This is a genomic window from Flexivirga lutea (assembly GCF_054778955.1).
In genome coordinates, this window is record NZ_BAAGZB010000001.1 from 141,285 (window position 1) to 253,043 (window position 111,759).

The following is a 111,759-nucleotide window of genomic DNA, read 5'->3' on the forward strand; positions in this document are numbered from 1 at the left end:
ACAACCGGTTGAAGCGCCTGCTCGACCTCGGTGCGCCGGAGATCATCGTCAACAACGAGAAGCGCATGCTGCAGGAAGCTGTCGACTCGCTGTTCGACAACGGCCGTCGTGGCCGTCCGGTCACCGGCCCGGGCAACCGTCCGCTGAAGTCGCTGTCCGACATGCTCAAGGGCAAGCAGGGCCGCTTCCGGCAGAACCTGCTCGGCAAGCGCGTCGACTACTCGGGCCGTTCGGTCATCGTCGTCGGCCCGCAGCTGAAGCTGCACCAGTGCGGTCTGCCCAAGCAGATGGCGCTGGAGCTGTTCAAGCCGTTCGTGATGAAGCGGCTGGTCGACCTCGACCTGGCCCAGAACATCAAGTCGGCCAAGCGCATGGTCGAGCGCCAGCGCGCCGAGGTGTGGGACGTCCTCGAAGAGGTCATCACCGAGCACCCCGTGCTGCTGAACCGCGCGCCCACGCTGCACCGTCTGGGCATCCAGGCGTTCGAGCCGCAGCTGGTCGAGGGCAAGGCGATCCAGATCCACCCGCTGGTCTGCACCGCCTTCAACGCCGACTTCGACGGTGACCAGATGGCCGTGCACGTGCCGCTGTCCGCGGAGGCGCAGGCCGAGGCTCGCATCCTGATGCTGTCGAGCAACAACGTGCTGAAGCCGGCCGACGGCCGTCCGGTGACCATGCCCAGCCAGGACATGATCACCGGCCTGTACTTCCTGTCCGCCCAGGACGGGGAGGCCAGGCTGGAGGACGGCGAGCACCTGCGGGCGTTCTCGTCCGCGGCCGAGGCCCGTATGGCGTTCGACCGGGGCGAGATCAAGCTGGGCGCGCTGGCGACGATCCGTCTCTACGACCAGGTCCCGCCGGCCGGTTTCGAGATCCCCGAGGGTGTCGAGGTCGACGAACTCGGTCGGCTGAAGTCGTTCGAGCTGGACACCACGCTGGGCCGCGTCCTGTTCAACGAGACCCTGCCGGAGGACTACCCCTTCCTCAACAAGGACATCGACAAGAAGGCACTCTCGGGTGTCGTCAACGACCTTGCCGAGCGCTACCCGAAGGTGCAGGTCGCCGCTTCGCTCGACGCGCTGAAGGCCGCCGGTTTCCACTGGGCGACCCGCTCGGGCTGCACCGTCGCCATCAGCGACGTGCAGACGTCGTCGAACAAGTGGGACATCCTGGCCGGTCACGAGGAGAAGGCCGCCAAGATCCAGACGCAGTTCGACCGCGGTCTGATCACCGACGACGAGCGCCGTCAGGAGCTCGTGGAGATCTGGACCCAGGCAACCAACGAGGTCGCCACGGACATGCAGCACAACTTCGATGCCAAGAACCCGATCTACCGGATGGTGTCCTCGGGCGCCGGCGGTAACTGGTTCCAGGTCCGGCAGATCGCCGGTGCGCGTGGTCTGATGGCCAACCCGAAGGGTGAGATCATCCCGCGTCCGATCAAGGCCAACTTCCGTGAGGGCCTGTCGGTGCTGGAGTTCTTCATCTCGACCCACGGTGCCCGTAAGGGTCTGGCCGACACCGCGCTGCGTACCGCCGACTCGGGTTACCTGACCCGACGCCTGGTGGACGTGTCGCAGGACGTCATCATCCGCGAGGACGACTGTGGCACCGACCGCGGTCTTACGCTGCCGATCGGTCAGCGCGGCGCGGACGGTGCGCTGGTCGAGCACGAGAATGTCGAGACCTCGGTCTACGCCCGCACGCTGGCGGCCGACGTCGAGGTCGACGGCACGGTGCTGGCCGAGGCCGGCGCGGACCTGGGCGACGTCAACCTCGACAAGCTGCTCGCTGCAGGCGTCGAGGAGGTCAAGGTCCGCTCGGTGCTCACCTGTGAGTCCCGTGTCGGCACCTGCGCCAAGTGCTACGGCCGTTCGCTGGCCACCGGCAAGCTGGTCGACATCGGCGAGGCCGTCGGCATCATCGCGGCACAGTCGATCGGTGAGCCCGGCACCCAGCTGACCATGCGCACCTTCCACACCGGTGGTGCCGCGGGTGATGACATCACCCAGGGTCTGCCGCGTGTCGTCGAGCTCTTCGAGGCCCGCACCCCGAAGGGTGTCGCGCCGATCGCCGAGGCGACCGGTCGCATCCAGATCGAGGAGACCGACAAGGCGCGCCGCATCCTGCTGACCCCGGACGACGGCTCGGACGAGCACGCCTACCCGATCAGCAAGCGCGGCCGGCTGCTGGTGCAGGACGGCGACCACGTCGAGGTCGGCACGCTGCTCGTGCAGGGCGCGATCGACCCCAAGCAGGTGCTCCGTATTCAGGGCGCCCGCGACGTCCAGAAGCACCTGGTCGACGAGGTCCAGAACGTCTACCGCCAGCAGGGTGTGTCGATCCACGACAAGCACATCGAGGTCATCGTGCGGCAGATGCTGCGTCGCGTGACGATCATCGAGGCGGGCGACACCGACCTGCTGCCCGGCGAGCTCGCCGAGCGCACCCGCTTCGAGGACGCCTCCCGGCGTGCCCTCGCCGAGGGTGGGCGTCCGGCGTCGGGTCGTCCGGAACTCATGGGCATCACCAAGGCGTCGCTGGCCACCGACTCGTGGCTGTCGGCGGCGTCGTTCCAGGAGACGACGCGAGTCCTCACCGAGGCGGCCATGCACGCCAAGAGCGACCCGCTGCTCGGCCTCAAGGAGAACGTCATCCTCGGTAAGTTGATCCCGGCCGGCACCGGTCTGCCGCGTTACCGCAACGTGAAGGTCGAGCCGACGGAGGAAGCCAAGGCCGCGCTCTACGCGCTGCCGGACTACCAGCCGTACGACTACCCGGTCTTCGGCCCGGGCTCGGGCGAGGCCGTCCGCCTGGACGACGCTTCCCTCGGGTTCGACAGCTGATCGACGATTGTTGAAGCCGGTGGGCGCGCGAACGGCAGTGAGCGCGCCCACCGGCTTCGGCGTGAGGAGATCAGCTCCACAACGCAGCTGATCGACTGAGTGACTGAGAAGGCCCCCGACCGCTTGCGGCCGGGGGCTTTCCGGTTCGGCACGTACACAACCGGCAACGCTTGCTGGTTGGGCCTCGAATGTCGCGCCGATCGCGTGCATAACCGGCAACAGTCGCTGGTTGGGCCTCGAATGTCGCGCCGATCGCGTGCATAACCGGCAACAGTCGCTGGTTGGGCCTCGAATGTCGCGCCGATCGCGTGCATAACCGGCAACGGTCGCTGGTTGCGGGCGGGATCGCCCACCAGTCGGTCAGTCGACCGGTTCGTCGGTCTCCGCCGCCCCCAGCGGACCGGCGTGCTCGGAGTCGTAGGCGACGTAATAGCTGGGCCGTTGCTGTAGGGCGGTGTAGGTGCGGCCGACATACTCGCCCAGGATGCCCAGGCACAGCAGTTGCAGCGCAGAGAACACCGTCAGGATGATGACGGTGGACGCCCAGCCCGAGGTGGTGCCGCCGTTCAGCTTGCTGACGACGACATAGACCATGACCAGCGCCGCGACCACGAAACCGAGCAGGCTGAACCACGTCGCAAAACGCAGCGGTGCCTGCGAGAAGCCGGTGATCGAGTCGAGCGTGAGCCGGATCATCTTCGACAATGGGTATTTGGAGTCGCCGGCGGCGCGGGCGTCTCGGCGGTAGTCGACGGTGGTGGACGGAAAGCCGAGGGTCGGCACCACCAGCCGCAACACGCGATTGTGCTCGGGCAGTGCGGTGATGGCGTCGACGGTCGAGCGCGACATCAGCCGGAAGTCGCCGGCGTCCTGGGAGATGTCCAGCTTCGCCAGCCGCCGCATCATCCGGTAGAAGGCGCCGGCGGTATGCCGCTTGAAGGCCGAGTCCGTCGTGCGGTCGGTGCGCACGCCGTAGACGACATCGACGTTCTGCGCGACCGCCGCGTCATACATGCGGGCGATGGTCTCCGGTGGGTCCTGCAGGTCGGCGTCGATGGTGACCACCCAGTCACCGAGCGAGCGCTGCAGGCCGGCCGAGATCGCGGCCTGATGCCCCGAGTTGGCGCGCAACCGCACCACCCGCAGGCCCGGCCAGTCGCGCAATGCCCGCTGCAGCAGGACCGAGGTGTTGTCGGTGGAACCGTCGTCCACGGCGACGACCTCGTACGGCACGGACATGGCGTCCAGCACCGGACGGAGCCGGTCGACGAACAGCGGCAGCACGGCCTCCTCGTTGAACATCGGCACCACGACGGAGAGCACGGGGTGAGCAGGAGGCGGGGTTCCCGGCACAGGTGAGTCACTTTCCAGGGGCGCGGACGAGGTATGTCGATGCAGCACGGTGCACCCGCAAATCTGCCAGATCGGAGCCGGCTTCGTCGGCGCAAGGGCCGCTATCGCGTCGATTTTGCCGTCATGTAGTGGACCGGTAGGATTGTGATCCGTGCGTGGGCTCTGCCCTGCCCGCCGACCTGCCGCCCGCTGCTGGGTATGCCGGGTCGCCTGGCACCAGGCCACCACACGCTCTCGCCGGGCAGCTCATCGAGCGCTTGGGCCGGTCGGTCACCCGACGGGTCCTGTCGCTCACGGGAAGTGCAGGGGAGGGCGCCGGTCCGACACTCCCGACCCCGGGGGTCGTGCTGACCGGGAAACCCAAGGAGTTGGCCAGGGCGGAAGCCCGTGCCAGCAGACAAGATTCGATCAGTTACGGAGACAGTAGGTTGCCTACAATCAACCAGCTCGTCCGCAAGGGTCGGCAGGACAAGATCGCCAAGATCAAGACGCCGGCCCTCAAGGGCAGCCCCCAGCGACGCGGTGTGTGCACCCGCGTCTACACCACGACCCCGAAGAAGCCGAACTCCGCGCTTCGCAAGGTCGCGCGTGTGCGCCTCACCTCGGGCATCGAGGTCACCGCCTACATCCCGGGCGTGGGTCACAACCTGCAGGAGCACTCGATCGTGCTGGTGCGTGGCGGTCGTGTGAAGGACCTGCCGGGTGTGCGTTACAAGATCATCCGCGGCTCGCTCGACACCCAGGGTGTCAAGGGTCGCCAGCAGGCACGTTCCCGGTACGGCGCGAAGAAGGAGAAGAAGTAATGCCTCGCAAGGGCCCCGCTCCGAAGCGCCCCCTCGTCGTCGACCCGGTCTACGGTTCCCCGCTGGTCACCCAGCTGGTCAACAAGATCCTGCTGGACGGCAAGAAGTCCATCGCCGAGCGCATCGTCTACGGCGCCCTGGAGGGTTGCCGTGAGAAGACCGGCACCGACCCGGTCGTGACGCTCAAGCGCGCGCTGGACAACGTCAAGCCGAGCCTCGAGGTCAAGAGCCGCCGCGTCGGCGGTGCGACCTACCAGGTCCCGATCGAGGTCAAGCCGGGTCGCGCGACGACCCTGTCGCTGCGTTGGCTGGTCGGCTACGCGCGGCAGCGTCGCGAGAAGACGATGACCGAGCGCCTGATGAACGAGATCCTCGACGCGAGCAACGGCCTGGGCGCCGCGGTCAAGCGTCGCGAGGACACCCACAAGATGGCCGAGTCCAACCGGGCCTTCGCGCACTACCGCTGGTGATGCGCACCGTCGCCCGGCGTGCTGCACGCCGGGCGGCGGGCCCGGACGGGACCGCCGTCCGCACAATCCGAGTCTGATCAACTTCAACTCACGAAAGAAGACAACGTGGCACTCGACGTGCTGACCGACCTGAAAAAGGTCCGCAACATCGGCATCATGGCGCACATCGATGCCGGTAAGACCACGACGACCGAGCGCATCCTGTTCTACACCGGTGTCAACCACAAGATCGGTGAGACCCACGACGGCGCCTCGACGACCGACTGGATGGAGCAGGAGAAGGAGCGGGGCATCACCATCACCTCCGCGGCCGTCACCTCCTTCTGGGAGGGCACCCAGATCAACATCATCGACACGCCCGGTCACGTCGACTTCACCGTCGAGGTCGAGCGGTCGCTGCGCGTGCTGGACGGCGCCGTCGCGGTGTTCGACGGCAAGGAGGGCGTGGAGCCCCAGTCCGAGACCGTGTGGCGTCAGGCCGACAAGTACGACGTGCCCCGGATCGCGTTCGTCAACAAGATGGACAAGATGGGTGCCGACTTCTACTTCACCGTGCAGACGGTCAAGGACCGCCTGGGCGCGGAGCCGCTGGTGCTGCAGCTGCCGATCGGTGCCGAGGCCGACTTCGTCGGTGTCGTCGACCTGATCGAGATGCGCGCGCTGGTGTGGCCCGGTGACGCCAAGGGTGACGTCACCATGGGTGCGAAGTACGAGATCCAGGAGATCCCGGACGACCTCAAGGCCAAGGCCGACGAATACCGCCAGGCTCTCGTCGAGCGCGTGGCCGAGGCCGACGACGCCCTGATGGAGAAGTACCTCGAGGGTGGCGAGCTGACCACTGCCGAGCTCAAGGCCGGCATCCGCAAGCTCACCGTCAACTCCGAGCTCTACCCGATCCTGTGCGGCTCGGCGTTCAAGAACCGCGGTGTGCAGCCGATGCTCGACGCGGTCGTGGACTACCTGCCGTCGCCGCTGGACGTGCCCCCGATGATCGGCCACAAGCCGGGCAACGAGGACGAAGAGGTCACTCGCGAGCCGAGCAAGGACGCTCCGTTCTCCGCTCTGGCGTTCAAGGTCGCCGCGCACCCGTTCTTCGGCACGCTGACGTTCATCCGCGTCTACTCCGGTCGCATCGCCGCCGGCAGCCAGGTGGTCAACTCGACCAAGGGCAAGAAGGAGCGCGTCGGCAAGCTCTTCCAGATGCACGCCAACAAGGAGAACCCGGTCGAGGAAGCCGTCGCCGGGCACATCTACGCGGCGATCGGTCTGAAGGACACCACCACCGGTGACACGCTGTGCGACCCCAACGAGCAGATCGTCCTGGAGTCGATGAGCTTCCCGGAGCCGGTCATCCACGTGGCGATCGAGCCCAAGACCAAGAGCGACCAGGAGAAGCTGGGCACCGCGATCCAGAAGCTGGCGCAGGAGGACCCGACCTTCACCGTCCGCCTCGACGAGGAGACCGGCCAGACCGTCATCGGCGGTATGGGCGAACTCCACCTGGACATCATCGTCGACCGGATGAAGCGTGAGTTCAAGGTCGAGGCCAACGTCGGTGCGCCGCAGGTCGCCTACCGCGAGACGATCCGTCGCCCGGTCGAGAAGTACGACTACACCCACAAGAAGCAGACCGGTGGATCCGGCCAGTTCGCGAAGGTGCAGTTGACGATCGAGCCGCTGAACACCGAGGACGGCGAGCTCTACGAGTTCGAGAACAAGGTCACCGGTGGACGCGTCCCGCGCGAGTACATCCCGTCGGTCGACCAGGGCATCCAGGAGGCCATGCAGCTCGGCATCCTGGCCGGCTACCCGCTCGTCGGGGTCAAGGCGACCCTGCTGGACGGCGCCTACCACGACGTGGACTCCTCGGAGATGGCGTTCAAGATCGCCGGTTCGATGGCGTTGAAGGAGATGGCCCGCAAGGCCGACCCGGCGCTGCTCGAGCCGATGATGGCGGTCGAGGTGCGCACGCCGGAGGACTACATGGGCGACGTCATCGGCGACCTGAACTCCCGTCGTGGCCAGATCCAGGCCATGGAGGACATCAGCGGCGCCAAGGTCGTCAAGGCGGTCGTGCCGCTGTCCGAGATGTTCGGGTATGTCGGCGACCTGCGGTCCAAGACCCAGGGTCGTGCCAACTACACGATGCAGTTCGACTCGTACGCCGAGGTTCCCCGGAACGTCGCGGACGAGATCATCAAGAAGATCCGGGGCGAGTGACGCGCGGGCGCCGCGGCATACCGAATTGAACGTGGTATGCCGCAGCGCCTATCGTCAGCCCGGTTTGTAAGAAGCGCAACAACACACACCGAAGGCGCCGCCCCGGCGCTGAACAGAAATTGTCCTTGAAGGAGGACCCACAGTGGCTAAGGCCAAGTTCGAGCGGACCAAGCCGCACGTCAACATCGGAACCATCGGTCACGTCGACCACGGCAAGACCACGTTGACGGCTGCTATCACCAAGGTGCTGGCGGACAAGTTCCCCGACCTGAACAAGGCGTCGGCGTTCGAGGACATCGACAACGCTCCCGAGGAGCGCCAGCGCGGTATCACCATCAACGTCTCCCACCAGGAGTACGAGACCGACAAGCGCCACTACGCGCACGTCGACGCGCCGGGTCACGCCGACTACGTCAAGAACATGATCACCGGTGCCGCGCAGATGGACGGCGCCATCCTGGTCGTCGCCGCGACCGACGGCCCGATGCCGCAGACCCGTGAGCACGTGCTGCTCGCGCGTCAGGTCGGCGTCCCCTACATCCTGGTGGCGCTGAACAAGGCCGACATGGTCGACGACGAGGAGATCCTCGAGCTCGTCGAGATGGAGGTCCGTGAGCTGCTGTCGAGCCAGGAGTTCGACGGCGACAACGCCCCGGTCGTCAAGGTCTCGGCGCTCAAGGCGCTCGAGGGTGACCCGGAGTGGACCAAGTCGGTCGAGGAGCTCATGGAGGCCGTCGACGAGTCGATCCCGGACCCGGTCCGCGACACCGACAAGCCGTTCCTGATGCCGATCGAGGACGTCTTCACGATCACCGGTCGCGGCACCGTCGTCACCGGCCGTATCGAGCGCGGTGTGCTGAACGTCAACGAAGAGGTCGAGATCGTCGGCATCAAGGAGGCTTCGCAGAAGACCACCGTGACCGGCATCGAGATGTTCCGCAAGCTGCTCGACGAGGGCCGCGCCGGTGAGAACGTCGGTCTGCTGCTCCGTGGCACCAAGCGCGAGGACGTCGAGCGCGGTCAGGTCGTCGTGAAGCCGGGCTCGATCACCCCGCACACCGAGTTCGAGGGCCAGGTCTACATCCTGGGTAAGGACGAGGGTGGCCGTCACACGCCGTTCTACGACAACTACCGCCCGCAGTTCTACTTCCGGACCACGGACGTCACCGGTGTCGTGACGCTGCCGGAGGGCACCGAGATGGTCATGCCCGGTGACAACACCGAGATGTCCGTCCAGCTGATCCAGCCGATCGCCATGGAGGAGGGCCTGCGCTTCGCCATCCGCGAGGGCGGCCGCACCGTCGGCGCCGGCCGGGTCACCAAGATCATCAAGTAATTCGACGGTATCCCACCGTCGGGTCTTGACCCGATCAGCCGAAAGGCCCCGGACCTCTTGCGAGGTCCGGGGCCTTTCCCGTGGGCGGGTGGCGCACCACGTGGTCCTAGCGCGCGGCGGCGGCCCGCAGGTGCGACCAGGTGACGGCACCGATGATGCCGTCGACCTTCAGGTGGTGCCGGCGTTGGAAGGTCTTGATCGCGGCCGTCGTGGCTGGGCCGTCATCGCCGTCGACCGTCAGGTGCGCGCCCAGCAGGTTCAGCAGCTGCTGCGCGTACTTCACATCGGCGCCGCGCATCCCGACGTGCAGCACACGCAGCTTCGCCGGGCGGGGGATCTGCGTGGGCTTGGCGGAGGGCTTGGGCTTGGGCTTCGGGGCCGGCGTGGGCTTCGGCTTGGAGGTGGGCTTCGGCGCGGGTGCCCGGCCGGACTGCTGACCGCTGGCGCTCTGCAGGTGGGACCAGGTGATCGGGCCCACGATGCCGTCGACGCTCAGGTGCTGCCGGCGCTGGAAGGACTTGACCGCGGCCGTCGTCGCCGGGCCGTCGTCACCGTCGGCGGTCAAGCGCGAGCCGAGCAGGTTCAGCAGCTGCTGCGCGTACTTCACGTCCGCACCGCGCATCCCGACGTGCAGCACTCGCAGCTTCGCCGGCCGCGGGATCTGTGTCGGCGTCGGCTTCGGGGCCGGCTTGGGGGTCGGCTTGGGGGTCGGCTTCGGGGTCGGCTTGGGTGTGGGGGTCGGCGCAGGTTGCGGCCACAGCGTGTCCAGCAGGGCGTCCGCGGAGGACTGCGCCAGCGCGTATTCGCCGCGGTATGCCGCAGCCGGTCGCTGCACGTCCGCGGCCACCTGACCGGACGGGGCGGCCAGCCAGGTGTTGCGCGGGTAGATCTGCTGCATCACGGCGAGGAACTTCGCCGTGGCGGACTCGGGGTTGATGCGCTGGTCGTAGGTGCCCCAGGAGTTGCGCTGCTGGAACAACCCCACGCTGTCCAGGTCACCACCGGTGTAGTTGCGCAGGGTGGTCTCCACCATGACCGTCATCAGCGCGATCTCGGCGCCCTTGCGGTCCAGGCCGCTCGCACGTGCTGCGCCGACGACGCGGCGCGCGCAGGCGACCTGTTCGGCGCTGAGCAGTCCGCCCATCCGCGCGTAGGTCATCGCGGACGCCAGTTGCGCCGCTGTCGTCGCGTCCGCTGCGGTGGGCACACAGGACACCCAGGTCAGGGACATGGTGCTGCGGTGCGTGGACCGCAGCGCCCAGACCGGGTTGCCGGCCGGTCCGGGGATGGCGGCCCCGCTCAGTGCGCTGGCGCGGGGGGTGGGCCTGATGTCGGCGTGGGCCGGCGCTGCGGACACCGTGCTCAGCGCGGTGGCGACGGTGCACAGCGCCGTGGCGGCGGTGAGAAGGCGGGGGATACCCATGTGTGTTGTCCTCATGGCTCAGGGAGGGGCGGCAGTCTGGCGGTGGTGCGCACCTCGGCCGCGCGTGCGTCACGAGGGTGTGCGGAGAATATTGTGACAGTTGTTGCGAGTCCGCGTGTCGCAATCACGTATTTTGAGAAACGTGCGCTATAGGGCGTGTCGCACGCTCGCCGGCACGGCACCTCATGGGCATTGTCTGCAGTTATACAAGAGCCCTTGTGTATGTCGGCGCCGACGCCCACCCTGGTCGCATGCCACGCAAGACAGCCGCAGAGCGGCATACCGCCTCCGCGCCGTCGGTCGACGTTCCGGACCTGCCGCAGGGCGCCGCGCTGATCGACGCCCTGCTCGCCGTGCACCACCCGGTGCGGCGGCGCATCCTGGAGATCCTGACCAATGACGGACCGGCGACCGTGGGGCAGCTCGCCGCGCGCCTGGACATCGCCGTCGGTTCGGTGAGTCACCACCTCAAGCCGATGCACAAGGTCGGCTTCATCGAACCGGCACCGGAGCTGGCACGCGACACCCGCGAGTCCTGGTGGCGCGGCCGGCACCGGCGCCTGTCGTGGAGCAACCAGGACTACGCCGACGGGAGCTTCGCCCGGCAGGTCGCCGACGCGGCCGAGCGGGCCAACCTCGAATACCTCAACGCGGCGACCGTGCAGTGGATGCGCACGCGCGAGGACCTGCCGGCGCAGTGGCAGGAGGGGCTCGCGCACGACAATTTCGTGCCCGCGACGCCGGAGCAGATGGAGGACCTGAAGCAACGCGTCCAGGCGCTCACGGACGAATGGACGCGGAAGGTGCGCGCGGACGTGCAGGAGCATCCGGATGCGGATCGGCGACCGGTGCGGTTCATCGCGCGCATCTTCCCGAGTGAGCCGGGTGCGGTATGACGACGCCGACCGTGGAGAGCCCGCGGCTCATCGCGGCTCCGCCGCCGGCGGTGCGGCGCGACCGGATGGTGCAGGCCTACGTGCTGGCCGCCATCGTGTCCGCCGGTGGGGACACGGTTTTCGCGATCGGCCTGGCCTGGACAGCGGTGCAGCTGTTCTCTCCGGGACTGGCTGGCCTCGTGCTCGGGATCGAGATGCTGCCCCAGGCGCTCTGCACGCTGTTCGGCGGCGTGATCGCCGATCGCTTCGACACCCGACGCGTGATGATTCTCGGCGAACTCGCCCGGGTCGTCGTGCTGCTGGTCGCCTCGATCTGCTGGGTGAGCGGATTGCACGCCGGCGCAGTGCTTTTCGCCGTGGCCATCTGCTTCGGCACGGTCAGCGGACTGAGCACTCCCGCGGCTCGGACGCTGGTGCGGCAGTTGGTCCGGGACGACGACCTGGTGACCGTCAGCGGCTGGACCCAGACCGGCTCTCGGCTCGCCCGACTCCTCGGTGCGCCGCTGGGCGCGGTGGTGATCCACGGGGGCTTCGGCTTCTCGATGATCGCCGATGCGATGACGTTCCTCGTCGTCCTCATCGTGCTGTGGCTCGTCGTCCGCACCCGTTTCCGGTTGCCGCGGACACCGAAGGAGCCGGTCGTCCGATCGCTGCGCTCGGGCTGGGATTACATCCGCGGCTCCGAGGTGGCCCAGGTCTTCCTGCTCGGGCTCGCCGCGCTCAACGTCTTCGTCACACCGGTGATGTCCGTCGGCATCGCTCTTCGGGTGGCCGAATCCGATTGGGGGTCCGGCTGGTTGGGCGTCTCCGAGGCAACCTTCGCGATCGGCGCCATCGTCGGCTCGATCGCCGGCACCCGGTGGCAGGGCACGTACCTGCCCATGCGGTCGTTCCGTGTGTTGGTGTTGCAGGGCATCGGACTCAGCGCGGTCGGCCTGCCGACCCGGGTCGGCCTGGTCGTCGGTATGGCGCTGGTTGGTGTCACCGCCGGGATGGCCTCGGTGTGGTTGAGCGGGTCGTTCCAGCGAGTCATCGCGCCGAGCCACCTCGGCCGGGTCGGATCGGTCAGCAACCTCGGGGACCTGGTGCTCATCCCGGCGACCACGCCGGTCTTCGGGCTGCTGGCCGGCGCCTCCTCGGTGCTGGTCGCCACGACGGCGTGCGGACTGGCGATGAGTGCATTGTGTGCGGCGTTCGCGCTCAGTCCGCAGATCCGGCAGCTGCGCTGAACAGCCACGGAGTGGTGGGCTGCAGGGCCACGGCGATCTCCCGCTGCAGCTCGGCTGCGTTCGGGATCCCTTCTCCCTCACCGCTTTCCGGATGTATGACGACATTGCCGAGGGCGACATACAGGCTGCGGAGGGTGTGCATCGCGTTGGTTGCCGCGGCTGGGACAGGACCGGGCTCGCCGGTCGCGAACATGGCGGTGATCGGCTGCAGCAGCGGTCGCACGTCGGCGTCCGGTGTGCCGAGGAGTATGCCGACGACGGCAGCCGCGACCCGATCGTCCTCCTGATCACGCCATACGAATTCCGTTGTTGCGGTGAGGCGTCCGGCGATCGCGTCGAGCAATCGATCGACCGGCGCGAGACCTCTCGCGCCCAGCTCGCCCACTGCGTCCGCGCCGTGCGCGACGGCGTGGATCCAGCCGATCGGCTCGACGTGGCCGCGTAGGTCCTGCTCGGTCGTCCACCACTCCAGCAAGGAATCCGTCCACTCGGTGGGCCAGTCTCCATCGCCGGTCGTCCAGGTGGAAGCGAGCACCGCGAGGATCAGTGGTGCGAAGGACCGAGCCTGCGGCTGCGGATGAGCGAACCGGTCCACCATGAGATCACCCAGCTGCCGACGCTGTTCGCCGGTCAGTTGCTGCGCGGAAAGAGCCTCCGCGAGCTTCGTGTAGGCGCCGTCGTCGCGGACCGAGGGATCAGCGGAGGCGAGATCGTCGGTCAGCTGCCGAAGGGCCGAGTCGTCCATGCGTGTCACCCTACGGTCGGCATCAGGCGAAGCGACCGGAGTGTCGGCCGCGTCACACCGCCGTCCGTCATACGGTCCCCGATCAGTCACGTCGGGCGGCTTTGAGAGACTGGAGCGACCGCTTCGGATGTCCCTCAGGAGAACCCGCTGTGTCCAACGCACAACAATTGACCGAGCTTTCCGCCGACCAGATCGCTGCATTCCGCCAGGAGCAGCAGACGGCGTACGACACGTTGAAGTCCAGCGGTCTCAAGCTCGACCTCACGCGGGGCAAACCGTCGGCGGAGCAGCTCGACCTGTCCAACGACATGCTGCAGTTGCCCACGTCGTATGTCGACGCCTCCGGCACCGACACCCGCAATTACGGCGGCCTGCAAGGCATTCCGCAGCTGCGGGAAATCTTCGCCGAGCTGCTGTGGGTCGAGCCGGAGCAGGTCGTGGCCGGCGGCAACGCCAGCCTGACGATGATGCGCGATGTCCTCTATTACCTGACGCTCTTCGGCGGCGTGGAATCCCCGCGGCCCTGGTCGCAGGAGGAGAAGGTCCGCTTCATCTGCCCGGTGCCCGGCTACGACCGGCACCACACCCTGCTGGAGTCGCTCGGCATCGAGATGATCACCGTGCCGATGCGGGCCGACGGCCCCGACGCGGATGCCGTCGCCGCCCTCGTCGCGGACGACCCGACCATCAAGGGCATCTGGATCGTGCCGACATACAGCAACCCGGCCGGTGCGGTGTGCAGCCAGGAAGTGGCCGCCAAGCTGGCGTCGATGCCGACCGCGGCACCGGACTTCAAGATCTTCTGGGACAACGCCTACGCGTTCCACCACCTGACCCAGGACGAGGCCAAGAGCGCCGACATCCTGTCGCTGGCCAGCGCCGCCGGCCACCCGCACCGTCCGATCATGTTCGCCTCCACGTCCAAGATCACCTTCGCCGGTGCCGGCGTCGGTTTCCTGGCGGCCTCGGTCGACCAGGTCACGTGGTACCTCGGCCACCTCGGCAACGGCTCGATCGGCCCGGACAAGATCAACCAGCTGCGGCACGCCGAGTTCTTCGGCGACGCCGAGGGTGTGCGGCAGCACATGCGCAAGCACCGCGACATCATCGCGCCGAAGTTCGCCGAGGTGCAGCGGATCCTGCGGGAGCGGCTGGGCGGCACCGGGGTCGCCACCTGGACCGACCCGGTGGGCGGATACTTCGTCAGCCTCGACGTGCTGCCCGGCACGGCGACCCGCGTGGTCCAGCTCGCCAAGGACGCCGGCATCGCCCTGACGCCGGCGGGCGCGTCATACCCCTACGGCAACGACCCTGAGGACACCAACATCCGCCTGGCGCCGACGTTCCCGGTGGCCGAGGAGGTCACCGCGGCGATGGAGGCCGTCGCGACGTGCGTGTTGCTGGCCGCCGCCGAGAAGCTCAGCGCCTGACCCGACAGGCTCGGCTCCAGATAGCCCACAAGTCGCGACGGTTGAGGGTTGTGCGCGGGCGCCGGCGGATCTGTGTGCGTAACCCGCGACAGTTGAGGGTTGTGCGCGGGCGCCGGCGGATCTGTGTGCATAACACGCGACGGTTGAGTTGTGAGCGGGCGCCGGCGGATCTGTGTGCGTAACCCGCGACAGTTGAGGGTTGTGCGCAGGCGCCGGCGGATCTGTGTGCGTAACCCGCGACAGTTGAGGGTTGTGCGCAGGCCCGACCTCGCGCCCTGTGGACAACGCCCGGACGTGTGGTGAACGTGCCAGCCTCCTGGTATGACGGACGAAGTCGTACCTGTGTTGGGCAGCATCTTCACCTCGAGGGATGCGGTCCGATCGGGCATCAGCCGGCGTAGCCTCTCCGGGCCGGAATACCGGCCGCTGATTCGCGGGGTCTACACGTCCGCCAGCTCGCCGCCGAGTCTCCTGGCCAAGGTCGGCTACCTGCTCAGCGCACTTCCTCCCGCGCGATTCGCCTCGCACCACACCGCCGCGGCGTTGTGGGGTGCAGTGACGCCGCATGCGTCCGACATACATCTGGGCACGCCCAAGCGGCACCACTCGACCCATCGGGGTATACGACTGCACTTCTACACGCATCGCCCCGAGCTGGCGCAAAACTCCGGAGTCTGGTTGACCACGCCGGCACAGACGTTCCTGGACCTCGCTGCGGTTCTGGAGTTCGTCGACCTGCTGATCCTCGGTGACTCGCTGGTCCGGCATACGACGCTCACTCCGGCTCAGTTACGGGCGTTCGTCGCCGACCGCCACTGCAACGGCGCACGCCGGGCCCGCGAGGTTGCCGCGCACGTCCGCTCGAAGGTCGACTCGCCCAACGAGACCAGGTTGCGCCTGCTGATCACCAGCTCCGGGATGGTCGAGCCCACGATTGGTCATGTCGTCGAATTGGGTTCGAGATATCGGCAACTCGACCTCGCGTACGTCGCGCTTAGACTCGCGATCGAATTCGACGGGCGTCACCACATCAGGCGCGAAGCGCAATGGGACGGCGACATCTTGCGGCGGGAGGAGATCGAGGGCCTCGAATGGCGGTTCGTGATCATCACCTCCAGTGCGATGTTCGGCGAGCCGCTGCAGGTGCTGGGTCGCATCGGTGACGCGGTCCAGCTGCGCACCGGCGAGCCGGTCACGATCCACGACGGCTGGCGCCGGCACTTCGGCTGACATCCGATGGCGCCGTGGCGCGCATACCCCGCGACCGTTGAGGGTTGTGTACGTGAATTGGCGCCGTGGCGCGCATACTCCGCGACCGTTGAGGGTTGTGTACGTGAATTGCGCTGCGGCGCGCACACCCCGCGACCGTTGAGGGTTGTGCACGTGAATTGGCGCCGTGGCGCACACCCCGCGACCGTTGAGGGTTGTGCACGTGAATTGGCGCCGTGGCGCGCACACCCCGCGACCGTTGAGGGTTGTGCACGTGAATTGGCGCTGCGGCGCGCACACCCCGCGACCGTTGAGGCTTGTGAGCAGGTATGACGAGCTGGCGGCATCGCTGGCAAAACGGATCTTGGGGCGCCGGTCTCGCGAATTGCACCGGGTCACGCTCGGGCCGACCGATGTGGCAGAGTTCGGCCTGTGGATTTCCCGGCCGAGACGCCTCCGACCCCGGTCTTCTTCGTGGCCGGCGGGACGGGGATCTCTGCGGAGACGCTCGGCAACATGATGTTGCAGCAGTTTCCCAGCGTGCGGTTCGTGCGCGAGAAACTGCCGTTCATCAAGACGCCCGAACAGGCTCGTGAGGCCGTCGCCCAGATGGATGCGATCAAGACCGACGTGGTGACACCGCTGGTGTTCTCCACCGTTGCGGTCGAGGAGATCCGCGAGATCCTCTCCGGCACCGAGTGCGCCTTCATCGACCTGTTCGGCTCGCACCTGGACATGGTCGAGCGGGTGCTGCACGTCAATGCGGCGCACAACGCCAGCAGCGCGCACGGCATGCGGGATGTCGGCGAGTACGACGCCCGCATGAAGGCCGTGGAGTTCGCCATCGAGCACGACGACGGGCAGAGCCTGCGCCAGCTCGAACGCGCCGACCTCATTCTCACCGCCCCGTCCCGATGCGGCAAGACGCCGACCACGATGTACCTCGCGCTGCAGTACGGCCTCCGGGTGGCCAACTACCCCCTGGTCGAGGAGGACTTCGAGTCCGGCGGGCTGCCCACACCGATCGCACCGTATGTCGACAAGTGTTACGGCCTGCTGTCGACCGCGCAGCGGCTGAGCCAGGTGCGCACCGAACGCCGGCCCGGCTCGACCTACGCCTCCCTGGCGCAGTGCACCTACGAGTTGCGCCGGGCCGAAGCCATGTTCCGGAGGCACCGCATCCCCTACACCAACTCCGCCGCCATGTCGGTGGAGGAGATGGCCGCAACCATCATGCAGACGCGCAAGCTGAGTGCCGGACGCACTTCTGGCGCCGGAGGACGATGACGCGAAAGTCGCGTCATACGAAAGGAATCCCGACATGACGAACATCGAGTGGTTCGCCGATCTCGGCATGAACGACGTCGAGACCGTGGGCGGCAAGAATGCCTCGCTCGGTGAGATGGTCCAGCACCTTTCCAAGGCCGGTGTCAGCGTGCCGACCGGTTTCGCGACGACCGCGGACGCCTACCGGCGGTTCCTCACCGAGACGGGCCTGAAGGCCGAGATCGACGAACTGCTCGATGGGCTCGACGTGGACGACGTGCGGGAACTGGCCAAGGTCGGCGCGAAGATCCGCGGGGACATCGAGCAGCAGGCGTTCCCGGCCGACCTCGAGGCGGACATCCGCTCGGCATACGAGCGGCTCACCGGTGAGCAGGGCGAGGAGGTCACCTTCGCGGTGCGCTCGAGCGCGACCGCCGAGGACCTGCCGGACGCATCCTTCGCCGGTCAGCAGGAGACCTTCCTCAACATCAGCGGCATCGACAACATCCTGCACGCGATCAAGCTGGTCTTCGCCTCGCTCTACAACGACCGGGCCATCGCCTACCGGGTCCACGCCGGCTACGACCACTCACTGGTCGCGCTGTCCGCCGGCATCCAGCGGATGGTGCGCTCGGACATCGGCTCCTCCGGCGTGATGTTCACCATGGACACCGAGTCCGGCTTCCGGGACGCGGTGTTCATCACCTCCAGCTACGGCCTGGGCGAGGCCGTCGTGCAGGGCGCGGTCAACCCAGACGAGTTCTACGTCTACAAGCCGGCGTTGCGGGCCGGCCGCCCGGCCATCCTCAAGCGCGGCGTCGGTTCGAAGGCCACCAAGATGGTCTACACCGGCGACGCGACGGTGGGGGAGACCATCCATTTCGTGCCGGTCGACGAGGCCGAGCAGGGCAAGCTGTCGCTCACCGACGACGAGGTGACCGAGCTGGCCAAGCATGCGGTCGCGATCGAGGAGCACTACGGCCGGCCGATGGACATCGAGTGGGGCAAGGACGGCGTCGACGGCAAGCTCTACATCCTGCAGGCCCGTCCGGAGACCGTCCAGTCACGGGCGAACGCCTCCACGTTGCAGCGATTCGTGCTCAAGGAACGCGGCCCCGTCGTCGTCGAGGGGCGCGCGATCGGCCAGAAGATCGGCGCCGGCGCGGTGCGCACCCTGGACTCCATCGACTCCATGCACGAGTTCCAGGCCGGCGAGGTGCTGGTGGCCGACATGACCGACCCCGACTGGGAGCCGATCATGAAGCGGGCGTCGGCCATCGTCACCAACCGGGGTGGCCGCACCTGCCACGCGGCGATCATCGCCCGCGAGCTGGGCATCCCGGCGGTGGTCGGCACCGGTTCGGCCACCCGCGACCTCACCAATGGCCAGGAAGTCACCGTCTCGTGCGCCGAGGGCGACACCGGCTTCGTGTATGACGGCGCCCGCGACTTCGACGTCGACGAGACCGCCCTGGACGAGATGCCCGAGGTGCCGGTCAAGATCATGATGAACGTCGGCACCCCGGACCAGGCGTTCGAGTTCAGCCGGCTGCCCCACAAGGGCATCGGCCTGGCCCGGCTGGAGTTCATCATCAACCGGCAGATCGGCATCCACCCGCGGGCACTGCTGGAACTGGAGGACCAGGCGCCGGAGATCCGCAGCCACATCGAGGCGCTGATCGCGGCATACGACAGCCCGCGCGAGTTCTTCGTCAAGCGGGTCGCCGAGGGTGTCTCGACGCTGGCGGCGGCGTTCTACCCGGAGCCGGTCATCGTGCGCATGTCGGACTTCAAGTCCAACGAGTACGCCGGCATGCTCGGCGGCGAGCGCTACGAGCCGGACGAGGAGAACCCGATGATCGGCTACCGCGGTGCATCGCGATACCTGTCGGAGGACTTCGCGGACTGCTTCGCGATGGAGTGCGAGGCGCTGCGCTACGTCCGCGAGGACATGGGCCTGACCAACGTCAAGGTGATGATCCCATTCGTGCGCACGCTGGAGGAGGGCAAGGGCGTCATCGACCTGCTGGCCCGCAACGGCCTGCAGCGCGGTGAGAACGACCTGCAGGTCATCATGATGTGCGAGGTCCCCAGCAACGCGGTGATCGCCGACCAGTTCCTCGACCACTTCGACGGCTTCTCGATCGGCTCCAACGACATGACCCAGCTGACCCTGGGGCTGGACCGCGACTCCGGGCTGGTCGCGGCGGGCTTCGACGAGCGCAACCCGGCGGTCAAGGCGATGCTGGCGATGGCGATCAAGGCCTGCAAGGACCGCGGCAAGTACGTCGGCATCTGCGGGCAGGGCCCCTCGGACCACCCCGACCTGGCCGACTGGCTGCTCGACCAGGGCATCGAGTCGATGTCGCTCAACCCGGATACCGTCGTGGAGACCTGGTTGCGCCTGGCCAAGCGGAGCGAGGAGAACGCCTCCGCCTAGCAAGGGTCCGCAGGTATGGCGCAGGCGCCCACCCGGTCCGGGTGGGCGCCTGCGCCGTGCCCGCCGGTCTCGGCATACGAATCGGCACTCGGTGACCAAACATCCCACGTTAGGTTCAATGGGTGTCCGCTGTCATCCCACCGCCGAAGCGCACCAGCGAGCTCGTCGTCGCCCACATGGAGCGGCTGATCCGGGACGGGGACTGGCCGGTCGGCGAACGCATTCCCGCCGAACCGGAGCTGGTCGAGCGCTTCGGTGTCGGCCGCAACACCATCCGCGAGGCGGTGCGAGCCCTCGAACACGTCGGCATGCTCGCTCCGCGCCGTGGCGACGGCACCTATGTGCGCAGCGCCAATCCGTATGCCGCCGTCATCCAACGCGAGACCACGGCGGAGGTGCTCGACCTGCTCCAGGTGCGCCGCGCCCTGGAGACCGAGGCGGCGGCCGCGGCAGCACGGTCCGCGACGGCGGACGCCCGGCAGCGGATGCGATGTCTGCTGGAGGTCGCTGAAAGGGCCTTCGCCTCAGGCGAACTCGACTCCTACGATCAGGCCGACATCGATTTTCACGAAGGCGTCGTCGCGGGCTGCGGCAACACCTTGCTCGTGCAGATCTATGCGGGCGTCCTTGAAGCGATGCGCAGCTCACACGCGGAGGTCACCCGAGCCCTGCAATCGATGCGGATCCACCCGCCGGGACATCGTGCACTGGTCGAAGCGATTGAGCGCGGTGATCCTGACGCCGCCCGCGCCGCCGTCGCCGACTACCTCGCCGAGGCGGAGAAGGGTGCGCGACAGTGAGCGGCACAGGGGCGGGAACACTGACCGACCGCAAGGAGACGCCACTCGGTGGCCGCAGCGCGCTCGTCGCCGCACTCGGCATCATGCTGGTGGCGGCAAACCTGCGTCCAGCAGTCGTGTCGGTATCGCCGCTGATCGACACCATCTCCCAGTCCTTCGGCTTCAGCAGTTCCACCGCCGGCCTGCTGACCACCCTCCCGGTGCTCTTCTTCGGGATCAGTTCACCGTTCGCGCCTCGGCTGGCACACCGTTACGGCATCGAGCGCACCATCTTCGGGGCGCTCGCGGTGCTGCTGGCCGGCATCCTGTTGCGGCTCGCGGCGTCAGCGACGGCACTGTTCGCCGGTTCGGTGCTGGTCGGCGCCGGCATCGGGGTCTGCAACGTGGTGCTGCCCGCGCTGATCAAGCGTGACTTCGCCCACCGGTCCGGCCTGATGACCGGCCTCTACTCCATGACGTTGTCCGGGGGCGCCGCGGTCGCCGCCGGTTTGACCGTCCCCATCGACGATGCGCTGCACGGACAGTGGCGCGTGACTCTGGCGGCGTGGGGGCTGCTGGTCCTCGCCGCCATGATCCAGTGGCTGCCCCAATTGCGGCGTCGCCACACGGTCCAGACATCAGGCCGGTCAGCCAGGATATGGCGCGACCGCACGGCGTGGGCCATCACGATCTACATGGGCTTCCAGTCGTTCATCTTCTACACCTTCGGTGCCTGGTTGCCCAAGTTCCTTGTCGACGAGACCGGTATGTCGATCGGTGCGGCGGGTGGGGTACTCGCCGCGGCACAGACGGTGGGGCTGACCTGTTCGCTGCTCGCGCCGATCCTCGCCGGCCGCCTGGCGGACCAGCGCGGCATCGCTCTGGGCACGCTCGCCTTCAGCATGATCGGCTTCGTCGGGTTGCTGACCGTCCACCATGCCCCGGTGCTGTGGGCCTGCATCGTGATGATCGGTCCCGGCTGCGGCATCGGCCTGTCCCTGCTGTTCATGGTGCTGCGCAGCAACTCCACCGCCCAGGCCGGCGAGGTGTCGGGTATGGCGCAGTCCGTCGGGTACGGCCTGGCCGCCGTGGGCCCGATCCTCATCGGCGCGGTGCATGACCGCACCGGGTCGTGGACGGTTGCGATGATCGTGCTCGCGTGTGCCGCCATACCGCAGGGCGCGGCGGCCTTGCGTGCTGCCAAAGCCGGTCGGATGGCGCCGGACCCGGACTGACGGATCGGCAAGGAAAATCAAGCGTGGCCGGCTCCCGGCGCGCGATGCTGCAGCCATGAGCCACGAGACTGACGTGTTCCGCCGGTATGTCGGGGTCCTCGCCGAGACGCTCGACGACCACCTGACCTCACCGGCGCAACTGGCGCAGCGGCTCTACACGTCACGGTTCCACCTGGACCGCATCGTGTCGTCCGTCGGTGGCGAGCCGCCGGTGACCCTTCGCAGAAGACTTCTGCTGGAGCGCGCGGCATACCGTCTCATCACCACTGATCGCCGGATCATCGACCTCGGTGTCGAAGCCGGCTACGCCTCACACGAGGCATTCACGCGTGCGTTCACCCGTCGCTTCGGCACGACGCCACGCGATTTCCGTTGCGCTCCGGGCGATTTCAAGATCCCGTCGAACAATGGAGTGCACTTTCAGCCGCCGGGCGGGCTGCGGCTGCCCGGCTCAGGAGGAATGACCGCCATGGAGCTGCTCACCAGAATGGTCGACCATCACATTTGGTTGACCGGTGAATTCATCGATCGGGCAACGCGTTTGACCGACGCAGAACTGGACGAGTCCATCGACTACGGCCTGGACGACGACCCCGACGTGATGACGTTGCGCCGGCTGCTGTCCCGGCTCGTGGGGCAGATGGGCATGTGGAACGCGGTGCTTGCCAACCGCGAGTACGACTGGAGCAGGGAGGAACATGAATCGGTCCTCTCGATGCGCTCGAGGCTGGACGTGGACGGTCCGCGCTTCGCGGAGAACGTACGCGCCGCGATCCAGCACGGGGAGCTCGACGACACCTTCGTCGACGCCCTGTGCGAGCCGGCGGAGATCTTCACGTATGGCGGATTGATCGCCCATGTGCTGACGTTCGCCGCCCACCGACGGACCCTGGTCGCACTCGCCCTGGACAAACACGGCATCGGCGACCTGGGCTGGGGCGACCCGATGCGGTGGGTGGCCGATTCCACCACGCCGGTCCGGTAGCGGCGACGTACGAGCGGCGTACGGGCCGTTCACTCCTCCGAGATGGTCATGGACGCCAGTCGCTGGCCGGCAAGGACGACGCCCACCGCCAGAGCGACGAGCGCGGCGACCACGGCATACGCGAGAGGCACTCCCGGCTTGCCGTCGTCCGGAGCGGTCGCGATGTGCTGCACGACCGCGTTGCCCCACGCTCGTGCCGAAAGCCATTTGACGGGGGAGAAGAGCGAGGAGATCGTCGACTCCCAGATCAGCCAGTAGAGCAGGCAGCCGACGATGCTGCGCTTCATGGACGTCGCGAGCACGGTGAAGATTCCGACATACGCGATCGTCGAGACGAGGCCGCCGGCGAACGCTCCGACGGCGACGCTGTCGTGACCGCCGACCATGGTCAGCCCGGCCGCGAACATCATCACCGCGCCGAAGACCACTCCTGCGCCGAGCACGATGACCGCCTTGCTGGTGATGATCGCCAGGCGGGAGACGGGTTTGGTCAGCAGGTAGATGATCGAGCCGTCGTCGAACTCGGAGTTGACCAGCGTCGTCGTCGCGACGAGTGCCACGACGGGCACGACGATGCCGATGCCGAAGATCCGCAGGAAGTTTTCGGCCGTGTGGTTGTCGTCACCGCCGGTCGAGGCGGCACGGATCACGGCCGCGAGGATCAGCAGGATCACCGGCATCGCGATCATCAGCCAGACGCGGGCACGTCCGAAGAGCGAGCGAAGCCCGAGACGGAGTATGGCGCCATTCATTGCCCGGGCCTCCGCAAAGTGGGGTTCATGAGTTCACCAGGTAGGAGAAGACGCTCTCGAGCGACTCATCGGTGGGTGTGAGTTCGAAGATGCGAATGTTGTTCTCCCGTGCGAGTTTCGGGACGGTGTGGGCAAATCTGCCGAAGTCGTCGGCCTCCACCTCCAGGGCGGTCTCACCGCGCAACCGGGCGCCTCGGACCGACGGCTGCGCGAGCAGCAGCGCGGCCAGCCGGCGGTCGTCGGAGCTGCGCACGACGTACTGGTTCGGGCGGTCGGTCATCAGCCGCCGGATCGCGGCGAAGTCACCGCTGGCGGCGTGCCGGCCGGCGACGACGACCTCCACGTGACGGGCGATCTGCTCGACCTCCTCCAGGATGTGCGAGCTGAAGACGATGGTGCGGCCCTGTTCGGCGAACCGGGTCAGCAGGCCCATCATGTGCCGGCGCTGGATCGGGTCCATGCCGTTGAAGGGCTCGTCGAGCAACAGCACCGAGGGATCGTGCACCAGGGCGGACGCAACCTTGATCCGTTGCTTCATGCCCTTGCTGTACGTCGAGATCTTCCGGTCCGCGGCCTCGGTCATCTCCACCAGGCCGATGGCGTACTTCGCTGCTGCCCGTGGGTCCGGCACCTTCTGCAGGTCGGCATTGAGCCGGACGAACTGCGCGCCGGTGAGGAAGTCGTAGAGCGACTCCTGGACCGGCACCAGGCCGATGTGCCGGTAGATCGCGACGTTGCCTCGCGTCGGGTGCCCGTCGAGGGTCACCGTTCCGGCGGACGGCGGCAGCAACCCCGCCATCATCGACAGCAGGGTGGATTTGCCGGCGCCGTTCGGTCCGAGCAGGCCGGTCACGCCCGGACCGATGTGCATGGTGACGTCGTTGACGGCCACCACGTTGCCGTACCACCGGGAGACGTCGATCAGTTCGACTTCACTCATGGGCGCTCGCTCCCGCCACGTACCGGGTGAGCAGGTCGTACTGCGTTCACAGGCTCGCCGCCTTCCGGGTGCGCTGCAGCAGGATCGCGGCCGCACCGAGGATCCAGCACACGGCAGCGACCGCGAAGCCGACCGTCCAGCCGGAACCGGGGTGCAGCATCTGGCTGGACGGTGTCGGCTGGTCGAAGAGGCCGCTGATCAACTCCGCCACCACCGAGAACGGGTTGAACAATGACCCGACGAAGCTCATCGTCGGCTGTCCGCCGTCGTACGCCGCTCCCTGGATGGTGGTGACGACGCCGGAGGTGAGCATCAGCGCGACGATCACCGCGGTCACCGCCAGGCCGGCCCGAGTGGTGATCGCCGAGACCATGCCCGCGAAGGTGGCCAGCATCAGCGACAGCACGGCGACACCGACGACGGCGGCCAGGTAGTTCTTCGTGTGCTCGCTGCGCGGTACGTCGGCGCTGAGCGCCGCGGCATACCAGATGGTCAGCGGTATGACGACGACCGCGAACAGTGCCGTCGCCAGCGCGGCGAGCCGCATGAGGACGTACGTCGTGCGCGACAGCGGCCGGGCGAAGTAGAGGACCACCGTCCGGTAACGCAGGTCGCGGGCGAAGAGCACCGGCGCTTGGGCCGCGGCGAAGATCGTGATCAGCAACTGCGTCCAGTAGGGGAATCCGAAGTAGTTCGCGAGCGGCGCGAAGAGGTCGGCCTGGCTGGACAGCGACATCTTGTTCAGTTGCAGCAGCAACCCGGCGAGCACGAGCGCGGGGATCAGCAGCAGGAACGCCATGAGCCACGGCATCACCTTCGACTTGCCCGACCGGCCGAGACCGAAGCAGTGCCGCAACGACGTGAGGTAGAGCGACCATGCGACCGCGCCGGTGCCCTGGCGGCGTCCGGTGAACGGCCGGTAGCCGATGTCATGGATGACACCCCGCCGCGGTGGGGTGCTGCCCGACCCTCCGATCGGTGACCCGGTCGGCCCGTTCATGCCGGCCCTCCGTGCTGCGCGAAGACCTCTTCCAGGCTGTGGTGGACCTCTTGCAACCGCACCAGTCCCAGCTGTGCGTCGGCGACCAGGTCACGGATCAGGTCGAGGGTCTCGGGTTGCTCGACCCGGACTTCGATGCGGTCGCCGACCGGCCAGGCCTGGACGCCCCGGTCGAGCAGTTGCTGGCCGATGACCCGGTCACTGCCGGGCGCGCCGAGCACTTCGATCAGCACGTTGCCGGTCGTGAGGGTCAGATCCTCGGTGCGTTCGGCGCGCAGCAGTCGTCCGGCGTCGATCACGATCACGTAGTCGACCGTGCGCTCGAGTTCGCCGAGCAAGTGACTGGTGACCATGACCGATATGCCGAAGTCGTGGCCGATGCGGCCGATCAGGTCCAGCATGTCGTCCCGGGCGCGGGGGTCCAGTCCGTTGGTGGGCTCGTCGAGGAGCACCAGCTGCGGACTGTGCACGATCGCTTGGGCGAGCTTGGCGCGCTGCTTCATACCGGTCGAATACCCACCCATCGGGCGGTGCCGCTCCTCGGCGAGCCCGACGTGCCGCAGGACGTCCGAGGTGCGCTCGCGAGCGGCATTGCGCGGCAGGCCCGACATCATCGCCATGTGCATGACGAACTCGGCAGCGGAGACGTCGCCGGGCAGCACGTCGTGCTCGGGCATGTAGCCCACGAGCGCGCGAATCTCGGCGCCCCGCGCCGTCGGGTCCATCCCGAGCACCCGGACCGCGCCCGCGGTCGGGCGCAGCAGGCCCAGGAACACTTTGATCAGGGTCGATTTCCCGGCTCCGTTGACGCCGACCACGCCGGTGATGCCATCGGGGACCGTGAGGGTGAGGGCGTCGAGCGCGCGGACGCGCGGGTATTGCACTGTCAGACCCTGCGCGTCGGCGACCCCCACGCAGGGAGCCTAACGGCGACGGGACCGTCGCAAGGCGAGACGCACGGGAAGCGAAGCCGCCCTACGCGTGCAGAACCGGCAACGGTCGCCGGTTGTGCGGGTGTGAGTCCCGTCATACGCGTGCATTTCCGGCAACGGTCGCTGGGTCGGCTCGCCGATCGGGCGGGATCACGTGCACAGGTAGCGATGGTTGAGGGTTGTGCACGTCGGCGGAGCACGCGGGTCAGTGGCGGACGTCACCATCGTCGATTTGGCGTCCATCCGCGTCTCTGGCAGACTGTTCAAGTTGCTTGACGCGCAGTGATCACGTGTGTCGCCGATCGAACCGGAGCGATCCGGCCCCGGTGAGACGCCGAACTGCCGCCCCGAAAGCGCCCAGTCCGCCAGCAGGCAGACCGTCCGGGTGAGGTCGGGAAGCGCAAGCCACAGGTGCGAAATCACTGGTTTCGCCCGGCCAACCACGCCAGAGAAGTCGGCGTCGTGCTGCGGAGCACACGCGACACACCCGAGCGCGGGGGTCGGGGAGCGCGGCCGGGTCTCACACCGAACAGACCTAGTAAGTAACTGAAGTACGGCGAGAGAGAGACACGGGCGAATGGCGGGACAAAAGATCCGCATCCGACTGAAGTCGTATGACCACGAAGTCATCGACAGCTCGGCGCGCAAGATTGTCGACACGGTGACTCGTGCCGGTGCAACGGTGGTCGGCCCCGTGCCGCTGCCGACGGAGAAGAACGTCTACTGCGTAATCCGTTCACCGCACAAGTACAAGGACAGCCGCGAGCACTTCGAGATGCGTACCCACAAGCGGTTGATCGACATCGTTGACCCGACACCGAAGGCCGTCGACTCGCTGATGCGTCTCGACCTGCCGGCGGACGTCAACATCGAGATCAAGCTCTGAACGGGAGGAATGACTCGATATGACTCACACAACTGAGCGTTCCGTGAAGGGTGTGCTGGGCGAGAAGCTCGGCATGACGCAGGTCTGGGACGAGAACGGCCGGCTCATCCCGGTCACCGTCGTGCAGGCCGGCCCGTGCGTCGTCACCGCTGTCCGCGGTGAGGGCGAGGGCTACCACGCGGTGCAGATCGGCTACGGCGCGATCGACCCGCGCAAGGTCAACAAGCCGCTGACCGGTCACTTCGAGAAGGCCGGCGTCACGCCGCGTCGCCACCTCGCCGAGATCCGCACCGCTGATGCTGCCGACTACCAGCTCGGCCAGGAAGTCACCGTGGAGACCTTCGAGGCCGGACAGCGCATCGACGCCGTCGGCACCACCAAGGGCAAGGGCTTCGCCGGTGTCATGAAGCGGCACGGGTTCGCCGGTGTCAGCTCCTCGCACGGTGCGCACAAGAACCACCGCAAGCCGGGCTCGATCGGTGGCTGCGCCACCCCGGGCCGCGTCTTCAAGGGCATGCGTATGGCGGGCCGCATGGGCGGCGAGCGCCAGACCACCCAGAACCTCACGATTCACGCGATCGACACCGACAAGGGTCTGTTGCTGATCAAGGGCGCCGTCCCCGGCCCCCGCGGCGGCATCGTCCTGGTCAAGACCGCGGCGAAGTCGTCCGTCAAGGAGGCCTGAGCCAGATGACGACCGTTGACATCACCAGCGCCTCGGGCGCCAAGGCGGGCACCGTCGAGCTGCCGGCCGAGATCTTCGACGTGCAGACCAACGTCCCGCTGATCCACCAGGTCGTGGTGGCGCAGCTGGCCGCGGCACGTCAGGGCACGCACTCCACCAAGACCCGCGGCGAGGTCCGCGGTGGTGGCAAGAAGCCCTACCGCCAGAAGGGCACCGGCCGCGCCCGTCAGGGTTCGACCCGCGCCCCGCAGTTCGCCGGCGGTGGCATCGTGCACGGCCCGAAGCCGCGCGACTACGCACAGCGGACCCCCAAGAAGATGAAGGCCGCCGCGCTGCGTGGCGCCCTGTCCGACCGGGCTCGTCACGACCGCATCCACGTGCTGGCATCGTTCGTCGAGGGCGACAAGCCGTCGACCAAGAACGCCGCCAACCTGCTGGGCGACCTGACCGACCGCAAGAACCTCCTGGTGGTCCTCAGCCGTGACGAGCAGACCGCGCTGCTGTCGGTGCGCAACCTCGCCGACGTGCACGTGCTGTTCGCCGACCAGCTCAACACCTACGACGTGCTGTGCGCCGACGACCTGGTGTTCACCCAGGCCGCGCTCGAGCGTTTCCTGGCCGGTCCGGCCGCCGCCGTGAAGGCAGCTTCGGCCGCCCCGGCGCAGCCCGCCACGACGGAGGCAGCTGCCTCCGAGGTCGCCGAGGGCGGCTTCGGCGCCGACTCGGCCGCCCCGTTGGCCGACGGTGCGTCGCCCGACCCCCAGACCTTCACGGTCAAGGGCAACAAGGACTCGATGAAGTACCACGTCGCCGGATCCCGTTGGTATGACGCCACGGTCGCCGAGGTGTGGTTCAAGACGGCCGAGGCCGCCGCTGCCGCCGGGTTCGCCCCGGCGGGTGGTGCTGCCGCGCAGAAGACCGATAAGGACAAGTGATTCTGCCATGACGCAACTGGGCAAGAACCCGCGCGACATCCTGATCGCGCCGGTCGTCTCGGAGAAGTCCTACGCCCTGCTCGACGAGGGCAAGTACACCTTCCTCGTCGACCCGCGGGCGAACAAGACCGAGATCAAAATCGCCGTCGAGGAGATCTTCGACGTCAAGGTCGACTCGGTCCACACGATGAATCGTCAGGGCAAGACGCGCCGGACCCGCTTCGGGACCGGCAAGCGCAAGGACACCAAGCGCGCCATCGTCTCGCTCAAGGAAGGCGCGATCGACATCTTCGGCTCCCAGGCCTGAAGACGATCGCCCGCAGACAAGACTCCTAAGGACAGACAATGGCTATCCGCAAGTACAAGCCGACGACGCCGGGCCGTCGTGGCTCGAGCGTGGCCGACTTCGCCGAGGTCACCCGCTCGACGCCCGAGAAGTCGCTGGTGCGTCCGCTGCCCAAGACCGGCGGCCGTAACGCGTCGGGTCGCATCACGACCCGTCACATCGGTGGCGGTCACAAGCGTGCCTACCGCGTGATCGACTTCCGTCGTCTCGACAAGGACGGCATCCCGGCGAAGGTCGCGCACATCGAGTACGACCCCAACCGCACCGCCCGCATCGCGCTGCTGCACTACGCCGACGGCGAGAAGCGCTACATCATCGCGCCGAACCGCCTGCGTCAGGGCGACACGATCGAGAACGGCTCGAGCGCCGACATCAAGCCCGGCAACAACCTGCCGTTGCGCAACATCCCGACCGGTACGGTCATCCACTGCATCGAGCTGCGGCCCGGTGGCGGTGCGAAGATCGCCCGCTCGGCCGGCGCGCGCGTCCAGCTCGTCGCCAAGGACGGCCCCTACGCCCAGCTGCGTATGCCGTCCGGCGAGATCCGCAACGTCGACGTCCGCTGCCGCGCGACGATCGGCGAGGTGGGCAACTCCGAGCAGAGCAACATCAACTGGGGCAAGGCCGGCCGCATGCGCTGGAAGGGCAAGCGCCCGACCGTGCGCGGTGTCGCGATGAACCCGGTGGACCACCCGCACGGTGGTGGTGAGGGCAAGACCTCCGGTGGTCGCCACCCGGTCAGCCCGTGGGGTCAGGCCGAGGGCCGCACCCGTCGCCCGAAGAAGGAGAGCGACAAGCTCATCGTGCGTCGCCGTCGTACTGGAAAGAAGCGGTAAGAAATGCCCCGTTCACTGAAGAAGGGCCCCTTCGTCGACGATCACCTTCAGAAGAAGGTCGACGCACAGAACGAAGCCGGCACCAAGAACGTCATCAAGACCTGGTCCCGCCGGTCGATGATCACGCCCGACATGCTCGGCCACACGCTCGCCGTGCACGACGGTCGCAAGCACGTCCCGGTCTTCGTGACCGAGGCGATGGTCGGCCACAAGCTCGGCGAGTTCGCCCCGACGCGGACCTTCAAGGGTCACGAGAAGGACGACCGGAAGGGACGTCGTCGCTGATATGTCTACTACTGAGAACACCACCCCGACCGTGGGAGCCAAGGCACAGGCGCGGTTCGTCCGCATCACGCCGATGAAGGCCCGTCGGGTCGTCGACATGGTGCGCGGCAAGAACGTCCAGGAGGCCATCCACCTGCTGACGTTCGCGCCGCAGGGTGCGAGCGAGCAGGTCCTCAAGACCCTCAACAGCGCCGTCGCCAACGCCCGCCAGAAGGCCGACCAGGCCTCGGTCGCGTTCGACGAGCGGCTGCTGGTCGTCACCGAGGCGTATGTCGACGAGGGCCCGACCATGAAGCGGTTCCGTCCCCGTGCGCAGGGTCGCGCGAGCCGGATCTTGAAGCGGTCGAGCCACATCACCCTGCACGTTGCACAGCCCGAGCGAAAGGACGGTGGCCGGTAATGGGTCAGAAGGTCAACCCGAACGGTTTCCGTCTCGGCATCACGACGGACCACAAGAGCCGTTGGTTCGCCGACTCGGCCAAGCCGGGTCAGCGCTACCGCGACTACGTCAAAGAAGACGTGGCGATCCGCGGCCTGATGTCGACCGGCATGGAGCGTGCCGGCATCAGCAAGGTCGAGATCGAGCGCACCCGTGACCGTGTGCGCGTCGACATCCACACGGCCCGTCCGGGCATCGTCATCGGCCGCCGCGGCGCCGAGGCAGACCGCCTGCGTGGTGCGCTGGAGAAGCTCACCGGCAAGCAGGTCCAGCTGAACATCCTCGAGGTCAAGAACCCCGAGACCGACGCTCAGCTGGTCGCCCAGGGCATCGCCGAGCAGCTGTCGGCGCGTGTCAACTTCCGTCGCGCCATGCGCAAGGGCATGCAGACGGCCGAGCGCGCCGGCGCCAAGGGCATCCGGGTCATGGTCTCGGGTCGTCTCAACGGCGCCGAGATGAGCCGCACCGAGTTCTACCGCGAAGGCCGTGTGCCGCTGCACACGCTGCGCGCGAACATCGACTACGGCTTCTACGAGGCCCGCACCACCTTCGGCCGGATCGGCGTGAAGGTCTGGATCTACAAGGGCGATCTGACCGCCAAGGAGCTGGCGCGCGAGCAGGCTGCTGCACCGAGCCGCCCGTCGCGTGGCCGTCGTGACGACCGGCGTGGCGGTGGCCGTGGCCGTCGTGACGCAGGCCCGCGCAGCACCGAGGCTCCTGTCGAGGCGCCGGTCGCCGAGAACACGTCCGCCGAGGCCCCGCAGGCCGAGGCGAGCAACCAGGGAGCTGAAGCCTGATGTTGATTCCCCGTCGTGTGAAGCACCGCAAGCAGCACCACCCCAAGCGCGGCGGAGCCGCCAAGGGTGGCACCGCTGTGTCGTTCGGTGACTACGGCATCCAGGCGCTGGAGCCGGCATACGTCACCAACCGGCAGATCGAGTCCGCTCGTATCGCCATGACCCGCTACATGAAGCGTGGCGGAAAGGTCTGGATCAACATCTACCCGGACCGCCCGCTGACCAAGAAGCCGGCTGAGACCCGCATGGGTTCCGGTAAGGGCTCGCCCGAGTGGTGGGTCGCCAACGTCAAGCCGGGTCGGATCATGTTCGAGCTGTCCGGTGTGTCCGAGGAAGTTGCTCGCGAGGCGTTGCGCCTGGCGATGCACAAGCTGCCGATGAAGTGCCGCTTCGTCGCGCGTGAAGGTGGTGACGTCTGATGGCAGTGGGTTCGAAGGATCTGACCTCGGCCAAGCTGCGTGAGCTGGACGACCAGGCGCTGGCCGACGAGCTCGGCAAGGCCAAGCAGGAGCTGTTCAACCTGCGGTTCCAGTCGGCCACCGGCCAGCTGGAGAACAACTCGCGGCTGCGTGCGGTCCGCAAGGACATCGCGCGCATCTACACCGAGCTGCGTGAGCGCGAGCTCGGCATCGGGCGCCAGCAGGAGACCGACGAGAAGGTCGGGTCATGAGCGAAGAGAACAAGGAAGCAACCGTGACCGAGCGCAACGATCGCAAGACGCGCCAGGGCTACGTCGTCAGCGACAAGATGACCAAGACGGTCGTCGTCGAGGTCGAGGACCGCGTCAAGCACGCGCTCTACGGCAAGGTGCAGCGCAAGACCGCCCGCGTCAAAGCGCACGACGAGCAGGAGACCTGCGGCGTCGGCGACCGTGTCCTGATCATGGAGACCCGGCCGCTGTCGGCGCAGAAGCGCTGGCGGGTCGTGGAGATCCTCGAGAAGGCCAAGTAAGAACGTTCGTAGGACGCGGCCGGCTCGTCCGGCCCGTCATACGACCACCGCGGTGGCTCGCCGCCGCAACCGCAAACACATCCGTTCCACAAGGCTCGCCGCGAGCGAGAACCAGTGAGACGACAGGAGAAGAAACGTGATCCAGCAGGAGTCGCGACTGCGCGTCGCCGACAACACCGGTGCCAAGGAGATCTTGTGCATCCGCGTGCTCGGTGGCTCGGGACGTCGCTACGCCGGCATCGGTGACACCATCGTGGCGACCGTCAAGGACGCCATCCCGGGCGGCAACGTCAAAAAGGGCGATGTGGTCAAGGCCGTTGTCGTGCGTACCCGCAAGGAGAAGCGCCGTCCGGACGGCAGCTACATCAAGTTCGACGAGAACGCTGCGGTCATCCTCAAGACCGATGGTGACCCGCGTGGCACGCGCATCTTCGGTCCGGTGGGCCGGGAGCTGCGCGACAAGAAGTTCATGAAGATCATCTCGCTCGCGCCGGAGGTGCTCTGACTATGGCAGGCAAGCCGAAGATGAAGATCAAGAAGAACGACCTCGTCCAGGTGATTTCCGGCAAGGACAAGGGTCTGCAGGGCAAGGTCATCTCGGTCGACCCCGAGCGTCAGCGTGTGCTGGTCGAGGGCGTCAACCGGATCACCAAGCACGTCAAGGCCGGTCAGCCGGGCGGCGGCGCAGGTGGCATCGAGGTCACCGAGGCGCCGATCCACGTCAGCAACGTGATGATCGTGGACCCCGAGACGAACAAGCCGACCCGCATCCGCATCCGCGAGGAGCAGGTGGAGCGTGACGGTCGGACCAAGACCGTTCGCACCCGCGTGTCGGTGCGATCCGGAAAGGACCTGGCATGAGTGCAACTGCACCGGAGAAGGTGGCGCCGCGCCTGAAGGCCCGCTACCAGTCCGAGATCAAGGGCCAGCTGCAGGACGAGTTCCAGTTCGCCAACGTGATGCAGGTGCCGACGGTGACCAAGGTCGTCGTCAACATGGGTGTCGGCGACGCCGCCCGTGACTCCAAGCTGATCGAGGGCGCCATCAAGGACCTGGCGGCGATCACCGGCCAGAAGCCGGCCGTCACCAAGGCCCGCAAGTCCATCGCGCAGTTCAAGCTGCGTGAGGGTATGCCGATCGGTGCGCACACCACGCTGCGCGGCGACCGCATGTGGGAGTTCCTGGACCGCCTGGTGTCGATCGCACTGCCGCGCATCCGCGACTTCCGCGGTCTGTCGCCCAAGCAGTTCGACGGCAACGGCAACTACACCTTCGGTCTGACCGAGCAGTCGGTGTTCTACGAGATCGACCAGGACAAGATCGACCGCGTCCGCGGTATGGACATCACGGTCGTCACCACTGCGAGCAACGACGACGAAGGCCGGGCCCTGTTGAAGCACCTCGGCTTCCCTTTTAAGGAGAACTGAGCATGGCGAAGAAGGCCCTGGTCAACAAGGCCAACAAGAAGCCGAAGTTCGCGGTGCGCGGCTACACCCGCTGCCAGCGGTGCGGCCGCCCGCACTCCGTCTACCGCAAGTTCGGCCTGTGCCGTATCTGCCTGCGCGAGATGGCACACCGGGGCGAACTGCCCGGCGTCACCAAGTCGAGCTGGTGACAACGGTATGACGACCCGGTCGTCATACTCGCCAGCACACCAAGCAAAAACCACGTAACAACTACACCGAAGGTCCGCATCGGCTCCGGCCCGCAGAAACCACGGTGAGAAGGGCAAGTGCCCACCATGACCATGACCGACCCGATCGCGGACATGCTGACCCGCGTCCGGAACGCCAACTCGGCGCACCACGACTCGGCGACGATGCCGCACAGCAAGCTCAAGTCGCACATCGCCGAGATCCTCCAGGCGGAGGGTTACATCTCCGGCTTCCGCGTCGAGGGCGAGGGTGTCGACAAGACGCTCACCATCGATCTGAAGTACGGCCCCAACCGGGAGCGCTCCATCGCCGGCGTCCGCCGCGTGAGCAAGCCCGGTCTGCGGGTCTACGCCAAGTCCACCAACCTGCCCAAGGTCCTGGGCGGTCTCGGCGTTGCCATCCTGTCCACTTCGTCCGGTCTGCTCACTGACAAGCAGGCGGCGAGCAAGGGCGTCGGCGGGGAAGTCCTCGCCTACGTCTGGTGACCCGGAACAGATAAGGAGTTAGACAGATGTCACGTATTGGACGTCTTCCCGTTCCGGTGCCCAGCGGTGTCGAGGTGACCATCAACGGCCAGGCCGTTGCGGTCAAGGGTCCCAAGGGCCAGCTCGAGCTCACCGTGCCGGAGCCGATCACCGTCGCCAAGGGCGAGGACGGCGTGATCAACGTGTCACGCCCCAACGATGAGCGCGACGCGCGGTCCCGCCACGGCCTGACCCGCAGCCTCATCAACAACATGGTCGTCGGTGTCACCGACGGCTTCACCAAGAAGCTGGAGATCCACGGCACGGGTTACCGCGTGACCGCGAAGGGCTCGGACCTGGAGTTCGCCCTCGGTTACAGCCACTCGATCCTGGTCAAGGCTCCGGAGGGCATCACCTTCGCGGTCGAGAACCCCACCCGGTTCTCGGTCAGCGGTGTCGACAAGCAGCAGGTCGGTGAGGTCGCCGCCAACATCCGCAAGCTGCGCAAGCCCGACCCGTACAAGGCAAAGGGTGTCCGCTACGAAGGCGAGCACATCCGCCGCAAGGTCGGAAAGGCTGGTAAGTAAGCCATGGCAAAGATCGTCAAGCGTTCCACGAGCAAGGCTGCGGCCCGCGCTCGGCGCCACTTCCGGCTGCGCAAGCGCGTGTCCGGCACCGCGGAGCGTCCCCGGCTGGTCGTCAACCGCTCCTCGCGGCACGTGTTCGTCCAGGTCGTCGACGACACCGTCGGCAAGACCGTCGCGTCCGCGTCGACCATGGAAGCGGACCTGCGCGCACTCGACGGTGACAAGACCGCCAAGGCCCGTAAGGTCGGCGAGCTCGTCGCCGAGCGCGCCAAGGCGGCCGGTGTCGAGGCGGTCGTCTTCGACCGCGGCGGCAACAAGTACGCCGGTCGGGTCGCCGCCATCGCGGACGGCGCTCGTGAAGGTGGGTTGACTCTGTAATGGCAATGTTCAACGTCGAAATGAGGAAGCACTGATGCCTGGACCCCAGCGTCGAGGCGCTGCCGGCACCGGCAGCAGCTCGAACGACAACACCAACGACCGTCGCGACAACCGTCGCGGGGGCCGGGACAACGACCGCGGCGGGCGCCGTGGTGGCGACGACCGCAACCAGTATCTCGAGCGCGTCGTCACCATCAACCGCGTGGCCAAGGTCGTGCAGGGTGGTCGCCGCTTCAGCTTCACCGCCCTCGTGGTCGTCGGTGACGGTCAGGGGACCGTCGGTGTCGGCTACGGCAAGGCCAAGGAAGTCCCGTCCGCCATCGCCAAGGGCGTCGAGGAGGCGAAGAAGTCCTTCTTCCGCGTCCCGATGATCGGCGGCACCATCCCGCACCCGGTGCAGGGCGAGGAAGCCGCGGGCGTCGTCCTGCTGCGTCCGGCCAGCCCCGGTACCGGTGTCATCGCCGGCGGCCCGGTGCGCGCCGTGCTGGAGTGCGCGGGTATCCACGACGTGCTGTCCAAGTCGCTCGGCTCGGACAACGCGATCAACATCGTGCACGCGACGGTGACCGCGCTGAAGGGCCTGGAGCGCCCCGAGGCCGTCGCCGCCCGCCGCGGGTTGCCGCTGGACCAGGTTGCGCCGGCAGCGATGCAGCACGCGATGGCCGACGCCGCCGCTGCGCAGAGCGACAAGGCAGGTGCCTGATGGCAAATACGCTGGTTGTGACGCAGATCCGGTCCGAGATCGGTGGCAAGCCGCAGCACCGGGAGACTCTTCGGTCCCTCGGCCTGAAGCGGATCGGCCACACGGTCGAGAAGCCGGACAGCCCGGAGTTCCGTGGCATGGTTCGCGCGGTCGCTCACCTGGTGACCGTCGAGGAGAAGTGAAGCAATGACTGAAGAGAAGACGCACGCACTGAAGGTGCACCACCTGCGTCCTGCTCCCGGCGCCAAGACCGCCAAGACCCGCGTGGGTCGCGGTGAGGGCTCGAAGGGCAAGACCGCCGGTCGCGGCACCAAGGGCACGAAGGCGCGTTACCAGGTGCCCGAGAGCTTCGAGGGTGGCCAGACGCCGCTGCACATGCGACTGCCGAAGATGCGGGGTTTCAAGAACCCGTTCAAGGTCACCTACCAGGTCGTCAACCTGGACAAGATCTCGGCGCTGTTCCCCGACGGCGGCGACGTCACCGTCGAGGACCTGGTCGCCAAGGGCGCGGTCCGCAAGGGCCAGCCGGTCAAGGTGCTCGGCACCGGGGAGATCACCGTCGCGGTGAACCTCACCGTGCAGAAGTTCTCCGCGTCGGCCAAGGACAAGGTCGAGGCTGCGGGCGGCACGATCACTGCCGCCTGAAGCGGTTCGTGACCATTCACAGCTGAAACGCTCCGCGGGAACGACGGGATGACACGTCTCGTTGTTCCCGCGGGGCGTTTCGCGCTCCCCAACGGCTCACCCGGTGAGCCCGCCAGGTAATCTCTGGCGCAGCCAGCCAACACGTGCCACTGCCGACCGGTGGGGGCCCGGCCGGCTTCATGGTTCCCAACGGGACCAGCCGGCACTTGTCACGGCATACCTTCTTGCGCGGAGGTAGGCCCAGGAGGACTCACGTTGCTCAACGTCTTCGGCCGCGCGTTCCGCACGCCCGAGCTGCGGAACAAGATCTTGTTCACGCTGGCCATCGTCGCGGTGTTCCGGCTGGGCTCGCACGTGCCCGCGCCCGGCATCAACTACACGGCCGTGCAGGCCTGCCAGAACGGCTCGGGCGGTCAGCAGTCGCTGCTCGGCCTGGCCAACCTCTTCTCCGGCGGTGCGTTGCTGCAGCTGTCGATCTTCGCGCTGGGCATCATGCCCTACATCACCGCGACGATCATCGTGCAGCTGCTGACCGTCGTCATCCCGAAGTTCGAGCAGCTGAAGAAGGAGGGGCAGTCCGGTCAGGCCAAGATGACGCAGTACACGCGCTATCTGACGATCGGGCTGGCGATCCTGCAGTCCTCGACCCTGGTCACCGCGGTGCACAACAACCCGCAGTCGATCCTGGGCAACGGTCCGGCCTGCGCCAACATCATGACCGACGGCGCGATGCCGACGCTGATCATCATGGTGCTCACCTTCACCGCCGGCACCGGCCTGATCATGTGGCTGGGTGAGCAGGTCACCGAGAAGGGCGTCGGTCAGGGTATGTCGATCCTGATCCTCGTCTCCGTCGCCGCTCGGGTGCCGGCCGAGATCTGGTCGATCCACAACCAGGGCTGGGGCAAGTTCCTCGTCGTCGTGGTCATGGGCCTGGTCATCCTCACCGTCGTGGTCTACGTCGAGAACTCCATCCGGCGGCTGCCGGTGCAGTACGCCAAGCGAATGATCGGCCGGCGGATGTATGGCGGGACGTCGACCTACATCCCGCTCAAGGTCAACATGGCCAACGTGATCCCGATCATCTTCGCCAGTTCGTTGCTGTCCCTGCCGGTCATGGTCGCGCAGTTCACGAACCCGCAGGGAGGGACCAAGCCGCCGGCCGGTTGGGCGGAGTGGATCTTCAACAACCTGGGCAAGAGCGACCACCCGTCGTACATGATCGTCTACACGCTGCTCAACGTGTTCTTCACGTTCTTCTACGTGTCGATCACTTACCAGCCCGACGAGGTGGCCGACGGTCTGAAGCAGTCCGGTTCCTTCATCCCGGGTGTGCGCGCGGGCAAGGCGACCTCGAAGTACATCAACTACGTGCTGTCCCGGATCACCGTCGGCGGCGCCATCTATCTCGCGATCATCGCGCTGATCCCGCTGATCGCCCTTGCCTTGGTGGGGACCAACCAGAACTTCCCGTTCGGTGGCGCTTCCATCATCATCCTCGTAGGTGTCGGTCTCGATACCGTCAAGCAGATCAACTCCAAGCTGCAGCAGCACCATTACGAAGGGTTCCTGAGATAACAATGCGCCTCATCATTCTGGGTCCGCCTGGTGCGGGCAAGGGCACGCAAGCCGAGCGGATCTGCGGATCACGAGGCATTCCGCACATCTCGACCGGTGACATCTTCCGGGACAACATCCGCCGGGAGACGCCGCTCGGCAAACAGGTCAAGGGCATCCTCGACGCGGGCGGCTACGTCACCGACGAGATCACCAACCAGATCGTCGCCGACCGGCTGGCCGAGGACGACGCGCGCGACGGGTTCCTGCTGGACGGTTACCCGCGCACCCTGGCGCAGGTCGAGGCACTGGACACGCTGCTGTCCGGGTGGGGACACCAGCTCGATGCCGTCCTGGAGTTGCAGGTAGCCGAGGAGGAGCTGATCGCCCGGCTCGTCAAGCGTGCGGAGACCAGCGGCCGCACCGACGACAACGAGGACGTCATCCGCGAGCGGCAGCGGATCTACACCGAGGAGACGGCTCCACTGGTGCGCGTCTACACCGAGCGACAGCTCGTGGTGCCGATCGACGGCATGGGCGAACTGGACGACGTGGCCTCCCGGATCGACGCCGCGCTGGACGGGCTCGCGACCGCGTGATCTTCGGCCGCGAGCGGCTGCCGGTCAAGACGCCCGAGCAGATCCTGCTGATGCGCCGTGCCGGCCTGGTCGTCGGGGAGTGCCTGCAGTGGTTGCGCGACTCGGCCCGGGCTGGCATGACCACCGGTGACCTGGACCGGCAGGCCGAGGACTTCATCCGCGGCCATGGCGCGACGCCCAGCTTCCTGGGCTACTACGGCTTTCCGGGCACCTTGTGCGTGTCGGTCAACGACGAGGTCGTGCACGGCATACCCGGTGCTCGTGTGCTGGAGGACGGCGACCTGGTCTCCATCGACTGCGGCGCGATCGTCGACGGCTGGCACGGAGATGCCGCCATCACGCTCGTCGTCGGTGGGGATGCTGCCGCTCGTGCCGAGGACCTGCAGGTGTCCGCCGCGACCCGGCGCGCGCTCTGGGCCGGCATCGCCGCACTACGGCCCGGCATCGGCATCTACGAGTTGGGTGGCGTGATCGAGGACTCCGTGCGCGACAGTGCGCGGGCGGACGGGCGTCGCTACTCGATCATCGACGGCTACACCGGGCACGGCATCGGCACCGAGATGCACATGGAGCCCACCGTCCACAACGAACGGGTGCGGATGCGGGGACCGCAGGTGCGTCCCGGCGCGACCGTCGCGGTGGAGCCCATGGTCACCCTGGGCACCCACGAATCCCACGAGCTGAGTGACGAGTGGACGGTCGTCACCGATGACGGGTCACGAGCGTCGCACTGGGAACACACGGTGGCCGTGACGGACGGTGGGCTCTGGGTGCTCACCGCGGTCGACGGGGGAGCCGCCGAACTCGCCGCCGTGGGCGCGACGTTCGCTCCGCTGGAATAGCCGCTCCGCATTGCCCGATTCCTGTCGCGGGCGGATCGACTGTGGTTACCATCGCCAGAGCACGACCACCACGGCATACAGGGGATCAGTGGGGGAGGGGACGTTCGTGGACGGTGCGGCGCACACCGAACAGGCTGCAGTGGCAGCCGCCCGCGGCTGGGACATCGCACGCCTGGTCCTAGGCTTCGTCACGCTCACTGTTGCCTTCAACGGCACCTGGCATCTCGCCGGTGACCGTGACGAGACCGGTCCGACCGCGCTGGCCGTGATCGGGCTCATCGCCGCCCTCGTCGCGCTGGTCGTCGATCTGGTGTTGCAGCGCGCGGTCATCGGGCAGGACTTCGACCCGGTGTTGCGGCTGGGCATTCGATCGATCCTGGTGGCGACGGTGGTCGTCTACTCGGTCTACGACCTGGTGCACGGCGAATTCCAGGACACCAGCGCAGGATTCGGGACCTTCGGGCACCTCATGCCACCCGTGGGGTCGGGACCGGTCCTGGCCCTGGCGGGCGCGGCCCTCGTCCTCATCGGGCCGTGGAAGGACCGGTGCGCCGGATCAGCCGACGCGTGGCGGCACGCTGGCGCACTAACCGCCGTCCTGGCCGCGATCGCCAATACCTACCAAGGCGTCCGCGCGGTGGCGGCGGCCAACGACACCGGCAAGGGCGTGGCGCTGCCGATTGCCAGCTGCAGCACGTGGTTCGCGCTGGCGGTCGGATCGGCGGTGCTCGGCGGGGCGCTGCTCACCCGCCGCCGCACCACCTGGCCGGTCGCCTCGCTGTGCGTGCCGTGTTGGGTCATCGTCTTCGCCTGGCAGACCGGTCTGAACTCCTCGTACGACGGCAGCGTCCTGGCCGGTCTGGACCTGTTGCTGAAGTCGTTCGGCACGCTCGGTGTGGGTCTCCTCGTACTGGCGCTGGTGCTCGCGGCGGCACCGGCCAACTCGACCACCGCCGCGGCAGCACCGGGACAGCGGTGGCGCGACGCCGCACGGGGCCTCACCCTCACGTCGGCCGGCTCGCTGCTGGTCCTGGCGATCCTCGCCGGCGCCTACCTCGGCGTCGATGACACCAGCTGGGGCGTCACCTTCTCGACGATCGGTACGGGGAGCGGATCGGACGCCGGCGACGCCGGTGCGGGCACGGGCGGCTTCGGCGCCGACGGCCCGCTGGTCTGGATCCTGGTGTGCGCCCTGGCGCTGGCGGCCATCGCGCTCGTCGCATGGTCCGCATCCCGGCGCCTCGATGCCGCGCCCGTCGTGGGTGTCACCTGGGGCGTGCTGACGTTCCTGACGATCGGGATCACGTTGCTGTCCTCGGAAGCGTTGCGTTATCTGGTCAGCAGCGACTTCCTGGTGGTCGGGCGCTCGGTCGGGACACTGGCCGCCGGAACGCTGATCGCCCCGGCCGCCGTCGCGTGCGTCTCGGTGCTGCCGGCGTCCGTGCGCCATACCGACCCGGCGCAACGGGGCGGCCCGGCGACGCCGGCGAACCCGCCCGTCGACCCCTCGACATGAGCCACTGCCCGGAGAGGCCGGGCGGACCTCCTCGCTGCGGCGACGAAAGGAAGCACACCATGCCCGAGACACCGGACGAGACACCGGACGAGACCTCCGACCGTCACACCGACGGCTGGGCCGCGTGGACGCCGAAGCCCGATGAGCCGGTCCGGCCGCCGCAACGGACGCTGGACGAGATCGCGGCCGACCGCGAGGACCCGCCCGAGAAGTGACCTTTCGGGCAGCCGCCCCCGGTCTCGCCGATTTGGGGCGGCTGCAGGTCGCCGGGTAGACTGGTCCGTCGGGTCTGGAGTGTCTGCTTCCACGCGCACGGTCGACCGCCATCCGCTTCGGGGTTTTCCACCAACGAACGCGGTCAGGCGTGTGTCCGCGCACAGGCAGTGCACGGCATACCCGACGCAATTCAGGGGCATTCTCAACCGGAGGGTGCCTCGCCACAGAATCAGTTAGGAAGGCATGGCCAAGAAGGACGGTGTCATCGAGATCGAGGGCACGATCGTCGAGGCCCTCCCGAACGCGATGTTCCGGGTGGAGCTGACCAACGGTCACAAGGTGCTCGCGCACATCTCCGGCAAGATGCGACAGCACTACATCCGGATCCTCCCCGAGGACCGTGTGGTGGTGGAGCTCAGCCCGTATGACCTGACCCGCGGCCGGATCGTCTTCCGCTACCGCTGATTCGTCGGCACGTTCGCCCCGCCACCGCTTCCCGCGGTGGCCTGACTTCAAGACAAAAGGTGCGATGAAGGTCCAGCCGAGCGTCAAGAAGATTTGCGACAAGTGCAAGGTGATCCGCCGCAACGGTCGGGTCATGGTGATCTGCGAGAACGCTCGCCACAAGCAGCGTCAGGGCTGATCACCTGCACGACTCGCGTCTTCGCACAACGGACGCAAGAAGTGAACAACTGAAAATCCTTTCGATTCGCGTGGTCCACACTTCACGTCATACGAGCACTTCCGACGTGGACGTCACCCCGGGCGCAGAGGCCCGGGACCCAGCAATCCAGCCACTCCGGCTGACGCGGGACCGATCACGCACCACACCTCTGCGAGACAACAGGAGAAATGCCTGATGGCACGTTTGATCGGTGTCGACCTGCCGCGCGAGAAGCGCGTCGAGGTTGCACTCACCTACATTTTCGGCGTCGGCAAGACCCGCGCCGCCGCGGCGCTGGAATCCACCGGCGTCAGCCCGGACACCCGTGTCCGCGACCTCTCCGAGGACGAAGTCGTCAAGCTGCGTGACTACCTCGAGGGCAACTACCGCCTCGAAGGTGACCTGCGGCGTGAGATCGCCTCTGACATTCGCCGCAAGGTCGAAATCGGTTCCTACCAGGGCCTGCGCCACCGCCGGGGTCTGCCCGTGCACGGCCAGCGCACCAAGACCAACGCTCGCACCCGCAAGGGCCCGAAGCGCACGGTCGCCGGTAAGAAGAAGGCCAAGTAATCCCCTCGCGTTCCACGCGACCGGGACACCTCTCACCACATCGTCTTTAGTTTTCAGGAGAATTCATGCCTCCCAAGAGCCGTCAGGCTTCCGGCGCCAAGAAGGTGCGCCGCAAGGAGAAGAAGAACGTCGCTGCGGGTCACGCCTACATCCGCAGCACCTTCAACAACACCATCGTCTCGATCACCGACCCGACCGGTGCGGTGATCTCCTGGGCGTCGGCCGGTCAGGTCGGCTTCAAGGGCTCGCGCAAGTCCACCCCGTATGCCGCGCAGATGGCCGCCGAGGCTGCCGCGCGTCGGGCGATGGACCACGGCATGCGCAAGGTCGACGTCTTCGTCAAGGGTCCGGGTTCGGGCCGCGAGACCGCCATCCGTTCGCTGGCCGCTGCCGGCCTCGAGGTCGGGGCGATCTCCGACGTCACCCCGCAGCCGCACAACGGCGTCCGCCAGCCCAAGCGTCGTAGCTGAGCGACCCAGACTTTCCTAAGGAGATTTGACTCATGGCCCGTTACACCGGCCCGATCACCAAGAAGTCGCGTCGCCTCAAGACCGACCTCGTCGGTGGCGACAAGAACTTCGAGATGCGCCCCTTCCCGCCCGGCCAGCACGGCCGTGGCCGGGTGCAGGAGAAGGAATACCTCACCCAGCTGCAGGAGAAGCAGAAGGCTCGCTTCACCTACGGCGTCATGGAGAAGCAGTTCGTCCGCTACTACAAGGAAGCCGCACGTCGTCCCGGCAAGACCGGTGAGAACCTGCTGGTCATCCTGGAGTCGCGCCTGGACAGCGTCATCTACCGCGCCGGCCTGGCCCGCACCCGCCGTGCGGCCCGCCAGATGGTGACCCACGGTCACTTCGAGGTCAACGGCAAGCGCGTCGACGTCCCGTCCTACCGGGTGGAGCAGTACGACATCATCACGGTCCGTCAGCAGTCGCGGGAGAAGTTCCCGATCCAGCTGGCGCGCGAGACCTTCGGTGAGCGGCAGGCCCCGGCCTGGATGCACGTCGTGCCCGAGACGCTGCAGATCCTGATCCACTCGCTCCCGACGCGCGAGCAGATCGACATTGCCCTGACGGAGCAGCTCATCGTGGAGCTCTACTCGAAGAACTAAGTCGTCTGGCTTCAGGCCGAGTGACGCTCGAAACGTCGAGTGACGCAGTGACACCTGCGTCACTCGACGTTAACGACGTCAGTCGCCCGCCATACACGTCAATAGCGGCCGGCGAGGACAGAGTCGCCTGCCGAGTTCACAGGGCTTCATATAGCGGTTGCCCTGAGGAAAGGAAAACAAGAAGTGCTTATCGCACAGCGCCCCACTCTGAGCGAGGACGTTGTCTCCGACAACCGCTCGCGTTTCGTCATCGAGCCGCTGGAGCCGGGCTTCGGCTACACGCTCGGCAACTCGCTGCGTCGCACCCTGCTGTCCAGCATCCCGGGTGCCGCCGTCACCAGCCTGCGCATCGACGGCGTGCAGCACGAATTCTCCACGATCCCCGGTGTCAAGGAAGACGTCACCGAGATCATCCTGAACGTCAAGGGTCTGGTCGTCTCCTCCGAGCACGACGAGCCGGTCGTGATGTACCTGCGCAAGCAGGGCCCGGGCGAAGTCACCGCCGCCGACATCGCGCCGCCGGCCGGTGTCGAGGTGCACAACCCCGAGCTGCACATCGCCACCCTGAACGACAAGGGCAAGATCGAGATGGAGCTGACCGTCGAGCGCGGTCGCGGCTACGTCTCGGCGCAGCAGAACAAGTCGGCTGACCACGAGATCGGCCGCATCCCGGTCGACTCCATCTACTCGCCGGTCCTCGCCGTGACCTACAAGGTCGAGGCCACCCGTGTCGAGCAGCGCACCGACTTCGACAAGCTGATCGTCGACGTGGAGACCAAGAACGCCATCGCCCCGCGCGATGCCATGGCCTCCGCCGGCAAGACGCTGGTCGAGCTGTTCGGCCTCGCCCGTGAGCTCAACGTCGAGGCCGAGGGCATCGACATGGGCCCGAGCCCGACCGACGCCGCGCTGGCCGCCGACCTGGCCCTGCCGATCGAGGACCTGGACCTGACCGTCCGCTCCTACAACTGCCTCAAGCGCGAGGGCATCCACACCGTGGGTGAGCTCGTCGGACGCAGCGAGGCCGACCTGCTGGACATCCGCAACTTCGGTGCGAAGTCCATCGACGAGGTCAAGGACAAGCTGGTCGAGATGGGCCTGCAGCTCAAGGACAGCCCTCCCGGGTTCGACGCGAGCGCCATTGCGGACCGTTACGACGACGAGGACGCCGACGGCAGCTTCGCCGAAGACGAGCAGTACTGAGAAACGCCACCACAGATCGGTGAATCATGTTGCGCTGCAGCGTGATTCGACATACAAGGAGTATTCATGCCTACCCCAACCAAGGGTCCCCGTCTCGGTGGCGGCCCCGCGCACGAGCGGCTGATCCTGGCCAACCTGGCGCAGGCACTGTTCGAGCACGACCGCATCACCACCACCGAGGCCAAGGCCAAGCGCCTGCGCCCGCTGGCCGAGCGCCTGGTGACCTTCGCCAAGCGCGGTGATCTGCACGCCCGTCGCCGGGTGATGACCGTCGTCCGCGACAAGGGCGTCGTGCACCGTCTCTTCACCGAGATCGCGCCCGACATGGCCGACCGCCAGGGTGGTTACACCCGCATCACCAAGATCGGTCCTCGCAAGGGCGACAACGCCCCGATGGCCGTGATCGAGCTCGTCCGCGAGCCGGTCAACGCCAAGCCGAAGCGCGCCGTCGTGGCCGAGGCCGAGGCCGCCACCCAGCGTGCGGTCAAGGAGGACGAGGCCGCTGCCGAGACCACCGACGAGTCGACCGATGCGAGCGCTGACGTCACCGCGACGGTGGACGCCGAGCAGTCCGTGTCGACCGAGGAGCCGTCGACCGAGACCGTCGGCGACGAGCAGGAGGCCGGCTCCGAGAAGGAGTGACCCACCTGTCTTCGGACACCCAGACCTGGCCCGGATCCGCTGCTGCGGATCCGGGCCAGGTTGTTCCCGCGCAGATCAGGCCGCGACGACCAGCCGGTCCCGGTCGAACGCCTTGGCCAGCGGGAGCAGCGCGACCAGGAGCACGACGGGCACGGCATACCCGATGCGCAGCGACCCGGTGCCGATCGCGCCGGTGAGGACCGAGCCGATCAGGGCGCCGACGTAGTTGAACTGGTTGAAGCGGGCGATGACCGCATCGGTGCGCGCCCGCGTGAGCTCCGGCGTCAGGTCGCCCGAGCCGCGTGCTAGCGTCGCGGCCGCGGAGTAGGACAGCGGTGCCACGACAGCGATGCCGGCGCCCAGCACCAGGAAGCCCGCGATGCCCACCGGCCAGCTGGGTGCGACGACGACGATGGCCAGCCCGATGACGGCGATCAGTGCGCCGCTGCGCAGCAGTCGCGCCGCGCCGAACGCATCGGTGAGCCGGTCGCCGGCGACCCGGGCCGCCAGCGATGCCACCAGGTAGGGCAGGGTCGCGAGCGCGACCAGGCTCTCGGGCGCCGCCAGCGTGTGGTCGAAATAGACCGATCCCCAAGTCGTCGAGGCGGTGTCGACGGTGTAGAAGATCACGCACGCCGCACCGACGAGCAGGATCGGCCGCCACGGGATGCCGGCCGCCGCATCGGGATCCGGGGCGGTGCCCGATCCGGGCAGGAATCGTGCGAGCGCCGCGGCGAGCGGCAGGAGCGCCAGACCACTGGACAGGGCGGCGATCGAGGCGTGCGGGAGTGCGAGCGTCAGCAGCGTCCCGGTGATGCCACCGGCGGTCCACGCCCCGTGGAAGGACGGCAGCACGGTACGTCGGAGCTGGTGCTCCAGGGAGACCGCCTGCATGTTGGTGGTCGCATCCACGATGCCGAGCGCCACGCCGTAGATGGCCAGGCCCAGGACGAGCACCGGGATGCCGGGGGCGATGCCGCTGACCAGCAGGGCGACAGTGATCGCGAGAAGACCGGCGCGCAGCAGGAGCGCGCTGCCGCGGCGGGGGGCGACCTTCTCGGCCAGCAGAGATCCGCAGCCGGCCAGCAGCACGATCATCAGCATGAGCAGCGTGAGGCCGAGTTGCGAGATGCCCCAGTGCTCCTCGAACTTCGGCAGGCGCGTGGTGAGCGACAGGAAGACACAGCCCTGGACGAAGTAACCGGCGGCGATCGCGGCGCGGGGGGAGTAGCTCACTCTCGGCATCCTGGCACGGCGGTCCGCGCCACGGGCGAAATTGGACGATTGACCATCTTCCCCGGCGGATAGGCTCCGAGCCATGCGACTGCGGATCGACTTCGGGTATGACGGCACCGATTTCTCCGGATGGGCCGCACAACCGGCACGGCGCACGGTCGAGCAGGTGCTGTCCGAGGCCCTCGGCACGATCCTGCGGTGCCAGCCGCCGAGGTTGACGGTCGCCGGCCGGACCGACGCGGGCGTGCACGCCCGGGGCGCGGTGTGCCATGTCGACGTCGACGAGCAGCTGTATGACACCCTGCCGGGTCGTTCTGCACGCAGCCCGCACGAGGCGGCGGTGACCAGGCTCGGCGGGGTGCTTCCCGCCGACGTCGTGGTCCACCGGGTCGCCGCCGCGCCGGACGGTTTCGACGCCCGTTTCTCGGCGGTCTCGCGGCGCTACAGCTACCGACTGGTCGACGACCCGGCCGCCCTGGACCCGGTCCGTCGCCGTGACACGGTCGTGGTGCGCGGCCCGCTGGGGGTCGACGCCATGAATGCAGCCGCGCGCACGCTGGTGGGGCTGAAAGACTTCGCCGCATTCTGCAAGAAGCGGGAGGGCGCGACCACGGTGCGCACGCTGCTGGACTACCGCTGGCACCGCGATGCCGACGGCGTGCTGACCGGCACGGTGCTCGCCGACGCGTTCTGTCATTCGATGGTGCGATCGCTCGTGGGCGCCGTGGTGCCCGTCGGGCTGGGGCGGCATACCGCGCAGTGGCCGGCGGAGGTGCTCACCGCCGGCCGGCGCGATCCGGGCGTGACGGTGATGCCGCCGCACGGTTTGTGCCTGGAGGAGGTCCTCTATCCGGCGGACGACGAACTGGCCGCCCGTGCCGAGGAGTCCCGGGCGGTGCGCGAACTGCCCTGAGCGGCAGGCAGATTCGCTCGTACGAACCGCCCGACCTCACGCATCGCCCGGGCCGCCTCGGGCACCCAGGAGGCGGCGGCCTGGAAGACGTGCACCTGGCCGGTCCAGATCTGCAGCTGGGTGGGGACCCCTGCCGCTGCCAGCCGGTCGGCCATCTCCTCGGCGTCGGGTCGCAGGATCTCCCGCGACCCCATCTGGAGGAGCACCGGCGGCAATCCGCGCAGGTCCGCGTCGATCGGGCAGATCCGGTCGCCGCTGGTCTCGTGCTTGGCGTCCACTCGTGCCACCAACCGTTGCAACGCCCGGCAACTGCGCACCGTGAACAGATCGCACTCGTCCCGGTGCGGGCTGGCCGCCTTCCGCTCGGTGCCGATGTCGAGCAGTGGCGACAGGCCGGTGAGGGACGCGGGCATCGGCAGGCCCTCGTCCCGCAGCGCGAGCGCGACCGCGAACGCCAGGTAGCCGCCGGCCGAGTCGCCGACGATGCTGATCCGGTCGGCGGGGTAGCCCTGGTCCAGCAGCCAGCGGTAGCCGGCGAGGCAGTCGGCGATCATGCCCTCCAGGGTGACCGCGGGCAGCATCCGGAAGTTCACGTTGAGCACCGGGAGCCGGGTCACCCGGGACGTGGCGGCGACGAGCCGGCGGTGGGAGGCCAGGCTGCAGACGATGAACGCTCCGCCGTGCAGATAGAGCACCGCGCCGTCGTCGCGTGCTCGGGAGGCGCGGATCCACTCGGCATCGCAGGGTCCGAGCTGCACCGTCGACACCGACGTCCCGACGGGCAGCGTCAACCGGTCGGCCGTGCGGTCCAGCAGGGGTGACAACCGGGACAGCGCCGGTGCGTAGCTCCAGGCGTTGAGGGCCGGTTTGGCCACCGCGTGCAGGCCGCCCGCCAGGGCCGCCGACCGCCGGCTGGTCCGCGGGAACTTCGTCCGGACCGCGGGCGCACCGACCGCCTCACCGGCCCCCGGCCGGATCGTCGGTCTGGCAGTCGACGTCATGGTGCAAGCCTCCGTCCGGGATGCGATCGGTCCGCGGGGTGAATCGTTCCTGTCCAGCGCCCTACCCTAGGCATACGGCCCGGTAACAAGCGGGACCATCAGCGGAGAGGCGGCTTTCGGATGCCGGGAATGGGACCTGTCGACGCGGGCTTCCTGATGATCGAGTCGCGCGAGCACCCGATGCACGTCGGCGGCCTGCAGTTGTTCACGGTGCCCGACGGTGAGTCGGCGACCTGGGTGCGCGACCAATTCACCGCCCTCGAGCCGGAGCAGATCAGCCCGCGGTTCCGGCTCAGACCCCAGGACCCGGTGGGTCTGCTCGGGAACTTCCGGTGGTCGGTCGACGCCCGTCTCGACCTGGACCATCACATCCGGCGGTCCGCCGTTCCCGGACCGCACCGGTTGCGAGAGCTGTTCGAGCTCACCTCGCGCTGGCAGGGTTCGCTGCTGGACCGGCACCGGCCGCTGTGGGAGGTGCACACCGTCGAGGGGCTCGAGGACGGCCGGGTGGCGGTCTTCTCCAAGATCCACCATGCGCTCGTCGATGGCGTCTCCGCGCTGCACCTGATGCAGCGGGCCTGCAGCCCCGACCCCGACGCGCAGGACTGTCTGCCGCCGTACGCACTGCCCGCCGCGGAGGTGGAAGCCGCCGCCACCGCCCCGCGCACCGGCCACGCCCTGCCGGACGCCGCCGCGGTGCTGCGCAGTGGCATCGATCTGGCCGCGGAGCTGGCCAGCATCGGCCCCACCTCCCTCAAGGTGGCCTATCGGTCACTGCGCGACACCGGGCTCACCACGCCCTTCGACGCACCGCGGACCATCCTCAACGGCCGGATCGGCGGGGCCCGCCGGTTCGTGGCGCAGACCTTCGAGCTCGGCCGGTTCCGGGCCATCGCCGACGTCTGCGAGGTGTCGCTGAACGACGTGGCGCTGGCGGTCTGCGGCGGCGCGTTGCGGCGCTACCTCGACGAGCTCGGCGACCTGCCGGACCGGTCCCTGACGGCCATGTGCCCGGTGAACCTGCGCGACGAGACCAGTGAGGTCGGCGGCAACGAGATCGGCGCGATGATCGCTGCGCTCGGCACCGACGTCGTGGACCCGGTCGAGCGGCTGGAGGTCATCCACGAGTCGACGACCGCCGCCAAACGGACGATGCGCGAACTCACGCCGTTGCAGCTGCTGCTGATGTCGGGTTACCACATCGCCGGTCTGGGCCTGTCGATGCTGCCTGGCTACGGCCGGGTGGGCCGGCCACCGTTCAACGTCGTCATCTCCAACGTGCCGGGGCCGCGAAAGCGGATGTATTTCAACGGTGCTCGCCTCGACGGCACCTATCCCGCGTCGATCCCGTTCGACGGCATGGCGATGAACATCACCCTGGTCACGTATGACGACCAGGTCGACTTCGGCATCACCGCATGCCGCAGCAGTGCACCGTCGGTCCAGCGGATGATCCACCACGTGGCGGACGCGCTCGCCGAGCTGGAGGACGCCGCACGCGGGTAGGCCGAGAGTGCGCTGGGGCGCACCTTCGGCATACCCGCGCGGCGCCGGGCGGCGTCAACCGACTTCGATGGTGGCCCGCTTCGTCACTCCGTTGACGGTGACCGTGAGTGTCGCAGTGCCGCGTCGTATGCCGGTGAGCTTCCCGCTGGCCGGGTCGAACGCGACGACGGCCCGGCCGTGGGCGTCGCCGATGCGTACGCCGTCTCCGCCCCAGGCGGCGCTGACCGGCCAGGCGACCGGGACGGTGCGCGTCTCGTCCTGACTGATCGTCGCGGTCGCCTCGCCGCTGGCGCCAACCGCCAGCTGCGACGGGGCGGAGAGATTCAACGCGTCGACGCGGGCGTGAGTCTCGTCCCGCAGCCACGGCAGCCGTGCTCCGGTCCGCGGCACGGTGCCCACGACGCCGGCGCCGGGATCGATGCCCAGCATGGTCCAGCCGGTGAATCCGCCCTGTTCAGGCGAGCCACTCGGGGTCTTGCCCGAGTTGCCGTTGATGATGCGGGTGACGCCGTCCGCGGCGTCGGTGAAGAAGATGCCGACGTGACCGTTGACCTGTGCGATCGACTTGCCGCTGGTCGCGGTGAAGTGTGCCAGCGTCCGCCGCAGGGCGGCCGCCTCGTAGCGGTCACCGAGCTGGGACGCCTTGTCGGGTTGCGGGTCATCGACGGGGTGATGGTTGAAGACGAGCACGCCGGTGATGCGGGGGTTGCGCGCCGCGTCGGCAAGCTGCTCCTGGAGCATCCGCAGCTGCTCGGTCGAGCCGCCCGGATGCAGGGTGCCCGACGACGAATCGAGCGTGATGATGCGGGTGCGGCCGAGGTCGCGATGCGTGGACGTGGCACCGAAGACGTTCTGGAAGTTGCTGATCGGGCCGCCCATCACCTCGTGGTTGCCGGGCACGTAGACATAGGGCACGCGGTCGCCGACCTCCTCGTCGAGGACCTGCTTGGCGAAGGCGATGTCCGCCGGTGAACCCTCGTCGACGAAATCACCGTCGATGACCAGCAGGTCCGGCTTCGCCGCGACTATCTCCCGCAGGGCGCGGCGTCCCGCCGCAACGATCGGCGAATCGGGGTCGCGGGCGACGAACTGGGTGTCGCTCATCACGGCGATCCGCTGCGGGCTGTGGTCGGTCGCACCGGCGGCCACAACGGCGGGATCGGTCGGCCAGGGTGTGTCCGGCAGCGTGACCGCCGGTGGGACCTGGGCGGTCAGTCCGGCGACCGCGAGCTGGTCGGTGTAACTGGCGTCCGACCGCGTCTCCATGAAGCGGATCTTGGTGAGCGTGATCGGGTATGGCGTGCCGCCCGGCACCGGGAAGCGCACCTGCTGCCAGCCGTTCCAGGTGACGATCGGGTTGCTCGCCCCCTGCTCGGGGTCGAGGTTGGTCGTGGTGCCGTCACCCTTGGTGATCATCAGCCGCGGCCACTCACCCTTGCCAGTGCCCTTGATCCACAACGCCAGAGCCTGCGGCTGCCCCGGGACGGTCAGGGGTGCGGGCGGGACGGCATACGCGCCGCGGGTGGCCGTGGTGGTGCCGAAGTCGAAGCCGAGGGCGAGCCCCTGCGGTGCGCCGGTGTCGCCCCCGGGTCCGTCGACCGGCGTGACGGAGCCGGTCGCGCGGTCGGCGGCGAACGTCCAGGAGGACGCGTCGGTGAAGTCGGCAAGGGTCTTCTCGTCATACCCGACGGTGACCGGGACGGTGAGGTCGTGTCCCGCCACGGTGAAGGTGATTGAGCTCGAGAGCTTGCCGGCGTTCGGTGTGACGGTGAATCCGGACGGGCCGTCGGCGGTGACGGTGATGCCGTCGCCGGCGTGAACACGCACGTCCCGTGTCTCGACAGGAACGGTGAAGCCGTCGGCGTCCGATGCCGTCAGGGTGAGACTACGGCTGACGTCGCCGGACGGGAGGGACAGCACCGCGACGGACGGCGTCAGCCGCATCACCTTGCCGTGCACGGCGATCGGGACGGCAGCGCGGTGGCGCCCGGCGCGGAAGGTGACCGTCCCCGCACCGGTCGCGCGGCCACGCACCACCGTTTCGGCGGAGTCCGCGGTGACGGTCTGTAGCACCCGGCCCGGGGTGGCGGTGAAGTGGCCACCGCCCTGCGCCGGGCCGAGGTCCGCGGCGAGACGCGTGCCGTGCACCGTGCGGCTGAGCCCGATGAGCGTGTCGTTCGCCCCGTCGGCGGGGAGTCCGGCGGCCGGCTGCAGGACGGGCCGCACGACCACCGATGTCGAGGGGCCGCTCGCAGTGGACCGGAAGACGAGGGCGTTGGACACGTGCCGTTCCGTCCCGTCCGATGGGCGGCCGACGACGGAGAGACCGGACGCGCCGGCCGCACGCGCGACCATGGTGGTCGAGCCGCCGCCGTCCAGATTGATCGCGTTCCAGGCGCCGAGGTCGGCCAGGAAGTCGGTGAGCTCCTGGATCGTCATACCGTGACTGTCGCCCTGGCGGCCGTCGAGGCTGACCACCCACAGGCGGCTGCCGTCCTTGCTGATGCCGATCGCCGTACGCGCGGCGGTGACCTGGTCCTCGGTCGTCTTCCGGCCATCGGTGAGCAGGCGCTGGCTGCCGCCGACGGCCAGGTCGACCGGTGCACTGGCCTTGACCGTCAGCTCGACGTGGGTCCCGACGGCGAGGGACGCCAACCGTTTCGTCGCGGCACCGCGTGCCACCAGCAGCGAGCTGCCGGACGGTATGTCGGCAGGCTCCTCGAGCGCGGATCGCTCGTCGCTGACCGCCGTGACGGTGCTGTTCACGACGGTCACAACACGGACCGGTTCGTTCGCCGTCAGCAGCCGCCCGATCGGGTAGCGGCCCCACAGCGAGGTGAAGAGGCCGACTGAACCCGCTTGGAACGTAGGCGAATTCACCGCTGCGATCTTCGTGGTGACACCGTCGGCGCGGAGGGTCGCGGCGGACATCAACTCGCGGATCGCGGCCTTGCCGGCGGTGACGGTGAAGGCCTGCCGTGCCGTGGCTCCTGCGTTGTGCACCGTGCCGTCGGCGATGTCGGTGCCGACCGGGGCATCGGACGCATTCATGTCGTAGTAGTCGCCGTTGACGGCAGCGACCACCTGCGGCTGATCGGCGAACTCACTGACCGGCGCGTTCGCACCCGACACCGCGCCCCCGTCGGACAGGCCGAGCGACAACGACGGTGTGTCCAGATCCGCGGTCATCACCCGACCGGTCACCCAGCCACCCGGTTGGAGGCGCTGGAACGAGGTCAGGTCGAGACCGGGCGCAACAGCGGTCGAACGCCGGCGCAGATAGACCGAGTCGGCGCCGTCCAGTCCCCGGATGTCGTCGGCAGTGGCCGGCCGGTGGCCGGCTCGCGGATGAGCCGCCGACGAGTGGGCTGCCGCCGCGGTGGCCGGTGCGGTGGCCGGTGCCGCAGCGGCCCGGCCTGCCGGTGCCGCCAGCGCGCATGCGACGAGCGTGGCGGTAGCGAACGCGACCACGCTGTGCGGCAGCCGGATGGACGAGGAAAGCCTGCGACGGGGTGAGTGCACCCACCACACCTTGGTGGCACATCACGCCATTGGCAAGAGTTTCTCTCTTCCGGTCATGAAATGTTCATTATTGACATGGCGGCCGAGGCCGGGACGTGCTCAACGACGCGCGCTCACACCCACGGGCCCTGGTCCCGTTGCTGGCGAGTGCCGTACGCCTTGGCGGCGCCGTTCTGCAGCGCATTGTGATTGTCGACGCCCGACCCGCTGCCGTCACCGCCACCCCCTCGGCTGCGTTGCAGCAGAAGCATCCCGCCGCACAGCGCGACGAAGACGATCAGCACGATGATCCAGAATATGACTTCCTCCCTGTCGGGATCGAAGCTCGATCCCGTTCGATGCAGTAGACCACTTCGGCCGGAGCTGTGGTGGGCATGTCACCGGATCGATATCGAGACGACCGGGCGCCGGTGGTGTGTTGGACGAAACCCGGATGACGTGGCACCGCGCATAGGTGATGCTTGACGGTCGTGGGTCATATCGATGTCAACGCAGTGCACTACTTCCTGCCCGACGGCCGGCCGTTGCTCGGCGGTGTCAGCCTGCGCGTCGGCGAAGGCGCCAAGGTGGGACTGGTCGGTCCGAACGGCACCGGCAAGACGACGCTGCTGCGGATCATCGCCGGGGAGCTCGATGCGCACGAAGGCGCCATCACCCGTTCCGGCGGCCTGGCCGTCATGCCGCAGTTCATCGGCCGGGCGCGCCCCGAGGTCGAGGACTTCAGCGTGCGCGACCTGCTGCTGACCGTTGCGCCGGACCGGATCCGCGTGGCGGCCAAGGCGGTCGACGAGTCCGAACTGGCCATCATGCAGCGAGACAACGAGCCTGCCCAGTTGGCCTATGCGCAGGCGCTCGCGGACTGGGCCGAGGTGGGAGGCTACGACTGGGAGACGTCATGCGACGTCTGCACGGTGTCGGCGATCGGCATACCGTTCGATCGCGCGCAATTCCGTGACGTGTCGACGCTTTCCGGCGGCGAGCAGAAACGCATCGTCCTCGAGGCGCTGCTGCGCGGCCCGGAGGAGGTGCTGCTGCTCGACGAGCCGGACAACTCCTTGGACGTGCCGACCAAGCGGTGGCTGGAGACGCAGCTGGAGTCCTCACCCAAGACGGTGCTCTTCATCAGCCATGATCGCGAGATGCTGGCCAACGTCGCCACGCGCATCGCGACGCTGGAACCCGCTGCGGCCGGTGCCCACGCATGGGTGCACCCGGGTGGCTTCGCCACCTACCACCAGGCACGCGTCGACCGGATCGACAAGCTGGAGGAGCTGCGCCGGCGTTGGGACGAGGAGCACCTGAAGCTCAAGCAGCTCGTGCAGATGTACAAGGTCAAGGCGGCATACAACTCCGACATGGCGGCGCGCTACCGCGCCGCGCAGACACGATTGGCGAAGTTCGAGGACGCCGGACCACCGGAGGTGGTGCCGTTCGAGCAGCACGTCAGCATGCGGTTGTCCGGTGGCCGCACCGCGAAACGGGCGGTGATCTGCGAGGGGCTGGAGCTCGCAGGGCTGATGAAGCCGTTCGACCTGGAGGTCTGGTACGGCGAGCGGGTGGCGGTGCTGGGCTCCAACGGTTCGGGCAAGTCGCACTTCCTGAGGCTGCTCGCCGCCGGTGGTTCAGATCCCGACATCGAGCACCGCCCGGTCGGCGACAACCCGCCGAAACCGGTCGAACACCACGGCGTTGCGCGGCTCGGGTCGCGAGTTCGTCCGGGCTGGTTCGCCCAGTCCGCCCAGGCGGCCAGCACGCACGCGTGGGACCGGCGGACGCTGCTGGAGATCCTGCACCGGGGCGACGAGCACCGCGACGGCATGCCGCGGGAACAGGCTTCCCGTGCGCTCGACCGCTACGAGCTCGCCCGCGCGGCGGAGCAGACGTTCGCGTCGTTGTCGGGCGGTCAGCAAGCGCGCTTCCAGATCCTGCTGCTGGAGCTGTCCGGCGCCACCTTGCTGCTGCTGGACGAGCCCACTGACAACCTCGACCTGCACTCGGCCGAGGCGCTCGAGGCCGGTCTCGACGCGTTCGACGGCACCGTCGTCGCGGTGACTCACGACCGTTGGTTCGCCAGAGGATTCGACCGCTTCCTGGTCTTCGGATCCGATGGCAGGGTCCGTGAGACGCCCGAGCCGGTGTGGGACGAGGAGCGCGTCGAGCGGACCCGTTAGCCGCCACTCGGCGGCGGGTCGACCGGCAGCAGTCCGGTGTATGCCGCCACCCTCCGGGCTCCGGGGGAGCCGGCTCCGGCGCGGCGGTAGCGCTCCATGACCTCGGCCATCTCGGCGGCCAGCGCGGTCAGTTGCTCCGTGGTCACCAGCACGGCGTGATCGGCCAGCCCGCAGTGCTCCTGCCAGGTGGCCGGCCAACGGCCGCTGTCGTCGATCCAGGCGCCGGCGCGTTCGGCGAAGTGCTCGATGTAGTCGCGCTGCAGCCACTGCTCGGCGGCCAGATCGTCCTCGTCCAGCGCCTCGGGTTCGGCACGACCCGCCGGTTCGGCAGCAGCCCACACCCGCCGCTTGCCGGTGCCGGTGCCGGTGTCCTCGATCAGGCCCGCCTCGGCCAGACGGCGCAGGTGATAGCTGGTCGCACCCGTGTGCGTATCGAGCGCGCGTGCCAGGTCGGTGGCCGTTGCACGCCCGTGCACCCGCAGCTGGGCCAGCAGCCGGGAGCGCAGCGGGTGGGCGAGGGCGCGCAGTCGGTCCGACCCGGGGGAACGGGGCTTGTCACGCGACGGCATACATGCACAATAGTTGTGCACACATTCGATGTAAACCCTCGGCGATGCGGCAACAGGGCAGCGAAAACCGTTGCGAAACTGCAGGATTCGTCCGATTTGGGTGGTATGACGCCCCCTTCGTAGAATGGACGTCTGTTGTGCATCGCGCGCAACCACCGACCAACCACCGACATGAGGGCGGCCAGCGGCTGCCCTCGAGTCACGATCAACAAGAAAAGGCAGACTCGTGCGTACCTTCACGCCCAAGCCGGCGCAGGTCCAGCAGGACCGCGTGTGGCACGTCATCGACGCCACTGACGTCGTCCTCGGCCGCCTGGCCTCCCAGGCCGCGATCCTGCTGCGCGGGAAGCACAAGCCGACCTTCGCGCCGCACGTCGACACCGGTGACTTCGTCATCATCATCAACGCCGACAAGGTCGCCCTGACCGGTGCCAAGCTCGAGAAGAAGAAGGCCTACAGCCACTCCGGTTTCCCGGGCGGTCTGAAGTCCACGTCCTACACCGAGCTGATGGCCAAGAGCCCCGCCAAGGCGGTCGAGAAGGCCATCCGCGGCATGCTGCCGCACAACTCGCTCTCGCGTCAGCAGCTGAGCAAGCTCAAGGTCTACGCCGGCCCGGAGCACCCGCACGCCGCGCAGCAGCCCCAGCCGTTCGAGATCACTCAGGTCGCGCAGTAAGCGCCCGCCCGGACTTCCAAGGAGAATTGACAAGATGACCGACCAGACGCAGGTCGACGTCCTGGAGGACGACGAGCCGCAGCTGACCAGCTACACCTCCGAGTCGAGCACCGCCCCGGCCGGCGACGAGCCCGCCGCCCGCCCGAGCGCCTCCGCGCCCGGCGCCGGCACCGGCCGCCGCAAGCAGGCCATCGCCCGCGTGCGCATCGTCCCCGGCACCGGTGAGTGGAAGATCAACGGCCGCAGCTTGGAGGAGTACTTCCCCAACAAGGTGCACCAGCAGATCGTCAACGAGCCGCTGAAGGTCCTCGAGCTCGACGGCGCCTACGACGTGCTCGTCCGCGTGCACGGCGGCGGCCCCTCCGGCCAGGCCGGCGCCGTCCGCCTCGGTGTCGCGCGTTCGTTGAACGGCGTCGACGAGGAGCTCAACCGCCCGGCACTGAAGAAGGCCGGCTTCCTGACCCGTGACGCGCGCGTCCCGGAGCGCAAGAAGGCCGGTCTGAAGAAGGCCCGCAAGGCCCCGCAGTACTCCAAGCGCTGAGCACTGCTTCTGGCACTGCGCACGGCCCCGGCGAGCACTTCGCCGGGGCCGTTCCGTATGTCGCCCGGCGGGCAGCCGTGGGCAGGCCAACCGGTGGCGCCCGTCATACGTCGAACATCATGGGTCGGCCAGACGCCCTATGCTGCGATTTACCGGCGCGTGCAGCTGTCGCTTACCCTGCTGTGGGCTGTTCGACGGTCGTCCGACCGTTGTCGGACGGCACACCGGCGCTTCCGCGCGCCGGAGTCTTCGAGAGTTTGAGGTGATCCATGGGGCGCTTGTTCGGCACCGACGGGGTGCGCGGCCTGGCCAATCGGGACATCACGGCGGAGCTCGCCCTGGACCTGTCCGTGGCCGCGGTGCGCGTGTTGTCCGAGGAGGGCGAGTTCGCCGGTCACCGACCCACGGCCGTCGTCGGTCGTGACCCGCGAGCGTCCGGTGAGTTCCTGGCGGCCGCCACCATCGCGGGCCTGGCGTCCGCCGGTGTCGACGTCTACGACGCCGGTGTGCTGCCGACGCCGGCGATCGCGTTCCTGACCGCAGCGGCCGGTGCCGATCTGGGCGCGATGCTGTCCGCCTCGCACAATCCGATGCCCGACAACGGCATCAAGTTCTTCTCCCACGGCGGGCACAAGCTGCCCGACGCGACCGAGGACGCCATCGAGGCCCGGCTGCGCAGCGACTGGGAGCGGCCCACCGGCGACCAGGTCGGCCGCATCAAGCCGTTCGCCGAAGGCGCCGAGCGGTATGTCGCCCACCTGCTCCATGCCATGCCACACCGGTTGGACGGGCTGCACATCGTGCTCGACACCGCCAACGGTGCCGCCTGCACGATCGCCCCGGAAGCCTTCGAGCGCGCCGGAGCCAAAGTCACCCTGGTCGGCGCTGAACCCAATGGTCTCAATATCAACGACGGTGTCGGGTCCACGCACCTGCAGGACCTGTGCCGGCTCGTGCCGCAACTGGGTGCGGACTTCGGCCTCGCCTTCGACGGCGACGCCGACCGCTGCCTGGCGGTCGACGCCACCGGCGCGGAGGTCGACGGCGACCAGATCATGGCCATCCTGGCGCTCGACCTGCACGAACGACACGCGCTCGCCGGCGACACCCTGGTGGCGACGGTGATGAGCAACGAGGGCCTGCTGCAGGCGATGGCCGGTGCCGGCATCACCGTCAAGCGCACCGATGTCGGCGACCGCTACGTGCTGGCGGAGATGCGCCGCGGTGGCTACTCGCTGGGCGGTGAGCAGTCCGGCCACGTCATCCTGCTCGAACACGGCACCACCGGCGACGGCGTGCTGACCGGCCTGATGCTCGCGGCTCGCGTGGCCTCGACCGGCTCCTCGCTGCGCGAACTGGCGGCCTGTATGACGCGCCTGCCGCAGTATCTGGTCAATGTCCCAGGAGTCGACAAGCACGCCGTCGACGGGCATCCGGTGGTGCAGTCGGCCGTCGCCGACGCCCAGCGCGACCTCGGCGGGCTCGGCCGGGTTCTGCTGCGCAAGTCCGGCACGGAGCCAGTCGTCCGTGTCATGGTCGAAGCCGCCTCGGCCGAGCGGGCCCAGCAGATCGCCCAGCACCTGGCCGGCGTCGTCGCCAGTGAGCTGGCGCTGACGCCGGCCTGAGGGGACCCGTCGGGATCAGGCCGCCGAGCTGGTCGTCTCCGTCGCCTGCACCAGCGCGGTGACGGTCGCGCGCAGCGCGGTGCTGATCGGCTCGTGGGTCGCGATGTCGACGTCGGCCAACTCGCCGAGGGCGAACGTGGCGCTGGCATCCGCCAGGGGGCGGCCGCCGGCAATGGTGACCGCGAGGTGCGTGTGCTCCACCACGGTGGAGGTGTTGTGGGCCGCGGAGGACACGGCCACCGGCTTGCCGCTGAGCGATGACTGGCCATAGGGCCGCGAGGCCCAGTCGATCGCGTTCTTCAGCACCGCGGAGAGGGTGCCGTTGTTGGCGGGGGACAGCAACAGTGCCGCGTCGGCGGTGCCGAGCTGGGTGCGCAGTTGCTGCACCGGCTCGGGCGCGGTCTCGGTGTCGTTGTCCTCGTTGTAGAACGGCAGCGTCTCCAGGTAGTCGATGATCTCGACCCGGGTGTTCTCCGGGGCGAGGTCGGCGACGACGTCGGCCAACTGCCGGTGAATGGACGCGGAGCGAGGACTGCCGACGAGGACGGCGAGCGTGGTGGTCATGGGGGCCTCTCGAGGTGGCGGGTGGAACGGACGAAACAACTAAACGGACCATAGTCCGCTTTTCTTCCCGGCGGCAACCCGGCAGCCGTCCGGATGGGAGAATGTGGTCATGCCCACACCACGCCCGCTGCCGATGGCGACGATGCCGCCACGGGTCCGCCGGGACGCGGCGGCCAACTCCGACCGCATCCTGGCCGCGGCGCGCACGGTGATCGAGCGCGATGGTGTCGAGGCGCTCACCATGGACGGGCTCGCCGCCTGCGCCGGTGTCGGCAAGGGGACGATCTTCCGGGCGTTCAGCAGTCGTTCCGGCCTGTTCGCCGCACTCACCGACGAGACCGAGCGCGAGTTCCAGCAGGCGCACATGACCGGCCCCCCGCCGCTCGGCCCCGGCGCCCCGCCACTGGACCGGCTGCTGGCCTATGGCGCTGCCCGGCTGCGCATGGACCGGTTGCACGCCCGGCTGATGCTCGCCGCCGCGCAGGCGCCGATCGACAAGTTCTCCGTCCCGGCGCGCAAGGTCTCGGCGATGCACCTTCGGATGTTGCTGCGGGAGTGCGGAGTCGAGCGCGATGTCGAGGTGCTCGCCGAGTCGTTGCTCAGCATCCTGGACGCCGACGTCACTCATCATCTGACGACCGATCGCGGGATGTCCCAACCGGATCTCTTGGCGGGATGGCAGTCGCTGGCCCGGGCGATCGTGAGGGGCCGCTGAACGACGCGTGTCCTGCCCGGGGGTTGCCGCACGCCCCACACGAGCGATGTGTGAAGGTCGTACTACACACATCGGCGGACAGACCGGCGTCCTCTCGGCGTTGCGGTGAGTCCGACGAGGTGGCCACTTCCTCTCGAAAGGCGATGAGATGTCCGAGAAAGTCACTGAGGTCCTCTACACCACTGCGGCCACGGCCAAGGGCGGCCGCGAGGGCAACGTCAAGAGCGCCGACGGCGTGGTCGACCTGCCGCTCGGCAAGCCGGGCAGCCAGGCCAACCCGAAGGCGAACCCCGAAACGCTTTTCGCGGCAGGCTATTCGGCATGCTTCTCCGGTGCGCTCAACGCCATGGCGCAGCAGGACGGCGTCGACGCGAGCGAGTCGACGGTGACGGCGGACGTCACCTTCGGCAAGACCGACACCGGCTTCGGCATCGCGGTCGCGCTGACCGCGAAGATCCCGGGTGTCGACGCGGCCAAGGCGCAGGAGCTGGCCGACAAGGCACACCAGTTCTGCCCCTACTCCAAGGCGACCCGCGGCAACATCGAGGTCACCGTCGTCGGCGAGCCCGCCTGAGGCACGACCCCACCCGGCGTGCGGCCGCTCGCTTGATGCCGAGCGGACACACAACGTACTGAGAGGACACGAAATCCGGCCCGCAAACGGGCGGATTTCGTGTCCTCTCGATGTGTTTGGTGTCCGTTCGGTGAGGTCAGCCCGTCGCCACCACGGGGTCGCCGATGCGGATCTCACCTTCGGTGTCCGGGATCAGGTGGTGACAGAACCACGTCTTGCCGTCCCACCTGCGGTGCTTGCTGAGCGTGCGGATCGGCTCCTTGCCCCGGCTGAGGTCCGCCGGCTCCACAAGCGTCATCACGCACCGATCCACCGGCTTGGCGGCACGCAAGCGCACCCCGCCGATCTGCACCGCCGCCCACGCGTCCTCGGCGAAGGGGACGTCACCGTCGATGACGATGTTGGGCCGGAACCGGTCGATCGTGACCGGCTGCCCACCCGACTCCTCGATCCAGGCGTTCAACTGCCGCAGCGACGCCAATGACGCGATCGTCACCGGATAGCCGTCCTGGAACGCCGCCCGGTCGTCCGGCCGCGAGAACTCCGGATTGAGCGTGCGCTCGTCCGGATGCGCGCACCACACCACGTCCAGCCCGGCGCGACCGGTGACCTGCTCCAACCAGGCCGAGGCCGACTCCGCAGCCCCGCGGACCCGCATCGGCGGCCTGGTGAACATCGTCGCCTTCAGCTCCGGGCCTTCGGCCCGCACCGTGTATGACGACCCGGCAGCGGACAGGGTGACCGCAGGGACGGCGTCGTCGCCCTGCTCCACCGGTTGCGCCCGTATGCCGAACAGCGCCGGCAGCTCCCGGGCGCTGACCATCGATCGATCGGCGTCCACGATCATCCACTCGCGGTCGCCGCGCAGCCCGGCGAGGCCTACATACGCGCTCGGAACGTGAGTGATGGCAGTGCTTTTGACCGGGTGGAGGCGCAGCGACACGACCTGCATCGCGGGCTCAGGCGGTGACGTCGCCGACGGTGGTGACCGGCGCCACCAGTCCGTCCTCGAGCTGGTAGGTGGCGCCGACGAGCGCGAGCCGCCCGGAGTCCACCGCGTCCTTGATCATCGGCGACTGCTCCAGGAGCAGGTCGATCGTCGCTCGGACGTGCGCGTCCACGACCGCCCGGTAGTCGGTCTCACCCCGGCTGCGGCACTGCAGCACGGTCGGCAGCACCTTCTCGGCGATGGCCCGCACGTGACCCGAGGGGAATTCGCCGGTCTCGGCGGCCGCCATCGCCGCGCCGACAGCACCGCACGAGCTGTGCCCGAGCACGACCAGCAGCGGCACCTGCAGCGGCTCGATCCCGAACTCCAGGGATCCCAGCACCGCGTCGTCCAGCGCCTGACCGGCGGTGCGGACCACGAAGACGTCACCGAGTCCCTGGTCGAAGAGCAGCTCGACCGGCACCCGGCTGTCGCCGCAGCCGAACACCACCGCGGTCGGCTGCTGGCCGCCGGCCAGCGACTCCCGGCGGGCGGCGTCCTGCTGCGGGTATGCCGGACTGCCCGAGGCGTATCGCTGGTTGCCGTCGACCAACTGCTGCCACGCCTGCTGTGCCGTCGTGTGTTCGTTCATCGGTGATCCTTCCTGGACACGGTGGTGATTCGTCGGGTGCTCATAGGCCGGGCCGGGTGGTGATGGTGAACGCGGCCGGCTTCGCGGTGGCCGCGAAGAAGTCCTCGCCCTTGTCGTCGACCACGATGAAGGCGGGGAAATCCTCGACCTCGATCTTCCACACCGCTTCCATGCCCAGCTCGGGGTATTCGAGCACCTCGACGTGCTTGATGCAGTCCTTGGCCAGCCGGGCGGCCGGGCCGCCGATCGAACCGAGGTAGAAGCCGCCGTGTGCCTGGCAGGCGTCGGTCACCTGCTTGCTGCGGTTGCCCTTGGCCAGCATGACCATCGATCCGCCGGCGGCCTGGAACTGCTCGACATACGAATCCATCCGGCCGGCGGTGGTCGGGCCGAACGAGCCGGACGCGTAACCGTCCGGTGTCTTGGCGGGACCGGCGTAGTAGACCGCGTGGTCCTTGAGGTATTGCGGCATCTCCTCGCCGGCGTCCAGCCGCTCCTTGATCTTGGCGTGCGCGATGTCACGCGCGACGACCAGCGGGCCGGTGAGTGAAAGGCGTGTCTTGACCGGGTGTTTCGTCAGTTCGGCGCGGATCTGGTCCATCGGCCGGTTCAGGTCGATGCGGACCACGTCCGTGGCATCCAGCTCCTCGTCGGTCGTGTCCGGCAGGAAGCGCGCCGGGTCGGTCTCCAGTTGCTCGATGAAGACACCCTCGGGCGTGATCTTGCCCAGGCACTGCCGGTCCGCGGAGCAGCTGACCGCGATCGCGACAGGCAGCGAGGCGCCGTGCCGGGGCAGGCGCACCACCCGCACGTCGTGGCAGAAGTACTTGCCGCCGAACTGCGCGCCGATGCCGAAGCCCCGCGTCAGCTCCAGCACCTGCTCCTCCAGCTCGACGTCACGGAAGCCGTGCGCGGTGGCCGCGTCTCCCGAGGTCGGGAGTTCGTCGAGATACTTGGCGCTGGCGTATTTGGCTGTCTTCAGGGCGAATTCGGCACTGGTGCCGCCGATCACGATCGCCAGGTGGTATGGCGGACAGGCCGACGTGCCGAGGGTGCGCAGCTTCTCGTCGAGGAACCGCATCATCGACTCGGGGTTCAGGATCGCCTTGGTCTCCTGATAGAGGAAGGACTTGTTGGCCGAACCGCCGCCCTTGGCCATGAACAGGAACTTGTAGGTGTTCTCGTGGCCCGCCGCGGTGTCGGCATACAGCTCGATCTGGGCCGGCAGGTTGGAGCCGGTGTTCTTCTCCTCCCACATGCTGATCGGCGCCATCTGCGAGTAACGCAGGTTGAGGCGGGTGTAGGCGTCATACACGCCGCGGGCGATCGATGCCTCGTCCGGACCGTCACCGCCCACGAGCACCTGGGAACCCTTCTTGCCCATGACGATCGCGGTGCCGGTGTCCTGGCACATCGGCAGCACCCCGGCCGCGGCGATCCCGGCGTTCTTCAGCAGGTCCATCGCCACGAACTTGTCGTTGTTGCTGGCCTGGTCGTCGTCCAGGATCGTGCGGAGGAAGGCCAGGTGCGCAGGGCGCAGGTAGTGCGCGATGTCGTGCATCGCCGTCTCGGTCAGCAGCCGCAGCGCCTCCGGGTCGACCTCGAGGAACGTGCGCCCGCCCGGTCCGTCGACGGTCCGCACGCCAGTGTCGGACAACTTGCGGTAGGTCGTCGCGTCGTCCCCGAGCGGCAGCAGGTCTTCGTAGGCGAATTCGGCCATGGCAGGTGGCAATCTCCTTGCTGGATGAGCGGTGCTTTCAGAGTAGTGGGGCTCGCCGGCGTCACCGCGCGGGAGTGGTGTCACCGCTGCGGTGCGGTGCCTCCGGCAACCGTTGCACAACGGTTTGCCATCTGACCGGGCCGTCCGCGAGACACAGGGGGTATAAGGGGTGTAGACCGTGAGAACGTGTTGGAGCTCACACCCCCTGGATGGAGCGGATGCATATGAAACGTCTCAGGCCACCTCGACGTGGCGCAGCGGGGGCGGTCGCCGTCCTCATGGCGACCGCAGGCCTGGCCGCCTGCGGAGGAAGCAGCGACAGCGGGTCCGGACCGGCTCACCTCACCTGGTACATCAACCCCGACGTCGGCAACGCCGATGCCAGCAAGGGTGGCCAGGCGACGCTCGCCAAGGAGTGCTCGGACGCCTCCAAGGGCAAATACCAGATCAAGGTCCAATTGCTGCCCAACTCGGCCAGCGACCAGCGGATCCAGTTGCTGCGGCGACTGGCCGGCGGTGACAAGACCATGGACCTGATGAGCGTCGACCCGGCATTCGTCAGCGAGTTCGCCGCGGCCGGCTATTTCGCGCCGGTGCCCAAGGACATGGTCGCCGAGTTCAAGGCCGACCGGGTGCAGTCCTCGATCGACGCCTCGACCTACAACGGCAAACTGATGTCGGTGCCGTTCTGGTCCAACACCCAACTGCTCTGGTACAAGAAGTCGGTCGCCAAGAAGGCCGGTCTCGACATGAGCAAGCCGGTGACCTGGGACCAGCTGATCAAGGCGGCGCAGCAGACCCACATGCAGATCGGGGTGCAGGCCAAGCTCTACGAGGGCTACTCGGTCTGGATCAACGCACTGGTGGCCGGGGCCGGCGGCGAGATCGTCAAGAACCCCAACGCCACCTACGAGAACATCAAGCTCGGCCTGGACTCCCAGGCGGGCCGCGACGCCGCCAAGATCATCCACGAGGTCTCCTCGACCGGCGTCGGCGGACCGGCGATGGGCAACTCCACCGAGACCGAGTCGCTGAACCTCTTCGGCAGCCCGAAGGGCGGCTTCCTGGTCAACTGGCCTTACACCTACGGCGCCTACCCGGGCAAGGACAAGGCCGATGTGGCCGCGACCCGGTATCCGCAGACGGTCCAGGGTGAGAAGTCCCGGCCGCCATACGGTGGCATCCAGCTGGCGGTGGGCAAGGACAGCAACCACCAGGCGCTCGCCTACCAGGCGGCGGCGTGCATCACCAACGAGAAGCATCAGGCGCAGTACATGATCGCTTCGGGGAATCCGGCGAGTCGCAAGGCCGTCTACCGGGACTCAACGACCAAGTTCACGCCATCGGGAGGAAAGCCGCTCACGGTCCTCACGGCGTTCCCGAACGGCATCGCCGCGGAGATCATGAAGTCCCTGGACGCGGCGGCCCCCCGGCCGTTGACGCCCTACTGGGGTGACATCTCCACGGCGCTGCAGCAGAAGTTCAGTCCGCCGAGTTCGGTCGACCAGAGCACCCCGGCGAAGGCGCAGGCCTTCATTCTCAAGGTCTTGAACGGGAAGGCGCTGCTGTGAACATCCCACGAAGTCCTGCGTCCTGCGTCCCGCGACACCGCGAGGGGGTCCCGTCATGAGTGCCGTCGCCGACACCACTCAGGGCGATCTCACCGCCCGTGAGCAGGCCCACCTGTCCGACCGGGCCAAGGGCGAGCGCAACCTCGGCTGGCGGCTGGCCGGTCCCGCCTTCGTCATCATGCTGTTGGTCACGCTCTATCCGATCGGTTACGCGGTCTACCTGTCGCTGTTCAACTATCGGTTGACCGACCCGGCCGGCAAGAAGCTCGTCGGCATCCAGAACTACATCACCGCGTTGTCCGACCCGTTGTTCTGGCAGGCGTTCGAGTCCACGTTCTTCATCGTCGTGGTCACGGTGATCGTCGAGCTGATCCTGGGCATGGCGATCGCGATGGTCATGCACAAGGTCGTCTGGCCACGCCGCACGCTGCGCACCATCGTGCTGATCCCCTACGCGATCGTCACGGTCGTGTCCGGCTTCTCCTGGTTGTATGCCGCACAGATCGACACCGGCTTCTTCAACCACTGGCTGCACTTCTTCACCTTCGGCGGGTTCAGCGAGACCTACAACTGGTTCGGCGGACGGTGGTCGTCACTGACGATCATCTGCCTGTCGGAGATCTGGAAGACGACGCCCTTCATGTCGTTGCTGCTGCTGGCCGGGCTGGCCCAGGTCGACTCGGCACAGGAGGAGGCGGCCAAGGTCGACGGCGCCACCTGGTGGCAGCGTTTCACCAAGGTGATCCTGCCCAACATGAAGGCGGCGCTGATGGTCGCGCTGCTCTTCCGGACGCTGGATGCCGTTCGCATCTATGACAATCCATATGTCATGACCGGCGGTGCCAACAAGACCGAAACCTTGTCGATGCTGGTCGGCACCGAGACGGTCAGCCGGGTGGAGATCGGCATGGGGTCAGCGCTCGCGGTGATCCTCTTCGTGATCGTGCTGATCATCGCGTTCATCTTCGTCAAGCTCTTCAAGGTCGATCTGACCACCAGCGGGAGGAGTTGAGCAGTGGAGACCAACATGAGCACCAAGGCCAAGAACGGCCTCGGCGTCGCGTCGATCGTCATCATGATCTGGACCGTCATACCGCTGCTGTGGATTGTGGCGACCTCGCTCAAATCCGATGCCGCGCTGGGTGATTCGCGACAGAACATCCTCGGCAACTTCTGGCCGAAGGACATCAGCTGGGACAACTACAAGCTGATTTTCTCCGGAGGTGCGTCCGACCTGTTCGTGCCGGCGTTGTGGCACTCGATCATCGTCTGCGTGGTGTCGACGGTCATCAGCGTCATACTCGCGACGTTCTGCGCCTACGCGATCTCGCGGCTGGACTTCCCGGGCAAGAAGCTGATCCTCACGACTGCGCTCGCGGTGTCGTTCTTCCCGGTGATCGCGATGGTCACGCCGTTGTTCAACCTGTGGCGGCAGATCGGGTTGTTCGACACGCTGCCGGGCCTGATCATCCCGTACCTCGCACTGACCCTGCCGCTGTCGATCTGGATCCTGTCGGCCTTCTTCCAGCAGATCCCGTGGGAGATGGAGCAGGCGGCGCAGGTCGACGGTGCCACCAGTTGGCAGGCGTTCGTGAAGGTCGTCGCGCCGCTCGCGGCGCCGGGCGTGTTCACCACCGCGATCATCGCGTTCTTCACCGCGTGGAACGACTTCGTCTTCAGTTCCAACCTGACCGCGCAGCACGCGCAGACGGTGCCCGCGGCGTTGAGCTTCTTCACCGGCGCCAGTCAGTTCGTCCAGCCGACGGGCGCCATCTGTGCGGCCGCGGTCGTCGTCACCATTCCCGTCGTGATCCTCGTCCTGGTCTTCCAGAAGCGGATCGTTGCCGGCCTCACTTCCGGCGCAGTCAAGGGCTGAAAAGGCCTCAAGGAGAAGCAATGTCGAGCATCGAACTCAAGCACATTGTCAAGAAGTACGGCGACGGTTTCCCGGCCGTCAACGACGTCAACCTGGACATCAAGGACGGCGAGTTCGTCATCCTGGTGGGACCGTCGGGCTGCGGGAAGTCCACCCTGCTGCGGATGATCGTTGGGCTGGAGGACATCACGTCGGGGGACCTGGAGATCGACGGCAAGCGGGTCAACGACCTCGCGCCCCGGGACCGCAACCTGGCAATGGTCTTCCAGAACTACGCGCTCTACCCGCACCTGACGGTCTTCGAGAACATCGCCTTCCCGCTGCGCCTGCAGAAGGGCAAACACAGCAACGAGGAGATCGACCGGAAGGTTCGCGAGGCCTCCAGCATGCTGGAGCTGGACGAACACCTGGAACGCAAGCCGGGCAACCTGTCCGGTGGTCAGCGGCAGCGGGTGGCGATGGGTCGGGCGATCGTCCGGGAGGCCGATGCGTTCCTCTTCGACGAGCCGTTGTCCAACCTGGACGCCAAGCTGCGCGGGCAGATGCGCACCGAGATCGCCCGGATGCAGCGCCGGCTCGGCATCACCACCGTCTACGTCACCCACGACCAGACCGAGGCGATGACCCTCGGCGACCGGGTCTGCGTGCTCAAACGCGGTGTGCTGCAACAGGTCGCGTCCCCGCGCGAGCTCTACGAACAGCCGGTCAACCTCTTCGTCGCCGGCTTCATCGGCTCGCCGCCGATGAACTTCCTGCCCGCCAAGGTGGAGGGCAGCACGCTGAAGTTGCCGTTCGTCGACGTGCCGGCCGAGGGTGAGCTCGCCGAGAAGATCAAGGGCAAGGACGTCGTGATCGTGGGCCTGCGCCCCGAGCACCTCAAGGACACCACGGTGGAATCGGGCCCGGAGCACTCGGTGAAGTTCAACGCCGTGGTCGATCAGACCGAGTGGCTGGGCAACGAGCAGTACGCCTACATCCCCTACGAGGCCGACGGGGAGGTCCGCAACCAGCTGGAGGAGCTGGACCGCGACCTGGACGGCGAGGGACTGCGCACCCAGATGATCGTCAACCTGGACCCGCGGTCGCGGGTGCTGGAGGGCGACGAGGCCCAGCTCGCCTTCAACCCGGCGTCCATGCACGTCTTCGACCCGCAGACAGGTGAGAACCTCACTCGTGACGAGGACAAGGCCGCCGAGATCGCGGCCGACTCCGAGAAGATGCGCAAGGCGGCGCTGGAACGCGCGCGCAAGCGCGAGTCCGAGCAGTCCGAGAAGTCGGCCTAGCCCGGCGCGCCGACCCGCCCCCTCACCGAGCGGACACACAAATACCGAGGGGACACGAAATCGGGGCGTGGCAGCCCCGATTTACGTGTCCCCTCGGTGTGTTTCGTGTCCGCTCGGTGGTCAGTGCGTCGGGGTCGGTCGCCTACGGTTGAGCCATGACTGACTCCCGACCTGTTGTGCTCATCACCGGAGGCACCCGCGGCATCGGTCGCGCCGTGGCGGACGCCCTCGGCGAGGATCATCGTCTGCTGATCGGCGGCCGGGACGAAGCGGCCGTCGCCGCCGTGTGTGGTGCGTTGCCGGACGCCGTGCCGTTCGTCGCCGACCTGACCGACGCGGCAGCCACGGGTGCCGCCGTCGACGCGCTCGACGACGTGCCGGCGTTGGCCGGTGTGGTGCACTCCGCCGGCGTGCTGGGCAGTGGCGCAGTCGCGGACCTCGGTCGCGACGCCTGGCGCCATACCCTCGAGGTGAACGTGGTGGCGGTTGCTGACCTCACGCGCGCGCTGCTGCCGAAGCTGCGCGCCGGCGACGGCACCGTCGTGGTCGTCAACTCCGGCTCGGGACTGCGCTCCGGCGCCCAGGGCAGCCTCTACTCGGCATCGAAGTTCGCGGTGCGTGCGTTCGCCGACGGGCTGCGACAGGAGGAGCGTGCCCACGGCGTCCGTGTCTCCACCGTCTACCCGGGCCGGGTGGCCACCGACATGCAGCGCGAACTGCGCGACTTCGAAGGCGCCGCGTATGACGAGAACGACTACCTGCGCCCCGAATCCGTCGCCGCTGCAGTGCGTTTCGTGCTGACCGCGCCGCCCGAGGCGTCTGTCGAGGACCTGTCGATCCGCCCGCGTTGAGGGGGAGAGGACTACCCGAGCTCGGCGCGGGTCGGTGGGTTCGCGCCCGCCCGGGAGACGGTGATCGCGGACGTCTCGATCGCCCGGTCCACCGCGGGACGCAGCTGCGACAGATCGGCTCGGCGCAGCCGGTCGCGGGCGTCGGCGGAGCCGAGCAGGCCCGCGTCGAGCAGCCCGGACAGCAGCCCGGACTGGAAGGAGTCGCCCGCGCCCACCGTGTCCACGACGGACACGCTCCGGCCGGCGACGGAGACGGTCTGCCCGGTCGAGGAGACGTGCAGCAGCGCGCCGTCCCCGCCGCGGGTCATGACGACCAGTGACGGCCCGAGCTGCCCCCACAGTGCCAGCACCTGAGCCGGATCGGCATCGGCGCCGTAGAGCCAGGCGATGTCCTCGTCGCTGGCCTTGACGACGTCGGAGTAGCCGATCAGCTGCTCCAAGCCCGCGCGCACCTCGTGCGCCGCACCGATCAGCGTCGGCCGGGGATTGGGGTCGAAGGACACCGTGGCGTGGTCGCGGGCGGCCAGGATGGCAGCAGCCACCTTCTCGGCGCCAGGCTGCAGTGCGGCGGCGATGGAGCCGGTGTGCAGGTGGCCCACATCGCCGGGCAACGGATAGGGCAGGTCCCAGGCGAGGTCGAACTCGTATGTCGCAGAGCCGGCCTCGTCCAAGGTAGCCATCGCGGTAGGCGTGCGCTGGGCACCGAGGCTGCCCTCCACCAGCGGCACGTCGTCCGCGGCGAGATGACCGATGATGAGCTCGCCGTAGGCGTCGTCCGCCAGGTATGCCGCCAGCCGCGCCGGATGCTGCAGGCGCGCCAGGCCGATCGCGACGTTGAGCGGGCTGCCCCCGACATACTCCTGCGGTGGCCCGTCGACCGGGCGGACGATGTCGATGAGGGCCTCGCCGATGACCAGGGTGTCGACCACGAGTGCGCCCGTCAGCCGGTCAGGCCGCCGCTGAGCTGCTGCAGCTTCGCCATCGGGTGCACGGCTTCGATGGAGCGGATCGTGCCGCTCTTGGACCGCATCACCAGCGAGTGGGTGGTGCAGCCGCCGCCGCGGTAGCGGATGCCGCGCAGCAGCTCACCGTCGGTGATGCCGGTCGCGACGAAGAAACAGTTGTCGCTCTGGACCAGGTCGTCGGTGGTCAGCACGGCGTCGAGGTCGTGGCCGGCATCGATGGCCCGCTGCCGCTCCTCATCGTCCTTGGGCCACAGGCGGCCCTGCAGCACACCGCCGATGCACTTCATCGCGCAGGCGCTGATGATGCCCTCCGGGGTGCCGCCGATGCCCAGCAGCAGGTCGATGCCGGTGTCGGGGCGGGCGGCCATGATGGACCCGGCCACGTCGCCGTCGGAGATGTACCGGATGCGCGCGCCCGTGGTCCGGATCTCCTCGGCCAGCTTCTCGTGCCGTGGGCGGTCCAGCAGCACGACCGTCACGTCGGACACCGACCCGTGCTTCGCCTTGGCGACCCGCCGGATGTTCTCGGCGACCGGCAGTCGGATGTCGACCACGTCGGCGGCCTCGGGCCCGGTGGCCAGCTTGTCCATGTAGAAGACCGCGCTCGGGTCGTACATCGAGCCCCGCTCGCTGACCGCCATCACCGACACCGCGTTGGTCATGCCCTTGGCGGTCAGGGTGGTGCCGTCGATCGGGTCGACGGCCACGTCCACGTGCGGGCCGGTGCCGTCGCCGACCTTCTCCCCGTTGAAGAGCATCGGAGCGGCGTCCTTCTCGCCCTCACCGATCACCACCACGCCGCTCATCGAGACCGACGAGATCAGGTGTCGCATGGCGGCGACCGCCGCACCGTCGGCAGCGTTCTTGTCGCCCCGGCCGACCCACCGTCCCCCGGCCATCGCGGCGGCCTCGGTGACGCGCACCAGCTCCAGCGCGAGGTTGCGGTCCGGGGTTTCCGGGGTGGTTTCCGTGGTGACGGTGTCGGACGGCATGGACTCTCCTCGGAGAACTCGGGCCGCGGGACCGCGAGACGCTCGCTCGTGCCTCACGAGTGCCTCGGCCACCGCGTAGGTGGGGTTCGGCGTCGACTCTATCGGCAGGTCCGGCCACCGGCGCGGCCCCGGTGCGGCCGGTTCACGGGCAGGTGGCCGCAGGGCCCGTCATCCCGGTTTGGGACGATGAGCGGCGTGACCGACAGCGAACCTCCCGCGAGCCCGACCGCGCAGACGCCGCCAACGGATCCGGGCGACGCCGGCCGGCCGCAGCGTCGCCGCGGCATGGGCTCGGCGCGCAGCATGATCATCTCGATGGTGCTGGTGGCGCTGGCGGTGCTGGCCTGGTGGGCGTTCGTCCCGCGAGCCGAGCAGACGACGCAGCCGACGGTGGACGTCGCCGGCATCGCGCGCGAGGTGGGCCGTGCCAAGCACTGGGACCCGGCGATCGCGCAGGGCCTGCCGAAGGGTTGGCAGCCGGTCAACGTCCGGCTGGTGTCGGTCGACAAGCAGCCCGACACCTGGCAGGCGGGGTATGACGCCCCGGGCGGATGCTACGCGCGGGCGGTGCAGACCCAGGACGGCACCTCGGACTGGGTGGCTGCTCAGACCGACCAGAGCACCCGGACCGGCTCGGTCACTCTGGCGGGTGTCCGCTGGACCCAGCTGACCCGGGCCGACGGCGGCGAACGCAGCCTGGTCCGGAGCCGGCCGCTCGCGGGGCTGAGCACTGTGGTGACCGGCACCTGCGACTGGGGCCGGCTGCACCGGTTCGCCGAGTCGCTGCAACCGCTGAGCAAGAGCCAGTTGAGCCCCGCGCCGAGCGCCACCTGAGCGACCCCGGCATCACTCGTCGGTGTCGACTCCGTCCGGCGTCGCGCCGGATTCGTCGGTCATCGCGTCGATCGTGCGCTGCGCGCCGTCCAGCCAGCGCTCGCAATGGGCGGCCAGCGCCTCGCCGCGCTCCCACAACCGCATGGACTCCTCGAGCGTCTCGGTGCCGCCCTCCAACCGGCTGACGATCGACGCCAGCTCGTCGCGGGCCTGCTCGTAGCCGAGGTCGGCCACGTCGGCATGGGCGTCGTCGGCTGCGGCATTCTTCGGCATGACGGGCAGCCTAACGACAGCACGACCGTGACCCGGTGAGCGCCGGCGCGTCAGGTCGGCACGGCACGGGTACGGCTGGGGCACAGGAGGTGTGCACTGTGCCGAGCAGGACCGGCCGCGAGGAGCCGACGGAGCCGCTGACGACATACCGCCGGAAGCGCACGTTCGACCGCACTCCGGAGCCCTCGGGCGGCACCACGACCGCGGCGGAGCCGACCGGCCGGCGGCACTTCGTCGTCCAGCGCCATCGGGCCCGGCGGTTGCACTACGACCTGCGCTTCGAGATCGACGGCGTGCTGGTCAGCTGGGCGGTGCCGAAGGGGCCGACCCTGGACCCCGACGTGCGCCGGATGGCCGTGCACGTCGAGGACCATCCGCTGGAGTACCAGGACTTCGAGGGCGTCATACCGGCCGGTGAGTACGGCGGCGGCGATGTCATCGTGTGGGATCGGGGCACCTGGGAGCCGCACGACACCGACGACCCGGCGCGGGCGGTCGCGGACGGCGACTTCCATGCCGATCTGTATGGCGAGAAGCTGCGTGGTCGCTTCGTGCTGGTGCGCCGCGGCGGGCCGTCCGACCGGGAGCAGTGGCTGCTGTTGCACAAGCACGACGAGGACGCGGTGCGCGGATGGGACCCGCAGGACCACCCGCGCTCGGTGCTGAGCGGCCGCACCAACGACGAGGTGAAGGCGGACCCCGACCGGTTGTGGCGGTCGGACCTGCCCGCGGCCGCCGCGGCGGTGGAGTTGCGCGACGACACGGTGACCGGGCCGGGGGAGGAGGCGCTGGAGGCGTTGGATGCACTTGGCGACCACGGCAGCTGGGAGATCTTCGGCCGCACCCTGCGGGTGACCAATCTGGACAAGGTGCTCTTCCCCGGCACCGATGACACCGACCCGGTGACCAAGCGCGAGTTTCTGCGTTACACCGCGACCATCGCGCCGACGGTGCTGCCCTACCTGGCCGGCCGCGCGCTGAACATGCACCGCTACCCGGAGGGCGCCGGACACCGGGGCTTCTGGCACAAGTCGCTGCCGGAGCATGCGCCGGACTGGTTGGCGCGCTGGGACAACCCCGCCGCGGAGACCGGTGAGGCGCACACCTACCTCGTGGTGAACGAGCCGGCGGTGCTGGTCTGGGCAGCGAATTTCGGTGCGCTGGAATGGCATCCGTGGACGTCGCGGACCGACGAGCCGGAGCAGCCCACCTATGCGCTGTTCGACCTGGACCCCGGGGAGAACACCTCGTGGCAGGAGGTCCTCGAGCTGGCCCGGCTGCACCGGACGGCGTTCGAGCACCTGAACGTCACGGCATTCCCGAAACTGACCGGACGCCGCGGGATCCACTTCTGGGCGCCGATCGCGCGGGGTCCGTCGTTCGAGCAGACCCGCGCCTGGGTGGAGCAGGTGTCGCGGACCGTCGGCGCGGTGCTGCCGGAGCTGGTCAGCTGGAAGTGGGTCAAGAACGAGCGCCGTGGCCGGGCGCGCCTGGACTACACGCAGAACGCCATCAACAAGACGCTGGTGGCGCCATACAGCCCCCGGCCGGCGCCGGGCGCGCCGGTGTCCGCGCCGATCAGCTGGGACGAGCTCGACGACCCGGACCTGCGGCCGGACCGGTTCACCATCCGCACCATCGGGCAGCGACTCGCCGAGCGCGGCGACCTCTTCCGCGGCGTCCTGTATGGCGAGCAGCGGCTGCCACGGCTGCACTGACCCTGCGGGTGTGCCGCCCGATTCAGCTGACCGGCCGCACGGCGAAGTCGCCGGAGGCCACGGTCACCCGCAGCAGTTCGTCGGCGTCCACCGTGGCGACGTCGGTGACGAGCTGACCGTCGGTATGCCGCACCACGGCATACCCGCGCTCCAGCGTCTGCAACGGGGACAGCGCCCGCAGCTGGCCGCGCAGGTGGCCGACCTGGTCGTGCGCGCGGTCGAGCCGGTGCGTCATGCGCGCTCGTGACCGGTCGCGCAGCGCCTCGACGGTGGCCCGGCGCGTCGCGACCATCGTCTCCGGTGCGACCAGGACCGGGCGGCTGCGCAGTTGCGCCAGGTGGCGGCGTTCGGCGGCCAGCCGGTGCCGCAGCGCCCGCGCACCCGCCGCCCGGGTCTGCGCCAATCCGCGCAATTCGTCGGTCAGATCGGGCACCACCCGCTTCGCCGCATCGGTCGGGGTGGAGGCGCGCACGTCGGCCACGAAGTCCAGCAACGGGGTGTCCTCGTCGTGCCCGATGGCGCTGACGATCGGGGTGCGAGCCGCGGAGACGGCACGCACGAGTGCCTCGTTGCTGAACGGCAACAGGTCCTCGAAGCCGCCGCCGCCGCGGGAGATCACGATCACCTGCACGTGCGCCGCGGCGTCCAGCTCCTGGAGCGCGGCGGTGACCTCGGTGACCGTGTTCGGTCCCTGCACCGCGACCTGCCGGATCTCGAACTGTGTTGCCGGCCAACGGCGTCGGGCGTTCTCGACGACGTCCTTCTCAGCAGCGCTGGCGCGGCCGCAGATCAGGCCGACGGTGTGCGGCAGGAACGGCAGGGGCTTCTTGCGGCCGGCGTCGAAGAGTCCCTCGCTGCGCAACAACTGCTTGAGATGCTCCAGGCGCGCGAGCAACTCGCCGACACCCACCGGGCGCATCTGCCGCGCCTCCAGGTGCAGTGACCCGCGTTTGGTCCAGAAGCGCGGCTTGGCGTGCACCACCACCCGGGCGCCCTGCTGCAGGCCCGGACCCATCGCATCGAGGGTGTTGACGTGCACGGTGACCGACAGCGACATGTCGACCTCCGGGTCGCGCAGCGTCACGTATGCCGTCGGCGCGCCCGGACGCCGGTTGAGCTGGACGATCTGCCCCTCGACCCACAGCGGCGACATCTTGTCGACGTAGTCGCTGATCTTCACCGACAGCTTGCGCACCGGCCACGGCTGCTCGGCGGTCGTGTCGGCTGCCTTCTCCGGGAGAGGGGTGCTCACCCGGTCACTGTAGGGGCTCGGTATGTCCACACACTGTCCACCTGGTCGGGGTCCCCGCGAAGTAATTCGGAGGGGCGAAGCGGAGGAGAAACTTCGTGGGGTGACCTAGCCTGCTCCGTATGACGATCCGCATCCCCGGCCTCGCACTGACCGACCACACCCTGCAGGTGCCGCTCGACCACTCGGATCCGGACGGGCCGACGATCGAGGTCTTCGCTCGGGAAGCGGTTGCGGTGGACAAGGTCGGCGACGAGCTGCCCTGGCTGGTCTTCCTGCAGGGCGGCCCCGGCGGGGAGAGCCCGCGGCCGATGCGTGCCGACGGCTGGCTCGGGCACGTTACCAAGACCCACCGGGTGTTGCTGCTGGACCAGCGCGGCTGCGGCCGGTCGACGCCGCTGACGGCCCGCTCGACCGCCGGCATGTCGGCGGAGCAGATCGCGGCATACCTCCGGCACTTCCGGGCCGACAGCATCGTGGCCGACGCGGAGATCTTCCGGGAGCAGGTCGCCGGCGGCAAGCCGTGGACGACGCTGGGCCAGAGCTACGGCGGATTCATCACGCTCACCTACCTGTCGCAGGCGCCCGACGGCCTCGCGGGGTGCATGGTCACCGGTGGCCTGTCCGGGATCGACGCCGGCGCGGCCGACGTCTACGCCCGCACGTTCCCGCGGATCGCCCACAAGAACGCGGCCTATTACGAGCGTTACCCGGACGATGTCGCGGCGGTGCGGCGGATCGTCGATCACTTGGCGGCGCACGAGGTGCTCCTGCCCGACGGATCGCGGTTGACCCCGGAACGGTTCCGGCTGATCGGCAGCATCTTCGGGATGAGCTACGGGTTCGAGCACGTGCACTGGCTGCTGGACACCGCCTGGGACGGTGCGGAGATCTCGGACCGGTTCCGGCAGGCGGTGATGGCCGAGACGTCTTACCCGAACGGCCCGATCTACGCGCTGCAGGAGTACTGCTACGGCGCACCCGGCGTCCCGACCGGGTGGGCGGCGGACAAGGAGCTGGCGAGCCGGCCGGAGTTCGCCGCCGACGCCGACCCGGTGCTGTTCACCGGCGAGACGATGTTCCGGTGGATGTTCGATCAGATCCCGCTGTTGCGGCCGTTCGCGGAGGCCGCCGACATCCTCGCGGCGGTCGACGACTGGCCCGCCCTGTATGACGCACGGCGGCTGGCGGACAACACGGTGCCGGTGGCCGCCGCCGTCTACTTCGACGACATGTATGTCGACGCCGACCTCTCCCTGGACACCGCTCGCCGGGTCGGGAACGTGCGGCCGTGGGTCACCAACGAGTATGAACACGACGGTCTGCGGTCCGGGCCGGTCGTGGAGCGGCTGATGGACATGCTGGCCGGGAAGGTCTGACCTCCGGCCGGAACGCTGACCGCGAACCGTCCGGTTTCGCCGGGCCACGGGACCGCACCTAGCATGGAGACATGACTTCGCCCGCAACGACCGACACGCACCAGGCCGCCGTCGAGGAGCCGAAACGCGTGCTGCTCGCGGCGCCGCGGGGTTACTGCGCCGGCGTCGACCGGGCCGTCGTGACGGTGGAGAAGGCGCTCGACCTCTATGGCCCGCCGGTCTACGTGCGCAAGCAGATCGTGCACAACAAGCACGTCGTGGCGACGCTCGAGAAGCGCGGCGCGATCTTCGTCGACGAGACCGACGAGGTCCCCGAGGGCGCGACGGTGATCTTCTCCGCGCACGGCATCGCCCCGGTGGTGCGCGAGCAGGCCAAGGCGCTGTCGCTGAAGACGATCGATGCGACCTGCCCGCTGGTGACCAAGGTGCACCGTGAGGCGACCCGCTTCGCCTCCGACGAGTACGACATCCTGCTGATCGGCCACGAGGGCCACGAGGAGGTCGTCGGCACCGCTGGTGAGGCGCCCGACAACATCATCCTGGTGCAGTCGCCGGAGCATGCCGACACCGTGGAGGTGCGTCACCCGGACAAGCTGGTGTGGCTGTCGCAGACCACGCTGTCGGTCGACGAGACGATGGAGACGGTGCGCCGGCTGAAGCAGCGTTTCCCCGGCCTGCAGGACCCGCCGTCGGACGACATCTGTTACGCGACCCAGAACCGTCAGCTCGCCGTCAAGCAGATGGCGCCGCGCACCGACCTGATGATCGTGGTCGGCAGCCGCAACTCCTCCAACTCGGTCCGGCTCGTCGAGGTCGCTCTCGAACACGGCGCGCGCGACGGACATCTGGTCGACTACGCCGACGAGATGGACGAGAGCTGGCTCGACGGCGTGACCACCGTGGGCGTCACCTCCGGGGCGTCCGTCCCCGAGGTGTTGGTGCGTGACGTGCTGGCCTACCTCGCCGAGCGCGGGTATGCCGACGTCGAGACGATCACCGCCGCCGAGGAGAGCCTGCTCTTCGCGCTGCCGACGGAGTTGCGCCGCGACCTGAAGGCACGCGGTCAGGAGGATTCCGCCCAGGTCCGGCACGACGCCGGGTCACTGCGCTGACCGGTTGATCTTCCGGGGGCGTCAGCCGGCGTCCTCGATGCGATGCGCGGGACGCGCCGGTTGGGTCTCGGGGACCTCCAGGTCGAGCATCGGCCGGCCCACCTCCGCATCGAGCGCGTCGATGAGCTCGTGGGCCGTCAACGGTCGGGTGGGTGTCTCGACGGCGCGCAACTCGGCGGACGGCGCATCCTGCGCCAGCCCGAGGGCATGCATCTGCCGGGCGGTCACCAGGACCCGGGACTCCAGGGTCCCGATCATGGCGTTGTATGCCTCGACGGACCGGGTGAGCGACTGCCCCACCCGAGCGGTGTGCCGGCTCATCGTGCCGAGCCGGTCATAGAGCGCCTGCCCGAGGGCCAACAGCTCGCGGGCACCCCGGGCCAGGCTGTCCTGCTGCCAGGCGGCGGCGCTGGTGCGCAGCAACGCCAGCAGGGTGCTGGGGGAGGCCGGCACCACCTTGCGACCCATCGCGCGGTCGAGCAGGGACGGATCGTGCCGCAGCGCGGCGGCGAGCATCGCGTCGGCCGGCAGGAAGCAGATCACCAGCTGCGGGGACTGCTCGAACGCGCTCCAATAGGCCTTGGCGGCAAGCGAGTCCACGTGCCGGACGAGGGCCTTCGCGTGCTGGTCGAGCAGCCGGTCGCGCTCGTCGGGGGCGAGTCCGTCGGCCTGGGAGTCCAGGAAGGCCCGCGCCGGGGCCTTGCTGTCGATCACCAGCACCCGGTCGCCGGGAAGCCGCACCACCACGTCCGGGCGGATGCGGGCGTCATGTCTGCTGACCGCGGTGACCTGCTCCTCGAAGTCGCAGTGCGCGAGCATGCCGGCGTGTTCGAGCACCCGGCGCAGTTGCACCTCGCCCCAGGTGCCGCCGGTCGAGGTGGCGCGCAGTGCGCCGGCGAGCTGGGTGGTCTCCTGGTGCAGCGCACCGGTCACCCGCCCGACCTCGGCCAGTCGTGCGCCGAGCTCGCCGAACTGCTCCACCCGGTCACGCTCGAGCGTCGCGACCTGTTGCTCGACCCGTCCGAGCGTCGCGCTCAACGGTCCGAGGACCGCCGCCGTCTGCTGGTCGTCGGCGACCGTGGACTCCAGGTCGATCACCCGCTCGCGCAGCAGGTCGCGTTCGGTGGCCAGGGACGCCCCGCGTGCGGCATACGCCTGACGCAGCAGCAGCCAGGTGGCGGCGGCTGCGAGCGCGATCCCCAGGACGAGACCGACGATGAATTCCGTCATACCTGCAGGAAAGCACGATGCGCCGACAACCCGTCGGCGCCGCGTCAGGACGGACGGCCGAGCAGCTGGTGTTTGCCGCGCACCAGGTGGTGCCAGGCCAGGCGTTGTACGGCGAGGGTGACCACCCCGGCGAGCACCATGCCGGCGAGGTTGACCCCGAGCTGGGTCGCGGAGCCGGCCATCTCCGCGCGGGCGCCCACCGCGAGCGCGAGCGCCAGGTTGCCGGCGGCCGGCACCGTCGTGACGGAGATGAACACACCGACCATGGCGGTCGCCTTGTCGGTCGACATCGCGAAGATCCCGACCGCCCCCGCGGCCAGTGCGACGATGAACGACCAGCGGTCCGGGTGCCAGATGAACGCGGTCTGCGGGCGGCCGTGCGTGACGTCGGCACCGCTGACCAGGCCGGTGAGGCGAGCGATCAGCCCCAGGGCGGCCACGGCCGCGATCGCGACGACGAACGACGTCACCAGCAGGACGGCGCTGCTGCGCACCAGGCGTCCGCGGGCGAAGACGACGCCGGTGCACAGCGCCGCCACCGGTGCGAAGTCCGGGCTGACGACCATCGCGCCGACGACCAGGACGGAGGAGTCGGTGATGACGGCGACAGCTGCCAGGATCGTCGCCATCACCAGGAACAGGTAGTAGGAAATCGTCGAGCGGCTCGCCGACTCCGCCGAGTCGAGCACTTCCTCCCAGATCACCGCGTCGTCGGCCTCGCCGGGGGAGGCCTCCTCCAGCTCCTCCGCCCGGCGGAACGGCGTGCTGCTCGGCCGGCTGATCACGATGCCGCCACGGTCGCTGAGTGACAGGTCGTCCAGTGCCTCCACGAGTTCACCGGCCGACTCCCGGGCCGCGTCGCACTCGATGAGGTCACCGCGCGGGCTGCGGCACACTCCCGGCTGGACGACGAGATTGGTCACGCCCGAATGGGTCTCGAGCAGTCCCACGACGTCGTCGGACAGGTCCGTCGGCACGGCGAGCCGCAGATGCACCAGCATGCTGGCACCCTAGAGGTCGTCACCGCGCGGCACGGTCAATGACTGAGCTTCAGGCCGACGACGCAGCCGACGATGCCGAGCAGGAAGATGATCTTCAGCGGCGACACCGATTCGCTGCCGGTGGACATCGCATAGACCACGGTCAGCACCGCACCGATGCCGACCCAGACGGCATACGCGGTGCCGACGGGCAGGCTGCGCATCGCCACCGCCAGGCCGGTCATGCTGGCGGCGAGTGCGAGGACGAAGACTGCGGACGGGACCAGGCGGGAGAAGCCCTGCGACTTGTCGAGCGCGGTGGCCCACACGGCCTCCATCATCCCGGAGACGACGAGCACGAGCCATGCCATGGTGAACACCCCTTCACAAGCGGCCGTCTTGTCGCTGTCCGGGTACGGCGCCCTCGTCCGGGGACCACGTTCGCGGCGGCCCGATCCCAGGCTGGCACAGCGGTGTTCACCGGCCAAATCGTTCTGGACCTGCGGTGCGTCCGTGGTGCGCTCGCCGGTCGGTGGCGAGCGTGGAGGAGCGGGCCGCCAGGGACCACTAGACTCTTGATCCCGTGGCACTCACTATCGGAATCGTCGGGCTTCCCAACGTCGGCAAGTCGACCATGTTCAATGCACTGACCAAGAACAACGTGCTCGCCGCGAACTACCCGTTCGCCACGATCGAGCCGAATGTCGGGGTGGTGCCACTGCCGGACGAGCGCCTGGACAGGCTCGGCGAGCTCTACTCCTCCGACAAGGTGGTGCCGGCCACCGTCTCGTTCGTCGACATCGCGGGCATCGTGCGCGGCGCGTCCGAGGGGGAGGGGCTGGGCAACAAGTTCCTGGCCAACATCCGCGAGGCGGACGCGATCTGCCAGGTGATCCGGGTCTTCCACGACGACGACGTGGCGCACGTCGACGGCAAGGTGTCGCCCGAGTCGGACATGGAGACGATCAACACCGAGCTGATCCTCGCCGACCTGCAGACCCTGGAGAAGGCGCTGCCGCGCCTCGACAAGGAGGTCAAGGGCAAGAAGACGGACAAGTCGGTGCTGGATGCCGCGCGCGAGGCGCAGACCATCCTGGAAGCCGGAGACACGTTGTTCTCCAAGGGTTTCGACGTCACCCCGATCCGCGAGCTGGGGCTGCTGACCGGTAAGCCGTTCCTCTATGTCTTCAACGTCGACGAGGACCAGCTGGTCGACACCGCATTGCAGGCGTCGCTGCAGGCGCTGGTCGAGCCGGCCGAGGCGATCTTCCTCAACGCCAAGCTCGAGATGGACCTCACCGAGATGTCGGACGAGGAAGCCCTGGAGATGTTGCAGGGGTTCGGCGCGACCGAGTCGGGCCTGGCGCAGCTGGCGCACAAGGGTTTCAACACCCTCGGCCTGCAGACCTACCTCACCGCGGGCCCGAAGGAGTCGCGCGCCTGGACCATCCGACGCGGCTGGACGGCGCCGCAAGCGGCAGGCGTCATACACACGGACTTCCAGAAGGGCTTCATCAAGGCCGAAGTCATCTCGTATGACGACCTCATCGAGCTGGGCTCGGTCGCCGAGGCCCGCGCGCACGGCAAGGCGCGCATGGAGGGCAAGGACTACGTGATGGCCGACGGCGACGTGGTGGAGTTCCGCTTCAACGTCTAGCGTTAGTGACGTTTCCCGTGACAGCTGGGCTCGTGATCTGGGATCGGCGGAGTCCCTCGAGGACCTTCGTGATCGCCTTCTCCCCATCCGCCGGGGGCCGCAGTCCCGACGGGAGGACGTCGTGGGCGGCGAGCCCGTCCAGTGAGATCGAAGCTCGGTCAGCGAGTTCGTGGAAACGTCCGACCATCAGCACGATCGGCTCGGTGCAGGCCGTCACGGCGACGGTGAGGTCGGGTTCGTCCACCGGCTGCCAGATCGGCCGGTCGCAGTCGGTCAGTCGGCGTGCGGGGGCCTCCGGTTCCGCTTCACCTCGGAGCGCTCTCGTTTCGCGTCCAGTCGTCGTCGCTGGGAGCCGCGGGTGCGCCGGGTCGGGCGCCGGGTCGGCGTCGGGATGACGGCGTTGCGAAGCAGTATGGCGAGCCGATCCCGCGCGGCGGTTCGATTGCGTCGCTGGGAACGGTGTTCGGCAGCGCTGATGGTGAGCACCGTGCCCGAAAGGCGGATGGCGAGCCGCTCGAGTGCGAGTTCGCGCTGCGGCTCGGTCAGCGCCGTCGTCGTTCCGATGTCGAGACTGAGCTGCACCCGAGAATCCGCAGTGTTGACGCCCTGACCGCCCCGTCCCGACGCGTGCGAGAACTGCTCGACGAGCTCACCGGCCGGCACCGTCATTCCCTCAGGCGCGCCCGGTCCCGGCGGTATGCGCAGGTCGTCCACACCGGCCAGTCTGCCTCGATCATCTTGCGTCGGGCGATCCTTCGCCCGCCCCCGAGTCAGTGGTCCGGGGCAGCTGCGGGTAGTCCGCTATGGGGTAGACGCCGACCGCGAAGCCGTGGACGACGTCGCCCCGGCGGGGGAGGGCATCGAACTCCTCCACCAGCGCCCTCATCCGGTGCCAGAACTCCTGCTTCTGCGTCTCGCTGATCCGGGCGTGGCGGATGAAGCCCCACAGCTGTCCTTCGCGGTATGCCGGTCCCGATTCGGCCGCAGCCACCTCGAGGTCGTTGAAGTCGACTGCGCTGCCGCGGCTTTCGGTGCGTTGACCATCGAGCGCCACGTAGAACATCCGTGCCGTCCGGCCGTAGAACGCCTCGTCGATGGCGCGCACCTTGCGGGTGCGCACGATCTGCACCAATCCGGCCTCGGTGAGCACCTTGACGTGGTGGGCGACGGTGCTCTTCGGTCGATCCACTGCCGTGCTGAGCTCGGTGATGCTCGCGGCTCGCTCGTGCAGCAGTCCGAGGATGGTGTTGCGCAGCGGGTTGCCGAGCGCGCGCACCTGTTGCGGCGTCGTCAGCGCGAGCTGGTCCGCGAGGTCGTAGTCCGGCATCTTGCCTTCCATGGCAGAACATACTAGCTTTTTCGAACGTTCGAAGTTTATGGATCATTCAGTGGAGAAGGCACCATGTCCGAGATTCTCTTGTTCCACCACGCCCAGGGGCTGACCGCCGGAGTGCGTGCTTTCGCCGATGAACTGGTCGCTGCCGGTCACACGGTGCACGTGCCCGACCTGTTCGAGGGACGGACCTTCGGCGACGTGGAGTCCGGTGTCGCGCACGCGCGGGAGATCGGCTTCGACAACGTGCTGGCGCGTGGCGTCGCCGCGGCGGAGGCATTGCCCGAAAGCCTTGTCTACGCGGGGTTCTCGATGGGGGTGATGTCCGCTCAGAAGTTGGCGCAGACCCGCCCCGGTGCCGTCGGTGCGTTGTTCTTCGACTCGTGCCTGCCCGTCTCGGAGTTCGGTGCATGGCCCGACGGGCTGCCGGTGCAGATCCACGGTGGCACCGATGACGACTGGTTCGCCGAGGACCTGGAGTTCGCCCAGCAACTGGCCGATTCGGTGCCGACCGCCGAGCTGTTCCTCTACTCCGGCACGAAACACCTGTTCGCCGACTCGTCGCTGGCGGCGTATGACGCGACTGCGGCCGGTCTGCTGCGCGAACGGACCCTGTCCTTCCTCGCCGGACTCTGACGCGTCGGGCGCCATACGCGGGGATCACGTTGCTGCACCGAGGATTCAGGATGTTGCGGTTGGCGTCCTCCCGTAAGTGACGGCGTCGCGAACCGCGGCGGGTGCTGCCTGCGCCAGCTGGTGGTCCGGGGCGGCGCCCAGGGCGTCGTTGACGGTCGAGAAGGCGAGCCGGAGCGCGATGAAGAGGGTGGCCTCGAAGATGGCGCGATCGCTCAGGCCGCACTCACGCAGCGCCGCCACCTGGTCCGGCGTGGTGGCGTTGGGGTCGGAAACGACGGTGTGCGCCCAGTGGGCCAGCGTGCGCTGGCGCGGTGCGAGCGCCTCGGGCCGTCCGCGGATCGTCTCGGCGGCACGATGCTCGCCCACGAGCTCGGCGAGCCGGCTGCCCCACGCGAGCGAGCAATAGGAGTCCGCGCGAGCGCGAGCGGTCGCGACGACCAGCACGGCACGGTCCAGATCGTCGAGTTCCCAGGTGTCCTGGAGCTGCTGCCGGAGCGCGGTGAAGGCATCGAGCACGTCCGGACGCCACGTCCACAGCCGGGTCAGGTTGGCGACATACCCGTCGCTCTGGCGGTCTTCGTCGTATGCCGCGTCGCGCTCCGCCGACGCGGGAGGTTCTGCGATGAACATGATCCAGTGTGGTGCCGGCGCGATGACCGCCACAAGAGGAGCGGCGACGACCGCCGGTGCGTGGTTCAGGCCGGTCGGCGCGCGACCATCAGGCCGATGGAGCCGCGTTGCACCACGGCATCGTCCTGATTGGTGAGGATCAGTGCGCGATCGAGGATCCCGGCCCTGCCATTGCTGGTGGCGCGGGCGCCGGTGACGGTCAGCGTGCAGCGCAGGGTGTCGCCGGCGACGACCGGTCGTTCGAAGCGCCAGCCGTCGATGCCGAGCAGCGCGATCGAGCAGCTCTCGAAGACGCCGAGCCGGGAGACCAGTCCCATCGCCACCGACAGACCGAGCACGCCATGGGCGATCGGTGCGCCGAAGCGACCGGCCGCGGCATGCACGACGTCGGTGTGCACCGGGTTGGTGTCCCAGCTCCAGCCGGCGAACGACACGATGTCCGACTCGGTGATGGTGCGGCCCTGCGTGTGGAAGACCTGGCCGACGGCGAAGTCCTCGAAGAACCACGTGGTCGGAGCAGTGGGAGTGGTGTCGGGGGTGGTCTCGGGGGTCGTGTCAGATGTCATGGTGCGATCAACCCCGCCTGCGGTTCCACAACTGGTGCACCAATCCGCTGGGCGCGCTGACCGAATCGATGTCGAAGCGATCCTGTATGTCGGTGAGGCCGGCCCACGGACTGGTGCCGCGTCCCAGGACGACCGGGACGATCGCGAGATGCAGGAAATCGATCAGGTCGGCCTCGAGGAACTGCCGCACCGTCGACGGGCCGCCGCCGATGCGCACGTCGCCGCCCTGCGCTGCGTCCCGGGCGCGCTGCAGGACCTCGGCCGGTGAGCCGTCGACGAAGTGGAAGGTCGTGCCGTTCGCGAACTCGAGCGATGCTCGCGGATGATGGGTCAGCACGAAAACCGGTGTCCGGAAGGGTGGTTCGTCGCCCCACCAGCCCTGCCAACCGTCCTCCGGCCACGCGCCGGTCTGCGGACCGAACTTGCGCCGGCCCATGATCTCCGCGCCGATGCCTTGCGCCCAGGTGCTGGTCAGCGCGCGGTCGACGGTGATCGGTGCGTCCGGAGCGTTGTCGATGCCGTGGATGACGCGACCGTCGAAGCGCCGGAAGAGGCTTCCGGCGTCGCCGATCGGTTGCTCCAGCGTGACGTGCTCGCCGGCGGCGTACCCGTCGAGCGAGACGAACAGGTTGTGGACTCGGGTGCGGCTCATCGTGCCTCCGGCGGCTAGGTGCCCAGCAGGTTCGTCTGAGAGCCTATGACCCTCATGGACGAAGTGTGCGACGTGAACTTCCGGACGGCCCGACCAGCCGACGTCTCCTCGGTGGTGGCCCTGGTGGAGTCGGCATACCGCGGCGACGCGAGCCGGGCGGGCTGGACGACCGAGGCGGACCTGCTGCACGGGCAGCGCACCGATTCCGAGCAGGTGGTGGCCCTGCTGACCCGCGCCGACGCAGTGCTGCTCGTGGTCGACGCCGGTGATGCACTGCTGGGCTGCTGTCAGCTCGAGAACCGTGGCGACAGAGCCTATTTCGGCATGTTCGCTGTGTCCCCGGCCGCGCAGGGCGCCGGCATCGGCAAGCGCACCATCGCGTATGCCGAGACGTATGCCGCCCGGGAATGGGCGTGCCGGCACGTGGAGATGACGGTCATCCGGCAGCGCACCGATCTGATCGCCTTCTACGAACGACGCGGTTATCGCGACACCGGGGCCCGGTCGCCGTTTCCCTACGGTGACGAGCGATTCGGCATACCGCAGCGTGACGACCTGGAGTTCACCCTGCTGGAGAAGGAGCTCGGGCGCCGGTCCTGAGGCTCAGCGCTCGCGTCCGGTCGCGCCGAAACGGACCGGGGCGTCGCCGGCGACTGCCATCGCGAGCTGCTTCTCGAAGCGCGGCAACAACGGCGGCAGGTTGTCGAGTCCGAACCACCGCACGTCGCTCGACTCGTCGTCGCCGACACGTGCCTCGCCGGAGATCCAGCGGCAGCGGAAGGCGTGGTCCAGGTATTGGCAGCGGTCGCCGTTGTCGTAGGCGATCGGTCGCAGCGCCGTCACGGCGAGCAGGCGCTCGACGGTGATCTCGACCAGTGCCTCCTCAAGTGCCTCGCGTTCCGCGGTGACGTCCGGTTCCTCGCCCGGGTCGCAGACGCCGGTGATCGGGGTCCACCGGCCGTTGTCCGAGCGTCGGACGAGCAGCACCTGTGTCCCGTGCGGCCCGTCCCGCAAGATGTATGCCGACGCGCCCGGCATCCACAGCAGGTCGGTGCCGATCTTCTCGCGCAGGCCGGTGACGTACTCGGGTGTCGGCATGTTCCTGAGTGTAGGGAGGCATTCGGCGCATCGTCCCGGGCGGTGGCTGCGGCTCAGCGGCCGGCCGCCTCGCAGACCCAGCCCTCCGGAGTCCGGCCGGCGTGCAGGAAATCCGCCAGATCGTCGTGCACGGCCTCGTCCAGGTCGAGGTCGGCGCGCGGGTAGATGACCGGTTCCTCCTTGCTGTTGTGCTGGTCGAGCATTGCGAGGAGGTCGCGGCACTGCTGGAGCAGCCCGATGCGCTCAGGTGAGGCTTCGGCGAGTGCGGTCTCGATGGCGTCCATCGCGTCCCACAGGGCGCCGTGCTCGCGGAGCATGACCATGATCGGCATCATCAGCCCTGCGGCCCGAAGCGGTGGGAAGAGGAACGTCTCCTCGAGGTAGATGTGCCGGCGTAGCGCCCCCATGGCGGCGCACAGCGGTTCCCGGCGCAGCTCGCCCGCGTCGGCGCCGGCGACGAATTCCTCGATGCCGGAATCGATGTCGCGATGTTCTCGGGTCAGAGCGGCGGCAAGGCCGTCCGAGTTGGGCATGGAACCTCCTCGAGTGGGGGTCAGCCGGCCATGAAACAGCCGAGCACGATCAGGATCACGCTCAGCACTCCCAGTGCTGCGCGCAGTATGCCGGCCGAGCGACGGCCGCGTCGGATGGCGGGGACAGTGGCTGGGTCCTCGTCCGCTTGCAGGGCGGCGTGGCGCAACCGGGTCATTCGCCGCGCCTGTTGGACCGCGACCGCCAGCAGGATGACGAGCAGCGCGGCCACGACCAGGCTGATGATCAGCGCGGCGTCCCAGGGGTGGTTGCGTGCCACCACCGCACCACTCGCCAGGGCGATCACCAGTGCCGGTGTCCCGACCCGCAAGTAGGAACGGCCGAGCGTGCGGAAGAACGCCACGCGCTGCGCGGCGTCCAGCGTGGTCGCGGCGGTGCGGGCGACGACAGCGATGGCGACGTAGCCACCGATCCAGACGCTGGTGCTGAGGACGAGGACCGTCACCAGCAGGCCATGACCCAGGTTCGACATATTTATGACAATAAACGATTGTGAAAAATCGCCGGCGCCGGGTGCGGCCGACACGTGTGGCGCCGATCGTTCAGCGCGCGGGAAGCACGGTGACCTCGGGCGTTGCATCGGCCAGGACGGACAACGTCCCGAATCGCTCATAGGCGCCGCGTGCCGTCGCCTCCTGCACCGCCAGCGATCCCGCGGCTACCGCGCAACGGAGCGCGTCCTGCTGCGAGGCACCGGCGGCGAGGCGTGCGGCGAAGACCCCGCCGAAGGCGTCCCCGGCGCCGGTGGTGTCGACGACGTCGACGACCGGTGCGATCGCGCGCAGCGCCCGGCCCGGGCTGCACAGGACCGCTCCGCGACGGCCGAGTGTGGTGACGACGGTGCGGACGCCGCGCTCGAGCAGCGTCCGTGCAGCCCCGATCACCGCCGCGTCGTCCGCCGCATCCAGTGAACGCCCCGACACCTCCGCCAGCTCGTGCTCATTGACGAGCAGCGTGTGGCAGCGAGCGAGCAGATCGTCGGGAAGTCGTTGTGCGGGAGCGGCATTCAGCACGAAGGTGTCGGCCTGCGTGGCGGCGCGTCGCACGACGTCGAGGGGGATCTCCAACTGGCAGAGCACGATGTCATCCCGCTGCACCGGCAACGGGTTGCCAGACCATCGGTGGTTGGCTCCCGGCACGACCAGGATGGTGTTGTCGCCGGACGCGACCGTGATCCAGGCGCTGCCGGTCGGCGCGCCGGTGACGCGTGCGACGGTGCAGCAGTCGACACCTGCCCGGTCCAGCTCCTGCAGGGCGGTGTCACCCTCGGCGTCCGCACCGACCACGCCGACCATGATCACGTCCGCGCCCGCATGTGCAGCAGCCGCAGCCTGATTCGCGCCCTTGCCACCCACCGAATGCGTCAACGAACCGGCGAGCAACGTCTCCCCGGGCCGTGGGAAGCGATCCACGGCGAGCGTGTGGTCGACGTTGATCGAACCCACCACGGCGACCCGTGCGGCCATGACTGCTCCACTCCTCGCGATGATCGGACGACCAGCCCAGCGTATTGATCCGACCGTCGGGCTGTGCGTTCCGCCGGCGTGTGCTGAGGTGGAGGTATGACGACAGACAGCTTCACCCTTGCCGGTCATGACATCCGCCGCATCGGTTTCGGTGCGATGCAGTTGCCCGGGCCCGGCGTCATGGGCCCGCCGCGGGACCACGACGAGGCGATCGCCGTGCTGCGACGCGCGGTCGAGCTCGGCGTCAACCACATCGACACCGCCGCGTTCTACGGTCCCGAGGTCGCCAACCGCCTCATCCGGGAGGCGCTGCACCCGTATGCCGAGGATCTGGTGCTGGTGTCGAAGGTCGGCGCGCGCCGCGACGACGAGGGTGCGTGGCTGCCGGCGCAGGCGCCCGAGCAGCTCAAGCGCGACGTTCGGGCGAACCTGGACCAGTTGGGCGTCGACAGGCTCCCGGTCGTCAACCTCCGGGTCATGCCCGAGCAGGAGATCGGGGCGGAGAACTATCACCCGCTGGAGGAGCAGCTCGCCGCGATGGGTGAGTTGGTCTCGGACGGCCTGCTGGAGGCGTTCGGGGTGAGCAACGTGTCACCGGCCGAGGCGCGCACGGCGATCGACGCCGGAGCCGTCTGCGTGCAGAACGCCTACAACCTGCTGCATCGCGACGACGAGGCCACTCTGCAACTGTGTGCGGAGCGCGGCGTGGCCTACGTGCCGTTCTTCCCGCTGGGATCGGCGTTCCCCGGCATGCCCAAGGTCACCGAGGACCCGCGGGTGAAGTCGCTCGCCGACAAGCTCGGCGCCACACCGTCCCAGATCGGGCTCGCCTGGCTGCTGCGTCGGGCCGGCGTGGTGCTGTTGATCCCCGGCACGTCGTCGGTCGCGCACCTGGAGGAGAACACCGCCGCGGGACGGATCGTGTTGTCCGACACCGAGGCCGCTGAGCTGGAGGGCCCGCTGGCCGCCGAGTGACCCAGTGGTTGCCCCGCGGTCCGATCAGCGGTCGCCGCGCGGCGGCCAGGGCACGAACACACTTGTCTTCTCGCGGTATTGCGCATACCCCGGGCGGTCGGCCATCGCCTGCTCGGCAAGCCGCACGCCGCTGCCCCAGACCAGCAGTCCGACCATCACCACGGGCGACACCACGGTCAGCGCACCGGGCCAGGTGGCCGCCGCAACGAGGAAGACGCCCACCCACACGCAGGCGTCGCCGAAGTAGTTCGGGTGCCGCGACCACGCCCACAGACCGGTGTCGAGCACCGCCGGCCGCGGATCACGCGCCTTGTACCGCTGCAGCTGACGGTCCGCGACCGCTTCGATCACCAGACCGGCTGCTGCAAGCAGGATGCCCGCTGCGGACAGCGCCCAGAGTCCGCCACCCGGGTCGGCGGAGACGGCGATCAGCTGGATCGGCAGTGACACGACCCATTGGAGGACGCCCTGCAGGCCGAAGACCCGCAGCACCATCGCGGTCGTGCTGCGGCCGCGCGCCATACGTTCGTAGCGGGGGTCGTCGCCGCCGTGGCTGCGCGAACGAGCCCAGACGTGCGAGCCGAGGCGCGCGCCCCACACCGTCACCAGCGCCGCGACCGCGACCCGGCGCCCGATGCCACCGTGGCCGGTGAGCAGGCCGAGCACCGCGACCGCGGCGAAGCCGGGACCCCACACGACGTCCGCGACGGCCCACCGGCTGACCCGGACCGACCACAACGCGGCGGCAGCCTGCACGAAGGCCAGCAGCACCGCGCTGGCCAACGCCATCCAGGCGAAGTCACCCACGCGGGTCGCTCCAGGTGGCCGGCCGTTGCGCCGGCAGCGGACTCGGCCCGCGGCGGCTGCGCACCGCCACGATCTGGTCCACGCCCATCCGGCCCTCCTCGAAAGCCAGCAGGCCGCCCGCCAGGTAGAGCTCCCAGACGCGGACCGTCTCGGCCGGCACCAACTGTGCGATGGCCTCGCGGTGCTGCTCGAACCGTGCCTGCCACGACCGCACCGTCCATGCGTAGTGCTCGCGCATCGCGTGCACGTCACGCACCTCCAGCCCGGCCTGCTCGAGCAGTTCGATGGTGTCGCCGACCGGACGCATCGTCATGTCCGGCGCAATGAACGCTTCGATGAACGGGCCGCCGCCGGGGTGCCGACCGCGCCGGCTCATCTGCTGGACCAGGATGCGCGCGTCGTCGGTCGCCGCGTCGTGCAGCACCCGCGCGTAATCGGGGTAGCCCTTGTCGCCGGCGTGCTCGCCCATCTCCAGCGATGCCACGGCGTCATACCGTCCGGTGACGTCGCGGTAGTCGCGCAACTCGATCGTGACCCGGCCCTGCAGCCCGCGGTCGTGGATCCGCCTGTCGATGAAGGCCTTCTGCTCCGCGGCGATCGTCACACCGGTCACGACCGCGCCGTAGTGCTCGGCCGCGTGCAGGCTCAGGGCCCCCCACCCGCAACCGACGTCCAGCAACCGCATCCCGGACCGCTGGTCGAGCCCGATCTTGCGGCACACCAGGTCCAGCTTGTCCCGTTGCGCATCCTCCAGGGTGTAGTCGGCGGTCTCCGAGCCGCCGAGATCGCCGCGGGTCACGTAGGCGCACGAGTAGGCCATCGCGTCGTCGAGCACCAGTCGGTAGAAGTCGCTGTCCACGTCGTAGTGGTGATGTATGACGTCGCTGTCGCGCCGGCGGGAATGCAACCGTCCGCGCACCCGGATCTGCGAGGCCGGCGGCGCCGGGCGCTTGCCGATCCCGCCCGCGGCGATGACACCGCGCAGCGCAGCGGCGACACCGCGCGGACTCAGCGGCCGGCCGGCCAGGCCGCGATCGGCGCCGACCCGACGGACGTGCTGCAGCATGTCGGTGACCGGGCCGTCCAGCTCGAGGTCCCCGGCGACATACGCCTGGGCAGCCCCGAGTTCGCCCGGATGCCAGACCAATCGGCGCAGCGCGTCCGGGCCGTTGAGGCGAACCTCTGGTCCCTCGCTGCCGGCCGTGCTGCCGTCCCACGCGGTCAGCCGGATCGGCAGATCGCCGCGCAGCACCGGACGCAGCGCTTGCTGGATCGTGTCGGCGACACCCGTCGCCCGCACGTCGGTCATCGGGTCTCCTCCCGGACGAAGGTCAGCTGGTGCACATCCAGATAGCCGGCCCGGAAGCCGCCTTCCGAATACCGCAGGTAGAACTCCCACATCCGGCGGAACGTCTCGTCGAAGCCGAGTTCGGCCAGTTGCCAACGGTTCTGCGCGAAGCGGGCCGCCCACTCGTCCAACGTCCGCGCGTAGGAGTCGCCCATCGCGAGGTCGTCGACGATGCGCAGCCCGGCGCGGGCCGCGGCGGTCTCGATCAGCTCCAGGGAGGGGATCGCGCCACCGGGGAAGATGTACTTGTGGATCCAGGTGTAGTTGCGATGGGTCTGCAGCGCACGGTGGTGCGGCATCACGATCGCCTGCACCGCGGCACGTCCACCCGGACGCAACACCGTGCCGATCTGCTCGAAGTAGGTGTCGAGGAACTCCAGGCCGACCGCCTCGATCATCTCGACGGACACCACCGCGTCGTACCGGCCGCTGACGTCCCGGTAGTCGCGCAGCGAGACGTGTGCCCGGTCCGCCACCCCGGAGCGGTCCAACAGGTCATTGGCCCACGTCTGTTGCTGCACCGACAGGGTGACGCTGTCGACCGTGGCGCCGCGTTCGGCCGCGCGCAGGGCCAGGCCGCCCCAGCCGGAGCCGATCTCCAGCATCCGGGTCTGCGGCCCGACGGCCGCCTCGTCGAGCAGCCGGTCCATCTTGCGTCGCTGCGCGGTGGCCAGGTCGTCGCCCGGGCCGTACAGCGCCGACGAGTAGCTCATCGTCTCGTCCAGGAAGCCGGCGAACAGGTCGTTGGACAGGTCGTAGTGGCGCTCCACGTTGCTGAGCGAATTGGCGCGCTCCGGCCGGTCGCCGGCGGGCTGCAGCGGCAGGATGACCGAACGCAGGGCGCGCAGCGGAGCGGGCACGAGACGTTCGACGCCGCGCGCGAACTGCTCGATCAACGGCGCGAGATCGTTGCTGTCCCATTCTCCGGCCAGGTAGGACTCGCCGAAGCCGATCAACCGGTCGTGGCCGATGCGTCGCATCAGCGCGTCGGCGTCGTGGACGACCATCGTCGGCGCATCCGTGCGCCGGTCGCCGCCGAACACCGAGCCGTCCGGCATGATCACGCGGATCGCCAGTCCGGACACCGCTTGCCGGAAGATTCGCGCACCGATCCGTGCGGCGATCGCGGCGTGCGCGCCGCGGGGGATGCGTGCCACGTCCGGCCAGCGTTCCGGGTCGATCGCAGCCGCCGCGGTGTGGTCGCGCTGCGCGGGTTCGTGCGGTGACGGGGGCAGCGGTGTCCCCAGCGGGCGAGCGAATCGGTCGGTGGTCATGACAACTCCTCGTGGGATGTCGGTCGGGGTTGGATCGGCAGGCGGCGGGCCCACAGGTAGATGCCTTGGATCCGGATCCGCGCCGAGACGAGTTGGGCTGACAACGGCAGGTGCGCTGCCAGCGTGAGGTGTTCGCGCCACGTCGTCGGCCGCTTGCCGGACCAGGACGTGACGAACGGCGCCTGTCCCGGCCGGTGCAGTGTGACGTGGATGTCGAAGCCCTCGGTGCCCGGCCGGGGGAGCGACATCGTGTAGCTGCCGGACATGTCGTTGAAGGGCGAGACGTAGAGCTCCTTGCCGACGCTTGCGCGGCCGCGCTCGTCGGGTCGTATGACGTAGGCGTGCCGCTCGCCGTACGTGTTGCGCACCTCGGCGATCACGGCCACGACCGGGCCGTCCGGTGAGGTGACCCAGTAGAGGGTCAGCGGGTCGAATGCATGCCCGAGGGTTGCCGCGCCACTCAGCGCGGTGATGCCGCAGTCGCGCAGATCGAGGCCGTTGCACTGTGCGAACGCTTCGATGTTCGCGCGCCAGGAGTCGGTCGTGCCCAGGTGGTCGCCCGCCCGGAACTTCACGAAAGGCCGCTGCCACCAGGGGATCCCGAGACTCGGGTCGGTGTCGGTCAGTGGGGTGACCCAGCTGCAGGTCCGGTAGGTGAAGTCGTGCCGCAGCGGAGTTGTCCGGACGTGGCGGACCGTGGCGAGGAACGGGGTGGCGGTCACCAGCGGCCGCCCAGCGCTTCGGCCGCCCGCAGGCCGGACAGTGCACCGTCCTCGTGGAACCCCCACCCGTGATAAGCGCCGGCGAACGCCAGGCGGCGTTCGTTCAGCCGCGGCAGGCGTGCTTGGGCGGCGACGAACTGCGAGGTGTAGAGCGGGTGTTCGTAGTCCATCTCGGCCAGCACGGTGTCGGGGTCGACGTGCTCGGCGCCGCCGAGCGTGACCAGGACCCGTCGGCCGCCCGGGGTGGGCAGCCGCATCAACCGGGTGATGTCGTAGGAGACCAGCACACCATGTTGTGTGCTCGTCGGCAGCCGGTAGTTCCACGATGCCCGCGCGGCTCGCGCCGGCGGCAGGACCGACGAATCCGTGTGCAACAGCGCCGGATTGCGCGAGTAGCGCATCGCGCCCAGCACATCGACCTGCTCCGTAGTCGGTGACTTGAGCATGCCGAGCGCGGTGCCCGGGTGGGTGGCGATCACGACGCCGGTGAAGTCGGCCTGGTCCTGATCGGTCAGCAGCGTGGCCGCCTCCGTGCGGGGTGCGACCGCGCGCACCGGGGTGTTGCACACCAGCTCGATGCGTGGATGGGCGAGCACGGCGTCGACATACGTGCGCGACCCGCCGGTGACCGTGCGCCAGGTGGGCGAGCCGGTGACCGTCAGCATCCCGTGGTGCTGCAGGAAGGTCAGCAGGCTGCGCGCCGGGTAGGACAGCGCATCCTGCGGATCGCAGGACCAGACCGCGGCGATCACCGGGCGGGCGAAGTGCTCCAGGAAGTCGTCGGAGAAGCGCTGACCCGCAAGCCAGTCGCCGATGGTGATCAGTGACTGGTCGTCGGGCGAGTCCAGCAGGGCAGTGGCGGAGCGGTGGAACCGCCGCACTTCCAGCAGCATCCGCAGGAACGCGGGACGGCGCACTGTCCGGGGATCGGCGAGGATGCCTCGGACGCCTTGGCCGCCGGCGTACTGCCAGCCGGTGCGTTCGGAGAAGACGGACATGCTCATGTCGGTGGGCTGCGTGGCGATGCCGAGCTCGTCGAAGAGCCGGCAGAGCGTCGGGTAGGTGCGGTCGTTGTGCACCAAGAAGCCGCTGTCCACGGCGACGCTGTGCCCGTCGCCGAGGGCGACGTCGTGGGTGTGTGCGTGACCGCCGGGCCGGGTGTCCGCCTCGAAAACGGTCACTCGCGCCGTACGAGCCAGCGCGTGCGCCGCAACCAGGCCGGAGACACCGCTACCGACGACTGCGAAATGGTCCGCCACCGCATACCTTCCGACGAGGATCTCTGGTCAATGGTGGTTCGTAGCGGACCGCCCGGCCGGATGGGTCCGGTCGGGCGGTCGCGCGGTTGGTCAAGTCCGGTCAGGGCCGGTCAGGTCATCGTGACGGTGGCGATCGGCGCGGTCGTCGGGTGCTTCGAGCCCCCGCTCGGCTCGACGGTGACGGCGGCCGCCTTCGCGCCGGTGATGCTGCCCTGCAGCAGCGTCGCCTTGCCCGGTTGCAGCAGGCCGGCGCTCACCGGCCCGTCGGCGGTGATGATCCAGGCCTGGTAGACCTTGCCGGCGGACGCCGGGGGCACGCCGCGCAGTGTCGCGACGGCCTTGCCCTCGGCGGCCGAGGTCACCATCACCAGGGAGCCGTCGCCGGCCGGTGCGGTGGCCCGCTGTGCGTCGGAGGCGTGCTCCACCTGCTGGATCGCCGACACCGTGGTCGGCTGGTTATCCCACGGGTGGGTTGCCACGGTGATGCCGCCGCCGATCACGACGACCGCCGCCGCCGCGGCGAGCAGGAATCGTCCGGGGTGTCGCCGGGTCCGCTCGCGCGGCGCGAGATGCGCGGCCGGAGCCTCCGGTCGCGCCCCCTCAGGGGTGTCCGGCGGCGCCTCCTGCGGCAGCCGGGATACGCCGGCGAGCACCGCGTCACGCAGCCCGGCCGGCGGAGCGACCGGCTCGGCGAAGGATGCCAGACCGGCTGTCGCCTCGCGCCATTCGGCAACCTCGGCGCGGCATTGCGCGCAGCGTTCGAGATGCTGGTCGGCGCGCCGGCGGGACAGGTCGTCCAAAGCGTCCATCGCGTAGTCGATGGTGTCGATGTGTTCCTCGCTCATGATTCACCTCCCAAAGTTGCGCGCAGTCTGAGCAGCCCGTCGCGGATGCGCGATTTCGCTGTGCCTAGTGGTATGTCGAGCCGTTTGGCCACCTCGGCATGCGAAATGCCTTCGAAGTAGGCCAGTTCGACCGCCTCACGCTGGACTGGCGACAAGGTGCTGATCGCGGCCCGCACGGCTTCGGCGCGCAGTGTGCCGTCGACCTGTTCGGCCGTCGAGTCGTATGCCGGCTGCCCCTGTGACGTCAGGTATGCCGTGTCGCGTTGCCGCGCCGCGTCGACCGAACGCACCCGGTCCACCGCCTTGCGGTGGGCGATGGTGAACAACCAGGACAACGCCGAGCCGCGGCCGGGGTCGAAGCGCGGGCTGGTCCGCCAGATCTCCAGGAACACCTCCTGGGTCACCTCTTCGCTGATCGCCCGATCGATCAGCACACGACAGACGAGACCATGGACGCGTGCTGCCGTCGCGTCATACAACTGCGCGAAGGCAGCCTCGTCACCCTGACCGACCTGCCGGAGCAGGTCGGCCAGGACGGGAACGTTGCGGACAGCCACGCCCCCCATTCTTACCTGCGGGTGGTCCGCGACAAGCAGCGACATGGCGTCAACTCCGCACAGCGGTGCTTACTTGCCCATCAGCACGGTGTCGATGATGTAGACCGTGGCGTTCGCGGTCTGCACGTTGCCACACACGACCTGCGCGTTGCCGTCCACGGTGAACTTCTCGCCGGACCCGGTGACCTTGATGGTCGTGCCGGCGAGCGACTTGTGGTCGCCGGCCAGTTTGTCGGGGCTCAGCCGGCCTTGCACGACGTGCCCGGTCAGCAGAGTGGTCAGCTGCTTCTTGTCGGCCAGCACGGCGTCGAGCTGCGACTTGGGCAGCTTGGCGAAGGCCGAGTTGGCCGGCGCGAACACGGTCAGTGCCGGCGCGCTGTTGAGGGTGTCGACCAGTCCGGCCTTCTTGACCGCGGTCACCAGGGTGGACAACGCGGGGTTGTTCGAGGCGGCGGTGGCGACGGGGTCCTGCGCCATACCGCTGAACGAGCCCTTGCCGCTCTTGGGGACGCTCGAGCACGCGGGACCGAACGGCTTGGAGGCGTTCATCGCGCCGCCGCCCATGCTGGAGCTGCTGCCGCTGGAGGGCATCGCCGAACCGGACATGGCGGAACTCGACATCGAGCTGGCCGCCGCACTGCTGCCGCCGCCGGACCCGCCGGAGCTGGACGAGCCGCACGCGGTCAGGGACGCGGCCAGCAACGCTGTGGTCGCGAGCGAAAGGGTGAGACGGGTCTTCATGGAACTCAACTCCTGCGAGTTGTCGGATGTGGTGAGGACATTGGTGATTCGGAGCTACTGGCCGGTTGGATGGGTCGGTTCGTTCGGTTCTTTCGTTCAGCGGGGTCCGTCACTGCACGACGAAACTGCGCTCCTCGATGCCGCTGGAGCCGCTCGGGAAGACGCCGGCACGGCGCGAGGTCTGCACCTGGTGGTCGCCGTAGATGACCCGTGCCCGGGCGTTGTGGGTGCCCTTCTCGGTGGCGTGCCACGCGTAGTACCACTGTCGCCAGTAGTCGACGTTGACCTGCGGGCCCATCGTCGCGTCGTGCCATGGTCCGCCGTCGATGCTCACCTGCACGCCGACCACACCGCGTCGCTGCGCCCAGGCGGTGCCGCCGATCACCACCCGGCCGGCCTGCACCGAGCCGAACGACTGGGGCACGTCGATGCGAGCGGTCGGTTTGATCTCGCCCTTGGTCGTCCAGCCACGCTCGGTCCAGTAGGCCTTCTTCGCCGCATAGGTCGTCACCGTCAGCCGGGTGACCCATTTGGTGCAGCCGAGCATGCCGTAGAGGCCCGGTGTGATCAGGCGCGCCGGGAAACCGTGGCTACGGGGGAGCGGCTCACCGTTCATCGCGACCGCGAGCAGGGCGCCACGGTCATCGGTCAGCGCGCCGAGCGGTGTGCTGATGGTGAATCCGTCGAAAGAGGTGCTGAGCACCTGCAGGTCGGGTCGGCTCGGATCCTTGACTCCCGCGGCCTGCAACAGGTCCCGGGTCAGCACCCCGCGCCACGTGGCGCCACCGGCGTAACTGCCGCCGACCTCGTTGCTCACGCAGGTGATGGTGATGTTGCGCTCCACGAGTGGCCGGCGCAGCAGTTCGGCATAGCTGATCTCGTACGGGTGTTCGACCTCGCCGTCGATCCGCAGGGACCAGCGGGAGGCATCCAGCGAGGGCACCGCGAGTTCGGTGTCGACGCGGTAGAACTTCGAATTCGGGGTGCGCAACGGCGTCACGCCGGGCACCTTGCTCTGCACGCCCTGCGGCAGGTCGGGTGCCGGGTCGGCGGCCGCCGGGATCTGTACGTCGACGCCCGACCGTGAGTCGTTGAGCCGTTGCGCGGCACCGAAACCGACCGCCGCTGCGGCCGCGGTCACCCCGGAGCCGACGACGAAGTCGCGCCGGCTGGCCCCGGTCGGCACGCGGTGCAGGGACGGCTGCCGGTCCAGCCACAGCAGCAGCACCAGGATCGCCAGCGAGACGACCCCGGCCGTGATCGTCGGAATGAGGTCGGCAGTGCGGGCGAACGGGCGGTTCAGCACCGCCCAGCCGGCGACTGCCAGCATGGCCAGCTGTATGACGATGCCCAGCAGCACCCGGCGCCGCGCTGCCAGCCCGGACAGCACCGCCACGATCAGGACGACGACGGTGACCGACGACAACAGGACGAGCTTGTCGTGCGTGCCGAACTGGCGGATCGCCCAGTCCTTCAAGGACGTCGGCGTCCGGTCGATCACCGCCGAGCCGACCGCCAGCACCGGGGACGTGGCCGGGTCACGCAGCGCAGCGGCGAACTGGCCGATCGCGAGGCCGGCAGCGACCGACAGCAGGCCGGCGAGCGCGGCCCGGAGACGCGCGGGGAGAGCATCCTTCATGCACGTGGTTCGGCACGCCACCGGACCACGGATGGGTCGAACTGTCCCCGCGCCGGGCTCAGCCCCGCCTCAGGGCCGGCTCCGGCGGTGTCCGTGCGGCGTCACTCGAGGGTCGACCGGATGGCCGCCAGCACCTGGGCGTCGTCCGGCGTCACCTGCGGGCTGAAGCGCTGCACGACGTTGCCGTCGGCGTCGATCACGAACTTCTCGAAGTTCCACTGGATGTCACCGGACCGGCCGTCCTGATCGGCTGCCTCGGTCAGCGACCGGTAGATCGGGTGCCGGTCGGCGCCGTTGACCTCGATCTTCTCGGTCAGCGGGAACGTCACGCCGTACGTCGCGCTGCAGAACTCCTGGATCTCCTCCGCGGTGCCCGGCTCCTGGCCCGCGAACTGGTTGCACGGGAATCCGATGACCGTGAATCCTGCGGACTCGTAGTCGCGCTGGAGCGCCTCCAGGGCGGTGTACTGCGGCGTCAGCCCGCACTTGCTGGCCACGTTGACCAGCAGTGCCGGCCGGCCCTGGGTGATGTCGGAGAGTGTGCCGGTGGTGCCGTCGAGACGGGCGATGGTCTGCTCGAGGATCGTCATGGGCTCAATGTATGCCGACGGTCTCGCGCCCGGTGGGCGGCGCCGCCTCGACCGCCGCCGCGGGGGTATGACGGTTCGCGCGGGTGAGTGCTCCGGCGAGAACGCCGCCGGCGACGCCCAGCAGTCCGGCGACCACCGTGGTGAGTCGGAGGCCGTCGGCCGAGGACAGCCGCACCAGGTGTTCGGTGACCGCTCGCATCCCCGCCGGGACGTGCGCGACCAGCAGGCGTGCCTGGCCACCCGCGACCGCACCGGCAGCGTCGGAAGCGTGCGGAACGGAGTGCGCGGCCAGGTCCGACTGGATGCGGGCTGCGAAAAGCGTTCCGAGCGCGGCGATCCCGACGGCGAAGCCCAGTTGGCGGGCGGTGTTCACGGCGCCGGCCGCCATACCGCCGCGTTCGTTCGGAACCACCGACATCGCGGTCGAACTCAGCGCCGGGGAAGCGAGCCCGACGCCGACGCCGCTCACCGACAGGCCCAGCACCAGCGCGGTCCAGGTGGCACCCGGGCCGTGCAGCTGCACTGCGACCAGCAGACCGCCGAAGCCGGTCAGCGTGATGCCGAGCCCGATGGCGACCCAGCTGCGCGCGCCGTGCATCCGCCGTCCCACCGTGGCGCTGGTCAGGAACGCCGTGATCGCCATCGGCAGCGTGGCCAGTCCGGCCGCCACGGGCGACATACCGCGCACCGACTGCATCCAGATCGACGCATAGGTCAGATACGCGAATGCGGCTGCAGACAGGACGAATCCGGCGATCAGGCAGCCGGCGAAGACAGGATGGCGCAGCAGACCCAGATCGAGCATCGGCTGCGTCAGCCGGATCTCCAGCGCCACGAACGCGAGCAGCATCACGGCCGAGCCGGCGAACGCGGCCAGCACGCCTCCATCGGTCCAGCCCTGTTCATTGGCGCGGATGAGTGCATACGTCAGTCCGGCCGCGAAGAGGGTGAACGTCGCGATGCCGGCCGGGTCCAGCGGGGCGCGGCGACGGGCGCCTACGGGCAGCACCAGGAAGCACAGTGCGACGGCAGTCACTGCGAAAGGCAGGTTGACGAAGAAGATCCACCGCCACGACAGGTGCTCGGTCAGCAGACCGCCGGCGATCGGACCGATGGCCGCGGCGGCGCCGGAGACGGCCCCCCAGATGCCGTATGCCGTGCCCCGGTCCTTGCCGGTGTAGCTGGTGTTCAGCAGAGCGAAGGTGGTCGCGAACATCGCTGCGCCGCCGAGTCCCTGGACACCGCGGGAGGCCACCAGCACGCTCGCGTCACTGGCGACTCCGCAGACCGCGGACGCGATGGCGAAGAGCGTCAGGCCCGCGACATACATGGTCCGGTGGCCCAGCCGGTCGGCGACCGACCCGATGCCGAGGAGGAAGGCGGCGAGTACGAGGGCATAGATGTCCACGACCCATTGCAGCGAGCTGAAGCTGGTGCCGAGGTTCACGGCCATGTCCGGCAGTGCGACGTTCACGATCGTGACATCGACGAGCAGCATCAGCGTGCCGATGCAGATCGTGGCCAGTGGTAGCCATTTGCGCATGAGATATCTGTCCTGTCAGTGATAGTGCGGTCGTGCTGTGAGATGACGTTCGCGGGGCCCGGGAATCGGCACCGACGATCGACCACGAGAGTCCACCGCTGGTGGAAGATGCGCCAGCCAGGAGGTGGTTTGCGTATATTTCCGACATGAGACCGACTGATTCGGCGGAAACCATCACGACTGATGCGTTGGACTTCAAGATCACCCATTGTCTTCAGGTTGCCCCGCGTGCTTCCTTCGCCACCATCGCGACGGTGCTGGGTGTCTCGGAACAAACCGTGGCGCGGCGCTACCGCCGGCTGCGCTCCGCCGGCGCGGTCCGCGTGATCGGCTTCGTCGACTCCTCACCGTTCGGTCGGCAGAACTGGGTGCTGCGACTGTTCTGCAGGCCGGATGCCGCGGTGACGTTGGGTACGGCGCTCGCGCGGCGTGACGACGTGCAGTGGGTCGCGGTGATGGGCGGCGGCACCGAGGTCATTTGCGTCCTGCGGCCGCGGACGCTGGATGCTCAGGACCAGCTGCTGTTGCGACAACTCCCGCGGACCGTGCAGATCACCGGGATCGAGGCGGCGAGTGTGTTGCACGTCTTTCGAGGTGCGACCACGCGGGACTGGCGGATCGGAGCGGACTTCTTGAGCCCGCAAGAGGAGGCATTGTTGTCGGCGGGTTCGATCACGCGCACCGGGCGAGTGGTCGAGTTGACGGCGCAGGACGACAGTCTCCTGCGCGCTCTGATGAGCGATGGTCGCGCGAGCTACGCCGAATTGCGCACGGCAGCCGGCGGCGACTCGACCGAGGCCCGAGTTCGCCGTCGGGTCACCGAGCTGCGGGAGGCGGGTGTGCTCTCCTTCGATGTCGACATCGACGACGAGTGCTTCGGCTTCGGTCTGTCCGCACAGGTCCTGCTGATCGTCTCCCCGTCCCATCTACAGGCGGTCGGGGAGTCGTTGGGATCGCACCCGGCGGTGCGCTTCTGTGGCGCGACGAGCGGCTCGGCGAGCATCACCGTGAGCGCCAGCTTCGCCGACTCCGAGAGCCTCTATCGCTTCGTCTCCGAGGACATCGGTCGCCTCGAGGGGGTCGCCCAGGCACAGGTGTCGCCGATCGCTCGTATTCTCAAGCGTGCCGGTGCGACTGTCCAACGCTGAGCATGCCGTGTATGTCGTCGCCGCCGAACCGGACTCAGGCTGCTGCGGTGTGGTGTCCGGGCATGCGCCCGGGTGTGAGGTCCCAGTGGACGCCGTCGGGTCGGACCTCGGCCGTGTAGCCCTGCCGGTGGACGGTGTGGTGGTGGCGGCTGCACAGGAGTGCGGAGTTGGTGGTGGAGGTGTGGCCGCCGGTCCACCAGGGGGTGAGGTGGTGGATTTCGCAGAAGCCGGGTGGTCGGTCGCAGCCGGGGAAGGTGCACCCGTGGTCGCGCAGGATGACTGCGGCGCGGATGGCTTTGGTGGCCAGGCGTTGTCGCCGTCCGACGTCGAGGGGAGCGCTGGGTCCGCCGAGGACGGCGGGGATGAGGTCGGCGGTGCAGGCGAGGCGGCGGGCGGCGCCGGCGTCGAGGACGTCCCCGGTGGTGGTGGTTGCCCCGTCGGTGCCGGTGGTCAGGGTTTCGAGGTTCATGGTGAGGAGGACGGTGGCTGCGGCGGCTTGGACGCCCTCACCGGTGGCGGCGCGGGCGCCGGCACCGACCAGGTCCAGCAGCGCGTCGACGCGGCGTTTGCCCGGGGACCGCTCGTCCCGCACCGACTCACCGTGCGCGGCGACCTGGCCGTTCGCGGCCTTGGGCGCGGGTTTCGCGGGGCGGGGTGCGGAGGTGGCCGTGATCGCGTCCTTGAGGATCGCGGCGTTGGCGGGTGCCAGTTCGGCCACCAGCCGGGTCATGCCCGTCGGTGTGGTGCCCCAGGACAGGGTTTCGACCCGTTCGAGTTTTTCGTCGCCCAGGGATAGTTGGTCGGGGGCGAACCGGGCGATGATCCGGCGGGTCAGCAGGGTGAGCCCGGCGCACCCCAGTCCGGGGTCGATCTGCAGGAACCAGCCCAGAACTTCGTCGCGGTCGGCGGTAGGGATCACCGGACCCACTTTGTCGGCCTGGGTCAGCGCGGTCCGGGCGGATTCCACCGAACACGACCCTTGCCGTAACGCGTGCGTGATGACGGAGTTCTGGCGGTGCTGGCAGGCGTCGGCCACTGCTGCCATCGTTCGGATCGTGCGCGGTTCGACCGGCACCCCACCGCCCTGTCCGTGCGCGGCCTGTGCGGTGAGGTGTCCGGTGATCCATTGGCTGGTGGTGGCCGCATCCGAGGGTGAGACGACACCCCGGTCGACCGCGTCGGCGGTCACCAGGGTCGCCACCTGCGCGGACCGGCCGTGCAACCGCAGCAGGACTGCGACCAGTTCGTCCTCCTGTGCGGTGCCGAGCTGGTGCACCGCCCCCGGCACCTCGTCCAACAGGTCCGCCATGGTGTGCAGCGCGGCCAACAACTCCGGTCCGCGACCGGGCGCCACGGGCGGCTTAACGTCTTCGGAACCGGTCACCATGTGGGAGAGCGTGAGAGGTTCGCCGGGCAGCTGCGAGTTGGCATACATGTCGCGAACCTCCTTGCTGGACAATGCTTTGGACGTATTGCATTCTGCTGCAGGGGGCGTGGGGAAACCTAGGGATTCATCGAACACACTTTCGGTGAAACGTATCGATGTGCACTGGATGGGAGACGGTGTCTGGAGAGAGGGCGGGTTCAACAAGCGCCGCCCCTCTGCCGAGACGCTGGCGTGGCTTCCGCACTCCATCGGTTGGGACAGTCGCGTCGTTTGCTGTCGCTAACCGGAAGTTCCTGCCGTCCCGACATACCACCGGCGACAGATCGGTCAGATGGCAGTCCCGACAAGACTGCCCACGCCATACGTGATCGCCATGGCCAGCAGTCCGCCGATCACGTTGCGCAACACCGCCGGCCGGGTCGGTGCCTCACCGAGCCGGGCACTCGTGGCGCCGGTCAGCACCAGCGCGACGGCCACCGCGAGGAAGCAGATCGGCACCCGCCAGTCGGGCATCGGCAGCAGGATCGCGATCAGCGGGATCAGCGCACCGATGGTGAACGCGACGAATGACGCCCCGGCCGCGTGCCATGGGTTGGTCAGCTCGTCCGGATCGATGCCGAGCTCTGCCTCGGCGTGCGCGCCGAGTGCGTCGTGCTCGGTGAGTTCATGGGCGACCTGCGCGGCGAGCTCGCGGCGCAGCCCCTTGGCCTGGTAGATCTGGGTGAGCTCCTCGAGCTCCTCCTCGGGCAGCTCGTGCAGCTCCTGCTTCTCCTTGCGCAGCATCGCGCGCTCGCTGTCGCGCTGTGTGCTCACCGAGACGTATTCGCCTGCGGCCATTGACAACGCACCGGCCACGAGGCCGGCGATGCCCGCGATCGCGATGTTGCTGCGGTGGGTCGTGGCGCCGGCCACGCCCGCCACGATGCCGGCGACGCTGACGATGCCGTCGTTGGCGCCGAGCACCCCGGCACGCAACCAGTTGAGGCGGCTGCTGAGCGAGTCGTCCTGCAGCTCGCCCTCGTGCGGCTCCACGGATGCGGTCACGAACTCACCTGCGCACCGGTTCCGCCGGCCGCTTCGGTGATCCGGTGGGCCAGCTCGATGTCGAGCTGGGTGATGCCGCCTTCGCTGTGCGTCGACAACGTCCAGCGAATGGTCGTGTAGGAGATCTCGATGTCCGGGTGGTGGTCCATGTCCTCGGCGTCGGCTGCCACCAACCGGACGAACTCGATCCCCGCGGCGAACGACGGCGCCTGGTACTCCGACCGGATGGCGTCGCCGTCGCGCGACCAGCCGTCCAATGCGGCCAACTGTCGGGTGACTTCTTCTTCGGTGAGCAGTCTGGACATGTCTTCGAGCCTGCCCTGTCCGGGACGCGTTGTCCACGCAGGAAAGGCTTCGATGACCGGCGGCTGGGCGCGCGAAGTGGGCGGGTCAACCGTTGAGGTAGGCGAGGACCGCCAGCACGCGCCGGTTGTCGTCGCTGGAGACGGGCAGGTCCAGCTTGCTGAAGATCGCGTTGGTGTGCTTGCTGATCGCCTTCTCCGTCACGAAGAGGCTCGCCGCGATGGCGACGTTGGACCGGCCCTCCGCCATCAGACCGAGCACCTCGCGCTCGCGGTCGGTGAGCCGGTCCATCTTGCTGCCCTTCGGACGGCCGGCGATGAGGTGGCGGACCACCGTCGGATCGAGCACCGTGCCACCGTCGGCGACCTGACGGACGGCTTCGATGAAGGCGCCGACGTCGGAGACACGGTCCTTGAGCAGATAGCCCACGCCGCCGTCACCGTCCTCCAGAAGCTCCCGGGCGTAGAGATTCTCGACATACTGCGACAGCACGAGTACGGGCAAACCGGGTTGTTCTCGGCGGGCGTTGATGGCGACGCGCAAACCCTCGTCGGTCAGCGTCGGCGGCATCCGCACGTCGACGATGGCAATATCGGGGGAGTGCTCCCGCAGCGCACGCACCAGGCTCGGCGCGTTGTCCGCGGTCGCGACGACGTCGATGTCGTGCGCGGCGAGAATGCGCTGCAGACCATCGCGCAGCAGCGCGTGGTCCTCACCGATCACTGCCCGCACGGCACCTCCATGGTCACGATGGTCGGGCCGCCCGGCGGGCTCGACACCACCATCGTGCCGTCGAACACCGCGAGCCGTCCCGCGACCCCTTGCATCCCGCTGCCGCGGCGGTCGGCGCCGCCGACACCGTCGTCGCCCACGACGAGGTGAATGACCTCCTCCGGACAGGTGATGCTGATCCAGCCCGCGGTGGCGTGGGCGTGTTTGCCGATGTTCGCCAGGCACTCGGCGACGCTGAAGTACAGTGCCGACTCCAGCGGCGGCGGCAGCTGCTTCGGCGGATGCAGGTCGAGCTCGAAGTCGATGGGCAGGTCGAGGGCGACGGCTCGCACTGCATCGGCCAGCCCTCGATCGGCGAGCACCGGCGGGTGTATGCCGCGCACGACCGACCGGATGTCCTGCAGTGCGTCACCGGAGTTGTCGCGGGCCTCCACCAACAGTCGTCGGGCGGCCTCCGGGTCCTTCTCAATGAGTTCGGCAGCCAGACCGAGATTCATCCCGAGCGCCACCAGCCGGGCCTGGGCGCCGTCGTGCAGATCCCGCTCGACCCGACGCAGTTCGGCGGCGGCCGCGTCTGCGCCCTGCGCACGTGACGAGGTCACCTGCTCGACCCGTCGGGCCAGCACTGCCTGCCGGGAGAGCCCGAGCAGGTAGGCGTCCAGGCCGAAGCGCCACCGCGCGATCGGTTTGACGGTGAACCACCAGAGCAGTGCACCGATGACGAACCCGGACGCCGAAACCGCAACCGCAGCAGAGGTTTCCGTCACACGTAGCGAGTCGCCGTACGGGGTGTCGAAGACGTCCGGCAGTCCCTTCCACAGGCCGAACCAGACGATGGACCAGATCGGGTAGCAGAACAGCGCGATGGTCAACACCGACAAGGTGAAGCCCAGCGTGCTGGACACCATCTCCCAGAGCAGGTCACGCCAACGGGCCGGGTCACCGGCCCACCGCTGCACGCGGCTGATGACTCCGAGGCCGCGGGTGTCGCGATATTCCTGCACCACGGGCTCTCGCAGCACGACCCGCGCCAGGCCGCGCTGGCCGATCGCGAGCAGCCGAGAGGCGGGAACAGCGACATACAGCAGCAGCAGTCCGACGCCCAGCGGAGCCGTGACCGTGCCGACCAGGGTGAGCACCAGCATGGCGAGCCCCGGGGCGGCCAGGAGTATGGCGACGAAGTGGGCCAGCATGATCTGCGGACGGTCGGCAGTGCGTTTCACGAGACCCATCCTTCCCTGCCGGAACCGGCCGCGCAGGCGGGCGAGCTCCACCGGTGGAGGTGGTGCTGGCCCCACCTCAAGTGTGGTGCTGCCGGCACTGACTTCTCCCTCTGGTGCGACAAGTGTTGACCACGGTCGGGATTCACCCGGCCGGAAGTCACAACAGGGAGGGGTCGCCACCGTGAAAAGGGCTGGGGCCACACTGAAAATCGCCCGCTGGAGCGTGCGCCACCCATGGCGCGCCCTCTGCACCTGGATACTCCTGGTGGTTGCGGCCGTCGCCTGCGGCGCGGCGATCTCCATGCACACCACCACCGCCGGCGACTACCGCGTCGGCCAGTCGGGAGCCGCCGCAGCGCAGATCGAACGCGCCGGCCTCGACGCCCCGGACAGCGAATTCGTCGTGCTGTCCCGCACCACCGGGGCGGCCGTCGGTCCCCAGGTGCGCACTGCCGCCGACCGGATCGCAGCGGACATCCGCGGCGACAGCCACGTGCTGCGCGTCGGGCAACCTGCGGTGTCACCGGACCGGAAGCTGATGATCGTCCCGATCACGATGAAAACCGTTGCGGACGGTAAGGACCCGGACATCAGCGGCATCACCCGAGCCGTCGGCGACGCGCAACCGCGGGCACCCGGTCTGGACATCGTCCAGACAGGTGACACCTCGCTGAACGACGCCATCAACACCCGTGTCGGCAACGACCTCGGCTCGGCCGAGCTGACCAGTCTGCCGATCACCATCGGCTTGATGCTGCTCGTCTTCGCCGCGCTGATCGCGGCGGGCATCCCGGTGTTCCTGGCGATCACCAGCGTTTTCGCGACCATGGGCCTGATGGGTCCGGTGTCGTTGTTGCTGCCGATGGAACCGACGGTGACCAGCGTCATCCTGCTCATCGGGATGGCGGTGGGCGTCGACTACTCGCTGTTCTATCTCAAGCGCGAACGACAGGAACGCCAGCGCGGTCTGCGCACCGCGGACGCGGTGGAGATCGCGGCGGAGACGTCCGGTCACTCGATCGTCGTCTCGGGTGTCGCCGTGCTGGTCAGCATGGCCGGCCTCTACGTCGTGGGCGACGTCACCTTCGCCTCGATCGCCACCGGCTCCATCCTGGTGGTCGCGTTCGCCGTGTTCGGTTCGCTCACGGTGCTGCCGGCGTTGTTGACGCTGTTCGGCGGCAAGGTCGACCGGCCCCGGATCCCGTTGCTCTGGCGGCTGTCGGCGCGTATGACGCCCGGTGCGGTCAGCGGGCGGGTGCTCGGCCCGGTGCTGCGCCGGCCGCTGGCCGCGCTGCTCGTCGGCGGTGCGTTGCTGCTCGGCCTGGCGGTGCCGGCGCTGGGCATGAAGCAGCAGACCAGCAGTCTGGAGTCACTGCCGCGAGACATCCCCGCCGTCCATGCTCTCCAGCAGATCGGCGATGCGTTCCCCGGCGACGGCCCGACCGCCGCCATCGTGCTACAGGGTGACAACACGGCACAGCTGCGCAGCGAGGCCAGCTCCATTGCGGCCAAGGCGATTTCGACCGGTCACTGGAAGGCGGTCGCGGACCCGGTCAAGGTCTCCGCCGACGGCCACACGGTGGTGCTGACCGTGGGCAGCAAGGCCGGCGAAGGGTCGTTTTCTGCGGGCGACGCGGTGCGCGCACTGCGCGACCACGTGCTGCCTGCGACCGTTCCGTCCGGCACGCAGTGGGCGGTCGGCGGCAGCGTGGCGGAGAGCTACGACCAGATGCAGCACCAGTCGGAGGGGCTGCCGAAGGTCCTCGTCGTGGTGCTCGGGTTGACGCTGGTGATGATGGCGGCGACATTCCGCAGTCTGGTCGTCGCACTACTGACGACCGCCCTCAACCTGCTGTCGGTGGGTGCCGCCTTCGGTGTGCTGACACTGGTCTTCCAGCACGGCTGGGCCGAATCCATCCTGCACTTCCATTCCACCGGCGGCGTGATCTCGTGGATCCCGATCTTCCTCTTCGTGGTGTTGATGGGACTGTCGATGGACTACCACGTCTTCGTGCTCAGCCGGGTCAAGGAGAAGGTCGACGCGGGCCTGCCGCCGAAACTCGCGGTGCGCCAGGGCGTGCAGGAGACGGCCGGTGTGGTCACCAGTGCGGCCGTGGTGATGATCTCGGTCTTCGCACTCTTCGCCACGTTGTCGATGGTCGAGATGAAGGAGATCGGCGTCGGCCTCGGCATCGCGATCGCGCTGGACGCCACGGTGGTCCGGCTGGTCGTGCTACCGGCGGCGCTGTCGTTGCTCGGTCACCGCGCCTGGTGGCCGTCACGCGGCACGCGCCGGATCGCCGGCCGGCAGGTGCCGCCCGCGCCATACACCGAGCGTGAGCCGGTGCGAATGGGCTGAGGTCGGCACACAGGACGCGAGCCGCCGAACAGGCCCCTCGGGGGGACCGGTTCGGCGGCTCGCGCGTGATGTCACCGCAGGATTACTGGGTGGAGAACGGCTGACCGCCGGCGTTCTCCTGGGTGTTGACCGTCGGGGCGTCCTCGAGCGCGGCGGGATCCGTCGCCGAGGCGTCCACCTCGTGGCGCTGGATCTCGCCGGAATGGATCTGTTCCGCGTAGTGGCAGGCCACCCGGTGCGAGGCCGGCACGCCGTCGATCTGCACCACCCGCAGCTGCGGGCGTTCGGTGTCGCAGCGCTCCTCCTGCCGCCACGGGCAGCGGGTGTGGAAGCGGCAGCCGCTCGGCGGGTTGGCGGGGGAGGGCAGGTCGCCGGCCAGGATGATCTGCTCGCGGCGGTCCTCGACCAACGGGTCTGGGATCGGCACCGCCGACATCAGCGCGCGAGTGTAGGGATGCAGCGGTGTGGCGTAGAGCCCGTCCGAATCCGCTTCCTCCACAAGGGATCCCAGATACATGACGCCGACCCGGTCGCTGATGTGCCGGACCACCGCCAGATCGTGCGCGATGACCAGGTAGGTCAGCCCGAACTGCTCCTGCACGTCCTCCAACAGGTTGATCACCTGAGCCTGCACCGACACGTCCAGAGCACTCACCGGTTCGTCGGCGACGATCAACTGGGGGTCGACCGACAGCGCCCGCGCGATGCCGATGCGCTGACGCTGGCCACCGGAGAACTCGTGCGGGTACTTGCGCAGTGCGGCCGCGGGCAGCCCGACCGCCTGCAACAGCTCGCGCAGTCTCGCGCCGGCGGCCGCCTTGTCCTTGGTCAGCCCGTGGGCGTGCATGCCCTCCAACAGCAAGGACTCGACGGTCTGGCGCGGGTCCAGACTGGACAAGGGGTCCTGGAAGACCATCTGCATGTCGCGCCGCTTGGTGCGCAACTCCTCGCCCTGCAGCGTCGACAGGTCGGTGCCGGCGAAGGTCACCGAGCCACCCGTCGGCTCCTCCAGGCGCAGCAGTGCGCGGCCGAAAGTCGACTTTCCACAACCGGATTCACCGACCAGGCCATAGGTCTCGCCCTTGCGGATCTGCAGCGACATACCGTCCACGGCGTAGACGTAGCCGACGGTCTTGTCGAAGATGACACCGCGCTTGATGGGGAAGTGGACCTCCACGTCCTGCGCGTCCAGCAGGACGTCGCCGCCGTCCGTGGCGGCACCCCTGTCCAGCGTCACGGTCTGCTCGCTCATGCCTCTCCTCCCGTCGGCCACGGATTGTGGCACCGCAGCGTGTGCTCCTCGACCGACGTGGAGTCCTGGTCGAGCGCGGGCGTCTGCGCCCGGCACACCTCGATCGCCCGCGAACAGCGCGGCGCGAAAGCACAACCCGACGTCCACGGGATGTTGTCGGCAACCGATCCGGGTATGGCGGCCAGCTGCTCGCTGCGCGAACCGTCCAGCCGCGGGATGGAGCCCAGCAAGCCATTGGTGTAGGGGTGCCGCGGCCGGGCGAACATCTCGTGACGAGAAGCGGTTTCGACGATCCGTCCGCCATACAGGACGTTGACCTCGTCGCACAGCCCGGCCACGACCCCGAGGTCGTGGGTGATCATGATCAGGGCGGTGCCGGAGTCGACGACCAGCT

The 111,759-nt window shown here is 68.6% G+C and carries 120 protein-coding genes and 1 riboswitch (2 of these 121 running past the window's edge); of the genes, 70 read left to right on the top strand and 50 right to left on the bottom strand.

Annotated elements, in window-relative coordinates:
- Positions 1-2,846: the 3' portion of a DNA-directed RNA polymerase subunit beta' gene (locus ACYVBN_RS00710; protein WP_460598903.1), read on the top strand. 1,051 nt of this gene lie to the left of the window's left edge; only the last 2,846 of its 3,897 coding nucleotides appear in the window; its start codon lies off the left edge, out of view; the stop codon is at positions 2,844-2,846.
- 360 nt (positions 2,847-3,206) lie between these two features.
- Here the strand turns inward: ACYVBN_RS00710 and ACYVBN_RS00715 are convergent, their stop codons facing one another.
- Complete coding sequence (locus ACYVBN_RS00715; protein WP_440283300.1) at positions 3,207-4,169, bottom strand: glycosyltransferase family 2 protein; 963 nt, start codon at positions 4,167-4,169, stop codon at positions 3,207-3,209.
- A 458-nt stretch (positions 4,170-4,627) separates the two neighbouring features.
- Between ACYVBN_RS00715 and rpsL the strand changes: the two genes are divergently transcribed.
- From rpsL to tuf, 4 genes are all read left to right on the top strand, one after another.
- The gene (rpsL, locus tag ACYVBN_RS00720) at positions 4,628-5,002 is read left to right on the top strand and encodes a 30S ribosomal protein S12 (protein ID WP_440283310.1); all 375 of its coding nucleotides are present in this window, start codon (positions 4,628-4,630) and stop codon (positions 5,000-5,002) included.
- Complete coding sequence (gene rpsG, locus ACYVBN_RS00725; RefSeq protein WP_440283299.1) at positions 5,002-5,472, top strand: 30S ribosomal protein S7; 471 nt, start codon at positions 5,002-5,004, stop codon at positions 5,470-5,472. The genes rpsL and rpsG overlap by 1 nt, the downstream gene beginning before the upstream one ends.
- A gap of 105 nt (positions 5,473-5,577) precedes the next feature.
- Entirely contained in the window at positions 5,578-7,692 is a 2,115-nt protein-coding gene (gene fusA, locus ACYVBN_RS00730; RefSeq protein WP_460598904.1) for an elongation factor G, read from the top strand.
- A 142-nt stretch (positions 7,693-7,834) separates the two neighbouring features.
- Positions 7,835-9,028, top strand: a complete 1,194-nt coding sequence (gene tuf / locus ACYVBN_RS00735) for an elongation factor Tu (protein ID WP_440283297.1) — start codon at positions 7,835-7,837, stop codon at positions 9,026-9,028.
- Positions 9,029-9,134: 106 nt separating this feature from the next.
- Here the strand turns inward: tuf and ACYVBN_RS00740 are convergent, their stop codons facing one another.
- A complete protein-coding gene (locus tag ACYVBN_RS00740) occupies positions 9,135-10,451 on the bottom strand; it encodes a peptidoglycan-binding domain-containing protein (protein WP_460598905.1) in 1,317 nt (438 codons plus the stop codon).
- A gap of 251 nt (positions 10,452-10,702) precedes the next feature.
- On the opposite strand from ACYVBN_RS00740, the gene ACYVBN_RS00745 reads away from it, so the two are divergent.
- Positions 10,703-11,347, top strand: coding sequence for an ArsR/SmtB family transcription factor (locus ACYVBN_RS00745; RefSeq protein ID WP_460598906.1), 645 nt, complete (start codon positions 10,703-10,705; stop codon positions 11,345-11,347).
- Positions 11,344-12,576 (top strand): MFS transporter, encoded by a 1,233-nt coding sequence (locus tag ACYVBN_RS00750; RefSeq protein ID WP_460598907.1) that lies wholly within the window; start codon positions 11,344-11,346, stop codon positions 12,574-12,576. Before ACYVBN_RS00745 ends, ACYVBN_RS00750 begins: the two co-directional genes overlap by 4 nt.
- Here ACYVBN_RS00750 and ACYVBN_RS00755 read toward each other — a convergent pair.
- Positions 12,548-13,321, bottom strand: coding sequence for a DUF2785 domain-containing protein (locus ACYVBN_RS00755; protein WP_460598908.1), 774 nt, complete (start codon positions 13,319-13,321; stop codon positions 12,548-12,550). The genes ACYVBN_RS00750 and ACYVBN_RS00755 overlap by 29 nt on opposite strands.
- Before the next feature lie 149 nt (positions 13,322-13,470).
- Here ACYVBN_RS00755 and ACYVBN_RS00760 point away from each other — a divergent pair, with 149 nt between their 5' ends.
- From ACYVBN_RS00760 to ACYVBN_RS00790, 7 genes are all read left to right on the top strand, one after another.
- Complete coding sequence (locus ACYVBN_RS00760) at positions 13,471-14,751, top strand: PLP-dependent aminotransferase family protein (RefSeq protein WP_460598909.1); 1,281 nt, start codon at positions 13,471-13,473, stop codon at positions 14,749-14,751.
- Positions 14,752-15,072: 321 nt separating this feature from the next.
- Positions 15,073-15,981, top strand: a complete 909-nt coding sequence (locus ACYVBN_RS00765) for a hypothetical protein (RefSeq protein WP_460598910.1) — start codon at positions 15,073-15,075, stop codon at positions 15,979-15,981.
- 411 nt (positions 15,982-16,392) lie between these two features.
- The gene (locus ACYVBN_RS00770) at positions 16,393-17,247 is read left to right on the top strand and encodes a pyruvate, water dikinase regulatory protein (RefSeq protein WP_460598911.1); all 855 of its coding nucleotides are present in this window, start codon (positions 16,393-16,395) and stop codon (positions 17,245-17,247) included.
- Between the two features lie 34 nt (positions 17,248-17,281).
- Entirely contained in the window at positions 17,282-19,666 is a 2,385-nt protein-coding gene (gene ppsA / locus ACYVBN_RS00775; protein WP_460598912.1) for a phosphoenolpyruvate synthase, read from the top strand.
- Between the two features lie 122 nt (positions 19,667-19,788).
- On the top strand, positions 19,789-20,466 hold the full coding sequence (locus ACYVBN_RS00780; RefSeq protein ID WP_460598913.1) for a FadR/GntR family transcriptional regulator: 678 nt from the start codon (positions 19,789-19,791) through the stop codon (positions 20,464-20,466).
- The gene (locus tag ACYVBN_RS00785) at positions 20,463-21,680 is read left to right on the top strand and encodes a CynX/NimT family MFS transporter (protein ID WP_460598914.1); all 1,218 of its coding nucleotides are present in this window, start codon (positions 20,463-20,465) and stop codon (positions 21,678-21,680) included. Before ACYVBN_RS00780 ends, ACYVBN_RS00785 begins: the two co-directional genes overlap by 4 nt.
- A 55-nt stretch (positions 21,681-21,735) precedes the next feature.
- Positions 21,736-22,665: a helix-turn-helix transcriptional regulator gene (locus ACYVBN_RS00790; RefSeq protein WP_460598915.1), complete on the top strand. Its 930-nt coding sequence runs from the start codon at positions 21,736-21,738 to the stop codon at positions 22,663-22,665.
- A gap of 29 nt (positions 22,666-22,694) precedes the next feature.
- Here ACYVBN_RS00790 and ACYVBN_RS00795 read toward each other — a convergent pair whose 3' ends face one another.
- From ACYVBN_RS00795 to ACYVBN_RS00810, 4 genes are read right to left on the bottom strand one after another with little or no spacing between them, the layout of a single operon-like run.
- Positions 22,695-23,417 (bottom strand): ABC transporter permease, encoded by a 723-nt coding sequence (locus ACYVBN_RS00795; protein WP_460598916.1) that lies wholly within the window; start codon positions 23,415-23,417, stop codon positions 22,695-22,697.
- A 25-nt stretch (positions 23,418-23,442) separates the two neighbouring features.
- A complete protein-coding gene (locus tag ACYVBN_RS00800; protein ID WP_460598917.1) occupies positions 23,443-24,357 on the bottom strand; it encodes an ABC transporter ATP-binding protein in 915 nt (304 codons plus the stop codon).
- 46 nt (positions 24,358-24,403) lie between these two features.
- Positions 24,404-25,357: a hypothetical protein gene (locus tag ACYVBN_RS00805; RefSeq protein WP_460598918.1), complete on the bottom strand. Its 954-nt coding sequence runs from the start codon at positions 25,355-25,357 to the stop codon at positions 24,404-24,406.
- Entirely contained in the window at positions 25,354-26,271 is a 918-nt protein-coding gene (locus ACYVBN_RS00810; protein ID WP_460598919.1) for an ABC transporter ATP-binding protein, read from the bottom strand. The genes ACYVBN_RS00805 and ACYVBN_RS00810 overlap by 4 nt, the downstream gene beginning before the upstream one ends.
- Positions 26,272-26,866: 595 nt before the next feature.
- Between ACYVBN_RS00810 and rpsJ the strand changes: the two genes are divergently transcribed.
- From rpsJ to rplQ, 33 genes are all read left to right on the top strand, one after another.
- Entirely contained in the window at positions 26,867-27,175 is a 309-nt protein-coding gene (rpsJ, locus tag ACYVBN_RS00815; protein ID WP_114930053.1) for a 30S ribosomal protein S10, read from the top strand.
- 19 nt (positions 27,176-27,194) lie between these two features.
- Positions 27,195-27,860 carry a large ribosomal subunit protein uL3 gene (gene rplC, locus ACYVBN_RS00820; RefSeq protein WP_460598920.1) on the top strand — a complete coding sequence of 222 codons (666 nt, stop codon included), beginning with the start codon at positions 27,195-27,197 and terminating at the stop codon, positions 27,858-27,860.
- Positions 27,857-28,795, top strand: a complete 939-nt coding sequence (gene rplD, locus ACYVBN_RS00825) for a 50S ribosomal protein L4, sunset domain variant (RefSeq protein ID WP_440283648.1) — start codon at positions 27,857-27,859, stop codon at positions 28,793-28,795. Before rplC ends, rplD begins: the two co-directional genes overlap by 4 nt.
- Before the next feature lie 7 nt (positions 28,796-28,802).
- Positions 28,803-29,102: a 50S ribosomal protein L23 gene (gene rplW / locus ACYVBN_RS00830; RefSeq protein ID WP_188839052.1), complete on the top strand. Its 300-nt coding sequence runs from the start codon at positions 28,803-28,805 to the stop codon at positions 29,100-29,102.
- A gap of 38 nt (positions 29,103-29,140) precedes the next feature.
- Positions 29,141-29,977: a large ribosomal subunit protein uL2 gene (gene rplB, locus ACYVBN_RS00835; protein ID WP_460598921.1), complete on the top strand. Its 837-nt coding sequence runs from the start codon at positions 29,141-29,143 to the stop codon at positions 29,975-29,977.
- Between the two features lie 3 nt (positions 29,978-29,980).
- Entirely contained in the window at positions 29,981-30,262 is a 282-nt protein-coding gene (gene rpsS / locus ACYVBN_RS00840; RefSeq protein WP_188839014.1) for a 30S ribosomal protein S19, read from the top strand.
- 31 nt (positions 30,263-30,293) lie between these two features.
- On the top strand, positions 30,294-30,662 hold the full coding sequence (gene rplV / locus ACYVBN_RS00845; RefSeq protein WP_460598922.1) for a 50S ribosomal protein L22: 369 nt from the start codon (positions 30,294-30,296) through the stop codon (positions 30,660-30,662).
- On the top strand, positions 30,662-31,498 hold the full coding sequence (rpsC, locus tag ACYVBN_RS00850; RefSeq protein ID WP_460598923.1) for a small ribosomal subunit protein uS3: 837 nt from the start codon (positions 30,662-30,664) through the stop codon (positions 31,496-31,498). Before rplV ends, rpsC begins: the two co-directional genes overlap by 1 nt.
- A complete protein-coding gene (gene rplP / locus ACYVBN_RS00855; protein WP_460598924.1) occupies positions 31,498-31,917 on the top strand; it encodes a large ribosomal subunit protein uL16 in 420 nt (139 codons plus the stop codon). Before rpsC ends, rplP begins: the two co-directional genes overlap by 1 nt.
- A complete protein-coding gene (rpmC, locus tag ACYVBN_RS00860; RefSeq protein WP_440283632.1) occupies positions 31,917-32,168 on the top strand; it encodes a 50S ribosomal protein L29 in 252 nt (83 codons plus the stop codon). Before rplP ends, rpmC begins: the two co-directional genes overlap by 1 nt.
- Positions 32,165-32,449, top strand: coding sequence for a 30S ribosomal protein S17 (gene rpsQ / locus ACYVBN_RS00865; protein ID WP_440283633.1), 285 nt, complete (start codon positions 32,165-32,167; stop codon positions 32,447-32,449). Before rpmC ends, rpsQ begins: the two co-directional genes overlap by 4 nt.
- 136 nt (positions 32,450-32,585) lie before the next feature.
- Complete coding sequence (gene rplN / locus ACYVBN_RS00870; protein ID WP_188839009.1) at positions 32,586-32,954, top strand: 50S ribosomal protein L14; 369 nt, start codon at positions 32,586-32,588, stop codon at positions 32,952-32,954.
- A gap of 2 nt (positions 32,955-32,956) precedes the next feature.
- On the top strand, positions 32,957-33,310 hold the full coding sequence (gene rplX / locus ACYVBN_RS00875) for a 50S ribosomal protein L24 (RefSeq protein ID WP_440283634.1): 354 nt from the start codon (positions 32,957-32,959) through the stop codon (positions 33,308-33,310).
- Entirely contained in the window at positions 33,307-33,876 is a 570-nt protein-coding gene (gene rplE, locus ACYVBN_RS00880) for a 50S ribosomal protein L5 (RefSeq protein ID WP_440283635.1), read from the top strand. The genes rplX and rplE overlap by 4 nt, the downstream gene beginning before the upstream one ends.
- Before the next feature lie 2 nt (positions 33,877-33,878).
- Positions 33,879-34,064, top strand: a complete 186-nt coding sequence (locus tag ACYVBN_RS00885) for a type Z 30S ribosomal protein S14 (RefSeq protein WP_188839007.1) — start codon at positions 33,879-33,881, stop codon at positions 34,062-34,064.
- Between the two features lie 126 nt (positions 34,065-34,190).
- The gene (gene rpsH / locus ACYVBN_RS00890) at positions 34,191-34,589 is read left to right on the top strand and encodes a 30S ribosomal protein S8 (protein ID WP_440283649.1); all 399 of its coding nucleotides are present in this window, start codon (positions 34,191-34,193) and stop codon (positions 34,587-34,589) included.
- Between the two features lie 26 nt (positions 34,590-34,615).
- Positions 34,616-35,155 carry a 50S ribosomal protein L6 gene (rplF, locus tag ACYVBN_RS00895; RefSeq protein WP_440283636.1) on the top strand — a complete coding sequence of 180 codons (540 nt, stop codon included), beginning with the start codon at positions 34,616-34,618 and terminating at the stop codon, positions 35,153-35,155.
- Positions 35,156-35,158: 3 nt separating this feature from the next.
- The gene (gene rplR, locus ACYVBN_RS00900; RefSeq protein ID WP_440283637.1) at positions 35,159-35,533 is read left to right on the top strand and encodes a 50S ribosomal protein L18; all 375 of its coding nucleotides are present in this window, start codon (positions 35,159-35,161) and stop codon (positions 35,531-35,533) included.
- A gap of 34 nt (positions 35,534-35,567) precedes the next feature.
- Positions 35,568-36,236, top strand: a complete 669-nt coding sequence (gene rpsE, locus ACYVBN_RS00905) for a 30S ribosomal protein S5 (protein WP_440283638.1) — start codon at positions 35,568-35,570, stop codon at positions 36,234-36,236.
- Complete coding sequence (gene rpmD, locus ACYVBN_RS00910) at positions 36,236-36,418, top strand: 50S ribosomal protein L30 (protein ID WP_188839002.1); 183 nt, start codon at positions 36,236-36,238, stop codon at positions 36,416-36,418. Before rpsE ends, rpmD begins: the two co-directional genes overlap by 1 nt.
- 4 nt (positions 36,419-36,422) lie before the next feature.
- Positions 36,423-36,881, top strand: a complete 459-nt coding sequence (gene rplO / locus ACYVBN_RS00915; protein ID WP_440283639.1) for a 50S ribosomal protein L15 — start codon at positions 36,423-36,425, stop codon at positions 36,879-36,881.
- A 255-nt stretch (positions 36,882-37,136) separates the two neighbouring features.
- Positions 37,137-38,459 carry a preprotein translocase subunit SecY gene (secY, locus tag ACYVBN_RS00920; RefSeq protein WP_440283640.1) on the top strand — a complete coding sequence of 441 codons (1,323 nt, stop codon included), beginning with the start codon at positions 37,137-37,139 and terminating at the stop codon, positions 38,457-38,459.
- 2 nt (positions 38,460-38,461) lie between these two features.
- Positions 38,462-39,037 (top strand): nucleoside monophosphate kinase, encoded by a 576-nt coding sequence (locus ACYVBN_RS00925; RefSeq protein WP_460598925.1) that lies wholly within the window; start codon positions 38,462-38,464, stop codon positions 39,035-39,037.
- Positions 39,037-39,879 (top strand): type I methionyl aminopeptidase, encoded by an 843-nt coding sequence (map, locus tag ACYVBN_RS00930; RefSeq protein WP_460599779.1) that lies wholly within the window; start codon positions 39,037-39,039, stop codon positions 39,877-39,879. Before ACYVBN_RS00925 ends, map begins: the two co-directional genes overlap by 1 nt.
- A gap of 88 nt (positions 39,880-39,967) precedes the next feature.
- Positions 39,968-41,395, top strand: a complete 1,428-nt coding sequence (locus tag ACYVBN_RS00935; RefSeq protein ID WP_460598926.1) for a DUF7937 domain-containing protein — start codon at positions 39,968-39,970, stop codon at positions 41,393-41,395.
- Between the two features lie 59 nt (positions 41,396-41,454).
- The gene (locus tag ACYVBN_RS00940; RefSeq protein ID WP_460598927.1) at positions 41,455-41,610 is read left to right on the top strand and encodes a hypothetical protein; all 156 of its coding nucleotides are present in this window, start codon (positions 41,455-41,457) and stop codon (positions 41,608-41,610) included.
- A gap of 244 nt (positions 41,611-41,854) precedes the next feature.
- Entirely contained in the window at positions 41,855-42,076 is a 222-nt protein-coding gene (gene infA / locus ACYVBN_RS00945; protein ID WP_006946284.1) for a translation initiation factor IF-1, read from the top strand.
- A gap of 64 nt (positions 42,077-42,140) precedes the next feature.
- A complete protein-coding gene (gene rpmJ, locus ACYVBN_RS00950; RefSeq protein WP_019286332.1) occupies positions 42,141-42,254 on the top strand; it encodes a 50S ribosomal protein L36 in 114 nt (37 codons plus the stop codon).
- 216 nt (positions 42,255-42,470) lie between these two features.
- Entirely contained in the window at positions 42,471-42,845 is a 375-nt protein-coding gene (rpsM, locus tag ACYVBN_RS00955; RefSeq protein WP_325548875.1) for a 30S ribosomal protein S13, read from the top strand.
- 65 nt (positions 42,846-42,910) lie between these two features.
- Entirely contained in the window at positions 42,911-43,315 is a 405-nt protein-coding gene (rpsK, locus tag ACYVBN_RS00960; protein WP_171153451.1) for a 30S ribosomal protein S11, read from the top strand.
- A gap of 32 nt (positions 43,316-43,347) precedes the next feature.
- Positions 43,348-43,956, top strand: coding sequence for a 30S ribosomal protein S4 (rpsD, locus tag ACYVBN_RS00965; RefSeq protein WP_440283645.1), 609 nt, complete (start codon positions 43,348-43,350; stop codon positions 43,954-43,956).
- Positions 43,957-44,139: 183 nt separating this feature from the next.
- Positions 44,140-45,159 (top strand): DNA-directed RNA polymerase subunit alpha, encoded by a 1,020-nt coding sequence (locus ACYVBN_RS00970; RefSeq protein ID WP_460598928.1) that lies wholly within the window; start codon positions 44,140-44,142, stop codon positions 45,157-45,159.
- Positions 45,160-45,225: 66 nt separating this feature from the next.
- Positions 45,226-45,801 carry a 50S ribosomal protein L17 gene (gene rplQ / locus ACYVBN_RS00975; RefSeq protein WP_440283647.1) on the top strand — a complete coding sequence of 192 codons (576 nt, stop codon included), beginning with the start codon at positions 45,226-45,228 and terminating at the stop codon, positions 45,799-45,801.
- 75 nt (positions 45,802-45,876) lie between these two features.
- Here rplQ and ACYVBN_RS00980 read toward each other — a convergent pair whose 3' ends face one another.
- Positions 45,877-47,037 (bottom strand): MFS transporter, encoded by a 1,161-nt coding sequence (locus ACYVBN_RS00980; protein ID WP_460598929.1) that lies wholly within the window; start codon positions 47,035-47,037, stop codon positions 45,877-45,879.
- A gap of 82 nt (positions 47,038-47,119) precedes the next feature.
- Here ACYVBN_RS00980 and ACYVBN_RS00985 point away from each other — a divergent pair, with 82 nt between their 5' ends.
- Positions 47,120-47,950: a tRNA pseudouridine synthase A gene (locus ACYVBN_RS00985; protein ID WP_460598930.1), complete on the top strand. Its 831-nt coding sequence runs from the start codon at positions 47,120-47,122 to the stop codon at positions 47,948-47,950.
- Here the strand turns inward: ACYVBN_RS00985 and ACYVBN_RS00990 are convergent.
- Complete coding sequence (locus tag ACYVBN_RS00990; RefSeq protein WP_460598931.1) at positions 47,884-48,951, bottom strand: alpha/beta hydrolase; 1,068 nt, start codon at positions 48,949-48,951, stop codon at positions 47,884-47,886. The two genes, ACYVBN_RS00985 and ACYVBN_RS00990, sit on opposite strands and share 67 nt — an antisense overlap.
- A 129-nt stretch (positions 48,952-49,080) precedes the next feature.
- Between ACYVBN_RS00990 and ACYVBN_RS00995 the strand changes: the two genes are divergently transcribed.
- A complete protein-coding gene (locus tag ACYVBN_RS00995) occupies positions 49,081-50,457 on the top strand; it encodes a WS/DGAT/MGAT family O-acyltransferase (protein ID WP_460598932.1) in 1,377 nt (458 codons plus the stop codon).
- Between the two features lie 54 nt (positions 50,458-50,511).
- On the opposite strand, the gene ACYVBN_RS01000 is transcribed toward ACYVBN_RS00995, so the two are convergent.
- Together ACYVBN_RS01000 and ACYVBN_RS01005 are read right to left on the bottom strand one after the other, a co-directional pair.
- Positions 50,512-53,979: a phosphodiester glycosidase family protein gene (locus ACYVBN_RS01000; RefSeq protein WP_460598933.1), complete on the bottom strand. Its 3,468-nt coding sequence runs from the start codon at positions 53,977-53,979 to the stop codon at positions 50,512-50,514.
- Between the two features lie 113 nt (positions 53,980-54,092).
- Positions 54,093-54,263 (bottom strand): hypothetical protein, encoded by a 171-nt coding sequence (locus ACYVBN_RS01005; protein ID WP_460598934.1) that lies wholly within the window; start codon positions 54,261-54,263, stop codon positions 54,093-54,095.
- Between the two features lie 186 nt (positions 54,264-54,449).
- On the opposite strand from ACYVBN_RS01005, the gene ACYVBN_RS01010 reads away from it, so the two are divergent.
- Positions 54,450-56,150: an ABC-F family ATP-binding cassette domain-containing protein gene (locus ACYVBN_RS01010; RefSeq protein ID WP_460598935.1), complete on the top strand. Its 1,701-nt coding sequence runs from the start codon at positions 54,450-54,452 to the stop codon at positions 56,148-56,150.
- Here ACYVBN_RS01010 and ACYVBN_RS01015 read toward each other — a convergent pair.
- Positions 56,147-56,719, bottom strand: coding sequence for a winged helix-turn-helix domain-containing protein (locus ACYVBN_RS01015; RefSeq protein WP_460598936.1), 573 nt, complete (start codon positions 56,717-56,719; stop codon positions 56,147-56,149). The two genes, ACYVBN_RS01010 and ACYVBN_RS01015, sit on opposite strands and share 4 nt — an antisense overlap.
- A 226-nt stretch (positions 56,720-56,945) precedes the next feature.
- Between ACYVBN_RS01015 and rplM the strand changes: the two genes are divergently transcribed.
- The 3 genes from rplM to glmM all read left to right on the top strand — a co-directional run bounded on the left by rplM (position 56,946) and on the right by glmM (position 59,561).
- Positions 56,946-57,395, top strand: coding sequence for a 50S ribosomal protein L13 (rplM, locus tag ACYVBN_RS01020; RefSeq protein ID WP_440283659.1), 450 nt, complete (start codon positions 56,946-56,948; stop codon positions 57,393-57,395).
- A 34-nt stretch (positions 57,396-57,429) separates the two neighbouring features.
- Positions 57,430-57,936, top strand: coding sequence for a 30S ribosomal protein S9 (rpsI, locus tag ACYVBN_RS01025; protein ID WP_440283660.1), 507 nt, complete (start codon positions 57,430-57,432; stop codon positions 57,934-57,936).
- A 269-nt stretch (positions 57,937-58,205) separates the two neighbouring features.
- Complete coding sequence (gene glmM / locus ACYVBN_RS01030) at positions 58,206-59,561, top strand: phosphoglucosamine mutase (protein ID WP_460598937.1); 1,356 nt, start codon at positions 58,206-58,208, stop codon at positions 59,559-59,561.
- 15 nt (positions 59,562-59,576) lie between these two features.
- Here glmM and ACYVBN_RS01035 read toward each other — a convergent pair whose 3' ends face one another.
- Complete coding sequence (locus ACYVBN_RS01035; protein WP_440283662.1) at positions 59,577-60,125, bottom strand: NADPH-dependent FMN reductase; 549 nt, start codon at positions 60,123-60,125, stop codon at positions 59,577-59,579.
- A 109-nt stretch (positions 60,126-60,234) separates the two neighbouring features.
- Between ACYVBN_RS01035 and ACYVBN_RS01040 the strand changes: the two genes are divergently transcribed.
- Positions 60,235-60,840 carry a TetR/AcrR family transcriptional regulator gene (locus ACYVBN_RS01040; protein ID WP_460598938.1) on the top strand — a complete coding sequence of 202 codons (606 nt, stop codon included), beginning with the start codon at positions 60,235-60,237 and terminating at the stop codon, positions 60,838-60,840.
- 148 nt (positions 60,841-60,988) lie between these two features.
- Entirely contained in the window at positions 60,989-61,414 is a 426-nt protein-coding gene (locus ACYVBN_RS01045) for an organic hydroperoxide resistance protein (RefSeq protein ID WP_440283664.1), read from the top strand.
- Positions 61,415-61,550: 136 nt separating this feature from the next.
- Here the strand turns inward: ACYVBN_RS01045 and ACYVBN_RS01050 are convergent, their stop codons facing one another.
- Genes ACYVBN_RS01050 through ACYVBN_RS01060 form a run of 3 tightly spaced genes read right to left on the bottom strand, consistent with a single transcriptional unit; the run spans position 61,551 to position 64,714 of the window.
- On the bottom strand, positions 61,551-62,357 hold the full coding sequence (locus ACYVBN_RS01050) for an MOSC domain-containing protein (protein ID WP_460598939.1): 807 nt from the start codon (positions 62,355-62,357) through the stop codon (positions 61,551-61,553).
- Between the two features lie 16 nt (positions 62,358-62,373).
- Positions 62,374-62,994 carry a carbonic anhydrase gene (locus ACYVBN_RS01055; RefSeq protein WP_460598940.1) on the bottom strand — a complete coding sequence of 207 codons (621 nt, stop codon included), beginning with the start codon at positions 62,992-62,994 and terminating at the stop codon, positions 62,374-62,376.
- 40 nt (positions 62,995-63,034) lie between these two features.
- Positions 63,035-64,714 (bottom strand): fumarate hydratase, encoded by a 1,680-nt coding sequence (locus ACYVBN_RS01060; protein ID WP_440280697.1) that lies wholly within the window; start codon positions 64,712-64,714, stop codon positions 63,035-63,037.
- A gap of 278 nt (positions 64,715-64,992) precedes the next feature.
- Here ACYVBN_RS01060 and ACYVBN_RS01065 point away from each other — a divergent pair, with 278 nt between their 5' ends.
- The 5 genes from ACYVBN_RS01065 to ACYVBN_RS01085 all read left to right on the top strand — a co-directional run bounded on the left by ACYVBN_RS01065 (position 64,993) and on the right by ACYVBN_RS01085 (position 70,295).
- Positions 64,993-66,285 (top strand): type 2 periplasmic-binding domain-containing protein, encoded by a 1,293-nt coding sequence (locus ACYVBN_RS01065; RefSeq protein WP_460598941.1) that lies wholly within the window; start codon positions 64,993-64,995, stop codon positions 66,283-66,285.
- A gap of 55 nt (positions 66,286-66,340) precedes the next feature.
- Positions 66,341-67,297, top strand: a complete 957-nt coding sequence (locus tag ACYVBN_RS01070) for a carbohydrate ABC transporter permease (RefSeq protein WP_460598942.1) — start codon at positions 66,341-66,343, stop codon at positions 67,295-67,297.
- Positions 67,298-67,312: 15 nt separating this feature from the next.
- The gene (locus ACYVBN_RS01075) at positions 67,313-68,161 is read left to right on the top strand and encodes a carbohydrate ABC transporter permease (RefSeq protein WP_460599780.1); all 849 of its coding nucleotides are present in this window, start codon (positions 67,313-67,315) and stop codon (positions 68,159-68,161) included.
- A 20-nt stretch (positions 68,162-68,181) separates the two neighbouring features.
- Positions 68,182-69,444, top strand: coding sequence for an ABC transporter ATP-binding protein (locus tag ACYVBN_RS01080; RefSeq protein WP_440280700.1), 1,263 nt, complete (start codon positions 68,182-68,184; stop codon positions 69,442-69,444).
- Between the two features lie 155 nt (positions 69,445-69,599).
- Positions 69,600-70,295 (top strand): SDR family oxidoreductase, encoded by a 696-nt coding sequence (locus tag ACYVBN_RS01085; protein ID WP_460598943.1) that lies wholly within the window; start codon positions 69,600-69,602, stop codon positions 70,293-70,295.
- An 11-nt stretch (positions 70,296-70,306) separates the two neighbouring features.
- Here ACYVBN_RS01085 and ACYVBN_RS01090 read toward each other — a convergent pair whose 3' ends face one another.
- On the bottom strand, positions 70,307-71,224 hold the full coding sequence (locus ACYVBN_RS01090) for a carbohydrate kinase family protein (protein WP_460598944.1): 918 nt from the start codon (positions 71,222-71,224) through the stop codon (positions 70,307-70,309).
- A gap of 11 nt (positions 71,225-71,235) precedes the next feature.
- On the bottom strand, positions 71,236-72,252 hold the full coding sequence (glpX, locus tag ACYVBN_RS01095; protein ID WP_440280703.1) for a class II fructose-bisphosphatase: 1,017 nt from the start codon (positions 72,250-72,252) through the stop codon (positions 71,236-71,238).
- 195 nt (positions 72,253-72,447) lie between these two features.
- Here glpX and ACYVBN_RS01100 point away from each other — a divergent pair, with 195 nt between their 5' ends.
- Positions 72,448-73,086: a DUF4245 domain-containing protein gene (locus ACYVBN_RS01100; RefSeq protein ID WP_460598945.1), complete on the top strand. Its 639-nt coding sequence runs from the start codon at positions 72,448-72,450 to the stop codon at positions 73,084-73,086.
- A gap of 12 nt (positions 73,087-73,098) precedes the next feature.
- Here ACYVBN_RS01100 and ACYVBN_RS01105 read toward each other — a convergent pair whose 3' ends face one another.
- On the bottom strand, positions 73,099-73,359 hold the full coding sequence (locus ACYVBN_RS01105; protein ID WP_460598946.1) for an exodeoxyribonuclease VII small subunit: 261 nt from the start codon (positions 73,357-73,359) through the stop codon (positions 73,099-73,101).
- 98 nt (positions 73,360-73,457) lie between these two features.
- Between ACYVBN_RS01105 and ligD the strand changes: the two genes are divergently transcribed.
- Positions 73,458-75,077 carry a DNA polymerase domain-containing protein gene (gene ligD, locus ACYVBN_RS01110; protein WP_460598947.1) on the top strand — a complete coding sequence of 540 codons (1,620 nt, stop codon included), beginning with the start codon at positions 73,458-73,460 and terminating at the stop codon, positions 75,075-75,077.
- A gap of 22 nt (positions 75,078-75,099) precedes the next feature.
- On the opposite strand, the gene xseA is transcribed toward ligD, so the two are convergent.
- Complete coding sequence (gene xseA, locus ACYVBN_RS01115) at positions 75,100-76,329, bottom strand: exodeoxyribonuclease VII large subunit (RefSeq protein WP_460598948.1); 1,230 nt, start codon at positions 76,327-76,329, stop codon at positions 75,100-75,102.
- A gap of 119 nt (positions 76,330-76,448) precedes the next feature.
- On the opposite strand from xseA, the gene ACYVBN_RS01120 reads away from it, so the two are divergent.
- Together ACYVBN_RS01120 and ACYVBN_RS01125 are read left to right on the top strand one after the other, a co-directional pair.
- A complete protein-coding gene (locus ACYVBN_RS01120) occupies positions 76,449-77,705 on the top strand; it encodes an alpha/beta hydrolase family protein (RefSeq protein WP_460598949.1) in 1,257 nt (418 codons plus the stop codon).
- A 71-nt stretch (positions 77,706-77,776) separates the two neighbouring features.
- Positions 77,777-78,817 carry a 4-hydroxy-3-methylbut-2-enyl diphosphate reductase gene (locus ACYVBN_RS01125; protein ID WP_460598950.1) on the top strand — a complete coding sequence of 347 codons (1,041 nt, stop codon included), beginning with the start codon at positions 77,777-77,779 and terminating at the stop codon, positions 78,815-78,817.
- 21 nt (positions 78,818-78,838) lie between these two features.
- On the opposite strand, the gene ACYVBN_RS01130 is transcribed toward ACYVBN_RS01125, so the two are convergent.
- Genes ACYVBN_RS01130 through ACYVBN_RS01140 form a run of 3 tightly spaced genes read right to left on the bottom strand, consistent with a single transcriptional unit; the run spans position 78,839 to position 81,398 of the window.
- Entirely contained in the window at positions 78,839-80,047 is a 1,209-nt protein-coding gene (locus ACYVBN_RS01130; protein WP_460598951.1) for a DNA recombination protein RmuC, read from the bottom strand.
- Between the two features lie 44 nt (positions 80,048-80,091).
- A complete protein-coding gene (locus ACYVBN_RS01135; RefSeq protein WP_460598952.1) occupies positions 80,092-81,048 on the bottom strand; it encodes a DUF389 domain-containing protein in 957 nt (318 codons plus the stop codon).
- 35 nt (positions 81,049-81,083) lie between these two features.
- Entirely contained in the window at positions 81,084-81,398 is a 315-nt protein-coding gene (locus tag ACYVBN_RS01140; RefSeq protein ID WP_440280712.1) for a DMT family transporter, read from the bottom strand.
- Positions 81,399-81,414: 16 nt separating this feature from the next.
- Positions 81,415-81,480: riboswitch (guanidine-III (ykkC-III) riboswitch) on the bottom strand.
- Between the two features lie 130 nt (positions 81,481-81,610).
- Here ACYVBN_RS01140 and ychF point away from each other — a divergent pair.
- The gene (ychF, locus tag ACYVBN_RS01145; RefSeq protein ID WP_460598953.1) at positions 81,611-82,684 is read left to right on the top strand and encodes a redox-regulated ATPase YchF; all 1,074 of its coding nucleotides are present in this window, start codon (positions 81,611-81,613) and stop codon (positions 82,682-82,684) included.
- Between the two features lie 273 nt (positions 82,685-82,957).
- Here the strand turns inward: ychF and arfB are convergent, their stop codons facing one another.
- Positions 82,958-83,398 carry an alternative ribosome rescue aminoacyl-tRNA hydrolase ArfB gene (arfB, locus tag ACYVBN_RS01150; protein ID WP_460598954.1) on the bottom strand — a complete coding sequence of 147 codons (441 nt, stop codon included), beginning with the start codon at positions 83,396-83,398 and terminating at the stop codon, positions 82,958-82,960.
- A 19-nt stretch (positions 83,399-83,417) separates the two neighbouring features.
- Positions 83,418-84,023 (bottom strand): ArsR/SmtB family transcription factor, encoded by a 606-nt coding sequence (locus ACYVBN_RS01155; RefSeq protein ID WP_460598955.1) that lies wholly within the window; start codon positions 84,021-84,023, stop codon positions 83,418-83,420.
- Between the two features lie 63 nt (positions 84,024-84,086).
- Here ACYVBN_RS01155 and ACYVBN_RS01160 point away from each other — a divergent pair, with 63 nt between their 5' ends.
- Positions 84,087-84,653: a dienelactone hydrolase family protein gene (locus tag ACYVBN_RS01160; protein WP_460598956.1), complete on the top strand. Its 567-nt coding sequence runs from the start codon at positions 84,087-84,089 to the stop codon at positions 84,651-84,653.
- Positions 84,654-84,698: 45 nt separating this feature from the next.
- On the opposite strand, the gene ACYVBN_RS01165 is transcribed toward ACYVBN_RS01160, so the two are convergent.
- The 3 genes from ACYVBN_RS01165 to ACYVBN_RS01175 form a co-directional block, all read right to left on the bottom strand.
- A complete protein-coding gene (locus tag ACYVBN_RS01165; RefSeq protein ID WP_460598957.1) occupies positions 84,699-85,283 on the bottom strand; it encodes a carboxymuconolactone decarboxylase family protein in 585 nt (194 codons plus the stop codon).
- 65 nt (positions 85,284-85,348) lie between these two features.
- Complete coding sequence (locus ACYVBN_RS01170; protein WP_460598958.1) at positions 85,349-85,849, bottom strand: hotdog family protein; 501 nt, start codon at positions 85,847-85,849, stop codon at positions 85,349-85,351.
- 7 nt (positions 85,850-85,856) lie between these two features.
- On the bottom strand, positions 85,857-86,501 hold the full coding sequence (locus ACYVBN_RS01175; protein ID WP_460598959.1) for a dihydrofolate reductase family protein: 645 nt from the start codon (positions 86,499-86,501) through the stop codon (positions 85,857-85,859).
- Between the two features lie 72 nt (positions 86,502-86,573).
- Here ACYVBN_RS01175 and ACYVBN_RS01180 point away from each other — a divergent pair, with 72 nt between their 5' ends.
- The gene (locus ACYVBN_RS01180; RefSeq protein ID WP_460598960.1) at positions 86,574-87,101 is read left to right on the top strand and encodes a GNAT family N-acetyltransferase; all 528 of its coding nucleotides are present in this window, start codon (positions 86,574-86,576) and stop codon (positions 87,099-87,101) included.
- A gap of 3 nt (positions 87,102-87,104) precedes the next feature.
- Here ACYVBN_RS01180 and ACYVBN_RS01185 read toward each other — a convergent pair whose 3' ends face one another.
- The 4 genes from ACYVBN_RS01185 to ACYVBN_RS01200 form a co-directional block, all read right to left on the bottom strand.
- Complete coding sequence (locus tag ACYVBN_RS01185; RefSeq protein ID WP_460598961.1) at positions 87,105-87,599, bottom strand: NUDIX hydrolase; 495 nt, start codon at positions 87,597-87,599, stop codon at positions 87,105-87,107.
- 53 nt (positions 87,600-87,652) lie between these two features.
- Positions 87,653-88,132, bottom strand: coding sequence for a hemerythrin domain-containing protein (locus ACYVBN_RS01190; RefSeq protein ID WP_460598962.1), 480 nt, complete (start codon positions 88,130-88,132; stop codon positions 87,653-87,655).
- Positions 88,133-88,152: 20 nt separating this feature from the next.
- On the bottom strand, positions 88,153-88,623 hold the full coding sequence (locus ACYVBN_RS01195; RefSeq protein WP_460598963.1) for a hypothetical protein: 471 nt from the start codon (positions 88,621-88,623) through the stop codon (positions 88,153-88,155).
- A 70-nt stretch (positions 88,624-88,693) separates the two neighbouring features.
- Entirely contained in the window at positions 88,694-89,617 is a 924-nt protein-coding gene (locus ACYVBN_RS01200) for a ribokinase (protein WP_460598964.1), read from the bottom strand.
- Positions 89,618-89,713: 96 nt separating this feature from the next.
- On the opposite strand from ACYVBN_RS01200, the gene ACYVBN_RS01205 reads away from it, so the two are divergent.
- Positions 89,714-90,592 carry an oxidoreductase gene (locus ACYVBN_RS01205; RefSeq protein WP_440280724.1) on the top strand — a complete coding sequence of 293 codons (879 nt, stop codon included), beginning with the start codon at positions 89,714-89,716 and terminating at the stop codon, positions 90,590-90,592.
- Between the two features lie 24 nt (positions 90,593-90,616).
- On the opposite strand, the gene ACYVBN_RS01210 is transcribed toward ACYVBN_RS01205, so the two are convergent.
- The 11 genes from ACYVBN_RS01210 to ACYVBN_RS01260 all read right to left on the bottom strand — a co-directional run bounded on the left by ACYVBN_RS01210 (position 90,617) and on the right by ACYVBN_RS01260 (position 101,917).
- Complete coding sequence (locus ACYVBN_RS01210) at positions 90,617-91,399, bottom strand: DUF1295 domain-containing protein (protein ID WP_460598965.1); 783 nt, start codon at positions 91,397-91,399, stop codon at positions 90,617-90,619.
- Positions 91,392-92,708 carry a class I SAM-dependent methyltransferase gene (locus ACYVBN_RS01215; RefSeq protein ID WP_460598966.1) on the bottom strand — a complete coding sequence of 439 codons (1,317 nt, stop codon included), beginning with the start codon at positions 92,706-92,708 and terminating at the stop codon, positions 91,392-91,394. The genes ACYVBN_RS01210 and ACYVBN_RS01215 overlap by 8 nt, the downstream gene beginning before the upstream one ends.
- Positions 92,705-94,021 carry a class I SAM-dependent methyltransferase gene (locus tag ACYVBN_RS01220; RefSeq protein ID WP_460598967.1) on the bottom strand — a complete coding sequence of 439 codons (1,317 nt, stop codon included), beginning with the start codon at positions 94,019-94,021 and terminating at the stop codon, positions 92,705-92,707. The genes ACYVBN_RS01215 and ACYVBN_RS01220 overlap by 4 nt, the downstream gene beginning before the upstream one ends.
- Positions 94,018-94,743 (bottom strand): DUF1365 domain-containing protein, encoded by a 726-nt coding sequence (locus ACYVBN_RS01225; protein WP_460598968.1) that lies wholly within the window; start codon positions 94,741-94,743, stop codon positions 94,018-94,020. The genes ACYVBN_RS01220 and ACYVBN_RS01225 overlap by 4 nt, the downstream gene beginning before the upstream one ends.
- Positions 94,740-96,002 carry an NAD(P)/FAD-dependent oxidoreductase gene (locus tag ACYVBN_RS01230; RefSeq protein WP_460598969.1) on the bottom strand — a complete coding sequence of 421 codons (1,263 nt, stop codon included), beginning with the start codon at positions 96,000-96,002 and terminating at the stop codon, positions 94,740-94,742. Before ACYVBN_RS01230 ends, ACYVBN_RS01225 begins: the two co-directional genes overlap by 4 nt.
- Before the next feature lie 110 nt (positions 96,003-96,112).
- Positions 96,113-96,847 (bottom strand): anti-sigma factor, encoded by a 735-nt coding sequence (locus ACYVBN_RS01235; RefSeq protein WP_460598970.1) that lies wholly within the window; start codon positions 96,845-96,847, stop codon positions 96,113-96,115.
- Positions 96,844-97,413, bottom strand: a complete 570-nt coding sequence (gene sigK / locus ACYVBN_RS01240) for an ECF RNA polymerase sigma factor SigK (RefSeq protein WP_440280736.1) — start codon at positions 97,411-97,413, stop codon at positions 96,844-96,846. Before sigK ends, ACYVBN_RS01235 begins: the two co-directional genes overlap by 4 nt.
- A 60-nt stretch (positions 97,414-97,473) precedes the next feature.
- Complete coding sequence (locus ACYVBN_RS01245; protein ID WP_460598971.1) at positions 97,474-98,145, bottom strand: fasciclin domain-containing protein; 672 nt, start codon at positions 98,143-98,145, stop codon at positions 97,474-97,476.
- Positions 98,146-98,254: 109 nt separating this feature from the next.
- Positions 98,255-99,784 (bottom strand): molybdopterin-binding protein, encoded by a 1,530-nt coding sequence (locus ACYVBN_RS01250; RefSeq protein WP_460598972.1) that lies wholly within the window; start codon positions 99,782-99,784, stop codon positions 98,255-98,257.
- 101 nt (positions 99,785-99,885) lie between these two features.
- Positions 99,886-100,374, bottom strand: coding sequence for a glutathione peroxidase (locus ACYVBN_RS01255; protein WP_460598973.1), 489 nt, complete (start codon positions 100,372-100,374; stop codon positions 99,886-99,888).
- A gap of 4 nt (positions 100,375-100,378) precedes the next feature.
- Complete coding sequence (locus ACYVBN_RS01260) at positions 100,379-101,917, bottom strand: MFS transporter (RefSeq protein WP_460598974.1); 1,539 nt, start codon at positions 101,915-101,917, stop codon at positions 100,379-100,381.
- A gap of 146 nt (positions 101,918-102,063) precedes the next feature.
- On the opposite strand from ACYVBN_RS01260, the gene ACYVBN_RS01265 reads away from it, so the two are divergent.
- On the top strand, positions 102,064-103,065 hold the full coding sequence (locus ACYVBN_RS01265) for an Lrp/AsnC family transcriptional regulator (protein WP_460598975.1): 1,002 nt from the start codon (positions 102,064-102,066) through the stop codon (positions 103,063-103,065).
- Positions 103,066-103,099: 34 nt separating this feature from the next.
- Here ACYVBN_RS01265 and ACYVBN_RS01270 read toward each other — a convergent pair whose 3' ends face one another.
- The 5 genes from ACYVBN_RS01270 to ACYVBN_RS01290 form a co-directional block, all read right to left on the bottom strand.
- Positions 103,100-104,500 (bottom strand): HNH endonuclease signature motif containing protein, encoded by a 1,401-nt coding sequence (locus ACYVBN_RS01270; RefSeq protein ID WP_460598976.1) that lies wholly within the window; start codon positions 104,498-104,500, stop codon positions 103,100-103,102.
- A gap of 279 nt (positions 104,501-104,779) precedes the next feature.
- Entirely contained in the window at positions 104,780-105,496 is a 717-nt protein-coding gene (locus tag ACYVBN_RS01275) for a VIT1/CCC1 transporter family protein (RefSeq protein ID WP_460598977.1), read from the bottom strand.
- Positions 105,493-105,801, bottom strand: coding sequence for a 4a-hydroxytetrahydrobiopterin dehydratase (locus ACYVBN_RS01280; RefSeq protein ID WP_440284022.1), 309 nt, complete (start codon positions 105,799-105,801; stop codon positions 105,493-105,495). Before ACYVBN_RS01280 ends, ACYVBN_RS01275 begins: the two co-directional genes overlap by 4 nt.
- Before the next feature lie 85 nt (positions 105,802-105,886).
- A complete protein-coding gene (locus ACYVBN_RS01285) occupies positions 105,887-106,531 on the bottom strand; it encodes a response regulator transcription factor (protein ID WP_440284023.1) in 645 nt (214 codons plus the stop codon).
- The gene (locus tag ACYVBN_RS01290) at positions 106,519-107,754 is read right to left on the bottom strand and encodes a sensor histidine kinase (RefSeq protein ID WP_440284024.1); all 1,236 of its coding nucleotides are present in this window, start codon (positions 107,752-107,754) and stop codon (positions 106,519-106,521) included. The genes ACYVBN_RS01285 and ACYVBN_RS01290 overlap by 13 nt, the downstream gene beginning before the upstream one ends.
- A gap of 265 nt (positions 107,755-108,019) precedes the next feature.
- Here ACYVBN_RS01290 and ACYVBN_RS01295 point away from each other — a divergent pair, with 265 nt between their 5' ends.
- A complete protein-coding gene (locus ACYVBN_RS01295; RefSeq protein ID WP_460598978.1) occupies positions 108,020-110,113 on the top strand; it encodes an MMPL family transporter in 2,094 nt (697 codons plus the stop codon).
- A gap of 82 nt (positions 110,114-110,195) precedes the next feature.
- Here the strand turns inward: ACYVBN_RS01295 and ACYVBN_RS01300 are convergent, their stop codons facing one another.
- Together ACYVBN_RS01300 and ACYVBN_RS01305 are read right to left on the bottom strand one after the other, a co-directional pair.
- On the bottom strand, positions 110,196-111,365 hold the full coding sequence (locus ACYVBN_RS01300; RefSeq protein WP_460598979.1) for an ABC transporter ATP-binding protein: 1,170 nt from the start codon (positions 111,363-111,365) through the stop codon (positions 110,196-110,198).
- Positions 111,362-111,759, bottom strand: the end of a protein-coding gene (locus ACYVBN_RS01305; RefSeq protein ID WP_460598980.1) for an ABC transporter ATP-binding protein. Its footprint extends 622 nt past the window's final position; 398 of the gene's 1,020 nt are visible here — the last part of the coding sequence; its start codon lies off the right edge, out of view; its stop codon occupies positions 111,362-111,364. Before ACYVBN_RS01305 ends, ACYVBN_RS01300 begins: the two co-directional genes overlap by 4 nt.

Bases quoted from the DNA above. Each gene is read 5' to 3' on its own strand.
- ACYVBN_RS01165 (WP_460598957.1), bottom strand. From the start codon at position 85,283: ATGTTCATCGCAGAACCTCCCGCGTCGGCGGAGCGCGACGCGGCATAC.
- ACYVBN_RS00795 (WP_460598916.1), bottom strand. From the start codon at position 23,417: ATGAATGGCGCCATACTCCGTCTCGGGCTTCGCTCGCTCTTCGGACGT.
- ACYVBN_RS00750 (WP_460598907.1), top strand. From the start codon at position 11,344: ATGACGACGCCGACCGTGGAGAGCCCGCGGCTCATCGCGGCTCCGCCG.
- ACYVBN_RS01245 (WP_460598971.1), bottom strand. From the start codon at position 98,145: ATGAAGACCCGTCTCACCCTTTCGCTCGCGACCACAGCGTTGCTGGCC.
- ACYVBN_RS00995 (WP_460598932.1), top strand. From the start codon at position 49,081: ATGGGACCTGTCGACGCGGGCTTCCTGATGATCGAGTCGCGCGAGCAC.
- ACYVBN_RS01055 (WP_460598940.1), bottom strand. From the start codon at position 62,994: ATGAACGAACACACGACGGCACAGCAGGCGTGGCAGCAGTTGGTCGAC.
- ACYVBN_RS00790 (WP_460598915.1), top strand. From the start codon at position 21,736: ATGAGCCACGAGACTGACGTGTTCCGCCGGTATGTCGGGGTCCTCGCC.
- ACYVBN_RS01155 (WP_460598955.1), bottom strand. From the start codon at position 84,023: ATGGAAGGCAAGATGCCGGACTACGACCTCGCGGACCAGCTCGCGCTG.
- ACYVBN_RS01200 (WP_460598964.1), bottom strand. From the start codon at position 89,617: ATGGCCGCACGGGTCGCCGTGGTGGGTTCGATCAACGTCGACCACACG.
- ACYVBN_RS00740 (WP_460598905.1), bottom strand. From the start codon at position 10,451: ATGGGTATCCCCCGCCTTCTCACCGCCGCCACGGCGCTGTGCACCGTC.
- sigK (WP_440280736.1), bottom strand. From the start codon at position 97,413: ATGGGGGGCGTGGCTGTCCGCAACGTTCCCGTCCTGGCCGACCTGCTC.
- ACYVBN_RS01075 (WP_460599780.1), top strand. From the start codon at position 67,313: ATGAGCACCAAGGCCAAGAACGGCCTCGGCGTCGCGTCGATCGTCATC.
- ACYVBN_RS01260 (WP_460598974.1), bottom strand. From the start codon at position 101,917: ATGCGCAAATGGCTACCACTGGCCACGATCTGCATCGGCACGCTGATG.
- ACYVBN_RS01015 (WP_460598936.1), bottom strand. From the start codon at position 56,719: ATGCCGTCGCGTGACAAGCCCCGTTCCCCCGGGTCGGACCGACTGCGC.
- ACYVBN_RS01140 (WP_440280712.1), bottom strand. From the start codon at position 81,398: ATGGCATGGCTCGTGCTCGTCGTCTCCGGGATGATGGAGGCCGTGTGG.
- ACYVBN_RS01065 (WP_460598941.1), top strand. From the start codon at position 64,993: ATGGCGACCGCAGGCCTGGCCGCCTGCGGAGGAAGCAGCGACAGCGGG.
- ACYVBN_RS00745 (WP_460598906.1), top strand. From the start codon at position 10,703: ATGCCACGCAAGACAGCCGCAGAGCGGCATACCGCCTCCGCGCCGTCG.
- rplF (WP_440283636.1), top strand. From the start codon at position 34,616: ATGTCACGTATTGGACGTCTTCCCGTTCCGGTGCCCAGCGGTGTCGAG.
- ACYVBN_RS01040 (WP_460598938.1), top strand. From the start codon at position 60,235: ATGCCCACACCACGCCCGCTGCCGATGGCGACGATGCCGCCACGGGTC.
- ACYVBN_RS01215 (WP_460598966.1), bottom strand. From the start codon at position 92,708: ATGACCGACGTGCGGGCGACGGGTGTCGCCGACACGATCCAGCAAGCG.
- ACYVBN_RS01060 (WP_440280697.1), bottom strand. From the start codon at position 64,714: ATGGCCGAATTCGCCTACGAAGACCTGCTGCCGCTCGGGGACGACGCG.
- rplR (WP_440283637.1), top strand. From the start codon at position 35,159: ATGGCAAAGATCGTCAAGCGTTCCACGAGCAAGGCTGCGGCCCGCGCT.
- rpsG (WP_440283299.1), top strand. From the start codon at position 5,002: ATGCCTCGCAAGGGCCCCGCTCCGAAGCGCCCCCTCGTCGTCGACCCG.
- ACYVBN_RS01185 (WP_460598961.1), bottom strand. From the start codon at position 87,599: ATGCCGACACCCGAGTACGTCACCGGCCTGCGCGAGAAGATCGGCACC.
- rplQ (WP_440283647.1), top strand. From the start codon at position 45,226: ATGCCTACCCCAACCAAGGGTCCCCGTCTCGGTGGCGGCCCCGCGCAC.
- rplC (WP_460598920.1), top strand. From the start codon at position 27,195: ATGACTCACACAACTGAGCGTTCCGTGAAGGGTGTGCTGGGCGAGAAG.
- ACYVBN_RS00885 (WP_188839007.1), top strand. From the start codon at position 33,879: ATGGCGAAGAAGGCCCTGGTCAACAAGGCCAACAAGAAGCCGAAGTTC.
- ACYVBN_RS01175 (WP_460598959.1), bottom strand. From the start codon at position 86,501: ATGAGCCGCACCCGAGTCCACAACCTGTTCGTCTCGCTCGACGGGTAC.
- ACYVBN_RS01190 (WP_460598962.1), bottom strand. From the start codon at position 88,132: ATGCCCAACTCGGACGGCCTTGCCGCCGCTCTGACCCGAGAACATCGC.
- rplX (WP_440283634.1), top strand. From the start codon at position 32,957: ATGGCAGGCAAGCCGAAGATGAAGATCAAGAAGAACGACCTCGTCCAG.
- rpmJ (WP_019286332.1), top strand. From the start codon at position 42,141: ATGAAGGTCCAGCCGAGCGTCAAGAAGATTTGCGACAAGTGCAAGGTG.
- ACYVBN_RS01280 (WP_440284022.1), bottom strand. From the start codon at position 105,801: ATGTCCAGACTGCTCACCGAAGAAGAAGTCACCCGACAGTTGGCCGCA.
- rpsK (WP_171153451.1), top strand. From the start codon at position 42,911: ATGCCTCCCAAGAGCCGTCAGGCTTCCGGCGCCAAGAAGGTGCGCCGC.
- rplE (WP_440283635.1), top strand. From the start codon at position 33,307: ATGAGTGCAACTGCACCGGAGAAGGTGGCGCCGCGCCTGAAGGCCCGC.
- ACYVBN_RS01255 (WP_460598973.1), bottom strand. From the start codon at position 100,374: ATGACGATCCTCGAGCAGACCATCGCCCGTCTCGACGGCACCACCGGC.
- ACYVBN_RS01045 (WP_440283664.1), top strand. From the start codon at position 60,989: ATGTCCGAGAAAGTCACTGAGGTCCTCTACACCACTGCGGCCACGGCC.
- rpsJ (WP_114930053.1), top strand. From the start codon at position 26,867: ATGGCGGGACAAAAGATCCGCATCCGACTGAAGTCGTATGACCACGAA.
- ACYVBN_RS01265 (WP_460598975.1), top strand. From the start codon at position 102,064: ATGAGACCGACTGATTCGGCGGAAACCATCACGACTGATGCGTTGGAC.
- ACYVBN_RS00755 (WP_460598908.1), bottom strand. From the start codon at position 13,321: ATGGACGACTCGGCCCTTCGGCAGCTGACCGACGATCTCGCCTCCGCT.
- rpsE (WP_440283638.1), top strand. From the start codon at position 35,568: ATGCCTGGACCCCAGCGTCGAGGCGCTGCCGGCACCGGCAGCAGCTCG.
- ACYVBN_RS01235 (WP_460598970.1), bottom strand. From the start codon at position 96,847: ATGAGCGAGGAACACATCGACACCATCGACTACGCGATGGACGCTTTG.
- ACYVBN_RS00990 (WP_460598931.1), bottom strand. From the start codon at position 48,951: ATGACGTCGACTGCCAGACCGACGATCCGGCCGGGGGCCGGTGAGGCG.
- ACYVBN_RS01080 (WP_440280700.1), top strand. From the start codon at position 68,182: ATGTCGAGCATCGAACTCAAGCACATTGTCAAGAAGTACGGCGACGGT.
- ACYVBN_RS00985 (WP_460598930.1), top strand. From the start codon at position 47,120: ATGCGACTGCGGATCGACTTCGGGTATGACGGCACCGATTTCTCCGGA.
- ACYVBN_RS01085 (WP_460598943.1), top strand. From the start codon at position 69,600: ATGACTGACTCCCGACCTGTTGTGCTCATCACCGGAGGCACCCGCGGC.
- ACYVBN_RS00805 (WP_460598918.1), bottom strand. From the start codon at position 25,357: ATGAACGGGCCGACCGGGTCACCGATCGGAGGGTCGGGCAGCACCCCA.
- rplP (WP_460598924.1), top strand. From the start codon at position 31,498: ATGTTGATTCCCCGTCGTGTGAAGCACCGCAAGCAGCACCACCCCAAG.
- ACYVBN_RS01250 (WP_460598972.1), bottom strand. From the start codon at position 99,784: ATGAAGGATGCTCTCCCCGCGCGTCTCCGGGCCGCGCTCGCCGGCCTG.
- rpsM (WP_325548875.1), top strand. From the start codon at position 42,471: ATGGCACGTTTGATCGGTGTCGACCTGCCGCGCGAGAAGCGCGTCGAG.
- rpmC (WP_440283632.1), top strand. From the start codon at position 31,917: ATGGCAGTGGGTTCGAAGGATCTGACCTCGGCCAAGCTGCGTGAGCTG.
- ppsA (WP_460598912.1), top strand. From the start codon at position 17,282: ATGACGAACATCGAGTGGTTCGCCGATCTCGGCATGAACGACGTCGAG.
- rplW (WP_188839052.1), top strand. From the start codon at position 28,803: ATGACGCAACTGGGCAAGAACCCGCGCGACATCCTGATCGCGCCGGTC.
- ACYVBN_RS01270 (WP_460598976.1), bottom strand. From the start codon at position 104,500: ATGTATGCCAACTCGCAGCTGCCCGGCGAACCTCTCACGCTCTCCCAC.
- ACYVBN_RS01035 (WP_440283662.1), bottom strand. From the start codon at position 60,125: ATGACCACCACGCTCGCCGTCCTCGTCGGCAGTCCTCGCTCCGCGTCC.
- ACYVBN_RS01135 (WP_460598952.1), bottom strand. From the start codon at position 81,048: ATGCTGGTGCATCTGCGGCTCGCCGTGCCGACGGACCTGTCCGACGAC.
- rpsQ (WP_440283633.1), top strand. From the start codon at position 32,165: ATGAGCGAAGAGAACAAGGAAGCAACCGTGACCGAGCGCAACGATCGC.
- rpsI (WP_440283660.1), top strand. From the start codon at position 57,430: ATGACCGACCAGACGCAGGTCGACGTCCTGGAGGACGACGAGCCGCAG.
- ACYVBN_RS01125 (WP_460598950.1), top strand. From the start codon at position 77,777: ATGACTTCGCCCGCAACGACCGACACGCACCAGGCCGCCGTCGAGGAG.
- rpsD (WP_440283645.1), top strand. From the start codon at position 43,348: ATGGCCCGTTACACCGGCCCGATCACCAAGAAGTCGCGTCGCCTCAAG.
- ACYVBN_RS01300 (WP_460598979.1), bottom strand. From the start codon at position 111,365: ATGAGCGAGCAGACCGTGACGCTGGACAGGGGTGCCGCCACGGACGGC.
- glmM (WP_460598937.1), top strand. From the start codon at position 58,206: ATGGGGCGCTTGTTCGGCACCGACGGGGTGCGCGGCCTGGCCAATCGG.
- ACYVBN_RS00800 (WP_460598917.1), bottom strand. From the start codon at position 24,357: ATGAGTGAAGTCGAACTGATCGACGTCTCCCGGTGGTACGGCAACGTG.
- ACYVBN_RS01160 (WP_460598956.1), top strand. From the start codon at position 84,087: ATGTCCGAGATTCTCTTGTTCCACCACGCCCAGGGGCTGACCGCCGGA.
- ACYVBN_RS00765 (WP_460598910.1), top strand. From the start codon at position 15,073: ATGACGGACGAAGTCGTACCTGTGTTGGGCAGCATCTTCACCTCGAGG.
- rpsH (WP_440283649.1), top strand. From the start codon at position 34,191: ATGACCATGACCGACCCGATCGCGGACATGCTGACCCGCGTCCGGAAC.
- ACYVBN_RS01105 (WP_460598946.1), bottom strand. From the start codon at position 73,359: ATGCCGAAGAATGCCGCAGCCGACGACGCCCATGCCGACGTGGCCGAC.
- rplO (WP_440283639.1), top strand. From the start codon at position 36,423: ATGACTGAAGAGAAGACGCACGCACTGAAGGTGCACCACCTGCGTCCT.
- rpsS (WP_188839014.1), top strand. From the start codon at position 29,981: ATGCCCCGTTCACTGAAGAAGGGCCCCTTCGTCGACGATCACCTTCAG.
- ACYVBN_RS00925 (WP_460598925.1), top strand. From the start codon at position 38,462: ATGCGCCTCATCATTCTGGGTCCGCCTGGTGCGGGCAAGGGCACGCAA.
- ACYVBN_RS01130 (WP_460598951.1), bottom strand. From the start codon at position 80,047: ATGACGGAATTCATCGTCGGTCTCGTCCTGGGGATCGCGCTCGCAGCC.
- ACYVBN_RS01220 (WP_460598967.1), bottom strand. From the start codon at position 94,021: ATGACCACCGACCGATTCGCTCGCCCGCTGGGGACACCGCTGCCCCCG.
- rpsC (WP_460598923.1), top strand. From the start codon at position 30,662: ATGGGTCAGAAGGTCAACCCGAACGGTTTCCGTCTCGGCATCACGACG.
- rpmD (WP_188839002.1), top strand. From the start codon at position 36,236: ATGGCAAATACGCTGGTTGTGACGCAGATCCGGTCCGAGATCGGTGGC.
- ACYVBN_RS01170 (WP_460598958.1), bottom strand. From the start codon at position 85,849: ATGACATCTGACACGACCCCCGAGACCACCCCCGACACCACTCCCACT.
- infA (WP_006946284.1), top strand. From the start codon at position 41,855: ATGGCCAAGAAGGACGGTGTCATCGAGATCGAGGGCACGATCGTCGAG.
- rplB (WP_460598921.1), top strand. From the start codon at position 29,141: ATGGCTATCCGCAAGTACAAGCCGACGACGCCGGGCCGTCGTGGCTCG.
- ACYVBN_RS01070 (WP_460598942.1), top strand. From the start codon at position 66,341: ATGAGTGCCGTCGCCGACACCACTCAGGGCGATCTCACCGCCCGTGAG.
- ACYVBN_RS01120 (WP_460598949.1), top strand. From the start codon at position 76,449: ATGACGATCCGCATCCCCGGCCTCGCACTGACCGACCACACCCTGCAG.
- ACYVBN_RS01195 (WP_460598963.1), bottom strand. From the start codon at position 88,623: ATGTCGAACCTGGGTCATGGCCTGCTGGTGACGGTCCTCGTCCTCAGC.
- ACYVBN_RS00940 (WP_460598927.1), top strand. From the start codon at position 41,455: ATGCCCGAGACACCGGACGAGACACCGGACGAGACCTCCGACCGTCAC.
- ACYVBN_RS01205 (WP_440280724.1), top strand. From the start codon at position 89,714: ATGACGACAGACAGCTTCACCCTTGCCGGTCATGACATCCGCCGCATC.
- glpX (WP_440280703.1), bottom strand. From the start codon at position 72,252: ATGCCGTCCGACACCGTCACCACGGAAACCACCCCGGAAACCCCGGAC.